Consider the following 101,352-nt stretch of genomic DNA (forward strand, 5'->3'; position numbering starts at 1 on the left):
CCCCCCCCACGGCCCCCCGGGGGGGGGGCGCCCCCCCCCCCGCCCCCCGCATCGATCATCTGCCGCGCCGTGCGCACCAGATGGCGGATCGAGGTCGTACCGAAACGCAGGTGGCTCGAGAGCCGCGAAGTCGCATCCTCGGCCGGGAAATCGCGCGCCCGGCCGTAATCGCTGATGCCCTCCAGAAACTCCTCGAACAACTGCTCCGCCCCTTCCATGCCTGCAGGCAACGGCGGCTCCCCATCCTCGAAGCCGATCTGCGCCAGTGAGGGCAGGGCGGACGGCCGTTCCGGCGGCGCAAACGCATGGGCGTGCAGATCGATGGGATAGGCCGCGAGCGTCTCCGGCATGGCCGCCAGCCGCTTGAGCCAGGCGTTCTTGTAGGGCGTGAATACCGAGAACGGCTGCCCCGCCAGGGTCAGCACTTCGTCCTTCTCGAATATCACCTGGTCCTTGAAGGCGAGCAGGCGCTGCGACTGCCGAGCCAGCTGTTCGGCCACCTGTGCGTCACGTTCCACGGCGCTGGGCTCATAATCGGTATTGATGTAGACGGTATCCACGCCCAGCTCGGCGGCAAGTCGCGGAACTTCCTCGACCGCGCGCCCGTGGCGCACGATCAGGTAGCTTCCCAGGCGGCGCAATTCCTGGTCGAGGCTGGCCAGGCTGGCATGGATGAAGCGCAGGCGGGCGTCATCGCGTGGCAGCCCTTGCAGGATGTCGGTGTCGTACACAAAGGCGCAAAACACGCGGCCGGAGCCAGCCAGTGCCTCATACAGGGCGGCCTGGTCGAATGCCCGGAGATCGCGGCGGAACCAGACCAACGAATTGCTTTCGTTCATCTTTATGTGCTCGGTCAAAACAAGGGTGAAAAGCCCGGGCCGGAAACAGCTAACGGGACCCGGCTGGAGACGCTTCAAGGGGTGTCCGGGCAATTCAGTGTAAACTAACGAAAAGCTTAATGTTGTAGTCTGGATACTGAGCGGTCGTTCAACCAGAGTGAGCCCTGTGAGAGTACGCGTATGAAAAAAAGTAAAGTTGTCAAAACTCTACCGATGCCCGGCATGCCGCCGGGACAGGACGATACGCAGCTCCGCCCCGGCCCTGCGCCTTCGGGGCTGAACCTGGCAAATCATTTCCTGATTGCCATGCCGTCGATCCAGGATCCCATTTTCGGCGGCACCGTCGTGTATGTCTGCGAGCACAACGAAAAAGGCGTGCTCGGCGTGGTCATCAACAAGCCCACCGACATGACGATGGACGTGCTGTTCGACCGCATCGACCTCAAGCTGGCCGAGGGCCTGCGCTCGAGCGTGACGGAAGAGCCGATCATGTTCGGCGGACCGGTCCAGGACGACCGCGGCTTCGTGCTGCATTCGCCGGGCGGACGCTACTCGTCCTCGCTCAATGTCACCGACGAAGTCGCCTTCACCACCTCGATCGACGTGCTGGAAGCCGTCGCCAGCGGGGCAGGGCCGAAGCGCATGCTGGTGTCCATCGGCTACGCCGGCTGGAGCCCGGGGCAGCTCGAGGAAGAAATTTCCCGCAACGGCTGGCTGACCGTGGGCGCCGACGCGCGCGTCCTGTTCGACCTGCCGATCGAGGAACGCTATACCGCCGCCATCAAACTGCTGGGAATCGACCCGCTCATGCTCGCCACCGAAGCCGGCCATGCGTAAGAATGGTTGACATCGATGGTTGATATCGTTTTTGGGTTCGACTTCGGCGTCAAGCGGATCGGCATTGCAATGGGAAATACACTGACGGGGCAGGCCCAGCCGCTGACCGTCATCAAGGCGGTCGACAACGCGACCCGCTTCCAGGTCATCGGTGACCTGATCGAACAATGGCGCCCGGCGCGCCTCGTCGTGGGCGAGCCGCGCCATCCGGACGGCGCCGAGCACGAGATGACCGCGCGCAGCCGGCGTTTCGCCAACCAGCTTCACGGCCGCTTCAACCTGCCCGTCGACCTGGTCGACGAGCGCTATTCCTCCGCCGTCATCCAAGCCAAGCGCGGCGAGGTCATCGACGCCAAGGCGGCCGCCATCATTTTGCAACAATACTTTGACGATCATGCCAACATCTAACCACGACCTCGACGCGGAAGCGCTCTACCGCGAGCTGCTGTCCCAGGTCCGGGCCGGCCTGGAAGGCGTAAGCGACGCCGCCATCGTCGGCATCCACTCCGGCGGCGCCTGGCTCGCCGAGCGCCTGGCGCGCGACCTCGACCTGACCAGCCGCCTGGGGTCGATCGACGTCTCGTTCTACCGCGACGACTACGCCAAGAAGGGCCTGCATCCGGACGTGAAGCCGACTCACATCCGCTTCCCGGTCGACGGCGCCACCGTCGTGCTGGTCGACGACGTGCTGCAGACCGGCCGCACCACGCGCGCCGCGATCAACGTGCTGTTCGACTACGGCCGCCCGGCCTGCATCAAGCTCGCGGCCCTGGCCGACCGCGGCGGACGCGAACTGCCGGTCGCCGCCGACTTCGTCGGCACCCGCGCCACGCTCGCGGCCAACCAGTCCCTGTGCCTGCAGCGTGATGCGTCCGGCCAGCTTTCGCTCACCATCGAAGAAGACAATGCTTAATCCGCAACTGAACAAACACGGCGAGCTGCAGCACCTGCTCACCATCGAGGGACTGAAGAAGTCGCACATCGACCACATCCTGGACACCGCATCGAGCTTCGTCGGCATCTCCGACCGCGAAGTGAAGAAGGTCCCGCTCATGCGCGGCAAGAGCGTGTTCAACCTGTTCTTCGAAAACTCGACCCGCACCCGCACCACCTTCGAGATCGCCTCCAAGCGCCTCTCGGCCGACGTCATCAACCTGAACATCCAGGCATCGTCGACCACCAAGGGCGAGTCGCTGCTCGACACCATCGACAACCTGTCGGCCATGCACGCCGACATGTTCGTGGTGCGCCATTCGCAGTCGGGCGCGCCCTACCTGATCGCCAAGCACCTGAACGAGAGCGGCCAGTCGCACGTGCACGTGGTGAACGCCGGCGACGGCCGCCACGCGCACCCGACCCAGGGCCTGCTCGACATGTACACGATCCGCCACTACAAGAAGGACTTCACCAACCTGCGCGTGGCCATCGTGGGCGACATCCTGCACAGCCGCGTGGCGCGCTCGGACATCCACGCGCTGACCACGCTGGGCGTGCCGGAAGTGCGCGCCATCGGCCCGCACACCCTGCTGCCGGGCGGCCTGGAGCAGATGGGCGTGCGCCTGTTCACCAATATGGACGAAGGCCTGAAGGACGTCGACGTCATCATCATGCTGCGCCTGCAGAACGAACGCATGAGCGGCGCGCTGCTGCCCTCGGCGCAGGAATACTTCAAGAGCTATGGCCTGACGCCGGAACGCCTGGCGCTGGCCAAGCCGGACGCCATCGTGATGCACCCGGGCCCGATGAACCGCGGCGTGGAGATCGATTCGGCGGTGGCCGACGGCAGCCAGGCGGTGATCCTCCCGCAGGTCACCTTCGGCATCGCGGTACGCATGGCAGTCATGAGCATTTTGGCAGGAACCCACGGATGAAACTTCATATCAAGAACGGGCGCCTGGTCGACCCGGCGAACGGCATCAACGAAACCAAGGATCTCTTCATTGCGGACGGCAAGATCGCCGGCGTCGGCGCGGCCCCCGCGGGCTTCAGCGCCGACCAGACGATCGATGCCAGCGGCCTGGTGGTCGCGCCCGGCCTGGTCGACCTGTCGGCCCGCCTGCGCGAGCCGGGCTACGAATACAAGGCCACCCTGGAATCGGAAATGCAGGCGGCCATGCAGGGCGGCGTGACCACCCTGGTGTGCCCGCCGGATACCGACCCGGTGCTGGACGAGCCCGGCCTGGTCGAGATGCTCAAGCACCGCGCGCGCATCCTGAACCAGGCCCACGTGCACCCGCTGGGCGCGCTGACCGTCGGCCTGAAAGGCCAGGCACTGACCGAAATGGCCGAGCTGACCGAAGCCGGCTGCATCGGCTTCGCCCAGGCCGAGGAACCGGTCCTCGACACCACTGTCCTGCTGCGCGCCATGCAGTACGCGAAAACCTTCGGCTATACCGTGTGGCTGCGCCCGCAGGACCCGCACATCGGCCGCGGCGGCGTGGCCCACAGCGGCCCGCTGGCCTCGCGCCTGGGCCTGTCGGGCGTGCCGGTGATGTCCGAGACCATCGCCCTGCACACCATCTTCGAACTGATGCGTTCCACCGGCGCCCGCGTGCACCTGTGCCGCATCTCGGCCGCCGCCAGCCTGGAACTGATCAAGGCCGCCAAGAAGGAAGGCTTGCCGGTCACCTGCGACGTCGGCGTGCACCACCTGCACATGACCGACGCCGACATCGGCTTCTTCGATTCCAACGCGCGCTTCACCCCGCCGCTGCGCGCCCAGCGCGACCGCGACGCGATCCAGGCGGGCCTGCTGGACGGCACCGTGGACGCGGTATGCTCCGACCACACCCCGGTCGACGACGACGAGAAGCTGCTGCCCTTCGGCGAAGCCTCGCCGGGCGCCACCGGCCTGGAATTGCTGCTGGCCCTGATGCTCAAGTGGGCGGACGGCCAGCGCGGCGCCGACGGCCTGGCGCGCGCGATCGGCAAGGTCACCCACGAGGCAGCGCGCATCGCCGGGCTGCCGGCGGGCACGCTGTCGGTGGGCGCCTCGGCCGACGTGGTGCTGTTCGACCCGGACCTGCGCTGGAAGGTCGAGCGCTCGGCGCTGGCGAGCCAGGGCAAGCACACGCCTTTCCTCGGTTATGAACTGGCTGGCCAGGTCAAGACCACCATCGTGCGCGGACAGGTCGCTTTCCAGCGCTGATCCGTCCATGACCGCGCGGACCTGGCGTCCGCGTGGTCCTTTTCATCGTTTCCCGTCTTGAAGATCCGCCTTGCCTGGCGCCTCGCGCGCGTCGTCGTCCACCTGCTCGAAGGCCTTGCCACATCCGCGCTGGTGTTTCCGCTGGCATCGAATGGCTTGCGCGAGCGCCTCACGCGCTCGTGGTCGCGCCGCTTACTGAGGCTGTGCCGCATCGAGGTCGAGCAGGCGCCCGGCGCGCCGGTGCTGGAGCATGCGCTGATCGTGGCCAACCACGTGTCCTGGCTGGACATCTTCGTGATCAATGCGCTGCATCCCTGCCGCTTCGTGGCCAAGGCCGAGATCCGCGCCTGGCCGGTGCTGGGCTGGCTGGCGGCGGCCGCCGGCACGGTGTTCATCGCGCGCGGCAACCGGCGCGAGCTGCGCCACATCTTCAAGGGGCTGGTCGAGGTGCTGCACAAGGGACAGCGGGTGGCTTTCTTCCCTGAAGGGACCACATCGCGGCAGGGCGAAGTGCTGCCTTTCCATGCCAACCTGTTCGAGGCGGCCATCGACGCCAGGGTGGCGGTGCAGCCGTATGCGCTGGCGTATGTGAACGGGGAGGGGGCGTTTCACCCTTCGGTCGATTACGTGGGCGAGACGACCTTCGTGGACAGCATGTTCAAGGTGCTGGAAGGCCCGCCGATCCGCGCGCGCCTGGCCTGCCTGCCGCCCTTGGAGAGCGCAGGCGCGCACCGTCGCGAGCTGGCGCAGGCCGCGCAGGATGCCATTACCGCAGGTCTAAAAGCCGTCGTTCCGGCGGAGGCCGGAACCTAATAAGCCTGTTACCTCTTCCCACTGTGCTCCTGATACTCGGGGCAATCCACCTGCAGCAGCGCGCGATTATCCAGGCACACCGCGGTAAGCTTCCCGCCCCACACGCAGCCGCTGTCCAGCCCCACCAGGTTAGGCCTGAGCACCAGCCCCAGCGCCGACCAGTGCCCGAACACCACCGTCACGTTCGCCGTCTTGCGCTCGGGCAGGTCGAACCACGGAATCAGCCCCGAGCCTTCCGGCCCGTTCTCGCTTTCCTTGTGCTTGAAGTCCATGCTCCCATCCGGCTCGCACAGCCGCATGCGCGTCAGCGCATTGACGATGCAGCGCAGCCGCGCCATGCCGGTCAGGCTGTCGTCCCAGCGGTTCGGCTCGTTGCCGTACATCTCGCGCAGGAAGTCGATCCACCCGTCGCCGCGCAGCACGGCTTCCACTTCGCCCGCCAGCGCCATGGTCTGGGCGGCGTCCCACTGCGGCGCCACGCCGGCATGCACCAGCAGGTGAGCGTCGACGAACATCGCCAGCGGCCGGCGGCGCAGCCAGTCGATCAGCTCGTCGCGGTCGGGGGCGGCGAGGATGGCGTCGAGGGTGTCGGAACGGCTCACGCGCTGCGCGCCCACCGCCACCGCGATCAGGTGCAGGTCGTGGTTGCCGAGCAGGGCCTCGACCCGGCCGCCGCTGGATTCGGACAGCGCCTTCATGCGCCGCAGCGCGGTGAGGGAATCGGGGCCGCGGTTGATCAGGTCGCCCACGAACAGGATGCGCGCCTCGCCCTGGGCGTCTTCCTTGATATGTTCGAGCAGGAGCTGGGCTTCGTGGGCGCAACCCTGCAGGTCGCCAATGGCATAGGTTTTCATGTTCTTATTATCCAGGATCGGAGCGCCGGGTCCCGCCGCTAGTCGATGGTTGGGGGCGAGTTCACGTAGAATTGCCGGTAAACTTATTGCTTTGGCGGATACTAAATGATTTTAGTCACTGGCGGTGCGGGTTTTATCGGGGCAAATTTTGTCCTCGACTGGCTGGCCCAATCGGATGAGCCGGTCCTGAACCTGGACAAGCTGACCTATGCGGGCAACCTGGAAAACCTGGCCAGCCTGCAGGGCGACCCGCGCCACGTGTTCGTGCGCGGCGACATCGCGGACGGCGAGCTGGTGACGGCGCTGCTGCGCCAGCATCGCCCGCGCGCCATCCTTCACTTCGCGGCGGAGAGCCATGTCGACCGCTCGATCCATGCGCCGGGCCAGTTCGTGCAGACCAATGTGCAGGGCACCTACACCTTGCTGGAAGCCGCGCGCGCCCACCTGGCCACGCTGGATGCCGGCGAGCGCGAGGCCTTCCGCTTCCTGCACGTGTCCACCGACGAGGTCTACGGCACCCTGGCTCCCCAGGATCCGCCGTTCAGCGAAACCACGCCCTACGCGCCCAACAGCCCGTATGCGGCCTCGAAGGCGGCCTCGGACCACCTGGTGCGCGCCTGGCATCACACCTACGGCCTGCCGACCCTGACCACGAATTGCTCGAACAACTACGGTCCCTTCCAGTTCCCCGAAAAGCTGATTCCGCTGATGATCGCCAACGCCCTCGCGGGCAAGCCCTTGCCGGTGTACGGCGATGGCCAGCAGGTGCGCGACTGGCTGTACGTGGGCGACCACTGCGCGGCTATCCGGCGCGTGCTGGAAGCGGGGCGGCCGGGTGAGGTGTACAACGTCGGCGGGTCGAGCGAAATGGCCAACCTCGACGTGGTCGGCTCCCTGTGCGACATCCTCGACCGGCTGGTGCCCGCCGCCGGGAGCCGGCGCAAGCAGATCAGCTTCGTGGCGGACCGCCCGGGACACGACCGGCGCTACGCCATCGACGCGCGCAAGATCGAGCGCGAACTGGGCTGGCGTCCGGCGCACAGCTTTGCCGCCGGCCTGGAAGACACCGTGCGCTGGTACCTGGCGCACCAGGACTGGGTCAGCCATGTCCAGAGCGGCGCCTACCTGGAGTGGGTCGAACGCAACTACGGCAAGCGGGGAGACGCATCATGAGAAGGGCACCGATGGCACGTGAAAAGCGGCGCGGGATCATCCTGGCGGGCGGTTCGGGCACCCGGCTGTTTCCGATGACGGTGGCGGTGTCCAAGCAGCTGCTGCCGGTCTACGACAAGCCGATGATCTATTACCCGATCACCACCTTGATGCTGGCGGGAATCCAGGACATCCTGATCATCTCCACCCCGCAAGACCTGCCGCGCTTCCAGCAGCTGCTGGGCGACGGCAGCCAGTGGGGCCTGAATTTTCAATACGCCGAGCAGCCTTCGCCTGAAGGCCTGGCCCAGGCCTACCTGATCGGCCGCCGCTTCGTGAACGGCGAACCTTCGGCCCTGATCCTGGGCGACAACCTGTATTACGGGAATGGCCTGGAGCAATCCCTGGCCACCGCCACCAATCGGACGGAAGGCGCCACCGTGTTCGCCTACCATGTGCAAGATCCGGAGCGCTATGGCGTGGTGGAATTCGACGCGGGATTCAAGGCGCTCTCGATCGAGGAAAAGCCGGCCCAGCCCAAGTCGAACTACGCCGTGACCGGGCTGTATTTCTACGACAGCGACGTGTGCGACATCGCCGCTTCGCTGCGGCCGTCCAGCCGCGGCGAGCTGGAGATCACCGACGTCAACCGCGCCTACCTCGATGCCGGAAAGCTGAAGGTCGCGCTGTTGGGCCGCGGCTTCGCCTGGCTCGATACCGGCACCTGCGATTCGCTGCTTGACGCATCCCAATTCATCGCCACCATCGAGCACCGCCAGGGCTTGAAGATCGGCGTGCCGGAAGAGGTGGCCTACCGGCGCGGCTACATCGATGCGGCGGCCCTGGAGCGGCTGGCCGGGCCGCTCACGAAGAGCGGCTACGGCCAGTACCTGCTGCGCGTGCTGGGCGACAAAGTCCCGCGATGAGAGCCTGGCCATGAAGTGCACCCCGACCGCCATCGCGGGCGTGCTGCTGCTCGAACCGCAGGTGTTCACGGACGAGCGGGGTTTCTTTTTCGAGAGCTACAACGCGCGCCGCTTCCGCGAGGCCAGCGGCTTCGAGCCGGTGTTTGTCCAGGACAACCATTCCAGGTCGCACCGCAACGTGCTGCGCGGCCTGCATTACCAGGTCGAGGTGCCGCAAGGCAAACTGGTGCGCGTGGTCCAGGGCACCGTGTTCGACGTGGTGGTCGACCTGCGTGCCGGCTCGCCCAGTTTCGGGCGCTGGATCGGCACCGAGCTGTCCGCCGACAACCGGCGCCAGCTGTGGGTGCCGCCGGGCTGCGCGCATGGCTTCCTCACCCTGAGCGAGGAGGCCGATTGCCTGTACAAGACCACCGAATACTGGTCGCCCGCGCACGAGCGCACCCTGCTGTGGAACGATGCGCGCCTCGCCATCGAGTGGCCTTTGATGGGCGAGCCCATCCTGTCCGCCAAGGACCGCGAGGGCAGGCCCTTCGGCGCGGCCGAGGTGTTCCGGTGAAGATCCTGCTCACCGGCGCCGACGGACAGATCGGCTACGAGCTGCTGCGCTGCCTGCAGGGCCTGGGCGAGATCGTCGCCTGCGACCGCAAGCGGCTGGACCTGGCCGACCTCGACCAGGTCCGCGACGCGATACGCAGCGTCCAGCCCGAGCTGATCGTCAACGCGGCCGCCTATACGGCCGTGGACCGCGCCGAGAGCGAGCCCGAGCTGGCCCTGCGAGTCAATGCCCAGGCGCCCGGCGTGATGGCCCTGCAGGCGCGCGAAGTGGGCGCCGCCCTGGTGCATTTCTCGACCGATTACGTGTTCGGCGGCGACAAGGACGAACCCTATACCGAGGGCGACCGCACAGGGCCGCTCAATGTCTACGGCGAAACCAAGTTGCTGGGGGAGCAGGCCATCGTGTCCTCTGGCGCGCCCTACCTGATCCTGCGCACCAGCTGGGTCTACGGCATGCGCGGGAATAATTTCCTGCGCACGATGCTGCGCCTGGCGGCCGAGCGCGAGGAGGTGCGGGTGGTCGACGACCAGGTGGGCGCGCCGACCTGGAGCCGCACCGTAGCCCAGACCGCGGCCCATATCCTGGTCCAGGCCCAGGTGGGCGGGCCCAAATGGTGGCGCGACAACCGCGGCACCTATCATCTGAGCGCCCAGGGCGAAACCAGCTGGGCGGGATTTGCCCAGGCGATCATGGAAGAAAGCGCGCAAGCCTGCCGCGTGGTGCCGATCGCCTCCAGCGATTATCCGACCCTTGCCAGGCGCGCGCGCAATTCGCGCCTGAACTGCGCCAAGCTGACTCACCGTTTCTGCCGCCTTCCCGACTGGCGCGATGCGCTTGCGCTCTGCATGCGCTAGCCAGGCATCGGCCCGGTTTGATCCATTGCCAAACGTCCGAGCACGATTAAGCGTTGTGCCGGGAATGGCCCGGCCATTCCGGTACAATGGCCTGGACTTTCCTCTTTGATAAGAGTGCCGTGGCTGTTCCAATCCTGCGTACAAAAGCAGGTGATTCCACGTTATTGCACCGGAAAACAATAATGTTCTCCTTTTTTGTCAGCTTCCTCTCTTGCGCGTTGCTGACCCTGCTGGTGATTAAGCTCGCCAATAAAAAGGGGATGGCGCTCGATGCCGATCTCGACGGCGTTCAAAAATTCCATGCCCACGAGGTGGCGCGCATTGGCGGCGTGCCGATTTTTCTTGCGGTGACGCTTGCCTCCGCTTTTTCCATCGCGCGCGAACCCGGCATTGCGCCCTGGCTGATGGCATTGATCGCTTGTGGCGCCATTGCGCTTTCCGGCGGCATTGCGGAAGACTATACGGGGAAGGTGGCCCCATCGCGCCGGCTGCTGCTGACAATGCTGGCGGCGCTGCTCGCTTATTGGCTGCTCGATGCGCGCCTGGATCGCCTGGATATGCCCTGGGGTGTCGTAAGACTGCAGGCGGCCTGGATCGTTTTACCGGTGACCATACTCGCGGTGGCGGGAATTGCGAATGCCGTCAATATTATTGACGGGTTTAATGGGCTGGCGAGCATGGTAAGCATTTGCATGCTCATGTCGCTTGCATATGTGGCATTTCAAATAGGGGATATGTTCGTCTTGGTGGCGGCCCTGATTGTGGCGGGCGCGACCGCGGGTTTCCTGATCTGGAATTATCCCATCGGGCTGATCTTCCTTGGCGATGGCGGCGCTTATTTCATCGGTTTCCTGCTGGGAGAGCTGGCCTTGCTGCTGGTGATGCGCAATCGCGAGGTATCCACCTGGTATGCGGCCTTGCTGCTGATTTATCCCACTTTCGAAACCTTGTTTTCGGCCTACCGCAGAATGTTTGTGCGCGGGAAGTCCCCTGCCATGCCCGATGGAATCCACCTGCATAGCCTCATATTCCGGCGTATCGTGCGCTGGACGGTAGGCAGGCCGGAAGCACGCGCACTGATGAAACGCAATGCACGTACATCGCCTTATTTATGGCTTTTTTCGCTGATGGCGGTGATACCGGCTACCGTGTTCTGGGAAAATACGCTTATGCTAATGTGCTTCTGCGTGTTGTTTATAATCAGTTACCTCTGGTTGTATGCACGTATTGTTCGATTTAAGTCTCCGCGTTGGCTTTTTTTTCACAAGAGGGACTAGATTTTTGTAATTGGTGTTAGTATATTGCGACATTTGGTGAGATTTCACCGCGGGTATTTCAATCTTACGAACGAGGGAACGATGATGGATCTGTCGAATATGTCGGTTGGCGACTTGCGCAACCTGCAGGAGCAAATCAAGCAGGAGATGAAGAAGCGTGAAGTACAAGAAGTTCAAAAGGCACGCGAGCAGATCCTGGCCATTGCCCAAAGCGTCGGCGTTCCGCTGAAAGACCTGATCGCCAGCGGCGGCCGCGGCAGCAGCAAGGGCAATACCGTCGCCGTGCGTTATCGTCACCCGGACAACGCATCGCAGCAATGGACCGGCCGCGGCCGCCAGCCGAAATGGGTCAAGGAATGGGTCGAAAGCGGCCAGTCGCTCGACAAGCTGCGTGTTTGATTGAAATCGCCGGCGGAAGCCGGCGATTTATTTTGTGCGGGGCTGCGGAATGAATATGCGGCTATGCATGGTAACTTGGGTTCCGGCCTGCGCCGGAACGACGTGCTGAAGACGCCGGGCAGTGTTAATACGCCAGTCCGCTGCCTCAATACGTCGTTCCGGCGCAGGCCGGAACAATGCCCCCAGCATTGTTCCGCCCAAGTTTATTAAAGGGCCACTCAACCTCTTTAGCACCGCACGCCGCGCACACCACGCCATCCCGCTTGCCGTTACAATAGCGGTCGTTTTGTCATTCCTCCAACACCGGCAGCTGCACGCTCCCCCCGTACTCCAAGGAAGAAAATGCTCGCACTCTCCAAAACGATCTTCAAGGCCTATGACATCCGCGGCGTCATCGGCAAGACGCTGGACGCCGGAGTTGCGCGCCATATCGGGCGCGCATTCGGTGCAGCCGCCCTGGCCAAGGGAGAGCGCAAGGTCGTGATCGGCCGCGACGGCCGCCTGTCCGGCCCCGAGCTGTCCGCCGCCCTGGCCGAAGGCCTGCGCGACGCCGGCGTGGACGTGATCGATCTGGGCATGGTCGCCACCCCGATGGTCTACTTCGGCACCAATGTGCTCGACACCCGCTCGGGCATCATGGTCACCGGCAGCCACAACCCGCCCGACTACAACGGTTTCAAGATGGTGCTGGCCGGCGAAGCGATCCACGGCGAAGCCATCCTGGCCCTGCACGACAGCATTGCAGCCTACGATGGCACGGTCGCCGAACAGCGCGGCGGCTACAGCACCCACGACATCCGCGCCGCCTACATCGAGCGCATCGTCGGCGATGTCAAGCTGGCGCGCCCGATCAAGATCGTGGTCGACTGCGGCAACGGCGTGGCCGGGGCCTTCGCGCCGGAACTGTTCCGCCGCATGGGCGCCGAAGTCATCGAACTGTTCTGCGAGGTGGATGGCACTTTCCCGAACCACCACCCGGATCCGGCGCACCCGGAAAACCTGCAGGACGTGATCAAGGCCCTGCAGGACACCGACGCCGAGCTGGGTCTGGCCTTCGACGGCGACGGCGACCGCCTCGGCATCGTCACCAAGGACGGCCAGATCATCTTCCCGGACCGCCAGATGATGCTGTTCGCGGCCGATGTCCTGTCGCGCAATCCGGGCGCCGAGATCCTCTACGACGTCAAGTGCACCCGCCACCTCGCCCCCTGGATCGAGCAGCACGGCGGCCGTCCGCTGATGTGGAAGACCGGCCACTCGCTGGTCAAGGCCAAGCTGAAGGAAACCGGCTCGCCGCTGGGCGGCGAGATGAGCGGCCACATCTTCTTCAAGGACCGCTGGTACGGCTTCGACGACGGCCTGTACGCCGGCGCGCGCATGCTCGAGATCCTGACCCGCGAAAGCGATCCCTCGAAGCTGCTGAACGGCCTGCCGATCGCCAGCAGCACCCCGGAACTGCACCTGCACCTGCAGGAAGGCGAGAACTTCTCCCTGATCGACTCCCTGCGCAAGCATGCCGTCTTCCCGGGCTCGGAGCGCGTCAATGACATCGACGGCCTGCGCGTCGAGTATCCGGACGGTTTCGGCCTGGCCCGTTCCTCGAACACGACTCCGGTCGTGGTGCTGCGCTTCGAAGCCGAGACGCCGCAAGCCCTGGAACGCATCCAGGCCGATTTCAAGCGCGTGATCCTGGCCGCCAAGCCGGACGCCCACCTCCCGTTCTGAGGAAGCCGGCTTGAAGATCCTGCTGGTGCGTGTGTCGTCGCTGGGCGACGTGCTGCACAACCTGCCGATGGTGGCCGACCTCCTGCGCCATGACCCAGGCGCCACCATCGACTGGGTGGTGGAAGAGGGCTATGTCAGCCTGGTCCGCCTCAACCCGCACGTGCGCAAGATCATTCCCTGGGCGCTGCGCCGCTGGCGCAAGGGCCTGGGCAAGCCGGAGACGCGCGCCGAGATCAAGGCCTTCTTCCGCAGCCTGCGCGAAGAAGAATACGACTATGTGTTCGACACCCAGGGCCTGCTCAAGACCGGCGTGATCATGGGCGCGGCGCGCACGCGCAAGGGCGGCAAGAAGGTCGGCCTGGCCAACGGCAGCGAAGGCTCGGGCTACGAAGGCATCTCGCGCATCTTCCATACCGACAGCATCCCGCTCGACCCGCGCACCCATGCGGTGGCGCGCGGCCGCCTGGTCGCGGGCGCCGCCCTCGGCTACGCGGTCGATTCGGCGCCGGACTTCGGCCTGCCGGCCCCGCAGGCGGCGCAGCGCCCGGCCTTCCTGCCGGCGGAAGATTACGCCGTGTTCTTCCACGGCACCGCGCGCGCCGCCAAGAAGTGGGCGGACGCGAACTGGATCGCCCTGGGCCATGCCCTGGCGCCGATGCCGGTGCTTTTGCCCTGGGGCTCCGAGCAGGAGCTGAAGGACGCGCAGGCGCTGGCCGCCCGGATCCCGAATGCGCGCGTGCTGCCGAAACTCTCGATGATGGATGCGGTGACCCTGGCCCAGCATGCGGCGCTGGCCGTCGGCGTGGATACGGGCCTGACCCACATCGCCGCCGCCTTCGTGCGGCCGACGGTCGAGATCTATTGCGATTCGCCCAAGTGGAAGACCGAGGGCAACTGGTCCGAGCGCATCGTCAACCTGGGCGACCTGGGCGCGCCGCCTTCGAGCGATGACGTGATCGCCGCCGCGCGCCGGCTGCTGGGCCAAGGATGAAACGGCCGCTGTATTCGGCGTTGTGGTGGCTGGCCCTGCCGGCCGTGCTGGGGCGGCTGTGGTGGCGCGGGCGCAAGGAGCCCGGCTACCGCGAGCACTGGGACGAGCGCCTCGGCCTGGCCAGCGGGACGCCTGACGGCCGCATGACGATCATGGTGCATGCGGTCTCGGTGGGCGAGACCCGCGCCGCCGAGCCGCTGGTCGAGGCGCTGCTGGCGCAGTATCCGGATTGCCGCATCCTGCTCACCCACATGACCCCGACCGGCCGCGCCACCGGCCGTTCGCTGTTCGGCCGCCATGGCGAGCGCGTGATCCAGTCCTACCTGCCTTACGACACCGGCTTGATGGTGGCGCGCTTCCTGCGCCGCTACCAGCCGCGCGCCTGCATCCTGATGGAGACCGAAGTCTGGCCGAATCTGATCCATGGCTGCGCCCAGGCGGGCGTGCCGGTGGTGCTGGCCAATGCGCGCCTGTCCGAGCGCTCGTTGCGGCGCGGCCAGAAGATGGGGCCCTTGATGACGGATGCGGCGCGCGCCATTACCCTGGTGGCGGCCCAGACCGAGGCCGACGCGCAGCGTATTTCCTCGCTCGGCGCGCCGCAGGTGGCGATTACGGGCAGCATCAAGTTCGATGTGGTGCCCCCGGGCGCGGCCCTGGAAAAGGGCGCCTGGCTGCGCGGCCAGATCGGCCAGCGGCCGGTCTTCCTGTGCGCCAGCACGCGCGAGGGCGAGGAAACCCTGATCCTGGACGCCTGGACACGCCATGCCGGCAAGCCCGGGGACGCCCTCCTGATGATCGTACCGCGCCATCCGCAGCGTTTCGACGAGGTGGCGAAGCTGGTCGAAGCGCAGGGTTTGCGTCTGGTGCGCCGTTCCCAGTTGGAGCAGGGCGTGGGCGATGCCGAAGTGCTGCTGGGCGACTCGATGGGCGAGATGTTCGCGTATTACGCGGCCTGCGACTGCGCCTACATCGGCGGCAGCCTGCTGCCGCTGGGCGGCCAGAACCTGATCGAAGCTTGTGCGCTGGGCAAGCCGGTGCTGGTGGGCGAGCATACCTTCAACTTCGCCGACGCCACGGAAGATGCGGTGGCCAGCGGCGGCGCGCTGCGGGTGCCTGGCGCCGCGGCCCTGGCGGCGGAGGCGGCGCGCCTGCTGCGCGACGACGGCGCGCGCCAGGCGATGGGAGCGGCCGCCCTGGCGTTCGCAGGAAGGCACCGGGGCGCGACCCTGCGCACTGTTGAACTCCTGCGACAGATTATCGGATAGGTTTTGTTACCATTCCGAACTGAGCTCGGTTAAAACAAAAGGGGATGACCATGTTGTCAATTAAACACCCGAGACCGGTCAGCAGTGGCAAGCCCGTCGCCGCGTTCGTGCAGGAGCAGATGCAACAGCAGGCGGACGAGCCGAAGGAGACAAACGTGACTGCTGGGCCGGACAAACACTCGGTTCCGCCGCTGGTGGCGGGGGCATTCCCGCTGGGCGAGCTGCATTTCTTCGTGCGCTACACGCTGGGCGAGTACACCAGCTTCATGTGGCAGCACGGCGGCTTCCTGATCCGCCGCCGGCGCATCCGCTGGCCGGCCAGCCTGTTCCTGCGTCTGAAAAGCACCCTGGGCGCGGCGCTCAACTTCATCATGCTCGGGCGCGGACGGCGGACCTACGAATTCACCATCGACGAACACGGCATCGTGCGCGCCAGCGGGGGTGTGACCCTGATCGAGTGGGAAGACGTCAGTGCCGTGCGCACGTATTCGCGCGGGTTCATGATGGTGCTCAAGCGGGGGACCTTGCCGATTCCTTATCGCTGCCTGTCGGAGGCGCAGGCGGAGGTGATGCGCAGCCTGGCGGCGGCGCGGCATGAGTTGAGTGTTCGCTAAACGCTGGCTGGTCAGCTAATCATGCAAACTTGGGTCCCCGCCTGCGCGGGGATGACGGGTCGAGGTCGCAGACTGATGGCGATAAACCTGGTCGCTAGCTTAAAAACCGTCATCCCCGCGAAGGCGGGGACCCAAGTTTAGCTGCGCAGCCCGAAACCTCTCACTCCGCAAACAACACCGGCATCTCATGCGACTGCTTCCTTAACGCCAGCCGCGCCCCGTCGTAATCCGGATAAATCTCCCCCACCGCCGCCCAGAACGCCGGGCTGTGGTTCATTTCGCGCAGGTGCGCCAGCTCGTGCGCCACGACGTAGTCGACCAGCGCGAGCGGATAGTGAATCAGCCGCCAGTTCAGGCGAATCGCCCCCTGCACCGTGCACGAGCCCCAGCGCGAACCCGCCGAGGACAGCGCGAACGCGCTATACGACACCCCCAGCAGCGGCGCATAGTGATCCAGGCGCTCCACGAACAGGCGCTTGGCCTCCGCCTGGAACCACAGCTTGATGCGCTCCTTCAGCTGCCACTCCGACAGCCCCGGCACCACGCCGATCCACAGTTCCCGATTGGCCGCGTCGTACTGGCAGTGGCTGCGCGAGGCTTCCTCCAGGCGCAGGGTGATCTCGCCGCCCAGGTAAGGCAGGCGTGCGCCGTCCTTCCATTCGATCGGCGGGCGCTGCTGGCGCTGTTCGCGGCGCTCGCCGCGTTCCAGCAGCTTGGTGACGATCCAGCGCTGCTTGGCGCGGATCGCGTTGTCGATGTCGATCTGGGTCACCCGGCGCGGCGCGGTCACGCGCAGGCCGTCGTCGTCGATCATGAAGCCGATTGAACGGCGCGAGGAACGGCGGAGCAGGTAGTCCACCGTATGGTGGCCAAGCACGATGCGCTTCAGGGGAAGATCAGAAGGGCCTACGGGAGGCGAGGGAAGATTGACGCGGGGCGGCGCGGGCGGCGCCTTGAACAGCGGCTGGCTGGGCGGCGCCGGCTTGTCGGCCGGCTTGAGCGCCGCGAAGAATTCCTGTGCAAAGAGTTCCAGCTGGTGCCCGTCGATCTTGGAGGAGGTCATGGTGTGCTGCGGTTTCGAATTCCTGATCTGGGCGCTGATATCGCTTAGCCACCTTTGTAGACGTGGGGCGAAATGACGCGCATTTCTGATTCTATCCAATTTTCGACCTCTTGCATCAGGCTGTCTGGAGTGTGGTTTTCCGGCGATATCGGCTTGCCAATCGAGACCGTGATCAGGCCGGGGCGCTTGATGAAGGAGTTCTTGGGCCAGCACTCGCCCGAATTATGCGCGATCGGCACAACCACGGTTTGGGCTTCCACAGCCAGGCGCGTACCACCGCTCTTGTACTTGCCTTTCTGTCCCACCGGGATGCGCGTCCCTTCCGGGAACATGATAATCCATTGGCCGTCCGCGAGGCGGCGGCGGCCGTGCTTGACCACCTGCGCGAAGGCGTTCTTGCCTTGCGAGCGGTCGATCGGAATCATGCGCAGCAGCGCCATCCCCCAGCCGAAGAAGGGGATGTACAGGATCTCCTTCTTGAAGACATAGACCAGGGGCCGCGTCAGGTTCGGCAGCAGGAAGATGGTCTCCCAGGCCGACTGGTGCTTCGACAGGATGATCGCCGGGCTGTCCGGCAGGTTCTCGTAGCCCTTGAACTGGTAGCGGATGCCGCAAATGACCTTTGCGCACCAGATGATGAAGACGTTCCAGCGCGAGGTGACCCAGAAGCGCTTGTTGTAGGGCAGGGGCGCGGCCAGGAAGCATACGCAGGCCCAGACGACGGTGGCCACGATCATCACGATCGTGAAGAGCAGGGAACGCAGGAACGGGATGAAGTTACGCAAGGGGTCTCCGGACGATATTCTTGTTATGGCGTTGCTGTGGCGTGAAAATTATTGAGGCGGGGCCTTGAGCAGGGCGTCGACCATCGCGGCCAGGTCGGGGAAGACCTGGGTGCCTGGCGGCAGGCCGCCGGTGGCGTTGGTCTTCTCCCCCTTGCCGGTCAGGACCAGGTAGGGCACGCAGCCCAGGATGAAACCGGCCTGCAGGTCGCGCAGCGAGTCGCCGACGGTCGGCACGCCTTTCAGGCTGAGCTTGTAGCGCTTGGCGATCTCCTCGAACATGCCGGCCTTGGGCTTGCGGCAGTCGCAGTTGTCGACCGCCGCGTGCGGGCAGAAGAAGATGGCGTCGATGTCGGCGCCCACCAGCTGGGCGCTGGCGTGCAGCTTCTGGTGGATCGCGTTCAGGGTCGTGATGTCGAACAGTTCGCGCGCGATGCCCGACTGGTTCGAGGCGATCACGACCCGGTAGCCCGCCTGGTTCAGGCGGGCGATCGCTTCCAGCGAACCGGGGATCGGAATCCATTCCGCCGGCGACTTGATGAAGTCGGGCGAATCGTGGTTGATGACCCCGTCCCGGTCGAGGATGATGAGCTTCATGACACTACCCTTACAGACTTACGCCGCGAGCTTCGAGATGTCGGCAACGCGGTTCATCATGCCGTGCAGCTGCGACAGCAGCGCCAGGCGGTTGTTGCGCAAGGCCAGGTCCTCGGCCATCACCATCACGTCGTTGAAGAAGGCGTCCACGTCGTCGCGCAGCTGGGCCAGGGTCTTCAGGGTGCCGGTGAAGTCGCCGCTCGCGAACGCCGCGTCCACGCTCGGACGGACACGCTGAATCGCGGCAGCCAGGTTCTTCTCGGCCTGCTCCTGCAGCAGCCCTTCCTGCACCTCGCCAATGGCGGCCTCGGTCTTCTTGAGGATGTTGGTGATGCGCTTGTTGGCGGCGGCCAGCGACTCGGCTTCCGGCAGGGCGGCGAAGGCCTGCACGGCTTCCAGGCGCTGCACCACGTCGTCGACGCGGTCCGGATTCTGGGCCAGCACGGCTTCCACTTCGTTCGGCGAGAAGCCGCGCTCGCGCAGCATGCCGCGCAGGCGGTCCAGCATGAACACCGTCACTTCGGCACGAGGATCCTTGAATGCGGCCTGGCCTTCGAACACGGCCGCGGCGTCGGCCAGCAGGTCCGAGATCGACAGCGGCAGGCGCTTCTCGACCAGCATGCGCATCACGCCCAGGGCATGGCGGCGCAGCGCGAACGGGTCCTTCTCGCCGGTCGGCTGCAGGCCGATGGCCCAGATGCCGACCAGGGTTTCCAGCTTGTCGGCCAGCGCGGCGGTGAGGCCGGTGTTGGTCGAGGGCAGGGCGTCGCCGGCGAAGCGCGGCTGGTAGTGCTCGGACGCGGCCAGGGCCACTTCCTCGTGCTCGCCGTCGTGGCGCGCATAATAGGTGCCCATGATGCCCTGCAGCTCAGGGAACTCGCCCACCATGTCGGTCAGCAGGTCGGCCTTGGCCAGGCGTGCGCCGCGTTCCGCCAGCGGCACGTCGTAGCCCAGGTGGCGCGCGATGCTGCTGGCCAGGATGGTGACGCGCTCGGTGCGCTCGGCCTGGGTGCCCAGCTTGTTGTGGTAGACCACGCTGGCGAGGTGCGGCAGGCGCGACTCGAGGGTTTTCTTCTTATCTTGTTCGAAGAAGAACTTGGCGTCCGACAGGCGCGGGCGCACCACGCGCTCGTTGCCGCCGATGATGGCCGAGGGATCGTCGGTCTGCAGGTTCGACACGATCAGGAAGCGCGAGCGCAGCTTGCCATTGGCATCGGTCAGCGCGAAGTACTTCTGGTTGGTCTGCATGGTCAGGATCAGGCATTCCTGCGGCACCGCCAGGAATTCCTCCTCGAAGCGGCACTCGTAGACCACCGGCCATTCGACCAGCGCGGCCACTTCATCCAGCAGCGATTCCGGCATCAGCACCTGGTCGGCGCCTGCCTTGTCCAGCAGCTGGCGGCGGATGCTTTCCTTGCGCGCTTCCGCACTCGACAGCACCTTGCCTTCGCTTTCCAGCACGTTCGCGTAGTTATCCGCGTGGGGGATGGCGATCTGGCCGCCGTGCGACAGGAAGCGGTGGCCCATGGTGTGGCGGCCGGCTTCGAGGCCGAGCAACGACAGCGGGAGCACTTGTTCGCCGTGCAGGGCGACCAGCAGGTGCACCGGGCGCACGAACTGCACGGTCGCGCCATCCGGGCGCTGGTAGCTCATGACCTTCGGGATCGGCAGCTTGGCGACGGTATCCGCCAGCACGTCCTGGAGGGCGCCCGCCAGCGCGCTGCCGGCGGCGGTGTAGGTGTAGAAGAAGCTTTCCGCCTTGCCGTCCTGTGCGCGTTCCAGGTCCGACACCTGCAGGTCGGGGAAGCCCAGCGCGGCCAGCTTCTTGGCCAGCGGTGCGCTCGGATTGCCGTCCTTGTCCAGGGCGACGGACACCGGCAGCACTTTTTCGCGGATCGATTTGTCCGGCGAAGTGCCGCGCACATTGGTGATCGTGACCGCCAGGCGGCGCGGGGTGGCGTGGGTGGTGGCGACGCTGTCGGCTTCCAGGAAGTCGCGCGCCTTCAGGCCGTTGGTGATGCCGGCGGCAAAGGCCGCGCCCAGCTTGACGAGGGCCTTCGGCGGCAGTTCTTCGGTCTGGATTTCGACGAGGAGAGTCTGATTCATGGTCTGTTCTTGTCTGTTCAAGCTGCTGCCTTGTCGGCGCCAGGGAGCATCGGGAAGCCGAGCTTCTCGCGCGAGTCGTAGTAGGCCTGGGCGACCAGGCGCGACAGGGTGCGCACGCGGCCGATGTAGGCGGCGCGTTCGGTCACCGAGATGGCGCCGCGCGCATCCAGCATGTTGAAGCTGTGCGAGGCCTTCATGATCTGCTCGTAGGCCGGCAGGGTCAGCTGCAGCTCGACCAGGCGCTTGGCCTCGGCTTCGTGGTTGGCGAAGGCCTGGAACAGCAGCTCGGTGTTCGCGTGCTCGAAGTTGTAGGTCGACTGCTCGACTTCGTTCTGGTGGAACACGTCGCCGTACGAAAGCGTCTTTTTGACCCCGTTCTCTTCCCACTCGGTCCACACCAGGTCGTAGACGTTCTCCACACCCTGCAGGTACATGGCCAGGCGCTCGATGCCGTAGGTGATCTCGCCCAGCACCGGCTTGCAATCCAGGCCGCCGACTTGCTGGAAGTAGGTGAACTGGGTGACTTCCATGCCGTTCAGCCAGACTTCCCAGCCCAGGCCCCAGGCGCCCAGGGTCGGGCTTTCCCAGTCGTCCTCGACGAAGCGCACGTCGTTCTTCTTCAGGTCCAGGCCCAGGGCCTCGAGCGAACCGAGATAGAGATCCAGGATGTTCTCGGGGGCCGGCTTCAGCACCACCTGGTACTGGTAGTAGTGCTGCAGGCGGTTCGGATTCTCGCCGTAGCGGCCATCCTTCGGGCGGCGCGAGGGCTGCACATAGGCGGCGCGCCATGGTTCCGGGCCGATCGCACGCAGGAAGGTGCCGGTGTGGAAGGTGCCCGCGCCGACTTCCATGTCGTAGGGCTGGAGCAGGGCGCAGCCCTGCTTGTCCCAGTAGGACTGCAGGGTCAGGATGATTTGTTGGAATGTGAGCATCTTGGATGGGCGACGCGGGAATCTTGCCGCGCACAGGGTAAGTTTGCCAAATGACCAATTCTACTGAATTTTTCCCAGCCTCTGGGGCAGATTTAACTCAGCAGTTCGAATTGGAGAGGGTTGATTTATGCGCTTTGCTTACTGCGGTAGCGCCGCCCGGCGAACCAGGCGCCGAGGAGCGCCAGCGCGCCCAGGACCAGGAAGGCGGCATTGCCGAAGCGGACATAGGGCGTGAAGCCGGCCGTGCCGCGCAGCGTGGCGCTCAGCATGCCTTCTTCATAGAAGGGCAGCAGCTGGGTGATCGTGCCGCGTCCGTCGATGATCGCCGTGGCGCCGTCGTTGGTCGAGCGCAGCATTGGCCGCCCGGTTTCGAGGGTGCGCATGCGCGAGATCTGCAGGTGCTGCGGGATCGCCACCGACTGGCCGTACCAGGACAGGTTCGACACGTTCAGCAGCAGGGTCGCCGGGCGCGGCGCATTGCGCAGCTGGTAGGCGATCTCCTCGCCGAACACGTCTTCGTAGCAGATATTGGGCAGCACCAGCTGGTCCTTCACCGCGAACGGCGCCTGCAGCGCCTTGCCGCGGGTGGCGTCGTTCAGCGGCAGGTTCAGCATGTCGGTGAACCAGCGGAAGCCCGGCGGGATGAATTCGCCGAAGGGCACCAGGTGCGCCTTGTCGTAACGATAGGGCTGGGGCTGCGGCGACAGGGCGACCACGCTGTTGGCGTATTGCTGCGGACCGTCGAGCAGGGGCATGCCCAGCGCCAGCGTGCTGCCGGTGGCGGTCGAGAATTGCTGCAGCCCTTTCAGGTAGCCGTCGGGGAGCTGGTGCGGGAAGACGGGAATCGCGGTCTCCGGCGTGGCGACCAGGTCGGCCGGCGCCTGGGTGATCATGCCGCGGTACTTGTCCAGGATGCTGTTCAGGAAAGCCAGGTCGAACTTGCGGTCTTGCGGGATGTTCCCCTGCAGCAGGCGCACGGTGATCGGCTGGCCGGTTTCCTCGGTCCAGGCGACGGTGCGCAGGCCTGCGCCGGCCGCCAGCACCACCGCCAGCAGGCCGATGGCCGGCCAGCGTGCGCGCTGGGTCAGCATCACGATGCAGCCGGCGCACAGTGCCACCAGCACGCCGATGCCGTACACGCCGACTAGCGGCGCATAGCCCGCGAGCGGCGCGGTGTCGTGGGCGTAGCCGGAGGCCGCCCACGGGAAGCCCGTGAACACCCAGCCGCGCAGCCATTCGGACAGGCCCCAGGTCACCGGCAGCACCAGCAGCAGGAAGGCGCCGACCGGCAGCGACCAGCGGCGGCGCAGCCAGGTGGCCACGCCGGTGGCGAAGGCCCCGTACAGGCCCATGTACAGGCCGAGCAGGATCACGCCGATCGTCGCCAGGAAGATCGGCAGGTGCGCGAAGCGCGTCATGAAGACGTACAGCCAGTGCATGCCGGCCACCGACCAGCCGAAGCCGAAGGCCCAGCCGAGCAGGGTGGCGCGGCGCGTCGAGCTGCCCATGCCCACCTGGTAGAACAGCCAGGCCAGGGCCAGGAACTGCACCGGCCACCAGCCGTAGGGCTGGAAGGACAGCAGGGAGCTCAGGCCGGCCAGGGTGGCGACGGCCAGGGCGAGGGGCGAGGGACGATTGCCGCGCAGGGACGGATCAGGCGCCACCGTGGGCTTGGTACGGCGGCGCAGCATCAGTCGTGGTCGTCTTCAGGCAGCGGAAGCTTCTCGACCAGCAGCACGTGGATCTGGCGGGCGTCGGCGCGCAGGACCTCGAAACGCAGGTTCTCCAGATCGAACACCTCGCCCTTGTGGGGCATGCGCCCGAGGTGGCTGGCGACCAGGCCGCCGATGGTGTCGACGTCGTCCTCGGGCAGGTCGGCGCCGATCTCTTCGTTGAACTGCTCGATCTCGGTCAGCGCCTTGACGCGCCAGCGCGGCCCCAGCTGGCCCTCCTTGATCGACAGGATGTTGTCTTCTTCCTCGTCGAAGTCGTATTCGTCCTCGATGTCGCCGACGATCTGCTCGAGCACGTCCTCGATGGTGATCAAGCCGGCCACGCCGGAGTATTCGTCGACCACGATGGCCATGTGGTTATGGTTGGCGCGGAAGTCGCGCAGCAGCACGTTCAGGCGCTTCGATTCCGGGATGAAGATGGCCGGGCGCAGCATGTCGCGCACGTCGAATGATTCTTCAGCGTAATAACGCAGCAGGTCCTTGGCCAGCAGGATGCCGACCACCTTGTCGCGCTCGCCTTCGATGGCGGGGAAGCGCGAGTGGGCGGTTTCCAGCACGGTCGGCAGCCATTCCTCGATCGGCTTGGTGATGTCGACCACGTCCATCTGGGAACGGGGCACCATGATGTCGCGCACGGACAGGTCGGAGACCTGGAACACGCCCTCGATCATGGACAGCGCGTCGGCGTCGATCAGGTTGCGTTCGTGGGCTTCGTGCAGGACTTCGAGGAGTTCTGCGCGATTTTCTGGCTCGGGGGAGATGAGTGCGGTCAGCCGTTCGAACAGCGACCGATGGGGTTTGGCGTCCGATCGGACGTCACTGGGATACTCGGGCATAGTTGGCGTGAAGCCGTTGTTACGATGGGCATAGGATACACCAAAAGCCCGATTGCCTGATTTTGATGCAGACGGAAACTGGCTCTTGTGGTCATGCATGGGTGCGCCACGGGGCCCGGGCTTGTCCTATAGTCGGGGTAGTCCCCTACAGGAGCCAGTCATGCCAGTGCTCAATATCAACGGCGCCACGACCACCCTGAATGTTCCCGACGACATGCCCCTGCTGTGGGCGCTGCGCGACGTGGCCGGCCTGACCGGCACCAAGTTCGGCTGCGGCGTCGCCCTGTGCGGAGCCTGCACCGTGCACGTGGACGGCCAGCCGGTGCGTTCCTGCGTCACCCCGGTCGGCAGCGTGGCCGGCAAGCAGATCGTCACCATCGAGGCCATCGGCAAGGATCCGGTCGGGGCGAAAGTCCAGGCGGCCTGGCGCGAAGTCGACGTGGTCCAGTGCGGCTACTGCCAGTCCGGCCAGATCATGGCTGCCACGGCCTTGCTCAAGGCCACGCCCAAGCCGGGCGATGCCGACATCGACAATGCGATGACGGGCAATATCTGCCGCTGTGGGACCTACAACCGCATCCGCAAGGCGATCAAAATCGCCGCGGCCAGCTGAGGAGGGCGTCATGGAAGGGCTCAAGCAAGCGATGACGGAACTGTCGCGTCCCCTGGCCGTGGATGGACTACCGGATTCCGAAGCGCGCCGGCGCTTCATGCGCCTGGGCGCGGCTTCCGGCGGCGGCCTGCTGCTCGGCTTCTCGCTGTTCGGCTGCAAGCGCCAGGAAGAGAACCGGCAGGAGAAGCCGTCCGAGAGCGCCGTCGGCCAGGCCACCGACAGGGCCTCGGCCCAGCCGGCCGGGCTGGCCCAGGACGCCTTCATCCGCATCGGGCGCGACGGCATCGTCACCCTCATCGTGCACAAGGTCGAGATGGGGCAGGGCACCTTCACCGCCATGCCGATGCTGCTGGCCGAGGAGCTGGGCGCCGATTTGTCCAAGGTGAAGCTGGAGCAGGCGCCGGCCAACAACAAGCTGTACGCCGACCCGCTGCTGGGCGGCCAGGTGACCGGTGGATCGACCTCGGTGCGCGGCGCGTGGAAGCCGCTACGCGAGGCGGGCGCCATGGTGCGCGGCGTGCTGGTGGCGGCCGCGGCCAAGCAGTGGAACGTGGATGCGGGCGAGTGCGCGGTGGTGGCCGGCACCGTGACCCACGACGCCTCGGGACGCAGCGCCCATTTCGGACAACTGGTCGATGCGGCCGCGAAGATGGAGTTGCCGAAGAACCCGGCGCTCAAGGATGCGGCGCAGTTCACCCTGATCGGCAAGCCGCACAAGCGTCTCGATTCGCCCTCCAAGTGCGACGGCACGGCGCTGTTCGGCATCGATGCGCGCCTGCCCGGGATGCTGGTGGCGGCCGTGACGGCCTCGCCTGTGGTGGGCGGCAAGCTGGCCATGGTCGACGAGCAGAAGGCGCTCGCCGTGCCCGGCGTGCGCGAGATCCTGCGAATCGACAACGCGGTGGCCGTGGTGGGTGAGCACATGTGGGCCGCGCGCAAAGGCCTGGAAGCGGCGGCGCCCACCTGGAACGACGGGACGAACGGCAACGTGAGCACGGCCAGCATCGTGGCCGACATGATGAAGGTCTCCGGCGGCGAGGGCGCGGTCGCGCGCGACGTGGGCGGCGCCCTGCGCAAGCTGGACGGGCAGGGCGGAGGCGGCCGCAGGATCGACGCGGTCTACGAAGTCCCCTTCCTGGCCCACGCCACCATGGAGCCGATGAACTGCACGGTGGACCTGAAGAACGACGGCTGCGACATCTGGTGCGGCACCCAGGTGCCGGTGCTGGCCCAGGCGGCCGCCGCCAAGCTCACCGGACTGGGAGAGGGGCAGGTGCGGGTGCATAACTTCTACCTGGGCGGCGGTTTCGGGCGCCGGCTGGAGGTCGACTACGTGGCCCAGGCCGTGGCCCTGGCCAAGACCGCCAAGAGCGGCAAGCCGCTCAAGTTCGTGTGGACCCGCGAGGAAGACATCCAGCACGACATGTACCGGCCCTATTACGTGGACCGGCTGTCCGCGCGCCTGGACGACAAGGGCCGGCCGCAAGCCTGGTTCCATCGGGTGACCGGTTCCTCGATCATGGCGCGCTTCGCGCCGCCGGCGGTCAAGGACGGCATCGACCCGGACGCGGTCGAGGGCGCGCGCGACCTGCCGTATGCGATTCCGGACCTGCGGGTCGAATACGTGCGCCACGAGCCGCCGATCCCGACCGCCTTCTGGCGCGGCGTGGGGCCGACCCACAACATCTTCGTGGTCGAGAGCTTCATCGACGAACTGGCGCATGCGGCCAAGCAGGATCCTGTCGCTTATCGCCGAGCGCTGCTGGAAAAGTCGCCGCGTACCCTGGGCGTGCTGAACCTGGCGGCCCAGAAGGCCGGATGGGGCCGGCCCCTGAAGCCTATCGCGGGCCGGCGCGTGGGGCGCGGCATCTCCTGCCAGTTCGCCTTCGGCACCTACATGGCGCAGGTGTGCGAGGTCTCGGTGGGGCCGGACGGCGAAGTGAAGGTGCACCGCGTCGTGTGCGCGGTGGACTGCGGGCAGGCGGTGAATCCGGACACCATCACGGCACAGATGGAAGGCGGCATCGTGTTCGGCCTGAGCGCGGCGCTGTGGGGAGAAATCACCTTGGACAAGGGCAGGGTGCAGCAGTCGAACTTCGGCGACTACCGGGTGATGCGCATGAACGAGTCGCCGACGGTGGAAGTGCACCTGGTGACCAGCCGCGACGATCCGGGCGGGATCGGCGAGCCCGGGACTTCGGGGATCGCGCCGGCTCTGGCCAATGCGGTGTTCGCTGCGACCGGGCAGCGGATCAGGAAGCTGCCGATCGGCGGCCAGCTGAAGAAGGCTTGAAGCGGTGAAGGCCCGGCAGCGGGGCTGCCGGCGAAACCATCAATCCGAGTACGGGTCGGGGTAGCCCAGCGCTTCCATGATGTCGCGCTCGAGCTGTTCCATTTCCTCGGCTTCCTCGTCGTGCTCGTGGTCGAAGCCCTGCGCATGCAGCACCCCGTGCACCACCAGGTGGGCGACATGCTCCTCGACCGTCTTCTTCTGCTCGTCGGCCTCGCGCTGCAGCACGTCGGTGCACAGCACGATGTCGGCTTGCACCGGCTCCTCGTCGCCCAGCTCCTCGCCCTCGTTGTAGGCGAAGGTCAGCACATTGGTGGCGTAGTCCTTGCCGCGGTATTCGCGGTTCAGGGCCTTGCCCTCTTCGGCGTCGACGAAGCGGATGGTCAGTTCGGCGGGACCGAGCAGCGAGGACTCGACCCAGCGCCGCAGGTCGGCTTCGGTGATCTCGCTTTCCAGGCGCGGATCGGCGAACTGGACTTCCAGTTCAAGAGGATGTTTTTTTTCTTGCATTTTTCACCGGGGCGGGTTTGGGAAGGGCGGCCAGTTCCTGGATCGAGGTGTTCTTTTCGTACGCATCGATAATACGCGCAACCAGCGGATGGCGCACCACGTCCGCGCTCGAGAAGTGGGTGAAGGCGATCCCGCGCACGTCCTTCAGCACGTGCATGGCGTCGACCAGGCCCGAGCGCTGGGTCTTGTGCAGGTCAACCTGGGTCACGTCGCCCGTGACCACGGCCTTGCTGCCGAAGCCGATACGGGTCAGGAACATCTTCATCTGCTCGACCGTCGTGTTCTGCGCCTCGTCCAGGATGACGAAGGCGTGGTTCAGGGTGCGGCCGCGCATGTAGGCCAGCGGGGCGATCTCGATCACCTGCTTCTCGAACAGCTTCTGGGTGCGGTCGAACCCGAGCAGGTCGTAGAGTGCGTCGTACAGCGGGCGCAGGTAGGGATCGACCTTCTGGGTCAGGTCGCCGGGCAGGAAACCCAGGCGCTCGCCCGCTTCCACGGCCGGACGGGTCAGGATGATGCGCTTGACGGCGTCGCGTTCGAGCGCGTCGACGGCGCAGGCCACCGCCAGGTAGGTCTTGCCGGTGCCGGCCGGGCCGATGCCGAAGCTGATGTCGTGCTCGAGCACCGCGCGCAGGTACTGGATCTGGTGCGGGGTGCGGCCGCGCAGGTCGCTGCGGCGGGTCTTGAGGGTGGGGCTGGTGGTCTCGGGCGATTCCCCGGCCTCTTCCCCTTCCTCTTCGGTCTTGGCCTCGGCAGGCGCAGAGGATGTCGATGCGCCCTCGATCTTTGGCTTGAGCCCGGCGCGCTGCTCCACCAGCGCCAGCTGCACTTCCTCGATCGGCACGACCTTGTTGGCGACGGCGTAGAAACGCTCGAGCAGTTCGACCGCGCGCTCGGCATTGCTGCCGCTGACGATGAACTTCTCGCCGCGCCGGAAGATGGTCACGTCCAGGGCAGCCGAGATCTGGCGCAAATTCTCGTCAAGCGGGCCGCACAGGTGGGCGAGCCGCGTGTTGTCGAGCGGCTCGGGGATGAAGTACGAGGGCTGGGTGGCTTGTGTTTTCAACTGGCTTTGGCAATCGTATCAAGGTTAGCGACGAGTTCGCCGCGCAGGTAGTAGTCGTGACTGGCGACGATGCGCACGTCGACCAGCTGGCCGACCAGGCTGGCTCCGGCCTGGCCAGGCGCGAAGTTGACCACGCGGTTGCCGTCGGTGCGGCCGGCCAGGTGGCCGGCGTCGCGCTTGGCCGGTCCTTCGACCAGCACGCGCTGCACCGTGCCGACCATGGCCGCGCTGTGCTTGCGGGTGTTGGCGTCGATCAGGGCCTGCAGGCGCTGCAGGCGCGCCAGCTTGACCTCGTGCGGGGTGTCGTCCTCGAGGTTGGCGGCTGGGGTGCCCGGACGCTTGCTGAAGATGAAGCTGAAGCTGTTGTCGAAGCCGACGTCCTCCACCAGCTTCATCATGGCCTCGAAATCGGCATCGGTCTCGCCGGGGAAGCCGACGATGAAATCCGAGGAAATCGTGATGTCGGGCCGCACTGCGCGCACGCGGCGGATGATCGACTTGTATTCGAGCGCCGTGTAGCCGCGCTTCATGGCGCCGAGGATGCGGTCGGAACCATGCTGCACCGGCAAATACAGGTTGTTGGCCAGCTGCGGAATCTTCGCGTAGGCGTCGATCAGGCGCTGGTTGAATTCCTTCGGGTGGCTGGTGACGAAGCGCATGCGCTCGATGCCGGGAATCTCGGCGATGTATTCGAGCAGCAGGGCGAAGTCGGCAACCTCGCCGTTTTCCATCGTGCCGCGGAAGGCGTTCACGTTCTGGCCCAGCAGCATGATTTCCCTCACACCCTGGGCGGCCAGGCCGGCGACCTCGGTCAGCACGTCCTCGAAGGGGCGCGAGACTTCCTCGCCGCGGGTATAGGGCACCACGCAGTAGCTGCAGTACTTGCTGCAGCCTTCCATGATCGAGACATAGGCGACCGGGCCGTCGACCTTGGCCGGCGGCAGGTGGTCGAATTTCTCGATCTCGGGGAAGGAGATGTCGACCTGGGCCGCGCCGGTCTGGCGGCGGTTCTGGATCAGCTGGGGCAGGCGGTGCAGGGTTTGCGGGCCGAAGACCACGTCGACGTGGGGCGCGCGCTTGACGATGGCTTCGCCTTCCTGCGAAGCCACGCAGCCGCCCACGCCGATCACGAGCTCGGGCTTGTTGCGCTTGAGCTCCTTCAGGCGGCCCAGGTCGGAAAACACTTTTTCCTGGGCCTTCTCACGGATCGAGCAGGTATTGAACAGGATCACGTCGGCATCCTCGGGCGTGTCGGTGCGCACCAGTCCGTCGGACGAGCCGAGCACATCCACCATCTTGTCCGAGTCGTACTCGTTCATCTGGCAACCGAAGGTCTTGATAAATACTTTTTTCTGCATGGAATGCTGTCGTGAAAGGAGAGCTGCTGCTTTGGCAACCCGTGGGCCCAGTTTACCTTATATCGCCTGAAGCCCCGGAAAGCGGCGCGTGCGCACCCGCTTTTTTATGCCGCTAGGAATGATTTATTTCTTAACCTAAAGTTATTGCAAAGCTGCTCAGATTGTTAAATGTTGGCTGCCGAACAAAGTGCGTTTGCATGCAGCGATTAAAATTTGTTTCGAGATATTTCTTTTTGTAAATCAATGGCTTCCGGGCGAGTTCCCATTTACAAAATATGTGAAGGAAATCTCTTGCGTGCGCCACACTTCGGCCCCATGTGCTGAAATGCCTATGTGACAAGCTTTCCGCACGATAGCTTGATTTCTGACAATGACTCACATGCGCCGTTTCGATATCGGACCGACGTGTAACACTGATAATTTGTTCGAAAGACAAGTACGCATGTGGGGAGCAAGATGTGGGAGCGCATGCACTCCGGGTCGTTTCAAAGGGTTTTCCTTAAGGGGATTTTCAGACTTGCGCTGTGTAATCCCTGAAACGGTTCCGGGAACTTATGTTGACGAAAGATAGTCTTTAACAAAAGTTCGCAAGGGAACTATTTTAACCAAACTCGTGAGGTAAACATCATGGCACAACAGCATCATGCTCTGTCTTCGCAGGAAAGTTATAACCCGAACCACCTGCTGGACATCCTGCTCGGGAAAATGCAGCTGAAGAATGACGCCGCGCTGTCGCGCATGCTCGAAGTGGCCCCTCCGGTCATCAGCAAGATCCGCCACCACCGTCTGCCGGTCGGCGCCTCGCTCCTGATCCGCATGCACGAAGTCACCGGTATGAGCATCCGCGACCTGCGCGACCTGATGGGCGACCGCCGCACCAAATATCGCCTGTCGGACGCACAAGGCCGTCCGAAGCCAGAAGAGAAGGCAGCCCAGGCCGCCGCGGCCGCAGCTGCGCAACAACAGCAAGGCCAGCAACAGCAGGGACAGGGCCAGCAGTCCAACGAAGCTACGTCGTCAGGCAGCGGCACCTCGTCGACCGGCAACTATGCGCACTGATGCCGGGGGCATGACAGCCGCGACTGTCATGCCTTCGGTGTCGCAAGGTAGCGGCGCCGCTGCCTGACCGGGCGGCGCCGCACCGTTTTTCAGTACTTTTTCTTCCGCCAATGTCCGTCCTGAGGCTTCAGGCCATCAGGATCGCGGCCATTTCTTCGAACTGCAGTTCCGTTTCGTGGAACACGTGCAGCCACGCTTCTTCCGACAGGCCAAGGGCCGTCCATGCCACGCTGGACACGGCCGGCGCCAGTTCGTCCGGCTCGCCGGCCAGGTCGAGCGCGTGCGCCACGGCGTTGGCCACGTGCACGATGGTGGCCAGGAATCCCGCGCCCGCTTGCTCGGGCGCGTGATGCCATTCGATGGCCTGGCGCATCGTGTCCGAGAAATTCCAGTGCTCCGCCAGGGCCACCCCGGCCGCCACGTGGTCGATGCCGATCACGGCGCGCTCGAGCGCCAGCAGTTCGCCGTCGTCCAGGCTGCGGCGCGCCAGCACGGCCTGGTAGTGTTCCGGATAGCGGGTCACCAGCACCAGGCGCCCAATGTCGTGCAGCAGGCCGGCGGTGAAGGCATAGTCCTGGTTGAAGCGTACGCGCCGCGCCAGCACCCGTGCGCAGGCCGCCGTCGCCACCGAATGGCGCCAGAAGGCCTTGTCGCTGAAGCCCGGGCAGCGCCCGGTCGGGAAGCAGCCGGTCATGGCCGCCGCCGTGATCAGGTTGCGCGTGGTCTGGAAGCCCAGGAAGGTCATCGCCTGCTGGATGGTGGTGACCTTGACCTGCAGCCCAAAGCTCGACGAGTTGGCCAGGCGCAGGGTTTTTGCCGTCAGGGCCTGGTCCAGGGCCACTTTTTTCGCCAGCACCGAGATGTCGAGGTCTTCCTGTTCGATGGCGCCGAGCAGTTCCATCACGACGGCGGGCAGCGAGGGCAGGTCTTCCAGGCCTTCGGCCAGGTCGCTTGGCTCCAGCATCATGGCGCCACCCCACGCTGGAGGCGGTAGTCCTCGACGTAACGGCGCAGCAGGCCAGTGGCCCAGTCGTCGTGGTTGTCGCGGTCGTTGTTGCGGAAGACGTGGTCCAGCCTGGCCTGGACGGCTGCCGGATCGGGCGCTTCGGCGCCTTCGGCGCACGTCACCGGCACGGTGTCGATGCCGTGCCGCGCGAGCGAGGCGATGATCGCTTCGCTCAGGACCGCACCCTTGGCCAGCAGCACCAGGCCGTTCAGGTCCAGCAATTCATGCGACAGCACCATGCCAGGTGTCGCATGGTTCAGGGTGACCAGCTGATAGGCTTCGCTCATTGTCTTCTCCTGCCATTTCTTTCTATTAATTCCTCATCGATCTTAACATTGGGAACTAGCTTGTCGGCCGACCATCGCAAAGACTGTCGTGTTCTTGCCGCAAGCCGATACCCTCGTCGAATGAATAGGTCACCAGACCTATTAAAGTGGAAATGTTGTACTCTTTGCCACCGGCCGGATCGGTCCGGCCGCAACAACGTAGAGGAGACGTATGAAACTGTATTTCGCCCCGGGCGCCTGCTCGCTCGCGCCGCACCTGGTCCTGCTGCAGCTTGGCCTGCCCTTCACCGCCGAGCGCGTCAGCCTGCGCACCAAGCTGACCAAGGACGGCGTCGATTACCGCAGTATCAATCCGAAGGGCCAGCTGCCGGCCCTGGAGCTGGACGACGGCAAGCTGCTGACCGAGAACGCCGCCGTGCTGCAATACATCGCCGATCAGGCGCCGGAGAGCGGCCTGGCGCCGGCCCCGGGCAGCTTCGCGCGCTACCAGCTGATGGAGTGGCTGAGCTACCTGTCGACCGAGGTGCACAAGCGCTTCTCGCCGATGTTCTCGCCAGGCTGCACCGACGAGATCCGCCAGGCCGCGTGGGTGAGCCTGGCCGCTCCGCTGACCTACCTGGCGGGCAAGGTCGACGGCGGGCGCTACCTGATGGGCGAGCAGTTCACCGTCGCCGACGCCTACCTGTTCGCGATCCTGAACTGGATCGGCTTCGCCAAGTTCACGATGAACGACTGGCCGACCCTGCAGGCTTATCACGCCCGTGTCGCGGCCCTGCCGGCGGTGCAGGAGGCGATGAAGCGCGAAGGCCTGGCGTGAGCCTGGTGCGCCGCGCCTGGCCGTCACGGGGTACCATGCGCGCATGAATCGTTATATTGCTTTGTTGCGCGGCATTAACGTAGGCCGCGCAAAGCGCATCGCCATGGCCGACCTGTGCAGGATGTTCAGCGAGCTCGGCTATACCAGCGTGAAGAGTGTGCTCAACAGTGGCAACGTGGTCTTCGACGCCGGCGGCATGAAGACCGCGGACGCCGCCGTGGCCATCGAGGAAGCGCTGGTACTGCGCCTGGGGGTGGGTGCGAAAGTCTTCGTGCTCGACCATCTGGAACTGGCGGACATCGTCGCCGACAATCCGCTGCTGGATCAGGCTGCCGATCCGGCGCGTTTGTACACCTTCCTGCTGACGGGGGAGGAGCAGCGCGCGCTGGTGACGGAGCTGTGCGCACGCGAATGGGGTGTGGAATCGCTGGCCCTGGGCCGGCGCGCCGCCTATGTGTGGTGTCCGGAAGGAATGCTCGACAGCGCCGCTGCGACAGCGCTGGGCAAGCAACTGGGAGACGGGACCACGTCTCGCAACTGGAATACGATCATGCGGCTGCACGGCCTGTGCAGCAAGGGCGCCTGCCTGTCCTAGTCAAGACGCACCCAGGACGCGCCCGCGTCCTGGTTTCCTCATGCATTCAAGCTCGGTGGACGTCCTCCTTCACTTGAACTTTTCGCTGCTATCCCGGCTTGCCCGGTAGCCGATCAGGATCAGCCCCACCAGCATCATCGCGAATACCTCGGGTTCGGGCAGTTCCGACATATTCGCAGGCGGCATGACGATGGTATTGCGGCTGGTAACGGACAGGTTGCGTACCGGTTGGGCCTGCTGCCCTGCATTACTGGAAACAAGTTCGATGGCGGCCGCTTGCGCCGTGCTGCCCAGGCAGAGCGCGAGTGCCGCGGCGAGTGCATATCTTTTCATAAGCGTTCCTTTTCCTGACTGAATCCACGCACCACAGGTCGCGTCATGCGCCTTGCGGGCTTCGAATTCCGACATCAGGATAGCAAAATTCGCAGCAATGGCTGCGTTCAATTGGAACTGATGAGTTGCAGAAAGAAGTCATCAGTTTCGCGCCAGATGACTACACGTTGCCTACATGGCGGCGTCTATATCACGCAACAAAAATGGTTTTTGGAATTAATGAAAGGATGATAACGATTGGTCAGCTCTTCAATGTGATTTGTGCAATAACTCGTCAATTCTTTGGTATCTTCATAATAAATGCTATCAGTTGGATAAGATTTTTCGTTATCGAACTCATCATAATCGCGCCGATTAAAACTTTTTTCTCCACACGGTATACACCTCTGTTTTCTTTGGGGGTATAGTCTCCATATCCCTATTGCCTTCGGGCATCAAAGCAATACCAAACGAACACGTTTGGAGCAGGCGCCGCCGCGCATTTTGGCGATCAGCAATTCGCGATCGCAACGGTGGCCAGCCTAGGCCACCGCCGTCTCCACGAGCAGCATGCCGGAGCGGCAAGCAGTACCACAGCACCGACGCACCCACACACGTAGAGTACCGAGATGCCCAACTTTGCACGAATTCAGATTGCCTTCAAGAACATTTACGTCCGTATCGCGACCGCCATGCTGCTCGGCCTGGTCGTGGCGCTGGCAATCTATAAAGCCGATGTACCGCAAGACACCAGCCCCGTGATCCATTCGCAGAACATTGCCGAAATCACCCAGCTGGCCGAGCAGAAGGGCCGCCTCGAGTATTTGCTGATCGCCAAGCCGCTGTCGGACTCGCCGCGCTACGTCTATAAGTTCAAGGACGCGGCCCAGCTGCACGTGGTGAAGGTGCCCAGCACCTCGCACCTGTCGCTCGAGCGCGAAGTGCTGCTCAAGAATGCGATTCCGTACTCGATCGCCAAGGACGAGTTCCTGTCGACCCACAAGGCCGTCATGGACGAGGGCGAGACCGCGCTCGACAAGACCGGCAGCTTCCTCAAGCGCCACGCCTTCGACATCGCGGTGGTCGTGCTGGTCCTGTACCTGATCAAGTTCGGCATCCCGGGCATGGGCATGAGCGCTTCGGTCATCACCCCGGACAAGCTCAAGGGCAGCATGGACGACCTGATCGGCATGGACGACATCAAGCAGGAAGTCCTGCACCTGGAAGACATGATCCGCAACCGCGACGAATACCAGTCGCACAACATCGACAAGCCGTTCAACGTCATGCTGACCGGCCCGGCGGGCACCGGCAAGACCAAGCTGGTCGGCTACCTGGCCAAGCGCCTGAACATGCCGATGATCTCGGCCTCGGGCTCGGCGCTGGAATCGGGCTACGTCGGCGGCGGCTCCAAGGCCCTGAACGCCCTGTACCGCAAGGCTTGCGCCAAGGGCAAGTGCATCATCTTCCTGGATGAGGCGCAGAGCCTGTTCATGCCGCGCGGCCGCAGCGAAAAGAAGTGGGAAGACGACACCGCCAACACCATGCTGGGCCTGCTGGACGGCGTGAAGAGCGACAAGGGCCAGGGCGTGATCTGGGTCGTCGCCTCGAACTTCGACGATTCCTCGACCGAGATGGACGAAGCGATGCTGCGCCGCTTCTCGGTGAAGATCAATTTCCGCCTGCCGAACAAGCTGGAGCGCAAGGAATTGCTGCGCAGCTTCCTGGCGCGCAAGAAAGAGGGCCTGGTCGACTGGAGCGACCTCGACCTGGACCAGGTGGCCGAGATCACCCAGAACCTGAGCCCGGCGCTGCTGGAAACCGTGGTCGAGCGCGCCAGCATGATCTCGATCCAGGAAAAGGCGATCATCAACACCGACCTGCTGTTCCGTGCCTATGAGCGTGCGACCATCGGCCTGACCGACCGCGCCACGACCGCCGAGAAGACCCTGCAGCGCGAGCGTATCGCCCTGCACGAGCTGGGCCACTTCTTCATGCAGATCGACCCGTACCTGCGCCAGGGCATGAGTCTGGCCGAAGTGAAGGAAAAGTCGCACCTGCTGAAGATCAGCACCGAGGCGGTCTCGAAGATCGGCGCGCTGGGCTATGTGCTGCAGTCGGGCGAGGACATGTCGCTGCGCACCCTGGAAGAGCTGGAGCGCGACGTGGTCGGCCTGTACGGCGGTGTCGCGGCCGAAGAGCTGTTCTACGGCGCCCGCGGCATCTCGGTGGGCAGCCAGAACGACATCGAGAAGATCACCAAGATGCTGAACCTGATGGTCAACCGCCTGTCGATGTATTCGCGCTCGAAGATCGACTACAGCCAGCTGTCCAAGGAAACCACCGGCGAGCACACCCTGCGCCTGGTGGAACAGAAGGCCGACGAGCTGTACACCTATACCCTGGGCGCGATCCGCGACTACAAGCAGGTGATGGAATCGCTGAAGGGCACCCTGATGGAGCAGTACGTGCTGTCCAAGGACGCCGTGTTCGAGCTGCTGGAAGAGCGCAGCGAGCTGTTCATGGCCGCGCTGCACGGCCAGCGCCACGCCAACCTCAAGCTGTGCGCCGAAGAAGCGGCCGCCTGATTACCAGTTCCTTTGCGCGTTTCCGCGGCCCGCCCTGTGCAAGCAGGGCGGGTTTTTTTCTTTGGCGCCGGCTCCAGGCCGTTCAGTGCGCCGGACGCTCGCGCAGCGTGTCGACGACATGCCGGATCATGCTGCCCGCCAGCTCTTCCTCGCCCACGAACACCTTGCCGCCGGTATCCTCGCGCAGCAGTTCCGCCTCGTGTTCGTTATGGGTGCGCACCACGCACTGCACCGAGGGATTGAGCGCCTTCGCGATCTCGACCATCTTGCGCACATGGAAGGTATCCGGCGTCGCGATCACCAGCATGGCCGCGCGTGCGATATGGGCCTGGATCAGCACGGCCGGCTCGGCCGCATTGCCGACCACCGCCGGAATCCCGCGCCCGCGCAGCTGCTCGACGATCTCGCGGTTCTGCTCGGCCACCACGAAGTGCACGCCGCGCGCGACCAGGTCGTCGGCGATGCGGCGGCCGACGCGGCCGAAGCCCACCAGCACCACCTGGCCGCTGAGCTTTTCGTGCGCCGTTTCCATCGGCAGTTCGGCCAGCGGGTCGCTTGAGCGCTCCAGCTTGCGCGCCAGGGTCGAATTGGAACGCAGCCAGTTGTCGAGTGGGGCGACCGCCTTGAACAGCAGCGGATTGACCGCGATCGAGATGATGGCGCCGGCCAGGATCAGGTTCTGGCCCAGCTGGGGCAGCAGATCGAGCTGCATGCCCAGGGCGGCCAGGATGAAGGAGAACTCGCCGATCTGGGCCAGGCTGGCCGAGACCGTGATCGCGGTATTCAGCGGATAGCGCAGCGCCAGCACCAGGACGAAGGCGGCCAGCGACTTGCCGAACAGAACGATGGCAACCACGGCCAGCACCTGCAGCGGGTACTCGACCAGCACCATCGGGTCGAACAGCATGCCGACCGAGACGAAGAACAGCACCGAGAACGCGTCGCGCAGCGGCAGCGATTCCTCGGCCGCGCGGTGGCTCAGCTCCGATTCGCGCAGCACCATGCCCGCGAAGAAGGCGCCCAGCGCGAAGGACACGCCGAACAGGTGCGAGGATGCATAGGCGATGCCGACCGCCGCCGCGATCACGGCCAGCGTGAACAGTTCGCGCGAATTGGTCTTGGCCACGCGCCACAGGAACCAGGGGAAAAGCTTGCGGCCCACGATCAGCATGAAGGCGACGAAGGCGCCGACCTGGAGCAGGGTCTTGCCCAGCGCCGGCCACAGCTCGGCGCCGGCCTCGCCCTTGCCACCCAGCGGACCGGCCAGGGCAGGCAGCATCACCAGCACCAGCACCGTCACCAGGTCCTCGACCACCAGCCAGCCGACGGCGATGCGCCCGTTCATCGAATCGAGGATGCCGCGCGACTCCAGCGCCCGCAGCAGCACCACGGTGCTGGCCACCGACAGGGCCAGGCCGAACACCAGGCCCGCGCCCAGGCTCCAGCCCCACCAATACGCCATGCCGATGCCCATGGCGGTGGCGACCCCGATCTGCAGCAGCGCGCCGGGCAGGGCGATGCCCTTGACCTCGAGCAGGTCGCGCATCGAGAAATGCAGGCCGACCCCGAACATCAGCAGCATCACACCAATTTCGGCAAGCTGGGAGGCGAGGGCGACGTCGGCGACGAAGCCCGGCGTGGCCGGGCCTATGAATACGCCGGCGGCAAGATAGCCGACCAGGGCCGGAAGCTTGAGGCGCACGGCCAGCATGCCGAAGAGCAAGCCGAAGCCGAGTGCGGCGGCAATGGTGGTGATCAGGCTGAGTTCATGATGCATCCGAGGGGGCTCCTTATCAGGTTGAGAACCCTGAGAGTATAAGCGACTGGCTCGGATGCGCTGTTTTTTAGAACATTGTTTAAGACACCGTCGCCAGGTCCAGGATCGCCTTTTGCATCGACTCGCGCACGGTTTCGTAGTGCTGCGGCTGGGCCTTGCGATCCAGCCTGAACAGCATCAGCCCCTGGATCTGCGCCACGATCAGGATCGAGCGCTGCATGGTTTCCTCGTCCGAGAGCGCCGGATTCAGCCCGTGGATCAGCCCGTAGATCGCCTTGCGCTCGCGCGCCATCATCTTGCCCATCAGGCTGGAGGCGAAGGGATGGCGCGAGGCCAGCGCCCAGATCTCGAAGAACACCGCATGCATGACCGGGTCGGTGATCTCTTCCAGGAACATGTCCACGGTGGTCTGGAAACGCTCGACCTGGGGCCGGCCGGTCATGCTGACCCCGATCGAATCCATCTTGGCCTGGAAGACATCCATGATGTACAGCAGCAGCGCCTCGACCAGCACATCCTTGCTGCCGTAATAATGCTGTACGTTGGACAGGCTCATGCCCGCTTCCTGCGCCACCCGCCGCATCGACAGCCCGGCATAGCCTTCTCCCGCCAGCAGGCGGCGGGCGGCAAGCAGGATGTCCTGGGCCCGTTCCAGGCCTTTTTCGGTGGTGCTGGACAGCTTGGCGCGCAGGGCGCCGTCGAGAGTATTCATGCTGGGATTATCGCATGGGACTCGCAAAAAACAGGTCGCCTGACCTATAATCAGCACATAATAGGTCGAGCGACCTAGTCTATAACAGGGAGACAAGGATGAGCCGGAAAGTATATGTGACGGGTGTGGGCATGATCCCCTTCGCCAAGCCGGGCGCCAGCAGCCCTTACCATGCGATGGGCTACCGCGCCGCGCGCGCCGCGCTGGACGATGCGGGCCTGGCCTATGACGAGGTGGAGCAGGCCTACGTCGGCTATGTCTACGGCGATTCGACCAGCGGCCAGAAAGCCCTGTACCAGCTCGGCATGACCGGCATCCCCATCGTCAACGTCAACAACAACTGCTCGACCGGCTCGACCGCGCTGTACCTGGCGCGCCAGGCCATCGAGAGCGGCGCCGCCGAGTGCGTGCTGGCGCTGGGCTTCGAGCAGATGAACCCGGGCGCCCTGGGCTCGGTCTTCACCGACCGCCCGACGCCGTTCGACGCCTTCGACGAGGTGACCGACCGCCTGGTCGGCAAGCCCGAGATCCCGTTGGCGCTGCGCTACTTCGGCGGCGCGGGCCTGGCCCACATGCGCAAGTACGGCACGCCGCTCGAGGCCTTCGCCCGCATCCGCGCCAAGGCCAGCCGCCATGCCGTGAACAACCCGCTGGCGCTGTTCCGCAAGGAAGTCAGCACCCAGGACGTGCTGGACGCGCCCGAGATCTGGCCGGGCGTGATGACCCGCCTGATGGCTTGCCCGCCGACCTGCGGCGCGGCCGCCGCGCTGCTGGTGTCGGAAGACTTCGCGCGCCGCCACAAGCTGCGCGCCGACGTCCACATCGCCGGCCAGGCGATGACCACCGACCGTCCCAGCACCTTCGAGGCCGACGACATGATGCGCGTGGTCGGCTACGACATGAGCCGCGCCGCCGCGCGCAAGGTCTACGAGCAGGCCGGCGTCGCACCGGAAGACCTGGACGTGGTCGAGCTGCACGACTGCTTCGCGCACAACGAACTGATCACCTACGAAGCCCTGGGCCTGTGCCCCGAAGGCGGCGCGGACAAATTCATCCGCGAAGGCGGCAACACCTACGGCGGCAAGGTGGTCACCAATCCGTCCGGCGGCTTGCTGTCCAAAGGGCACCCGCTGGGCGCCACCGGACTGGCGCAGTGCTTCGAGCTGACCCACCAGCTGCGCGGCAGCGCCGGCGCGCGCCAGGTCGAGGGCGCGCGCGTGGCCCTGCAGCACAACCTGGGCCTGGGCGGCGCCTGCGTCGTCACCCTCTACCGTAATTGAAGGGACGGGCATGGAACAGCTTTCCCCATGGATGAATGAAGAACTGCAGGCCTTCCGCGACGCCGTGCGGCGTTTCGTGGAGGGCGAGGTCGTGCCGCACCAGGACGCCTGGCGCAAGCAGCAGCACGTCGACCGCACGCTGTGGCGCAAGGCCGGCGAGATGGGCCTGCTGGCGGCCGATATCCCCGAAGAGTACGGCGGCGCGGGCGGCAGCTTCGCCCACATGGCGGTGGTGTTCGAGGAGCTGTCCTACGGCGGCGACACCGCCTTCGGCATCCACGTGCACGCCATCGTCGAGCACTACCTGCTCAACCAGGGCACCGAAGAACAGAAGCGACGTTATCTCCCGCGCCTGGCCGGCGGCGAGATGATCGCCGCCATCGCCATGTCGGAACCGGGCGCGGGCTCGGACCTGAAGGGTATCCGCACGGTCGCGCGCAAGACCGCCGACGGCTACCGCGTCACCGGCTCCAAGACCTTCATCTCGAACGGCTACCTGGCCGACCTGGTCCTGGTGGTGGCCAAGACCGACCCGGCGGCGGGCGCCAAAGGCGTGTCGCTGATGCTGATGGAGACCAGGGACAACGAGGGCTTCCGCGTCGGCCGCATCCTCGACAAGGTGGGGCAGAAAGGCCAGGACACCTGCGAGCTGTTCTTCGACGAGGCCTACGTCCCGCTGGAAAACGTGCTGGGCGGCGAGGAGGGCAGGGGCTTCGCCCAGCTGATGACCGAGCTGCCCTACGAGCGCACCATCCTGGGCGTGTGCGGCGTGGCCGCGATCGAGCGCGCGCTGCGCCTCACGATCGAGCACACGCGCGAGCGCAAGGCCTTCGGGCAGGCGCTGATCGAAATGCAGAACACCCGCTTCGTACTGGCCGAGGTCAAGACCGAGGCGACGATCGCGCGCGTGTTCATCGACCGCTGCATCGAGGACATGCTGGCCGGGCGCATGGACACGGTCCAGGCCTCGATGGCCAAGTGGTGGATCTCGGACCTGCAGTGCAAGGTGGTCGACCAGTGCGTGCAGCTGTTCGGCGGCTACGGCTACATGCTGGAATACCCGATCGCCCAGATGTACGTGGACGCGCGCGTGCAGCGCATCTACGGCGGCGCCAACGAAATCATGAAAGAAATCATCGCCCGTTCGCTCTGAGGAGACATGGCATGCCCGGACCGCTGCAGGGAGTCAAAGTCATCGAAATGGTCGGCATCGGGCCTTGTCCCTTCGCCGCCATGATGCTGGCCGACATGGGGGCGGAAGTCCTGCGCATCGAGCGCAAGAGCGCACCGGGCGAGGGCAATCCCTACCCGACCCTGGGGACGAAATACGACGTGATGGCGCGCGGCCGGCGCACCCTGGCGCTGGACCTGAAGCAGGCCGCGGGCCGCGAGGCCCTGCTGCAGCTGGCGGCACAGGCCGACGTGCTGCTGGAAGGCTTCCGCCCCGGCGTCATGGAGCGCCTGGGCCTGGGGCCGGACATCCTGCTGGGGCGTAACCCCGGGATGGTGATGGGCCGCGTCACCGGCTGGGGCCAGTACGGCCCGCTGGCCTATGCGGCGGGACACGACATCAACTACGTGGCGCTGTCCGGCATGCTGCACGCCATGGGACGCAAGGACGGGCCGCCGGCGCCGCCCCTGAACCTGGTGGGCGACTTCGGCGGCGGCGGCATGCTGCTGGCCTTCGGCGTGTTGTGCGCGGTGCTGGAAGCGCGCCAGTCGGGCCAGGGCCAGGTGGTCGACGCCGCCATGACCGATGGCGCGGCTCTGCTGGGCTCCATGGTCTATGGCCTGCGCGCCCACGAGATGTGGAGCGACCGGCGCGAAGCCAACCTGCTCGACGGCGGCGCGCCCTTCTACGATACCTATGCCTGCAGCGACGGCAAGTTCGTCGCCATCGGGGCGATCGAGCCGCAGTTCTATTCCCAGCTGCTGGTGCTGGCCGGCGTCGACGATCCCGCCTTCGAGAAGCAGTGGCGCGAGAGCCGCTGGCCGGAACTCAAGGAGAAATTCGCCGCCCTGTTCGCGACCAGGACGCGCGACGAATGGTGCAGCCTGCTGGAAGGCAGCGACGCCTGCTTCGCGCCGGTGCTCGACATGGCCGAGGCGCCGCGCCACCCGCACAATGCGGCGCGCGGCACCTTCGTGGAAGTCGACGGCGTGACCCAGCCGGCCCCGGCGCCGCGTTTCAGCCGCACGCCGGCCGCCGTGCCCGAAGCGGTCGTTCCCGCGGAGGATGGCGCCGCCATCCTGGCCGACTGGGGGCTGGGCCGGGCGGCAATCGAAGCGCTGCGCGAGGGGCAAGTCATATAGCATAGGCGGCGTCAGCTCAACAACAGTAGCGGATGCCGGCCATGCAAGCGACCACCAAGCAAGACGAACTGCGCCAGTCCAAGATGCTCGCCCTGGGATTTTTCCTGGGCGCGGCCGCGCTGTTCGTCCTGACCCTGTTCCTGCCGGCGAACTGGTGGACCGGCCTGCTGCGCGCGTTTTCCGAGGCCGCCATGGTGGGCGCCCTGGCCGACTGGTTCGCGGTGGTGGCGTTGTTCAAGCCGGTGCCGATTCCCTTCGTGTCGCGCCACACGGCCATCATCCCCAACAACAAGGCGCGCATCGCCGACAACCTGGCCGTGTTCGTGCGCGAGAAATTCCTCGACACCGACTCCATCGTCGGCCTGATCCAGCGCCACGATCCGGTGCGCAAGGTGGCCGAGTGGCTGGCCAAGCCGGCCAACACGGAACTGATGGGCGGCTACCTGGTGCGCGCCGCCACCTGGATGCTCGACTTTATCGAGGACGCGGCGGTGCAGGGCTTCATCAGCCGCGCCGTGCATTCCATGGTGCGCAGCGTCGATCTGTCGAAGTCCGCCGGCGCGATCCTGGAAAGCCTGACGCGCGGCCGGCGCCACCAGGAACTGCTCGACGAAGGCATCCGCCAGCTGGCGCGCCTGCTCGACAACCCCAAGACCCAGGCCACCATCTCGGACGGCATCGTCGAATGGCTGAAGGAGGAGTACGCCTTCATCGAGCGCATGCTGCCCTCGGACCTGATCGGCCGCAAGGGCGCCGACATCGCGGTGCGGCTGGCGGCCGGCATCCTGGGCAAGGTCGCGGCCGACCCCCAGCATCCGCTGCGCCAGCGCTTCGACGACTACGTGGCGGAGTTCATCGAACGCCTCAAGGACGATCCGGACTTCCTCGACAAGGCCGAGGAGATCAAGCGCTACCTGCTGGAAGACGAAAAGCTCAACGGCTATCTGAAGGAGTTGTGGGACGAGCTGAAGGACTGGCTCAAGCGCGACCTGCACAGCGAGGATTCCAGCCTGCGGCGGCGCGTCGTGGCCATGGGCGCCTGGGTCGGCAAGGTGCTGAGCGAAGACCCGCAGCTGCGCCAGTCGCTGCACGAGAACCTGGAATCGGCCGCGCGCGGCGCGGCGCCCGAATTCGCGGGCTATCTGACCCGGCACATCGCCGACACCGTCAAGAACTGGCCGGACGAAGAGATGTCGCAGCAGATCGAACTCAATATCGGCAAGGACCTGCAGTACATCCGCATCAACGGCACCATCGTGGGCGGGCTGATCGGCGTGACGCTCTACCTGCTGTCCCAATTGCCGGCCCTGTTGGGATAAGATGAATTCAAACCACTCCTGGAGCGCATCATGGAACAGCTGGCATTGAACGCCTGGCTTGCGGCCCATCCCGAGGTCGAGCAGATTCCGGGGCGCGACCTGTTCATCGTCGCGCGCTACATGGTGCCGCTGGACGCCAACCTGGCCCAGGGCTGCCTGGTGGCCGCCGGCGTGCCCGCCGTGCTGGCCGACGCCCACCTGATGCAGACCGACTTGCTGCTGGCGCCGGCGCTGGGCGGGGTGAGGGTGCTGGTGCCGGCCGAACACCTCCAGCAGGCGCACGCGGTGCTGGCGGGGCTGGCGCGCGGTGATTATGCGTTGGACGACGACTGCACTTACGGCTGAGCAGATCGGCCGTATAAGTGGGATGGCGCACAAAAAAGAGGCAACGGGCGCGCTAAGCTGGGCTCATCGTTCGTATGAAAGGAGAGCCATCATGCCTCAAGGTGATAAATCGTCGTACACCGACAAGCAGAAGCGCCAGGTCAAGCACATCGAGGAAGGCTACGAGAAGAAGGGCGTCGGCAAGAAGGAAGCCGAGCGCCGTGCCTGGGCCACCGAGAACAAGATCTCGGGCGGCGGCAAGAAGCATTGATGTACCCGTAGGGTCGGCGGCTCTGCCGCCGACGCGTTCAACCGGCCGATGCGGGCCCGGCCGCAATCAGACACACAGCCTGTTCCTCTCCAGTAATCCCGTCTTCAACGCCTGCCATTTCGCGATCCGCAGGCCGATCGCTTGCACCTTCTCCGTCGGGTAAGGTCCGGCTGCTGCCGGTGCGGAACCAATTGCCACGTTTTCATGTCGATCCCATTCCTAACAAGCCTTAAGAATCGGAGGTCGTCATGGCAACAACTGATGAAGGAGGAGCAGGAGAGAGCGAAGAGCGGCGCATCTGCTCCCTGCACGCGGTGCCGAAGCGGATCCTGCCCGCGAGCGTCACGCCGATGCGCGAGCGGCTCATCAACCTGTTCGGCAACAAGTGGGTCACCGGCACCGTCTTGCACTATTACTTCTTCGACCGCGACACGGACGGCGAAAACGTCCTGCTCGAGAATGGGCAAACCGTGTTCGTGCCCTGGAAAGGTGCGGAGAACGAGATGCAGGTGGCGCGCCAGGCCTTCGACGTCTGGGCGCAGCAGGGCATCGGCATCCGCTTCGAGGAGGTGCGCGAAAGGGAAGAAGCCGAAATCCGCATCGGCTTCATGCGCGGGGACGGCGCCTGGTCCTGGCTGGGGCGGGAGATCCTGGACCACGGGCCCAACGAGCGGACCATGAACTTCGGCTGGAACATCGCCGCTCCCGGCGAGCTGGACACCGCCATCCACGAAATCGGCCACACCCTGGGTTTCCCGCACGAGCACCAGAATCCCAAGGCGGGCATCGAGTGGGACGAGGAAGCGGTCTATCTCGACCTGGCGCGCCCGCCCAACGAATGGGACCGCGCCAAGACTTACTGGAACATCATCCGCAAGCTCGAGCCGGGCGAAGTCGAAGGGACAACCTGGGACCCCGATTCCGTCATGCACTACCCGTTCAAGGCGGGCCTGATCAGGAAGCCGGAGCACTACTTCATCCACGGCCTGCAGCCCGCGGGAGGACTGTCGGAGCGGGACCGCAGCTGGGTGAAGACCTTGTATCCGCCGACCGACGATGCTGCCGCGCCCCTGCTGCGTCCGGCACAGTCGGTGCTGGTCGAGCTGGCGCCGGGGCAGCAGCGCGATTTCCGCGTCGCGCCGCAAGAGACGCGCTTCTACCAGTTCGGGACCTTCGGCGCCTCGGACTCGGTGATGGTCCTGTTCGAAAGCGACAATCACCAGCTGCGTTACCGGATCGGCGACGACGACAGCGGCGAGGACCTGAACGCGTACTTTCGCATCAAGCTGTTCAAGGGTCGCGAATACGTGCTGCGGGTGCGGATGTATCACAGCGAACGCCGCGACCAGACCTCGGTCATGATGTGGTGACGGGCCTGCAGAAACAAAAAAGCCGTTGATCGCGGGATCAACGGCTTCCTGTCGAACTGGTGGTGATAGGTGGACTTGAACCACCGACCCCAGCATTATGAGTGCTGTGCTCTAACCAGCTGAGCTATATCACCAAAATCATGAAAGCAAAAATGGCTCGACTCGAGGAGTCAAGCCATTCGCTTGGAATTCTGTGGTGGTGATAGGTGGACTTGAACCACCGACCCCAGCATTATGAGTGCTGTGCTCTAACCAGCTGAGCTATATCACCGCAACGGCAGGCATTATCGCGGCTGCCTCTTACCCTGTCAAGCTTGGATCTTGTGCCGTCGTGCAAAAAAGCGTCGCATCAGGCACGAGGGACCCAGCATACCCGAAATTCAGGGAAGCAGGAGCTCGACTTCCAGGTCCGCGCTGCCCTTGCCGGCGTAGCCGAGCCGCATCGCCGCCGCATAGGACAAGTCGATGATGCGGTCGTGCAGGAAGGGACCGCGGTCGTTCAGGCGCACCACCACGCTCTTGCCGTTCTCCAGGTTGGTAACGCGGGCGTAGGAGGGCAGCGGCAGGGTCGGATGCGCGGCGGTCAGCTGCAGCATGTCGTAGGGCTCGCCGATCGATCCCTTCTTGCCGTGGTAGCGCGTCCCGTACCAGGAACCCTTGCCGCGCTGCTTGAAGGGCGCCAGCTCGGTCATCGGCGTGAACTTCTTGCCAAGCACCTCGTAGGGCCGCTTGGCCCACTTATTGATGGGTTCGCGTTTCGGCACCGGTTCGGGGAGGGCGTCGACCATCTCCTGGGTGATGCCTTTCATGGGGCCGTCGTTCAGGTAATACTTGGACGGGACGGCGCCTGGAATGGTTTTCGACGGTGCAACGGTCGGGGTGCTGGAACAGGCTGCGAGCAGGGCGGAGATTGCGGCGATGAAGCCATAGCGGAAAAATGAAGTCGTCATGCGGGAGGGCGGTGGCGCGCCACCGTATTGCTGATCAGCGGGAATGCTAACGGACTGATACACATTACCACAGGAAATTTACATTTGGAAAAAACCTGTGGCGTGGATTCCACGCCGGCAAACGCCATGGACTTGCTATTTTTGCAAATTCGCCAGGTGGGCCAGCATCGCCGGCGCCGGGTCCGGCCCCAGGCAGTCGAGCACGATCCGCTGCGGCATCGCGCGCAGCCAGGTGAGCTGGCGCTTGGCCAGCTGGCGCGTGGCGACGATGCCCGCTTCGCGCAAGCCAGCACGGTCGATGCGGCCGTCGAGGTATTCCCAGGCCTGGCGGTAGCCGACGCAGCGCATCGAGGGCAGGGATGGGTTCAGGTCGCCGCGGGCGCGCAGGCGCTTCACTTCTTCCACCAGGCCGGCATCGTCGCTCGCGCCCAGCATCTGGTCGAAGCGCAGCGCGATGCGCTGGTGCAGGACGCTGCGGTCCGAGGGTTCCAGGGCGAAGGACAGCAGCTCGAAAGGCAGCTCGGGCTTGGCGCGGCGCGCCAGCAGTTCCGACATCGGCTTGCCGCTCAGCTCGATGATTTCCAGCGCGCGGTTGATGCGCTGGGCGTCGTTCGGCGCCAGGCGGTCGGCCGTGGCCGGGTCCAGGGTGCGCAGCCTGGCGTGCATCCCGGGCCAGCCGATGCGCGCGGCTTCTTCCTCGATGGCGGCGCGCACCTGCGGGTCGGCGGTCGGCAGGTCGTCCAGGCCGTCGGTCAGGCCCTTGAAGTACATCATGGTGCCGCCCACCAGCAGCGGCAACCTGCCGCGCGCCTGGATCTCGGCCACCAGGCGGATGGTGTCGGCGCTGAACTGCGCCACCGAATACGACTCGAGCGGATCGAGGATGTCGATCAGGTGGTGCGGCGCGCTGGCCAGTTCTACCGGCGTCGGCTTGGCGGTGCCGATGTCCATCTCGCGGTAGATCAGGGCCGAGTCGACCGAGATGATCTCCACCGGGTGTTCGCGCGCGATCGCCAGCGCCGCCGCCGTTTTGCCGGACGCGGTCGGGCCCATGATGGCCACCGCCATCGGTTTCTTCATCGTCGCCATCATTGACCGCGCAGGAAAAGCTTGTCGAGAGCGGCGATCTCGAGCTGGACCCAGGTCGGGCGGCCGTGGTTGCACTGGTCGGCGCGCTCGGTGCTTTCCATCTGGCGCAGCAGCGCGTTCATCTCGGGCGTGGACAGGATGCGGTTGGCGCGCACCGCCGTGTGGCAGGCGAGGGTGCCCAGCAGTTCGTTGCGGCGCTCGACCAGCACGCGCGAGCCGCCGAATTCGCGCACGTCGCGCAGCACGTCGCGCGCCAGGGTCTGGGCGTCGGCGTTCTTCAGCAGCGAGGGCACCGAGCGTACCGCCAGGGTGGTGGGCGAGAGCGCGGCGATGTCGAAGCCGAGCGCCTTGAGCGTGTCCTGGTGGTCCTGGGCGGTCGCCACTTCCACCGCATCGGCGTAGAAGGTCACGGGGATCAGGAGCGACTGCACCTGCATTTCTTCCTGGCCGTCCAGACGCGCGTCCAGCGCATGCTTGAGCTGCTCGTAGAGGATGCGCTCGTGCGCCGCGTGCATGTCGACCAGCACCAGGCCCTTGGTGTTCTGGGCCAGGATGTAGATGCCGTGCAGCTGGGCCAGTGCGAAGCCGAGCGGGAAGTCCTCGTTCGACAGCGGGCGGTCCGAGGCCGACAGCGGCACATTCGCGGGCGAAGGCGCCGGGGCCTCCGGACGCGAGGATTCGTTCGCGGCGAACAGCGCGCCGTAGGCGGCGGTGCTTTGCGCTACGCCCGCGCGCGGCTCGTCCCAGCGGCTGCCGGCCGGGAAGGGAGAGGGCGAGAAGGTCGGGGACAGCTGGGCGCCGAACGAGGTCTGCTCGTGCGGGCGCGGCTGCCAGACCGGCGTGCCGGTCGGCCTGATCTCGGCCGCGCTGATCGGCGCCGGCGCGCTGCCGTGCGCGGTGGCCGAGGTCTGGGCCAGGGTGCGCTGCACCGCGTGGAACACGAACTGGTGCACGGCGCGGCTGTCGCGGAAGCGCACTTCGATCTTGGACGGGTGGACGTTGACGTCCACCAGCGCCGGGTCGAGTTCGAGCGCCAGCACATAGGACGGGAAGCGGTCGCCGTGCAGCACGTCCTGGTAGGCCGCGCGTACCGCGTGCACCAGCAGCTTGTCGCGCACGAAGCGCCCGTTCACATAGAAGAACTGGCCGTCGGCGCGCGCCTTGGAGGCCGTCGGCAGGCCGACGTAGCCGTGCAGGCGCAGCGGGCCGGCCGATTCGTCCAGCGCCAGGCGCGCTTCGGCGAAATCGCCGCCGAGGATCTGGGCGCTGCGTTTGGCCGGTTCGCTCACGTTCCAGTGGTCGATGGTGCGGCCGTTGTGCGTCAGGCTGAAGGACACGTCCGGCCGCGCCAGCGCGATGCGGCGTACGACTTCGGCGCAGTGGGCGTATTCGGTCTGTTCCGACTTGAGGAACTTGCGCCGCGCGGGCGTATTGAAGTACAGGTCCTGGACGTCGATGGTGGTGCCGAAGGCGCCGGACGAGGGTGCCACGGTGCCGTGGTGCGAACCGACGATTTCGTAGGCGTGGGGCGAGCCGGCGGTGCGCGAGGTGATGCGCACGGCGGACACCGCCGCGATCGAGGCCAGGGCCTCGCCGCGGAAGCCCAGGGTGGACACGTTCTCGAGATCGGTCAGCGAGGCGATCTTCGAGGTGGCGTGGCGCGACAGGGCGAGCGGCAATTCCTCGGGCGGGATGCCGCGGCCGTTGTCGGTGATCGCGATGCGCTTGACGCCGCCTTCCTCCAGGCGCACGGTGATCTGGGTCGAGCCCGCATCGAGCGCGTTTTCCAGCAGTTCCTTGACCACGGCCGATGGCCGCTCGACCACTTCGCCGGCGGCGATCTGGGAGATGAGCTGGTCGGGGAGTTGCTGGATGGGACGGTAGGTGAGGACGGGCGCGTTCATGCCGGGATTATATCGCGGCGGGGTTGAGGCGGATCAGGCTCGGCGGGAATTCGGAAGCGATTGTGGTCTGCTTGCAAACTTGGGTTCCCGCCTTCGCGGGAATGACGTTTTGAGGGGGCAGGCCACAACAGCTGTTATGGAACGCTACTTCAGCACGTCATTCCCGCGAAGGCGGGAACCCAAGTTTTCGTGCAGACCGCTTACTTCTGCTCCCTCACCGGAATCGGCGCATTGCACAAATCAATCCGCCCCGCCGGCACCTTGGTCCACGGACCACCCCGATTGCGCTGCGCCTCCACGACAGCCTGGAAGGCCGCGCTATCCGTCCGCATCACCTCGAACTTGCTGCGCTCCGCCTCCGGCACATCCGCCGCCATGCGCACGCTGGCGATCGGCGTACGCTGCTCGGCCTTTTCATAGAAGCCCGCCGCCGCCGTCCCGCGCGGCATGACGGTCAGGAGCGGCATGCCGTGCACGACGCGTCCGACCACGGTGATGTTGCGGTCCAGGTGGCGCGGCGCATGGCCGATGACGGTGTACAGCTGCGAGCCGTTGCCGGTATCGGCGCCGTTGTCGCGCGCCACGCCCACCATGCCGTAGCAGTGCGGCAGCCAGGTCTCGCCCGTGGCCGGGTCGCGCGCCACCGGGAAGCCGTTCGCGTGGCCGACCTGCGGCGCATACACGTCCGGCTCCTTGAGGCGGGTAAAGCCGCTGGTGCCCTTGATCGGCACCGTGAACTCGGCCTTCACCGTCTTGGCCGCCTTGAAAGGCTTCGGATTTTCCTCGTCCGGGTCGCCCCACTGCACCACGAAGCCGTCCTGGGCGCGCATGATCCACAGGCCGTCGAAGTAGCGCTCGCGCACCAGGGCGCGGATGTTGGCCGCCGTATTCGGCGCGAAGGCCGGGGCCAGTTCGATGATCACGCGGCCGGCCGGCAGCTCGATGTACATCGTGTTCTCGGGATCGAGCGGGCGCCATTCGGATGGCTTGGACGCCTTGACCACGTCCGCCACCGAGGGCTTGGGCGGCAGCTCCTTGGCCGCCTTGGGTGCCGCTGCGAAGGCGCTGGACGAGGCCAGCAGGGCCAGGCCAAGGGAAGTGGACAGCGTAGTGCGAAGGGTGGTCAAGCTCATGATGCGTGGTCTCCTCGTTGCGGCCGCGCCGCCTTGTTGTCGGGTATCGCGGGATTGTAATCCGGAATGCTGTCAAAGCATCAAGTCTGTTGTTTGAGTAGTCCCGGAAACAGGGCGCCGGGCCTCCTTTTCAGAGGGCGACTAATGGTATGATGTAAAGCTACCCTCTAGGAAAATTATGGATCTGATGCAACTCTTCGACATGGTCCTGCATGTCGATAAGACGCTGGGCACCTTGCTGGCCCAGTACGGCACTTACGTCTACATGGTGCTGTTCGCCATCGTGTTCTGCGAGACGGGCCTGGTGGTCCTGTTCTTCTTCCCCGGGGATACCCTGCTGTTCATCGCCGGCGCCTTCTGCGCCACCGGCCAGATGAACTATCCGCTCCTGATGGGCCTGCTGGTGCTGGCGGCCGTGACGGGCAATACCCTGAATTACTACATCGGCGAGGCCGTCGGCCACCGCATGTTTACCCACAATTACCGCTGGATCAACAAGGATGCGCTGACCCGCACCCACGAGTTCTTCGAAAAGCACGGCGGCAAGACCATCGTCCTGGCCCGCTTCGTGCCGGTGGTGCGCACCTTCGCGCCCTTCGTGGCGGGCGTGTCCGACATGACGAGCGCGCGCTTCCAGGTGTACAACATCTCCGGCGCGCTGCTGTGGGTGGCCAGCCTGGTCACCGGCGGCTATTTCTTTGGCAACATCCCGATCATCCGCGACCACCTGACCGAGATCGTGCTGGTGGGCGTGAGCGCCGCCATCGTGCCGCTCGCGATCGGCGGGCTGGTCAAGTTCAGCCGGCGCATGCTCAGCCGCTAATTGCCATCCTGACCAAGGCCGCAGATTCTGCGGCCTTGTTGCTTCAGCGCACTCAAGTTTTGGCGCCTTCGAGCCGATAAGCATGGGGTAAGCCCACTCATCTGGAACCTCATGCGCAACCTCATCGCACTGTTCGCCCTCAGCCTGGTCACGGCGACGGCAAGCGCGAACGATCCCGCTCCCAAGACCGACAAGGCGGCCAAGCCGGAGCTCGTCAAGGCTTCGATCAAGCCCAACCTGAAGGCCTCCGCAGTTTCTGCCCTGCCGGCCCCTGCGGCCGCCCAGAAGTCCGAGGAAGAGGCCGAGGTCGACCTGTCGGTCCGCATCGCCGAGAAGCTGGCCGAGCTGCGCGCCAAGCAGGAAGCGCGCGCCCAGGCCGCGGCCCGCGCCCGCAAGGCGGCGGACGCCAGGCGCAAGCAGGAAGCCCTGGCCGCCGCCGCGGCCGCGGCCAAGGAGCACGCGCCCAAGAACGGCACCCACTGGAGCTACGACGGCGAATTCGGCCCGGCCAACTGGGCCAATATCAATTCAAACTGGGCCAAATGCTCGACCGGCAACCGCCAGTCGCCGATCGACCTGCGCGACGGCATGAAGGTCGACCTGGAACAGATCGCCTTCGACTACCACCCGAGCTCGTTCAACGAGATCGACAACGGCCACACCATCCAGGTCAACGTCGGCGGCGGCAACTTCCTCACGGTCGGCAACACGACCTATGAACTGCAGGGCTTCCACTTCCACCGCCCGTCGGAAGAGCGCATCAACGGCAAGGGCACGGAGATGGTGGTGCACCTGGTGCACAAGAGCTACGACGGCAAGCTGGCTGTGCTGGCCGTGCTGCTCGAACGCGGCACGGCCAATCCGATGATCCAGACCGTGTGGAACAACCTGCCGCTGGAAAAGCAGACCACGGTGTCGCCGTCGATCGTGCTGGACGTGAACGAGATCCTGCCGGCGAAGCGTGAATACTTCACCTACATGGGTTCGCTGACCACGCCGCCGTGCACCGAGGACGTGCTATGGCTGGTGATGAAGCAGCCGATGACGGCTTCGCCGCAGCAGATGGCCTTGTTCTCGCGGCTGTATCCGCTGAATTCGCGGCCGGTACAGGCGAGTAATGGACGGATGATCAAGGAATCGATGTAAAGAAAAGCCCGGCGATGCCGGGCTTTTGTTTTTGAGGCGTTGTCACAGCTAATCAATGCCCGCAACCGTAAAACCGTCATCCCGGCGAAGGCCGGGATCCAAGTTTGCGTATGTTGCCACTTCGTATGAATAAGGTGGTACGCAACGAACTTGGGGTCAGTTCACTTCGCCGGAAGTCGTAGGCGCCAGTGGCGCGTACGACGGTGCTACTGCTACGGGATTAGAAGATGCGGTAGTGGCCTTCCCAGCTTTCCCCCGCGCTGAGGGTATGCGGATCTAGCAGTGCCGGTTCGATGCACACGAAACGGCGATATTCTTCATCTTCCATATCGGCCAGCGCGGCGGCGTCCGCCGCGCCCGGATTCCACACCACCGCGTCCGTAAAGCCTTCCTGCTCCAGCGTCAGAGTCCGCGCGCCGGTGGCCATCGTGATCGCGCCAGGGATAGCTTGATAGACCTGATCCAGCTTGTCCTCGATCGCCAGCGTCTGCGCCGCCACGCCGTCGATGCGCACCTCGCGCAGTTCCGGCACCAGGTGATAGGTATGCAGCGCCGCCGCGAACGGGAAGGGCGACTCGCCCGTATTGCGCACCGTGAGCGTCATCGCCAGCTCATTGCCTTGCACGGCCACCCGCAGCGCCAGCGCGAAGCGGTGCGGCCAGGCGGTGGCGAGCTTCTCCGGCAGGTCGGATTCGTTCAGGCCAAATACCGCCCAGCCCTGGCCGCTGTCTTCCAGGCGCCAGGTGCTGACGCGCGCAAAGCCGTGCCGCATGCCGCTGCCGCGCTCGGCGAATTGCGGGAAGATCACCGGCACGCCGCCGCGGATCGCCTTGGTCCCGTCCAGCGCCGACTTGGCGCTGCAGAACATGCGTTCCGCGCCGTCCGCGCCCTTCCACGAAATCAGGTGCGCGCCGTACAGGGTGACGATCGCCTCGGCACCATCGTCCGATGCGATGCGGATCGCGGGCAGCTGCCCGAAGGTGGTCTGGTGCATGTCAGGTCTGGCGGCTCTTGGCCATGGGTGGGTTGTCGGCGAAATAGCGGCGGATGCCCTTGGTGATGGCGTCGGCCAGCTTGTCCTGGTAACCGTCGTCGTTCAGCTTCGCTTCTTCTTCCGGGTTCGAGATGAAGGCCGTCTCGACCAGGATCGACGGGATGTCCGGCGCCTTCAGCACCGCGAAGCCGGCCTGCTCGACGGCCGCCTTGTGCAGGCGGTTGATGCCGCCGATCTCGCCCAGCACGGCCTTGCCGAGCTTGAGGCTGTCGTTGATCTGGGCCGTGGTCGAGAGGTCGAACAGCACGCTGGCCAGCTGCTTGTCGGCGGTGGCGTAGCTGGCGCCGCCGATCAGGTCGGCCTTGTTCTGGTCGTTCGCCAGCCAGCGCGCCGCGCTCGAGCTGGCGCCTTTTTCCGACAGCACGAACACCGAGGAGCCGCGTGCCGTCGGCGACACGAAGGCGTCCGCGTGGATCGAGACGAACAGGTCGGCGTCGACCTTGCGCGCCTTTTGCACGCGGGTGCCGAGCGGGACGAAATAATCGCCGTCGCGGGTCAGCATCACGCGCGTGTTGGGCAGCTGTTCCAGCCTGGCCTTGAGGCGCTTGGCCACCGCCAGCACGATGTCCTTCTCGCGGCTGCCGCGCGCGCCGATCGCGCCCGGGTCCTCGCCGCCGTGGCCCGGATCGAGCGCGATGGTGACCATGCGCGTGACCTTCTGGGCCGGGCCCTTGGGCACCGTTTTCGTGGGCGAGGGCGGCGGCTGCACCGGCTGGGCCGGCTGCGTGCCGTTCAGGCCCGACAGCTCGGCTTCCATGCGCGCGATCGCGTCCGGCACGGGATTCTGCTGGGCGGGCGGCGTCACCGGCGCCGGCGTCGGGATCTGCACGGGCGCCGTGCCGGCCACTGGTTCGCCCAGGGCCTGGTTGCCCGGCGTGCTCGGCGCAGGCACCGTGCTCCATTCGCCCTTTTCGATCATGGCGGCGATCGGGTCGACCGGCTTGAGCGGATACAGGTCGAAGATCAGGCGGTGCTGGTAGCCGGCCACCGGGGCCAGGGTCAGCACTTCCGGCTTGACCTCTTCCTTCAGGTCGAACACCAGGCGCACCACGTTCGGACGATTCTGGCCGACGCGCACCTGCTTGATGTAGGGATCGTTCGGCTCGATCTTGGCGACCAGGCTCTTGAGGGTGCTGTTCAGGCCCAGGCCCTCGATGTCGACCACCAGCCGCGGCGGATCGGGCACCATGAAGTGTTCGGTCTTGAGATTGGTGTCGTTTTCCAGGGTCACCCGGGTGTATTCGGGCGCGGGCCAGACGCGCACCGCCAGGATCTGGGCGGCGCTGGCGGGCAGCGGAGAGATCACGGACAGCAGCAGCGTACCCCCGGCCTTGAGCAGGGTACGGCGGCGCGGCGATCCGGGAATCAAGGCGGGGGTACGAAGGCGAGACGGTCGAGGCATAGCAGACCCAAGTCGGACAACGCCTGCAATTCTACCTCACGGCCGAGACCGCTGACGTTGAGCAATACCTTGACGTCGGGTGGCGGCAACACCGGCTCGCCTTTTTCCGGCCATTCGACGATGCAGATGTTGCGTCCGTCGAAGTCCTCGCGGAAGCCCGCGTCCAGGAATTCCTCGGGACTCGACATGCGGTACAGGTCGTAGTGGATGATGTTGACAGGCTGGCCATCCAGGCTCACCCGGTAGGGTTCCGACAGCGTATAGGTCGGGCTCTTGACCGTGCCCTTGTGGCCGGCAGCCTGGATCAGGGCGCGGGTGAGGGCGGTCTTGCCGGCTCCCAGGTCGCCGTGCAGGTAGATCACCAGTCCGGGACGCAGCGCACGGGCCAGCGCCGCGCCCAGGGCGGCCGTTGCCGATTCGTCGGCCAGGTAAGCTTTGAAGGACTGCATCGAATAAAATAGCTTGTTTGTGCGGTGTTGAGCCGCGTTGTTGTCGATCCCGCCATGCCGAATTCCACTCCCAACCTCGCCGACCTCGCGCGCACCATCAAGCAATGGGGCGCGGAGCTGGGCTTCGCCGACGTGCGCATCGCCGACGTCGACCTGGCGCACCTGGAAGCCGGCCTGCAGGCCTGGCTGGATGCGGGCTGCCATGGCGAGATGGATTATATGGCAAGCCATGGCATGAAGCGTGCGCGTCCGGCCGAACTGGTGCCGGGCACGGTGCGCGCCATCGTCGCGCGCATGGATTATCTGCCGCAGCAGCGCGACGAAGACTGGCGCGCCCAGGAACGCCTGCGCCAGCAGGATCCGGATGCCGCCGTGGTCTCTGTATATGCACGCGGCCGCGACTACCACAAGGTGCTGCGCAACCGCCTGCAGCAGCTGGCCGAGATGGTGAAGGCGGCCGTGGGCGAGCTCGGCTACCGCGTGTTCACCGATTCCGCCCCGGTGATGGAATTGCCGCTGGCGGAAAAAGCCGGACTGGGCTGGCGCGGCAAGCACACCCTGCTGCTGTCGCGCGAGGCCGGCTCGACCTTCTTCATCGGCGAGATCCTGGTCGACCTGCCGCTGCCGGTCGACCCGCCCACCGGCGCCCATTGCGGCCAGTGCCAGGCCTGCATCGACGTGTGCCCGACCCAGGCCATCCTCGGCCCTGGCAAGCTGGATGCGCGGCGCTGCATTTCCTACCTGACCATCGAGCTCAAGGGCAGCATTCCCGAGGAGCTGCGCCCCCTGATCGGCAACCGCATCTACGGCTGCGACGATTGCCAGCTGGCCTGTCCGTGGAACAAGTTCGCCCAGCGCGCCCAACTGCCGGATTTCGACGAGCGCAATGGCCTCGGCGAATCAAGCATGGTGGAATTGTTCGCGTGGGAAGAAGAGGAATTCAACCGCCGCATGGAAGGCAGCCCGATCCGCCGGATCGGCCATGAGCGCTGGCTGCGCAACCTCGCGGTGGGGCTGGGCAATGCGGCCGGGCAGCGGCAGGGCGATCCTGCCATCGTGGCGGCCTTGGAGGCGCGCGCCGCACACCCGTCCGAACTGGTGCGCGAACACGTTACGTGGGCTCTGGCGCGCCACACCTCCTGAACATCAGACCTCGATGCGCTTGGCGCGCAGCGCCGACCAGTCGCCGTCGATCGAGATCATCGCCACGCTCGTAATGCCGTTTTCCTTGGCATAGTCGTTGATCGAATCGCGGTTGATGTCGGTCGCCTTGGAGGCAGTCTGCTTGAGGTAGGCGATCCACAGCGAGCCCTTGTCGCCCAGCTTTTCTTTCGCCTGGGGCAGGAAGTGTTCGAGGTCCTTGCGGTTCATGCAGAACATCAGGATCACGTCGAAGGGGCCGTCGCCCTCCTTGACCAGCTCGGCAGGCATCTGCGACACCACCCCTGGATTGACTTGGCCGTTGAGGATGAGCATCGATTTCGCCGTCCTCAGGAACATCTTGTCTGCCACTGTCTTTTCGTTCATGGACTGTCCCCAAAAAAGAAGCGCAGCCCGGTCCAGCCCGCGCGCCACGTTCAGATTTATTTTACAAGGCTTCCCCGAAATTTAGAGACGCTTGTTGTGCGGGAAGAATGCTTGGCTTATTTCAGCAAGCCGGCCAGCTCGACCGCGGTCTTGACCTGCATCTTGTCGAAGATGTGGGCGCGGTGCACCTCGACCGTGCGCATGCTGATGCCGAGCTTGTCGGCGACCACCTTGTTCATCATGCCGGCCAGGATCAGGTCCAGCACTTCGCGCTCGCGCGCCGACAGGGTGGCCAGGCGCGCCTGCACCTGGGCCGAGGCGGCGGCCTTGCGCGAGGCCGCCATGGCTTCCTCGACGCGGTCCATCAGCATGTTGTCGTTGAAGGGTTTTTCGAAGAAATCGAAGGCGCCGCGCTTGAGCGAGTCGACCGCCATCGGCACGTCGCCGTGGCCGGTCAGGAAGATCACGGGCAGGCGCGGCAGCAGGCCGCGCTGGATCAGCTGGTCGAACACGGCGATGCCGTTCATGTCCGGCATGCGCACGTCGAGCAGCACGCAGTCGCCTTCGTCGCCGGGCTGCTGCATCTGGTCGAGGAATTCATGGCCGCCCGCGTAGCCGCGCGCTTCCAGGCCGCGCGATTGCGCCAGCCAGGCGAGGGCGTCACGAATGACCTCTTCGTCATCGACGATGTGCAGCATGCTGTGCGTCTCCGTTTTGTTGTTGGTCGGGATTTTAGCCCAGCGCCGGGGCCGCCGCTTGCGCGGGCAGCGAGAACGTGAAAATCGTGCCGCCGGCCGGGTTCGGCGCATGGGTCAAGGTGCCGCCGTGGAACTCGATCGCGGTGCGGCAGATCGACAAGCCCATGCCCATGCCTTCCGCCTTGGTCGAGTGGAAGGGCGAGAACAGGCGCTCGGCCACTTCGGGCGCGATGCCGTGGCCGCGGTCGATCACCGACACCGACACCTGGCCGCGCCCGTGGGCGCCCTGGATGCGCAGCACCCGGTCTTCGGGCGGCGTGTCCTGCATGGCTTCGATGGCGTTGCGGGTCAGGTTCAGCAGCACCTGTTCGAGCAGGATGCGGTCGGCCAGCACCGGCGGCAGGTCGGGCGGCAGCTCCACGCGCAGCACCACGGCCGCCTGGCGCGCCTGCAGGTCGATCAGGGCGCGCACGCCGTCGACCACGCTGCGGATGCTCACCGTCTCGCGCAGCGGCTCGCGCTTCTTCACGAATTCGTGCACGCTGCGGATGATCTGGCCGGCGCGCTGGGCCTGCTGGCGCGCCTGCTCCAGCGCGCGCTTCAGCAGGCCGGGCTGGACCTCGCCGCCGTCGGCGCGTTCCAGCATGTTGAGCGCGCCCGCCGTGTAGCTGGAGATCGCCGCCAGTGGCTGGTTCAGCTCGTGCGCCAGCATCGACGAGATCTCGCCCATGGTCGCCAGGCGCGCGCTGGCCTGCAGCTTTTCCTCCTGCTGGCGGTTGAGTTCTTCGACGCGCTTGCGGTCGGTGATGTCGAGGACTGAGCTCATCCAGCCGGTCTGCTTGCCGTAGACGTCCACCAGCGGCGCCTCGAACACCAGTACCGGCACCCGCGCCCCGTCCGAGCGCTGGTAGACGGTCTCGAACTGGGGCGTGATGGTCCCGGCCAGGACGCCGCGGAAGCGTTCCTCGTAGTCGCCCATGGCTTCCGGCGCCCAGTAGGGCATGGGCGGCTTCTTGCCCACCAGGGCTTCCTCGGGCAGGCCGACGATCTGGCAGAAGGCGCGGTTGACGTAGGTGACCCGCCCCTCCAGGTCGCGCGCGCGCAGGCCGGTGAGCAGGGAATTCTCCATCGCGGTGCGGAAGGCCATCTGCTGGCGCAGCGCGGCTTCGGCCGCCAGGGTGCGCGAGATGTGGCGCCACAGGGCGACCAGGCTCAGCACCAGGCCCAGGGCCAGCACGATCACCGAGCCCACCAGCAGGTTCGGCAGCAGCTTGGGCGCGCCCTTGACGCTGTCGGTCGACAGGGCCACCAGCGCGCCCGGCAGGTCGAGGTCGCGCCGGTGGGTGTAGACGCCGCGTCCCGGCCCGCCGGCGGCGCGCTGGGCCACCACATGGTCGTCGCGGTCGAGCAGGCTCAGGGCATTGTCCTGGGCGAACCACCAGGGCACGGTTTCGTTCAGCAGCACCTCCAGGCTGTAGGTGGCCACCAGGCTGCCCGAGTACTGGCCCTGGCGGTACAGCGGCAGGTAGAAGTCGATCAGGCCGTGCGTCGAAGGCGTGGCGCCATAGGGTTCGCTGTAGCGGCCGCGCCGGGTGGCGTGCGCCATCTCGGCGGCCTGCCGGGTCGCTTCCGGCAGGCCGGCCGCCGGCATGTCGGCGCCGTGGCTCGCCATCAGCTTGCCGGCCTCGTCCAGCCAGGCCACGCGCACCAGTTCGGGACCGTTCTTGAACATCTGCGCGAAACGCGCCCGCAGCACCGGCGTGGGAGGGGGCGCCACCACCAGGTCGGCGCCGAGGGCGGCCAGGGCTTCTTCGCTGCGCGCCAGCTCGAAGCGCAGGGTCTGCTCCACCCACAGGGTGTCGGCGATCAGCTGCTCCTGGCGCTCGTTGCTTTCCATCTGGCGCGCCTGCCAGGGCAGCCAGATCAGCACCGCGAGGAACAGCAGCACCAGCAGCACCGGCACCAGCCAGCGCAGCGGGCGCGAGCGCTGTTCCGGGGAGGGCTGCGCGAACGGATTTTTCATGCCTTGCCTTGTACTTGGTTACACTGTCGGGCTATTGTGGAAGTCCACGATGGCGGGTCGGGGAGAACGGCTCCAGACTGGCCCACTCGTCATATTAACGTTTCACCAGGAAGAACCGAACCGCCATGCAGATCAAAGCCCTGGTCGGGGCGCTTGCCGCAGCGATGAGCTTCATTGTCAGCTCCAGTGCATGTGCGCAGGGACCGATCGTCATCAAGTTCAGCCACGTGGTCGCGCCCGATACGCCCAAGGGGCAGGCGGCCGAGCGCTTCAAGCAGCTCGCCGAGCAGATGACCAAGGGCCGGGTGCGGGTCGAAGTCTACCCGAACAGCCAGCTCTATAAAGACCGCGAGGAGCTCGAAGCCCTGCAGCTGGGCGCGGTGCAGATGCTGGCCCCCTCGCTGGCCAAGTTCTCGCCCCTGGGCATCAAGGAATTCGAAGCCTTCGACCTGCCTTACATCTTCCCCTCGAAGGCGGCACTGTACGCCGTGACCGAAGGACCGGTCGGCAAGGACTTGCTGCGCAAGCTGGAGCCCAAGGGCATCGTCGGCCTGGCCTACTGGGACAATGGCTTCAAGGTCATGTCGGCCAATAAGCCGCTGCTGGCGCCGGGCGACTTCCGCGGCCTGCGCATGCGCATCCAGGCCTCCAAGGTGCTGGACGCCCAGATGCGCGCGCTCGGGGCCCGGCCCCAGGTGCTGGCCTTCTCGGAAACCGCGCCCGCGCTGCGCGACGGGGTGGTGGAGGGCACCGAGAACACGCCCTCCAATATGTACACCCAGAAGATGCACGAGAGCCAGAAGCACCTGACCGTGTCCAACCACGGCTACCTGGGCTATGCGGTGATCGTCAACAAGAAGTTCTGGGACGGCCTGCCCTCGGACGTACGCACCACCCTCGAGCGCGCCATGCGCGACGCCACCGCCTATGAAAAGACGATCGCCCAGCGCACCAACGACGCCGCGCTGGAATCGATCCGCCGCGCCGGCACCACCACCATCCACACGCTGAACGCCCAGCAGCAGATGGAATGGCGGCGCGCCATGATGCCGGTCTACAACCAGATGGAGACCCGGATCGGCAAGGACATCGTGCGCGCCATCGGCCGCGAAGTGAAGCGCTGAAGGGGGTTTACCCGGGCGCGGGTTGTCTTATGCGAATTCTTTATAACTAAAATAAATTTTTTGACAGTGTGGTCAAAAAGATACGCTTGAGGCAAACACTTGCGATATGATGGGGACTTCTCGCACTGACATGGTGCGAATGCAGCACAGAACACACGAATTTGGGGAGCACATACAAAAGCACGGTAATTCATACCGGAGTAATTCGAGGAGACACCACGTTTGACAGAAGCTGTTAGCACCGCTAAACAGCCGGAACGTGACCCGAATTGAACGCACCTGAGGGTGCGTTTTTTTTCGTCTGTCATACTGCCTGCATACCCTATCCATCATCCTTTCCACCAGTTAAGATTGCACTACGCGGTAGCCTTTTCCGCGCACCACACGAAGCAATCATGAAGACAGAACAGGGAAGCGAATTGTTCCACGCCATCGTGGCCACGCCCTTTGGCGCGATGGGCATCCGCACGCAGGACGAGCGGGTGCGCGAGCTGGTCTACCTGCCGCCGCACTACGCCGAAAAAGACCCCGACAACGCCGTCGCCGGGCAGGCCGCGCAGCAGATCGCGCGCTACCTGGCCGACCCCGACTTCCGTTTCGAGCTGCCGCTGTTCGAGGCCGGCACCGAGTTCCAGCGCAAGGTCTGGGAAGCGATCGGCGCCATCCCGCGCGGCAGCGTGCGCACCTACGGCCAGCTGGCCAAGCTGATCGGCTCGGCGCCGCGCGCCGTGGGCCAGGCTTGCGGCGCCAACTGGTTCCCCCTGATCATTCCCTGCCACCGCGTCACCGCGTCCGGCGGGCTGGGCGGCTTTTCCAACCAGGACGACGAAAACGGTTTCCACCTGTCCGTGAAGCGCTGGCTGCTGCGCCACGAAGGCGCCACCGCATCCCCATGGCAACAGCAGTCAATCTGGCCCTGATCGACGAGTTCTGCGACACGCTCTGGCTGGAGCAGGGACTGGCGAAGAACTCCCTCGACGCCTACCGGCGCGACCTGCGCCTGTTCGCCGGCTGGCTCGAAGCCAAGCGTGCGCAGCGCGACAGCCTGCTGGCGGTCCAGCCGGAAGACCTGGCCGCGTATTTCGCCGACCGCCATGCCGAATCGCGCCCGAGCTCGGCCAATCGCCGGCTGTCGGTGCTCAAGCGCTTCTACCAGCTGGCCCTGCGCCAGCAAAAGATCCAGCAGGACCCCTGCCTCAAGATGGCATCGGCGCGCCAGCCGACCCGCTTCGTGCACACGCTGACCGAAAGCCAGGTCGAAGCCTTGCTGGCCGCGCCGGACGTGAATACGCCGCTGGGCCTGCGCGAACGCACCATGCTGGAACTGATGTACGCCAGCGGCCTGCGGGTATCGGAACTGGTGGCGCTCAAGCTGGTGGAAGTGAGCATGAACGACGGCGTGCTGCGCATCACCGGCAAGGGCAGCAAGACCCGCCTGGTGCCTTTTGGCCAGGAAGCGCGCGGCTGGCTGGAGCGCTACCTGAAGGACGCGCGCGGCATCATCCTCAATGGCCAGGTCGACGACGCACTGTTCGTGACCGGCCGCGGCGGCCCGATGACGCGCCAGATGTTCTGGATCCTGATCAAGAAGCACGCACAGAAGGCGGGCATCCAGGCCCCGCTATCGCCGCACACCCTGCGCCACGCCTTCGCCACCCACCTGCTCAACCACGGCGCCGACCTGCGCGTGGTGCAGCTGCTGCTGGGGCACGCCGACATCTCGACCACCCAGATCTACACCCACGTCGCGCGCGAACGCCTCAAGCACCTGCATGCCCAGCACCACCCCCGTGGTTAGTGCAAGCCGCGCCGGCGGGACTAGTCCATAATGGCCGGGCAGCACCCAATCTTCTTTGTACAGGCGAGGTGAAAATGACTCGGAACAATTTCAGTTACGAAAAGCGTCAGCGGGAACTCGAAAAGAAGCGCAAGGCCGAGGAAAAGGCCAAGCGCAAGCTGGAGGCTAAAAACGCCCCTGCCGAGCCGGAAGGCGGCGCCACGGAGGCTTCGGAGCAGCCTGGGTTGGATACGGACGCGCCGCAAGAACTGTCCTGAGCCATGCGGGAAAACCGCGTTGCGCCGGCTTGGCAAGCCGGCGCCTGTCGCGGATAAAGGGAGGCGGGCCGTCCGCAAGTGTTCCGGCCCGCGGTGTTCGGTGGCGCGTAGGCTCGATCCGCATCGGGATCGAGCTCAGTGCGCATGGTTGAACTATAAAGATTGCGGTTTGCGTCATCCAGCGGGATGCGACGAGCCGACGTCTGGGCGGCATGAAATGCGTTAGCCGGGGATGAAATGCGTGCCGCCTGCCTGGTTTGCGGGCACGCGAACCGTCAATCCGCCGCCGTCCTGAACTCGCCGCGCGACGGATAGAGGCGCAGGCGCGCCAGCACCTGGCCGTGGTCCGAGGCTTCGGGCAGGCCCAGGTTCAGGTGGTCGTTCAGGTAGACCACGTTGCTCACTTCGCCGATCGCTTCCGGCAGGGCGTGGTTGAACTCGGGCGAAACCAGGATGTGGTCGATGGTGGAGTGGCGCCGGTCGTGCAGGATAGAAAAGCCGACGTCGCGGCCGTTGTCCTGCTGGCGCTGCACGCGGAAGGCGTCGTACATGCGGTCCGCCGGCGGCGTACCTTCGCCCAGCACGATCTCGGTGGTGACCGAATCGGCCACGTCGTTGAAGTCGCCCATCACGATGCGCGGGCGGCGCCGGGCGTGGGCCATGTCGGTGAGCAGCACTCGCAGGGCGGTGGCCTCGGTGCCGCGCCTTATCAGCGAGCGCAGGCAGGCGAGGGCGTACAGGTGCGGGTCGTCGCCGCTGTCGCTGGAGCGGTAGTCGGGACGGCGCGACTTGAGGTGCACCACGATCACGTCCACGACCACGCCGGGCGCGAGCTCGATGGCCGCGTGCAAAGGAGCGCGCGTGAAGCGGTCCGGGTCGCGGCTGCCGGGCGGCATGGCGACATTGTCGGGAAACATGCTCAGGGCCCGGCCCGGTTCGGCCAGCGGCAGGCGCGACACCAGGGCCACGCTGGGCGTCAGGCGCGAAGCGCTGGGATCGGGATCGAAGCCGACGTGGGCGGCATCGCGGTAGCGCCGGGTGCGCGCCAGCACTTCCTTCAGCACGGACTGGGAAAAGATTTCCTGGAAGCCGATCACGTCGGCATCGAGCAGGTCGACCTGGTGCGCGGTCCAGGCGAGCTTGGCCTCGTATTCCTCTGGCGTGAACGGCGCGAGATTGTCGTATAGGTGCGCGCCGGGCGGGGCCAGGTTGAATGTGTTGAAGGTGGCAAAGCGAATTTCTTCCTGCATAATAGAAACCCCTTTATGTTCGTCTTTAGCGTACCACGCATGGCCAAGAAAGAGCACGTGTCAGAGACACCCGCCACACAATTCCTGCGCAAACACCAGGTCGCTTTTTCCGAGCATCCCTACGAGTACGAAGAACATGGCGGCACCGCCGTGTCCTCGCGCGCGCTGGGCGTGCCGGAGCACGACGTGGTCAAGACCCTGGTGATGCAGGACGAGGCGGCCAAGCCGCTGATCGTCCTGATGCATGGCGACTGCAAGGTCTCGACCAAGAACCTGGCGCGCGCCATCCCCTGCAAGTCGGTCGAACCCTGCAAGCCGGACGTGGCCCAGCGCCATTCGGGCTACATGGTGGGCGGCACCTCGCCCTTCGGCATCCGCAAGGCGATGCCGGTCTTCGTCGAGGAGAGCATCCTGGCCCTGGACAAGATATACATCAATGGCGGACGGCGCGGCTACCTGGTCGGCATCGATCCGCGCGTGCTGGTGGACGTGCTGAAAGCACGGCCGGTGCAATGCGCCCTGGCCGAGTGACTATCCCCGAAGCATGGTGTATATTCACGGGCCGGTTTTGCTGGCTTATTAAAAAAGAGACAAGATGAACCCAACGATCGCCACCATCATCGCCACCATCGCCGCCTACCTGATCGGCTCGATTTCCTTCGCCGTGGTCGTGAGCCACGCCTTCGGCCTGGCCGACCCGCGCACCTACGGCTCCAAGAACCCGGGCGCCACCAACGTCCTGCGCAGCGGCAGCAAGAAGGCCGCCATCGCCACCTTGGTGGGGGACTGCCTCAAGGGCTGGCTGGCCGTCTGGCTGGCCGTGCACTTCGGCCCGCAGTACGGCCTGGAAGAGGGAAGCATCGCCCTGGTGGCGCTGGCCGTCTTCATCGGCCACCTGTGGCCGGTGTTCTTCAAATTCGTGGGCGGCAAGGGCGTTGCGACCGCGCTCGGCGTACTGCTCGGCATTAACCCGTGGCTGGGCCTGGCGACCGCGGCCACCTGGCTGATCGTGGCCTATGCCTTCCGCTATTCCTCGCTGGCGGCGCTGATCGCCTCGGTGTTCGCGCCCTTCTACTACGGCCTGCTGTTCGGCGCCGACGAGATCCTGTTCGCCGTGTTCATCATGAGCGGGCTGCTGCTGTGGCGCCACAGCGCGAACATCGCCAATCTGCTGGCCGGCAAGGAGTCCAGGATCGGCAGCAAGGCGGCGGGCGCCAAGAAGAAATAAGGCCCCGCGCGCCCGAAATCCGGCCAGGCGTTACCATATCCGTTTGACGGCACGCCCGTGCCGCAACGGACAAGAAAGGTGGTGCGCTGTGACCAAGCAACTCAGGATCGATTTTGTATCGGACGTCTCGTGCCCATGGTGCGCGATCGGTCTGAAGTCGCTGGACACGGCGCTGGGCCGCGTCGGCGCCGAGGTCCAGGCGGACCTGCATTTCCAGCCCTTCGAGCTGAACCCCGACATGGGCCCGGACGGACAGGACATCGTCGAGCACATCACCGAGAAGTACGGCGCCACGGCCGAGCAGCAGGCCCAGACCCGCGAGGCGATCCGCCAGCGCGGCGCTGACGTCGGCTTCGTGTTCGACATGGAGCGGCGCGGCCGCATCTACAACACCTTCGACGCTCACCGCCTGCTGTCCTGGGCGGAGCAGGAAGGGCGCCAGCGCGAGCTCAAGGAAGCGCTGTTCAGCGCTTACTTCACCCATTGCGAGGATCCCAGCAACCACGAGGTGCTGCTGCGCGCGGTGGGGCATGCGGGGCTGGACCGCGAAGTGGCGGCGCGCATCCTGAACTCGAACGAATTCGCGGAGGAGGTGCGTGAGCGCGAGCAGTTCTTCCAGCGGGCGGGGATCCGGTCGGTGCCGGCGATTATCATCAACCAGAAGCACCTGATCTCGGGTGGGCAGCCGCCGGAGGTGTTCGAGAGGGCGTTGAGGGAGATTGCGGCTAAAGAGTAATTGAGGTGGTGCGCCTCAAGCCAGCTCCAGCACCACCGGCTGATGATCCGACGCCGCCGTCTCCGACAGCACATCCAGCACCTTCACCCGCTCCGCCAGATCCTCGGTCACGAAGAAATAGTCATAGCACTCAGGCCGCTCCGGCCACGGATAGCCGTGCAGCCCGGCGGTCGGTGCGCGCGCCGTGTCGCCGTGGACGATGCGCCAGGCGTCGCGCAGCGCCAGTTCGCCCTGTGCGGGCGCGGCCAGCATGGCCTCGTAATCGGGCGAGGCGGGCGCGAAATTGAAGTCGCCGCACAGGATCGCCGACCCGGGCCGGAAGCCCAGCTGGAAGGGCGCATCCAGGTTCGGATCCGGCTGGAAGATGCGCGCGCGGGCGCAGGCTTCCGCATGCAGCTCGCGCACGCGCGCGACCTGCGCCATGCGCTGGCGCGCCGAATAGTATTCAAGGTGGGTGGTCATCAGGCGCAGCTTGCCGCCGGGCGCGTCGATCACGGTTTCCAGCAGGCCGCGCGGCATGCCGGCCGGGCTTTCGGGATCGGCCGGCCAGGGCAGCAGGTGGCGGTGCACCTGCGAGATGCGGTATTTCGAGAGGATCAGGTTGCCGAACAGGCGGGGAACGTTGTTCTTGTAGATCTCGCTGGGAGCGTGCTCCATCAGGTGGTAGCCGCCGAAGGCGCCGCCCAGCTGCTTGAACTGGTTCGCGGTCGCGCTGCCTTCCAGCTCCGGGTGGTTCGCCGCCACCTCCTGCAGGCAGACTACATCCGGATTGAGGCGGCGCAGCACGTCGATGATCGCATGAATGCGGATCCTTCCGTCCTTGCCACAACCCCAATGAATATTCCAGCTCACCACGCGCATCACTCACCTCCGTAAAACTTGACCGTCGGATATTGCCACCGTTTGGCGGTCGACGGTCACACCGTAGGATCGATGTCAAGCTTGCAAGTTCAGGCGAAACCCTAGAATTTATGCGGCTTCCAGCTCGTCCAGGGGCCAGCGCGGACGCACGTTGAACGCGTAATCGCGCTGCGCCAGGTCCGGATTGCGTTCCAGGCGCATGGCGCCCGCGAAGGCGATCATGGCGCCGTTATCGGTGCAGAACTCCAGTTCAGGATAATAGACCTTGAACTTGCGTTTTACAGCAGCCGCGTCCAGCGAGGCGCGCAACTGGCGGTTGGCGCCCACGCCGCCGGCGATCACCAGGCGCTTCAGGCCCGTGTGGCGCAGCGCGTTCACGCACTTGGCGGTGAGGACGTCGACGATCGCGTCGACGAAGCCGCGCGCGATATTCGCCTTGTCCTGCTCGCAGATATTGGCCACCACCTTTTCCTCGTGGTTCTTCACCACCGTGAGCACGGCGGTTTTCAAACCCGAGAAGCTGAAGTTGAAGTCCTTCGAGTGCAGCATCGGGCGCGGCAGGGTGTAGGCGTCGGGATCGCCGAATTCCGCCAGGCGCGAGATCGCCGGGCCGCCGGGATAGCCCAGGCCGAGCAGCTTGGCCGACTTGTCGAAGGCTTCGCCGGCCGCGTCGTCCAGGGTCTCGCCCAGCAGGGTGTAGCGGCCGACGCCGTCCACGCGCATCAGCTGGGTGTGGCCGCCCGAGACCAGCAGGGCGATGAAGGGAAACTCCGGACGCTCCGTCGCCAGCAGCGGCGACAGCAAATGGCCTTCGAGGTGGTGCACGCCCAGCACCGGCTTGTCGAGCGCCAGCGCCAGCGAGCAGGCCACCGAGGAGCCGACCAGCAGCGCGCCGGCCAGGCCGGGACCCTGGGTATAGGCGACGGCATCGATGGCGGACATCGGAATGCCCGCGCGCCTGATCGTTTCCTCCAGCAGCGGCAGGGCGCGGCGGATGTGGTCGCGCGAGGCCAGTTCCGGCACCACGCCGCCATACTCCTCGTGCATGGCGACCTGCGAATGCAGGGCATGGGACAGCAGCCCGCGCTCGGTGTCATACAGAGCCAGGCCGGTTTCATCGCAGGAGGATTCGACGCCGAGTACGATCATGGGAAAAAGCCGGTGAGAAAGATGCAGAAGGCGGGATTTTACCGTAGGGTGGACCGGGACGCGTAGTCGGCTCCGCCGTCCACGCGGTGATAGTTAGCAGTGGAACGCGTGGACGGGAGACCCGTCCACCCTACGGGCGCTGCAGCAGCTCGGCATGCGCGCTGCGCAGCATCGCTTCCGTCTCTTCCCAGCCGATGCAGCCGTCGGTCACCGAGCAGCCGTACTTCAGCTGCGACAGGTCTTCCGGAATCGGCTGGCTGCCCGACACGATGTTCGACTCGATCATCACGCCCACCAGCGACTGGTTGCCATGGCGGATCTGCTGGATCACGTCCGACATCACCAGCGGCTGCAGTTCCGGCTTCTTGTAGCTGTTCGCGTGCGAGCAGTCCACCACCAGGTTGGCCGGCAGCCCGGCTTTCTTCAGCGCCTGCTCGGCGATCGCCACCGACACCGAATCGTAGTTCGGGCGGCCGCCGCCGCCGCGCAGCACCACATGGCCGTAGGCGTTGCCGCTGGTGCGCACGATCGATACCGTGCCCTGGTCGTTGATGCCCAGGAAGGCGTGCGGATTGGCCGAGGACAGCACGGCGTTGACCGCGATGCTGACGTCGCCGTCGGTGCCGTTCTTGAAGCCGACCGGGGTCGACAGGCCGGAAGACATCTCGCGGTGGGTCTGGGATTCGGTGGTGCGCGCGCCGATCGCGGTCCAGGCGATCAGGTCGCCCAGGTATTGCGGCGAGATCGGGTCCAGCGCCTCGGTCGCGGTCGGCAGGCCGAGCTCGCACACGTCCAGCAGGAAGCGGCGCGCGCGCTCCATGCCCTCGTCGACGCGGAAGGAGTCGTCCATGAACGGATCGTTGATATAGCCCTTCCAGCCGGTGGTCGTACGCGGCTTCTCGAAATACACGCGCATCACCAGCACCATGGTGTCCGCGACCTCGGCCTGCAGCGTCTTCAGGCGGCGCGCATAGTCCAGGCCGGCTTCCGGATCGTGGATCGAGCAGGGGCCGACCACGACGAACAGGCGGTGGTCCTTGCGGTCGAGGATATTGCGCAGCGTCTCGCGGCCCTGCATCACGGTGGTGAAGGCGCGGTCGGTCAGCGGCAGCTTGGCATGCAGCTCGACCGGGGTGGGCATCCGCGCGAAGGAGCTGACGTTGGTGTTTTCGATATCGGGCGTGATGATCATGGTGCTAATCAATGTTTTCTTTAGGGAGTTGACCAGTGTAGACGCAAATTGCTGCACTTGCACACCCGCGCGCAAAATTCGCCGGCGGGCCAAAGGGGAGGGCGCCTGCAGCCGGTCCGCAATCCCGTGTATCCTTTTGCCATGAACACGGACATCGAGAGCTTTGCCGCCGCCCCCTTCATCAAGGAGATCGGCCGCGGCGTGAAGGGTGCGCGCAGCATGTCGCGCGAGGATGCGGGCCGCCTCTACGGCGCCATGCTGGACGGCCGGGTCTCGGACCTGGAACTGGGCGCGATCCTGCTGGCCATGCGCATCAAGGGCGAATCGGTGGAGGAGCTGGCCGGCTTCATGGACGCCGCCGAAGCCTCGTTCGCGCCGCTGCCGGCGCCCGCGGGCCCCTTCGCCCCGGTCCTGATTCCCAGCTATAACGGCGCGCGCAAGCTGGCCAACCTGACGCCGCTGCTGGCCCTGCTGCTGGCGCGCGAAGGCGTGCCGGTGCTGGTGCACGGCGTGCGCCTCGACCCCGGGCGGGTGACGACGGCCGAGATCCTGGCCGAGCTCGGCCTGGCGGAAGCCGGTTCGACGGCCGACATGCAGGATGCCTTCGCGGCGGGCCGGCCGGCCTTCCTGCCGATCGAGCGCCTGGCGCCGAAGCTGGCGCACATGCTGTCGCTGCGCCGCATCCTCGGCGTGCGCAACTCGACCCATACCCTGGTCAAGATCCTGCAGCCTTTCGAGGGGCCGGCGCTGCGCCTGGTTTCCTACACCCACCCCGAGTACCTGGAAACGCTGGGGGAGTACTTCACCGGCGCCGCGCCGGCGGAGCGCGGCGACGCCTTCCTGATGCGCGGGACCGAGGGCGAGACGGTGGCCAATCCGCACCGGGCCCAGCAGATCGACTGGTTCCACGCCGGCAGCCGCACGGTCCTGGTCGAACGCGATGCGCCCGCCGACGAGCTGGCCGAGGTGCCGGACACCCGCGACGCGGCCGCGACCGCCGCCTGGATCGCGCGTGCGCTGGCGGGGGAAGTGCCGGTGCCGCGTCCTATCCTGGCCCAGGTGGCCCAGTGCGTACAGGTGGCGCGCGCGCTGCGGGCTTGATCGCGGCGGGCCGGTTCGCCCTCCATCCTTCAGTTTTGCTTGCTCTTCACTGTTCGCGGCCGGGCCACCCTGGCTGCGTTCGTGTTTAGCGTTGGCTCTAAACAACGTGTCGGACTAGGCAATTTAGAGTCAGGGATCTAAAACCCGGGACGCATTTTCCCTGTCCCGAAGCCTAATTTTTCCCATAAATTTCGGTTATGTTCTGCTAAGTTTAGGTAATTGATGGCCAAATGTTGTATGCTCAAGTAATTAATTAACAATTAATTTTCATAAGAGCAATGATATTTGAGTAAGTTTGTTGTAAGGAAAGTGATTTTCCTCAAGAAAGCGGCTATTATTTTTGCGCAACATAGCAAAACGATACTGAACGGCAATATCTGCTGTTATTGAGAAGATATTGCTGGACGGCATCGTTAGAAAAACGTTCGGCTTTACGCCGGTCCGCCAATTTCTGAAGGATGACCAGAATGACCAAGCAACTCCGCATCACCTCGAACCGTTTCGCTTTCGCCGCCCTGGCGCTGGCTGCCGCCGTTGCCGCCGGCAGCGTGCACGCCGCCGTCGCGACCGCCTCCTCGACCAGCACCGTGATCGCCCCGATCCAGATCTCCAAGGTCACCGACCTGTCCTTCGGCAGTTTCGCACCGGGCGCGACCCCGGGCACGGTCACCATCAGCCCGAACAGCAGCCGCGCCGTCAGCGGCGGCGTGGTGGCTGCAGGCGGCACCAGCACCGCGGCGCAGTTCAACGTGACCGGTGAAACCGGCCTGAACTATTCGATCACCCTGGGCGGCTCGGCCACCCTGGCATCGGGTTCGGACACCATGGCCTTCACCTCGATCAGCGACCTGAGCGCCAGCGCAGCCACTTCGGGTAACGTGACGAGCGGTACCCTGAGCTCCGGCGCGCAGTCGATCTACGTCGGCGGCGTGCTGACCGTTGCCGCCAACCAGGCGGCCGGCACCTACACCGGCAGCGTGACCGCCACCGTCGAGTACAACTAAGCGGCAAGCGGCGTCGGAGCCCGGCCGTGTCTGCACGCCGCATGTTTTCCTGCCGTTTGCTCCTTCCGGCGCTGCTGCTCATGCTGTCCCTGGCGCCATCCGGCGCCAGCGCGCAGCAGGTCATGATCTCGAACACCCGCAGCCTGGACTTCGGGCGCTTCGTGGCCGGCAGCGGCGGCACCGTGGTGATCGGCCCCACCGGCCTGCGTTCCCGCACCGGCGCCGTCGTCCTGCTCAATTCCCCGTCCGCCAGCCAGGCGAACTTCACTGTCTCCAAGAGCAGCAACGGCGGCGGCAACAAGGCCGTGATCATTTCGCTGCCCGGCAATGGACAAATCAGGCTTAACAGCGGCAGCAACAGCATGGCCGTGAACAGCTTTACCAGCTCGCCAAGCGGAATGCTTCCCTCTGTACCGGTCAGCGGCACGCCGCTGGCGGTCGGGGCCACCCTCACGGTGGCGCCGAACCAGGCGCCGGGGGTGTACAGCGGTTCGTTTTCGGTGATCGTTAATTTCCAGTAGACCCGTCAAGTAGGACCATATGATGTTTCGCCTGCAGTTTCCCGCCTTTTTCATGCGCCTGATCGGCGCCTTGTCCTTGCTGACCCTGTGCGCTCCCGCACACGCCGAGCTGATGCTGCACCCGACCCGCATCGTATTCGAGCAGAACCAGCGCGCCGCCCAGATCGAGCTGATCAACAATGGAACCAAGCCGGCCAGCTACCGCATCGCACTAGTCAACCGCCGCATGACCGAGGCCGGCCAGTTCGAACCGGCCGACACCCCGGCGCCGGGCGAGCATTTCGCCGACAGCATGCTGCGCTACTCGCCGCGCCAGATCACCCTGCAGCCGGGCACCGCCCAGACCGTGCGCGTCATGCTGCGCAAGCCGGCCGACCTGGCCGAGGGCGAATACCGTTCGCACCTGCTGTTCGACAAGCTGCCGGATGCGGAAGGCGAGAGCAGCATCGAGCAGCGCGGCCAGAACAGCGGTATCGGCGTGGTCATGAACGCCCTGGTGGGCGCGTCGGTGCCGGTGATCGTGCGCCACGGGAAAGTGGACGCCAGCATCAAGCTGGCCGGCCTCGCCCTGCAATACGACGCCACCCGCCGGCCCCTGCTGACCATGCGCCTCGAGCGCGAGGGCAGCGGCTCGGTCTACGGCGACGTGAGCGTCAGCTTCACGCCGCGCGGCGGCAAGACCACCACGGTGGGCCAGGTGGGCGGCATCGCCGTCTACACCCCCAACCGCGTGCGCCAGGCCGCGCTGCCGCTGCAGCTGCCGGCCGGCCTGAACCTGTCCGGCGGCACCCTCGAGGCCGTGTTCCGCGAACGTCCGGAAGCGGGCGGCAAGCCGCTGGCCCAGGCCAGCCTGGCGCTGCCGTGATCCGCCCGGCGAAGCTTCACTAGCCACGCACGTTCATGCGGGTCGTCCGGACGGCTTGTCTGCTCGCAGGCATGGCGCTGCTGCCTGCGCTGCTGTCCGCCTATGCGCCGCCGGCCGCGGCCGCGCCCTTGCGCGCGCCGGAAGCCAATCTGGTCCTGCTGGAAGTCCGGCTCGGCAACCAGCTGCTGTCCGACGCCGTGACCGGCTACGAGATCGGGCGCGACGTCTACCTGCCGCTGGGCGAAATGGCGCGCCTGCTGACCCTGGCCATCCGCGTGACGCCGGGCGAGGGGCGCGCCAGCGGCTATATCCTGAACGAGGAACGGGCCTTCAGCCTCGACGTGCCGGGGCGCGTGGCCGACATCGCCGGCCGCCACGAAGAGCTCGACCGCGCGCAATTCAAGCTGCTCTCCGACGACATCTACGTGGCCAGCAAGCTGATGGCGCGCTGGCTGCCGGTCGACCTCGACCTGGACATGTCCAGCCTGGCGCTCAAGGTGAAGCCGCGCGAGCAGCTGCCGATCCAGGCGCGCCTGGCGCGGCGCGAGCGCGGCAGCCTGCCTGGCATGCCGGGCGGCTATGCCGACCCCGGCTATCCACGCCTGTCCACGCCTTACCGCCTGGTCGACACGCCCTTCATCGACCAGACCATCGGACTGGCGACCACCAGCGTGGGCGGACGGCGCCAGACCGAAGCCGCCTACACGGCCTACCTGACCACCGACCTGGCGGGCATGGAAGCCGCGCTGTACGCGAGCCGCAACCGCCACGACCCCGACGCCGGGCTGCGCCTGACCCTGGGGCGCCACGATCCCGACGCCGGCCTGCTTGGCCCCTTGCGGGCGCGCACCGCCTTGTTCGGCAGCGTGCCGGTGCCGGGCGTGGCGAATGTCTCCGCCAGCAGCCCCACCGGCAATGGCGCCGTCCTCAGCAACCGTCCGCTCAACCAGCCCACCAGCTTCGACCGCCACACCTTGCAGGGCGCGCTGCCGCCGGGCTGGGACGTCGAGCTGTACTACAACGATGCGCTGGTCGGCTTCCAGCAGTCGCGCGGCGACGGCAAGTACAGCTTCGAGGACCAGCCGCTTGCCTACGGTCCCAACGAGTTCCGCCTGGTGTTCCATGGCCCGCTGGGGCAGCTGCGCGTGGAGCGCCAGAGCTTCCTGCTGGAGCAGTCGGCCGTGCCGCGCGGCGCGCTGTACTACGACCTGGCCGCGCACCGCGACCGCTTCGGCCACCAGCGCGCGCTGGCGCAGTTCGAGTGGGGCGCCAGCGACTGGCTCAACGCCACCGGCGGCTGGCAGCGCCTGGCCTTGCCGGACGGCGTGCAGCGCGGCTACGCCAACCTGGGCTTGCGCAGCTACTGGAAGGGCATGATCGCCACCGTCGATGCGGTCCATGGCGACGACGGCGGCAAGCTGGCCCAGCTCGGCCTCAAGACGCGCCTGGGCCAGGTATCCCTGTCGGCCAGCCGGGCGACCCTGGACCGCTTCAGCAGCGAGTTCTTTTCGCCCAGCGCCGACCCGGTGAAGACCAGGGACGAGCTGCGCGCCGAAGGCGTGGTCGCGCCCGGCGGATCCAGTTTCTACCCGCTGGCGCTGCAAGTGCGCCACGACCGGCTGGCCTCGGGCACCCGCAATATCGACCTGCAGGGACGGATCGCGGCCTACCGCGACGGCATCGCCCTCAGCAACACCCTGCGCTGGCAGTCGCTGGGCGGCCACGACATGGCGGACGGCCTGTTCCAGGTGAGCCGCCGGGTGGCCGGCATCGGCCTCACGGGGCAGCTGCAATACCTGATCGCGCCGGACGCGGGGCTGGGGAGCGCCGCGCTCACCGCCGACTACTACCTGAACGACGGCTACATGCTGAACCTGGGCCTGACGCGTGCGTTCCACGAGCGCGAGACGCGCCTGGCCGGCGCGCTCAACAAGAGCCTGGGCACCTATGGGCTGGGCGTGAACGCCTTCTACACGAACCGGCGCGATTACGGCCTGGGCGTGCAGTTCTTCATGGCCATGGGCTGGGAGCCGCGCGCCATGCGCATGACGATGGATGCGCAGCCGATGGCGAACATGGGCGCGGCTTCGGTGCGCGTCTTCCTCGACAAGAACCTGGACGGCGTGATGGACGAGGCCGACGAGCCGATCGGCGGTGCGGGCATCACGGTCAACGGCGCCAGCTACCTGGCGCGCACCAACGCGGCCGGGCTGGCCACCCTGGCGCGCCTGCCGGCGCACCAGCACACCGACATCGCGGTCGACCCGAACTCGCTGGACGACCCGCAATGGCAGCCGCGCACGCCGGGCGTGCGCATCGTGCCGCGTCCGGGCAAGGTCAGCAGCATCGACTTCCCCGTGGGCGTGACCGGGGAGGTGGACGGCACCACCTACCTCTACGCCAGCGGCGCGCGGCGCGCGATCGGGGACCTGCGGCTGGAAGTGGTCGACAGTCGGCGCAAGGTGGTGGCGAGCGCGGTCAGCGCGGCGGATGGGTATTACGTGATCACGGGGATTTTTCCGGGCGAGTACTTCCTGCGGGTGCAGCCGGAGCAGCTCAAGCGGCTGGGGCTGACGGATACGGGGATGCACGTCATTACCATCGGGAAGGAGGGGGCCGTGCTCAATGGGAGGGATCTGGATGTGCGGGCGGAGGATGGGGCGTGAGTTTGCGTGCGAACCGATAACCGCACCACCTTCCGCACCCCCACCTGAACCGTATACAATGGCCGGTTTGGCGAATCGCACCCCACCCCAAGCATGGCAAAACAATACGACGTAGCAGTAATCGGCGCAGGCGCCGCCGGCATGATGTGCGCGGCGGTCGCCGGCCAGCAGGGCAAGCGCGTGGTGCTGCTCGACCACGCCGCCAAACTGGCCGAGAAGATCCGCATCTCCGGTGGCGGCCGCTGCAATTTCACCAACATCAACGCCGGCCCGGCGAACTTCCTGTCCCAGAACCCGCACTTCTGCCGCAGCGCGCTGTCGCGCTACACCGCGCAGGATTTCCTGGCCCTGGTGAAGAAGCACCGCATCGCTTATCACGAGAAGCACAAGGGCCAGCTGTTCTGCGACGACTCGTCCGAACGCATCATCGCCATGCTGCGCGCCGAATGCGAAGCCGGCGCCGTCCACCTGCGCATGCCCTGCAAGATCGCCGGCGTGCAAAAGACCGAAACCGGCTTCACGGTCGCCACGGACGGCGGCGAGCTGGAAGTGGCTAGCGTGGTGGTCGCCACCGGCGGCCTGTCGATTCCGAAGATCGGCGCCACCGACCTGGGCTATCGCCTCGCCACCCAGTTCGGCCTGAACGTGATCGAGACCCGCCCCGGCCTGGTGCCGCTGACCTTCGACGGTCCTAGCTGGGAGCCCTTCGCCCCGCTGGCCGGCATCGCCCTCGAAGTCGACGTCAGCACTGGCAGCGGCAAAGGGAAGGGCGCCCTCCGCGGCCAGTTCCGCGAAGACCTGCTGTTCACCCATCGCGGCCTGTCGGGCCCGGCGATCCTGCAGATCTCCAGCTACTGGCAGCCCGGCACGCCGATCGTGCTCGACCTGCTGCCCGATATGGACGTGGCCGAGACCCTCATCGGCGCCAAGAAGACGGAAAAGAAGCAGCTGGGCAATGTGCTGGCCCAATGGCTGCCGGCGCGCCTGGCCGACGGCCTGCTGGCCGGGAACGGCTTCGACCCGGGGGCGCGCCTGGCCGATATGCCGGACGCCAGGCTGCGCAAGCTGGGCGACGCCATCAACCGCTGGGCCATCGTGCCGACCGGCTCGGAAGGCTACAGGAAGGCCGAGGTGACCCTGGGCGGCGTCGACACGCGCGAGCTGTCGCAGCAGACCATGATGGCGAGCAAGGTGCCGGGCTTGTACTTCATCGGCGAGGCGATGGACGTGACCGGCTGGCTGGGCGGCTACAACTTCCAGTGGGCCTGGGCCTCGGGCGTCGCGGCCGGCCTGGCGCTGGCTTCCCAATGACGTGGTAATTCAGGCACAAGTTGATAAAAGCTTTTACTGATACGGAAAAGCTGCTAGAATTTCGTTCTTCCCTAAATCCAACGGTTTGATTTTTACATGACCACTATCCGCCTTAAAGAAAACGAGCCGTTCGAAGTCGCTATGCGTCGCTTCAAGCGCACTATCGAAAAGACCGGTCTGTTGACGGAACTGCGCGCTCGCGAGTTCTACGAAAAGCCGACTGCTGAGCGCAAGCGCAAGCTGGCAGCTGCCGTGAAGCGCCACTACAAGCGCATCCGCAGCCAGCAACTGCCGAAGAAACTGTACTAAGACCGTCCAGTGGCCTGGACCCGGTGACGGCGAGACCTGTCCCGGCGAGTCGCTGACGTCAGCAAGCCCGCTCCGGTTGTCACCGCGGCGGGTTTTGTCGTTTATACCCATCGAACAGAATACGGAGAATCCATGAGCCTGAAAGCACAACTGACCGACGACATGAAAGCAGCCATGCGCGCCAAGGAAAGCGCCCGCCTGGCCACCGTTCGCCTGATCATCGCCGAGATCAAGCGCAAGGAAGTCGACGAGCAGATCGAGCTGAACGACGACCAGGTCGTGGCCGTGATCGAGAAGATGGTCAAGCAGCGCAAGGATTCCATCTCGCAATTCGAAGCGGGCGGCCGTGCCGACCTGGCCGAGATCGAGAAGGGCGAGCTGGCTATCCTGTCGGCCTACATGCCGGCCGGCCTGTCGGACGAGGAAGTCGCCGCCGAAGTCGCCGCCGCCGTGGCCGCCACCGGCGCCGTCGGTCCGCAGGACATGGGCAAGGTGATGGGCGTGCTCAAGCCGAAGCTGGCTGGCCGCGCGGACATGACCGTGGTGTCGGGTTTGGTCAAGAAGGCATTGACCGGCGCCTAAAAGGCCTGCGCGCGTAATAGTATTTAGTTAGCAGCGAAACCGTCGTCACTGCCACAGGCAGTAACGACTTCCGGCGAAGGCCGGAACCCAAGTTGCATGAGCTATCGAAACGCTTAACTTAGGTTCCGGCCTTCGCCGGAACGACGAGGATGCGCTAACTCGTTGGCAACACGCCCGAGCGTGCTCCGAGCAGGCCCACACCGGCCTGCATCTTGTTGCATGTCAACTTGCGGCGAGCGCTGCGGTATAGTCTGAGGCTAGACAAACACTGAGTAACTAAGTGATTCCGCAATCTTTCATTACCGATTTGCTCAACCGTGTCGACATCGTCGACGTGGTCGGCCGCTACGTCCAGCTCAAGAAGGGCGGGGCCAACTACATGGGCCTGTGCCCATTCCATAACGAAAAATCCCCCAGCTTCACCGTCAGCCCCACCAAGCAGTTCTATCACTGCTTCGGCTGCGGCGCCCACGGCACCGCGATCGGCTTCCTGATCGAATACTCGGGCCTGGGCTTCGTCGACGCCGTCAAGGACCTGGCCCAGAATGTGGGCATGGTCGTCCCGGACGCCGACGACAAGATCCCGCCGGCCCAGCGCGCCGCCCAGCAAGCCCAGTCGCTGGCCATGACCGACGCGCTCAACCAGGCCTGCAGCTACTACCGCGCCCAGCTGCGCGAAGCGCCGCACGCCATCGCCTATTTAAAGAGCCGCGGCCTGACCGGCGAGATCGCCGCCCGCTTCGGCATGGGCTACGCGCCCGGCGGCTGGGACAATCTGCGCTCCGTCTTCCCCGACTACGACGCCCAGGCCCTGGTCGAATCCGGCCTGGTGATCGACAAGGTGGACGAAGAGGGCAACCGCCACAAGCGCTACGACCGTTTCCGCGAGCGCGTGATGTTCCCGATCCGGAACACCAAGGGCCAGGTGATCGGCTTCGGCGGCCGCGTGCTCGACGGCGGCGAACCGAAATACCTGAACTCGCCGGAAACCCCGCTGTTCCAGAAAGGCCTGGAGCTCTACGGCCTGTTCGAGGCGCGCCAGGCGATCCGCGACGCCGGCTACGTGCTGGTGACCGAGGGCTACATGGACGTGGTGGCGCTGGCCCAGCTCGGTTTCCCGCAGGCCGTGGCCACGCTCGGCACCGCCTGCACCAGCACCCACGTGCAAAAGCTGCTGCGCCAGACCGACAACGTCATCTTCAGCTTCGACGGCGACAAGGCCGGCCGCCGCGCCGCCCGCCGCGCGCTGGACGCCTGCCTGCCGCAAGTGTCCGACGACAAGACCATCAAGTTCCTGTTCCTGCCGCAAGAGCACGACCCGGACAGCTTCGTGCGCGAGCGCGGCGCCGAAGCCTTCGAGCAGGAAATCCACGACGCCATGCCGCTGTCGCAGTTTCTGCTGCGCGAAGTGACTCAGGAGCACGACCTCGACACGCCCGAGGGCCGGGCCCACGCCCAGTTCGAGGCCAAGCCGCTGCTGCAGGCCATGAGCCCGTCGGCGCTGCGCCTGCAAATCGTGCGCGGCCTGGCCAGCATGACCCAGTCGACGCCGGCGGAACTCGAAAGCCTGTTCGAGTTGTCCAAGCCAGTGTCGGTCGCGCGCCGTGCGCCGCCGCGCCAGGGCCGCCCGGTGCCGGTGGGGCTGGAGCGCCAGATATTGCGCATCCTGGTTTCCCATCCGCACCTGGCCCTGCTGCTGGACGAGGCGGCCCTGGCTTCCTTCGACCATTTCGGAGAAGAATCGGCCGAGCGCATGCGCCACCTGGTGCTCACGGCCCAGGCGCTGGGCGAGGGCGGCACTTTTGCGGCGCTGTCGCAGCTGTTGACGGAGGAAACCACCGAGTACGACCAGATGATCGCCGAGATCGGCGCGGAACCGGAATCGGAAGTCGATGCGGACCGCATATGGCTGCTCAGCGCTGTGCGCCAAATCAAGATGGATGCGTTAAAACAGGAACTTAACCAGTTGTTTTCTTCCGGCTTGACCCCAGATCAGGTAAGTACTCGCTATCGCGAGATTACAGCTCAGCAGGACGTCCTGGCCCGTGAAGCGGCCGCTGACATGTCCCCTCGATGAGCCTGGGCAAGCCCCAGTGTTCGCAACTGGAAAAAAGAGGGGTGCGTGCTATAATAAAACGCTAACTATTGCAACTGTTGAAACCATTTTTGGTTCAATCGCGGCGTGGTGTTTCAGTTAGCGAGGCAACGGAAGATTGCCTGCAGGGTGATGTAAGGTAACAAAACTTTATCTTTAACCATCGTAAAGTTAGTGTCGTTGTGACATCGAAAGCGCCTGTGCCAACTAAGAAACCCGAGACCAAAGTGGCTGCGAAAACCACGAGAGCATCCGCCGCCAAGGTGGAAAAATCGCAAGACAAGGCTGAGGTTCGTACGGCGAACCCGGCGCCTGTCAGTCAGACGACCGATGCGGCCGCCCTGGCCGCGATCGATACGTCCGGCTACGTCCTGCCGTCCGTCAAGGTGCCGGGACGCCGTGGCCGCAAGCCCAAAGAATTCACGCCCGAGAACGACGAGATCGCCGCACTGAACGCGGTCGAGCGCGCCGAACTGAAGGCCGCGGACAAGGCCAAGGCCAAGGACCGCAAGGCCAAGGAAAAAGCGCTGCTCAAGGACGCCTTCTCGTCCGACACCGAAGCCAGCGAGGAAGAGCTCGAGCTGCGCCGCAACAAGCTCAAGGCCCTGATCAAGTCGGGCAAGGAGCGCGGCTTCCTCACGTACTCCGAGATCAACGACCACCTGCCGGACAACATTGTCGATCCGGAAGCGATCGAAGGCATCATCGGCACCTTCAACGACATGGGCATTGCCGTCTACGAGCACGCCCCTGACGCCGAGACCCTGCTGTTGTCCGACAATGTCGCCACCGTCACGAGCGATGATGAAGCCGAGGCTGCCGCCGAAGCCGCGCTGTCGACCGTCGACTCCGACTTCGGTCGTACCACCGACCCGGTGCGCATGTACATGCGCGAGATGGGTTCGGTCGAACTGCTGACCCGCGAAGGCGAGATTGAGATCGCCAAGCGCATTGAAGACGGCCTGAAGGACATGATCCAGGCCATCTCCGCCTGCCCGGTCACCATCGCCGAGATCATCGACGCCGCCAGCAAGATCGAGAAGGACGAGATCAAGATCGACGAGATCGTCGACGGCATGGTCGACCCGGACGAAGACGAGCAAACCTCGCCGACCGCCGTCGCCACGACCTCGACCGATGACGAGGACGAAGACGAAGAGGACGAAGAGGAAGAGGAAGAAGAGGAAGAGGAAGCATCGGGCGCATCCGGCGCGGCCGGCTACTCGGCCGAGCAGCTGGAAGCCCTGAAAGTGTCCGCCCTCGGGAAGTTCGACCAGATTGCCCAGCAATTCGACAAGATGCGCAAGGCTTTCGAGAAGGACGGCTACAACTCCAAGGCCTACGTCAAGGCGCAGGAAGCGATCTCCAACGAACTGCTGGGCATCCGCTTCACCGCCAAGGTCGTCGAAAAGCTGTGCGACACCCTGCGCGGCCAGGTCGACGAAGTGCGCCACATCGAGAAGCAGATCCTGGACGTGGCCGTGAACCGCTGCGGCATGCCGCGCGCTCACTTCATCAAGGTCTTCCCGGGCAACGAAACCAACCTGGAATGGGTGGATGGCGAAGTCAACGCCGGCCACGCCTACAGCGCGATCCTGGGCCGCAACATCCCGACCATCAAGGAACTGCAGCAGCGCCTGATCGACCTGCAAGCGCGCGTCGTGCTGCCGCTGCCGGACCTGCGCAACATCAACCGCCAGATGGCGGCCGGTGAAATGAAGGCGCGCAAGGCCAAGCGCGAGATGACCGAGGCCAACCTGCGCCTGGTGATCTCGATCGCCAAGAAGTACACCAACCGCGGCCTGCAATTCCTCGACCTGATCCAGGAAGGCAATATCGGCCTGATGAAGGCGGTGGACAAGTTCGAATACCGCCGCGGCTACAAGTTCTCGACCTATGCGACGTGGTGGATCCGCCAGGCCATCACCCGTTCGATCGCGGACCAGGCGCGCACGATCCGTATTCCGGTGCACATGATCGAAACGATCAACAAGATGAACCGGATTTCGCGCCAGATCCTGCAGGAGACCGGCGCCGAGCCCGATCCGGCGACCCTCGCGATCAAGATGGAAATGCCGGAAGACAAAATCCGGAAGATCATGAAGATCGCGAAAGAGCCGATTTCGATGGAAACGCCGATCGGCGACGACGACGATTCGCATCTGGGCGACTTCATCGAGGACAACAACACGCTGGCGCCGTCGGATGCGGCCCTGCATGCCTCGATGCGCGGCGTGGTGAAGGATGTGCTGGACTCGCTGACCCCGCGCGAAGCCAAGGTGCTGCGCATGCGCTTCGGTATCGAGATGTCGACCGACCACACCCTGGAAGAGGTGGGCAAGCAGTTCGACGTGACCCGCGAGCGTATCCGCCAGATCGAGGCGAAGGCGCTGCGCAAGCTGCGTCACCCGTCGCGTTCTGACAAGCTGAAGAGTTTCCTGGAGGGTAGCAGCTGATTAGAGCAGCTAAACCTTGACGGACCTGCGCTAAAAGCAATATGCTCTCGCCACTTTGCTCATCCGGTTCCGCACCGGTGAGCCGGTGGCGAGTTCTTCTCCACTGTCCCGATTTCTGGGCCTCTAGCTCATGCCTGGTTAGAGCAGCGGACTCATAATCCGTTGGTGCCCGGTTCGACTCCGGGGAGGCCTACCAATTCATTGTGCTGAATTAAGGGCGTCGCTCGCCGTGCTTGAGGCGCTCTGTGCACCTTTTTTGTGCTCGGCAAGCGGCGCGCTCATTGGCTTGCGGTGATCAGCGGGGCACCGATGACCGCGGCGTTCCGCACCCTCTTCACTGGCGCCAAATTCCCGCCACACGATTCCCCGACGACTTCGCCTCAGGTTGCACCTCCTTGTGGCGTTGGTGCTCCGCCGCGTAAAACCCAGCCGATTGTGTAACGTCAATTGACCAGATCCATCGACCATTAGACTGGTCAATAGGTCCGGCAAGCATGGACGTTTCCATAGGGAGCAGCATGGGCACGAGCAAGGGCACGCCTCGCATGCGTTTTCATCATCGACAGGTTTTCAAGCGCCCGGTTCGAGAAAGCGGTGCCGTGGCAGTCATGGCGATCGGCGCCATCATCATCATCTGCGGTTTCTGCAGCCTGGCCCTGGACCTTTCCCGCGTCTATAACCGCAAGATGGAATTGCAGAGTGCAGCCGATGCCGCCGCAATCAGCGCCGCAATCGAACTCGACGGCACAAAGTCGGGCCTGACAAAGGCGGCGCAGAAGGCGGCCGCCTTGTTCGCGATCCCCGTCGTCTACGGCGGTCCCGGCTACGGCTATGTTCCTGAGGCGATGGACTGGACGGACGACGCCATCAAGTTCGCTGCCTCGCCGGACGGGCCCTGGCTGTCGGCCGGCGAAGCGGCCTCGAAAAGCGTTCCCAACGGTCTCCTCTACGTCCAGATCGATACCAGTCAGCTCGATGCGTCTTACGGACAAGTGCACACGCTGTTCCTGCCTGTTGTCGCCGGAGACGCGGTCATCGCGTCGACAGGCGCACGCGCCGTCGCCGGCCCGACAGCCGTCGCCGTGGTGCCTTTTGGCATCTGTGCGATGCACGAGGATGAAAAGCGCAACCGTAACGGCGAGCTGGAGGAGTTCGGATTCCGGCGCGGCGTGAGCTACGATCTGATGCAGCTGAACCCGGAGGCCACGGGCACAGGGCAGAGCTTCCTGATTCATCCCTACACCGGTCCCGGCGCCACGCCTAGCTTGCCCGACGATTTCGATACGGTCGCCCCTTCCGTTTGTACCGGAATGATGGGGATTGCACGGGTTACGGGAGGACGGATTTCCGTGTCGTCCCCATTTCCCCTCAGCGACTACTACCAGCAATTCAATTCGCGCTTCGATTCCTATACGGCGCCGTGCAGTCCCGATACTGCCCCGCCTGACAGAAACGTGAAGCCGTATAAATTCAATGATGGCAGCGTCTCCTGGATGGACACGGCCCCGAAAGAGCAGGCATCGGTTGTGTACGCGGATCTGGCCAACAGCAAGCGCTGGACGGTGGCTGGGCCTTATCCGTCGCCAGCCGGCACCGCGGCAGAAGATTACGGGCCGCTGTGGTCCTACGCCAAGGCAGTCAGATATGCGGATCCGATGCCCTCTGGCGGCTACGTCGCTTTCACGACGTCGAGCTGGAAGGATTTATATACCCCGGGACAGCCCAAGGCGAAAAACGGCTATCCGGCATCGACGCCTTATCAGAACGGCGGCCCCTCGTATGCCACGGCGCCCAGCCGCACCGGCGTGCGGGACAGGCGCGTGTTGAATGTGCCTTTGCTCTCCTGCCCGGTGTCCGGCAGCAGCGCGACCGTCAAGGGGATCGGCAGGTTTTTCATGACCGTACTGGCGGACGATACCCATTTATACGCCGAGTTCGCCGGACTGGCGGAAGAACAGACTTTGCGCGCCCGAGTGAGGTTATACCCATGAAGCGATCGTTCAGGCGATGTTTCCGGCGGACGGAACAGGGAAGTGTCGCCGTCGAAACGGCCATCGTCCTGCCGGTACTGATCTTGTTCCTTGCCGTCCCATTTTTTCTGGCCCGCATCTTCTGGTACTACAGCGTGGCGGAAAAGGCGGCGCACGACGGCGCCCGTTTCCTGACCCAGGCCAGCCGGATGGAAATCCAGGCGTCCACGGGCGGCGCGGAACCCGGCGTCGCGGCCCTTGCAAGAGCCATCGCCAATGCTGAACTCGATGAAATCAGGCCCGGACTCGTCGGCGCAGCGGCCGCCGCCCAGTGCGATGGCGTCCCCTGCGACGGACTGAGCATTCCAAGTATGGTGCGGGTCGTGGTGCGGATACGCGTGCGCGACGAGATTTTCGGCTTCATCACCGACCCACTCTTTGGAGAAGACGGACTGCTCCTGACGGCAGACGTCACGATGCGCTATGCGGGCAACTAAACCACCTGTCAGGCTGCGGCCGGGCCGCGGAAAACAGCAAGGCGTTGCTGCCGTGGAGTTTTCGCTCATTGCCCTTGTCTTCTTCCTGCTGTTCTTCGGCATCGTCGAAGTGGCGCGCGCGATGTACGTCATCAATACTCTGCAGGAAGTGACCCGCCGCGCAGCCGCGCTGGCCACCAACACCGACTTCAGCAATGCGGCGGCGATGCAGCGGGTACGGGAACGCGCCATTTTCCGCGACTCGCCGGGATTCTTGACCCTCGCGGAACCGGTGACCGACGGGCACATCGTGATCGACTATATGTGGATTCAGCGGACCGGGACGAGCATGACCATGAAGCCGATTCCCTCGGGCTCCTTGCCTGCCAGCCCGGCCGCCAACTTTGCAAACTGCCTGGGGGATCCGTACAGCGATCGCTGCATCCGCCTGGTGCGCGTCCGCGTGTGCCAGACCGCCGGCGCCGACGACTGCGAGCCGGTGGTCTACCGCACGCTGGTGCCGCTGCTGCCGTTTTCATTCGGATTGCCGGCATCGATGACGATCGTCACTGCCGAGACCTTGGGGATGCCTGCCGGCGTTCCGTGCGCATGCCCGTGATGGGCCTGCGGGATGGCCTTGCGCAAGCCTGGCCATCCCTTGGCTACATGATGCTCATATCGCCGGGTCGCTCTCGGCAAGCGCGGGACGCGGGCGGCGCTTGGCCAGCAGGTCGAAGCGGTCCAGGTTCATGACCTTGCTCCAGGCGGACACGAAGTCGCGCACGAATTTTTCCTTCGCATCGTCGCTTGCGTAGACCTCGGCCAGCGCCCGCAGTTGCGAATGCGCGCCGAAGACGAGGTCCGCGGCCGTCGCCGTCCACTTCGGCGCTCCCGTCGCCCGGTCGCTGCCCTCATAGATGTTCTTGTCCGACGCCGACGGCCGCCACGCCGTGCCGCTGTCGAGCAGGTTGACGAAGAAGTCGTTGGTCAGGACGCCTGGCCGCCCGGTGAACACCCCATGCTTCGATCCTCCATGGTTCGCACCCAGGGCACGCATGCCGCCCACGAGTACCGTCATCTGGGGCGCAGTCAGCTTGAGCAGGTTGGCCCGGTCCAGCAGGCGGGTTTCGGGCGACAGGGGATCGTCGGCCCGGAAATAGTTGCGGAACCCGTCGCCCAGCGGTTCGAGCACGTCGAAGATGTTCACATCGGTCTGCTCCTGCGAGGCATCGGTGCGCCCCGGCGTGAACGGGACCGTCATCTCCACGCCGGCTTGCCTGGCCGCTTCCTCGACCGCGGCGCACCCGGCAAGGACGATAAGGTCGGCCATCGACACCTTCTTGCCGCCGGACTGGGACGCATTGAAGTCGCGCTGCACCTGTTCGAGCGCCGCCAGCACCTTCGTCAGCCGCGCCGGCTCGTTGGATTCCCAATCCTTCTGCGGAGTCAGGCGGATCCGCGCGCCGTTCGCGCCGCCGCGCTTGTCGGTGCCGCGGAAGCTGGCCGCGGCGCCCCATGCAGTGGACACCAGATCCGCAATGCTCAGGCCGGTGCCGAGGATCGTGCGCTTGAGCGCGGCGACATCCTGCTCGTCGGCCAGCGCGTGGTCGACCGGCGGCACCGGGTCCTGCCACAGCTGCGGTTCCGGCACCCAGGGCCCCAGGTAGCGCGAGAGCGGCCCCATGTCCCGGTGCAGCAGCTTGAACCAGGCTTTGGCAAAGGCATCCGCGAGCTGGTCCGGATTCTCGAAGAAGCGCCTGGCAATCGGTGCGTAGACCGGATCCTCGCGCATCGACAAGTCGGTCGTCAGCATCATCGGCGCGTGCCGCCTGGCCTGGTCGTGGGCGTCCGGCACCGTTCCCTTCGCCTCGGGATTTTTCGGCGTCCATTGCTTCGCACCGGCAGGACTGGTCGTCAGTTCCCATTCGTACTTGAACAGGTTTTCCAGGAAGCCGTTGTCCCACTTGACCGGATTGTTGGTCCAGGCGCCTTCGAGGCCGCTGGTGACCGTGTGCGGGCCCTTGCCGGTGCCGAAGCGGTTGTGCCAGCCGAGCCCCTGCTGCTCGATCGGCGCACCCTCGGGTTCGGCGCCGACATTGCCGACCGCCGGGGCCGCACCGTGGGTCTTGCCGAAGGTATGGCCGCCGACGATGAGCGCCACCGTTTCCTCGTCGTTCATCGCCATGCGCGCAAAGGTTTCGCGGATGTCGCGGGCGGCGGCCAGGGGATCGGGCTTGCCGCCGGGGCCTTCGGGATTCACGTAGATCAGGCCCATCTGCACGTTGGCGAGCGGTTTGGCGAGTTCCCTTTCTCCGCTGTAGCGCTCGTCTCCCAGCCAGGTGTCTTCGGGGCCCCAGAAAATGTCCTCCGGCTCCCAGACATCCGGCCGGCCGAAGCCGAAGCCCATGGTCTTGAAGCCCATCGATTCCATCGCTACATTGCCGGCCAAGACCACCAGGTCGGCCCAGGAAATCGCCTGTCCATATTTCTTCTTGAGGGGCCAGAGCAGCCGGCGCGCCTTGTCGAGGTTGGCGTTGTCCGGCCAGCTGTTGAGCGGGGCGAAACGCTGCTGGCCTTCGCCGCCGCCGCCGCGGCCATCGGCGATGCGGTAGGTGCCGGCGGCGTGCCAGCTCATGCGGATGAACAGGGGGCCATAGTGGCCATAGTCGGCCGGCCACCAGTCCTGCGAGGTGGTCATGAGGGCGATGAGGTCCTGCCTCAGCGCCTCGACGTCGAGGCGCTTGAACTGCTCGGCATAGTCGAAATCTTCCTCGAGCGGGCAGGACAGGTGGGAATGGGTGTGCAGCACCGACAGGTCGAGCTGGTTCGGCCACCAGTCCTTGTTGCGTCGCGGGCGGCCGGCTTTCGGTGTCGGGGAGGGAATGGCTGGGTTCTCGCTTTCACTGACACTTTGCGTGTTTTCCTTGTCGGACATAACGGTCTCCATCGGCTAGCGACTGCGTTGTAGATGTTTTGTCAAAAGCAGGTCTAGCCTAGGCCAGCATCGGTCGCGGCACAATCAAATTCTATTAATGAAGCCGATAGCATCAGCCATCCCGGGCCGCTTCTTCCCTGTCATCGGCTGCCGGTTCCGGCTATGCTGAAATTCGTCGCCAGGAGGGACAGCATGGACACCAATGCCGGCAGAAACATCGTCGCAATCGACGCCATTCCATTGCGAATTCCGTTTTCGGCAGGCGGGCGTCCCGATGCCGGACCATGGGGCGGGCGAGGGATGAAGGCGGTCGATGCGCTGATCGTCAAGGTGACGACCGAGCAGGGCCTGACCGGATGGGGAGAGAGCTTCGGCTTGACCGCCGTCCCGGCCGTGAAGGCGGCCATCGACCACCTCGTCGCACCGCTGTGCATCGGCCAGGATGCCGCGCTGATCGGCCAGCTGATGCATCGGCTGCAGGTGGCGTTCCATCTGTTCGGGCGCAGCGGACCCATCATGTTCGGCCTGTCGGCGGTCGATATTGCGTTGTGGGATATTGCCGGTAAGGCGGCGGGGCAACCGGTCCATCAGCTGCTCGGAGGCGCCGGGGCCGGCAGCTTGCCCTGTTATGCGAGCCTGATCCGCTACTCGGATCCCGAGCTGGTCAGGCAGAACGTCCGGCGCGCGCTGGATGAGGGCTACCGCCACATCAAGCTGCACGAAGTCCGCGTCGATTGCGTGCGGGCCGCACGCGAGGAAGCCGGAGAGGAAGTGAACATCGCGCTCGACGTGAATTGCCCATGGGATGTGCGCGAAGCACTGGACATGGCGGATCGGCTTCGCCACTACAAGCTTCACTGGCTGGAAGAACCGGTATGGCCGCCCGAAGACTACGATGGCCTGGCACGGGTGCGGAGAGAGGGCGGCATTCCGGTCGCCGCCGGCGAGAACGCATCGACCCTGATGGAGTTCCAACATTTGCTGCAGGCTCAAGCCGTCGATTTCGTTCAGCCGAGTCCGGCAAAAATGGGGGGCATCACCGAGTTGCGCAAGGTATTCGCCCTGGCCAGCGCCCACCATGCCACCGTCATGGTGCACACGTTTTATGATGGCCCGGGCCTGCTCGCCAGCGTCCATTCCAGCGCCGCGCTCGGCAACCGGCATGCACTGGTCGAGTGGCGCTACTTCGACCTGGAAGCGCAGTTGTACGGCGCCGCGGGCATCCCCGTGCAGGGCGCGCTGGCCGTCCCCCCGGGCCCGGGGCTCGGGCTCGAACCGGATGCGGATGTGATTCGCGATTACCGGGTCGCGATATAGCAGGGCGTTGCAGGCGGACTTAGCGATGTTCCGTCACGCCGACCTGCCGGCACATGTCCAGCACTGGGCAGGTCGAGCAGCGCGGCCGGTTCCCGGTGCAGATATGCTTCCCGAAAGGCACCAGCAAGCGGTTGATGTCGATCCAGAATTGCTCGGGCAGTAATGCTTCCAGCGCCAGCAGGGTTTTCTCGGGTGTCGACGCCTTCACATAGCCCCAGCGCCCGGTCACCCGGTGCACATGGATGTCGACGCTGATCACCGGGATGCCGCAGGCGACACCCAGCACCAGGTTGGCGCACTTGGGGCCGACACCGGCAAAGGACAGCAGCACCTCGCGTTCGCCGGGCAATACGCCGCCGAACGCCTCTTCCACCTGGCGCGCGATCACCAGGATCTGCTTGGCCTTGCGCTCATGGAAGGTGCTGGGATTGATCAAGCCGTCCAGCTCTTCCCAGGAGAATGCGGCGATGGCCGCCGGCGTGCGCGCTCGTGCGAACAGCGTGCGCGAGACCGGCAAGGTCACCTCGTCATAGGTGCGGATCGAGATGATGCAAGCCAGTAACTGCTCGAACACCGAGGTATAGCCTTCCTCGGCCAGCTGGAAGAGGGCGGCCTTCGGCCAGGGCTGCACGGCCTGCTCGATGCGCCCGAGCGCCACGCCGATATCGAATGGCTGCTTGTCCATGCGCCTGCCTCCGGTCATCGTGACGGTCCGCCGAGCATACCCAAGGCGGCGATGGCCTTCTGTCCCCGGCCGCACAGGACGAAAAAAAAGCCCGCATCGAGCGGGCTAGGGAAAACGGAAAGAAATTCAAGCCTTGCGACGGCGAGCGATGCCGGCGCCGGCCAGGCCGATACCGATCAGCACCAGGATGCCCGGCTCAGGCACATCGGCGCTCTTTTCGGTGTATGACAGGAAGACGCGGTCGCCGCTGTACATCGACACAATATCGTTGCCCGTCAAGTTGTACGACCAGCCCGAGGTGAGGGAGCCGTTGTAAACGTGGAAGGACAGCCCCTTCGACAGCTCGCCCTCGGCCTTGCCGAACTCCACCTGCACGCCATTGCGCAGGAAGATGTCGGCGCTGTACAGTTCGGTGATCTTGTTGGTGGTGAAGCCCCAGGACCCGTAACCCTCAGTACGGTAGAAATTCAGTCCATTCGACCAGTTATCCAGCTTGGCGCCGTTGTTGTCGGAGGTATGGTCGGCGTAGGTGATCTTGGTCACCGCAGCATAGCTGCCCGCGCCGAGAATGTCGTACTGGCCCGCGGCGCTTGCAAAACCCATCATCAGGTGCGTGCCTTGGCAGGCATCCAGCACGTTGGCGATCGCACTCGACGCATTGACCGCCGAACGGTGGCATTCCTTCCAGCCCCAGCCTGTAACGGTGGCGGCGCTAACGCCGGCTTGGATGCCAGTAGGAACGACGCCGGCCTGTGCCGTCATCGGCAGGGCAAGGCTAGCCAGCAGGGAGAGGGTGGTGACGAACTTGAAGTTGCTCATGGGAATCCCTAATTGTTATTGAGGTAATTGAGGATTCCATTTAGCAATTTGCATGCCAAACAAATAAGTAGTTGATTCTTATAAATACAGCATGCTAAGCGCCAGCAGAGTGTAAAGAAAGTCGACACCACGGGGGCCATCAACTGATCCCGCGCTCCAGGCCGCCCTGGCGGTCGAGCACGTACTGATCCAGGTCACGCGCCAGGAACAGGGGACCGTCATAGGCCGTGCGCGCCTCGGCCTCGATGGCCGACACCGACAGCGGGCCGTCGCCTTCCTGGTAGCGCGGACTGAAGTGGGTGAGCACGAGATTCCCGACCGCCGCCTGGGCCGCGAAGCGCGCCACCTTCAGCGCCGAGCTGTGCTGCGGTCCCGGCCCCACCTTGTCCAGGATCTCCTGGGTGTAGGTCGCCTCGTGTACGAGCACATCGGCCCCATGCGCCTGCGCGGCCAGCAGCTCGGGCGTGTCGTTGTCGCCGGCGATGACGACAGTGCGCGGCCGTCGCCCCGGCAGCAGGTAGTCTTCGGCGGCGAGCCGGCGGCCGTCCGCCAGCGCGACGTCGCGGCCCTGCTGGAGTTCGCCCCACAGCGGCGAAGCCGGAACGCCGTCCGCCTTCAGCCGTTCAAGGTCGAGCTTGCGTTCCACCCGCGCCTCGGTGAAGCCGTAGGCATAGGAGGGCAGGCGGTGCGACAGGGGCGCGGCGCTGACCCTGAACTCCGGCAGCACGGCGGCATCGGGCAGCTCTTCCGGAAGCAGGTAGGAGACCGGATAGGGCAGCCGCAGCTGGGTCGATTCCATGATGCATTCGAGCATGGGACGCAGGGGCGCCGGCCCCACCAGCACCAGCGGCTCGGTCCGGTTGAGCATGCCGGCGCTGGCCAGCAGCCCCGGCAAGCCGTAGCAATGGTCGCCATGCAAATGTGTGATGAACACCGCCTGCAGGTGCACCAGCGACAGCGGTGCGCGCAGCAGGCGGTGCTGGGTGCCTTCGGCGCAATCGACCAGTACCCATGGGCGCGCGCCGCGCATGCGCAGCGCCACCGCCGACATATTGCGCTGCCGGGTCGGCGTGCCCGAGGAAGTGCCGAGAAACAGGAGCTCCATAGCTAGTCTGCCCACTATGTCATGACGATCCATTATCCGGAAAAGATGGGCGTCCCGGCGCGAGCCCGCTCAGCAAAGCCGCCGCCCCGGTTCAGGCGGCGCCCTCGGGACCTTCCATCCACGCGTTGAGCTCGGAATAGCGGGCGGGACCCGCCGGCGGGGCGTCGAGCGTGCCCGTGGCCAGGAAGTGCTCGGTGACTCCCTTGACATAGCCGAACATGCCTTCGGCGATGGCCGAGCCGGCGCTCAGGCGGCGCACGCCCAGTTCGCGCAGCTGCGCGAGCGGGGGCAGGCCGGGGACGGCCATCACGTTCAGCGGCAGCGAGGTCCCGGCCACGATGGCGGCGATCTCGCCCGGGTCGCGCAGGCCGGGCACGAACAGGCCGCTGGCGCCGGCTTCCTGGTAGCGCGCGGCGCGTTCGAGCACGGCCGCCACCCGCCCGCCTTCGGGCGCCAGGCCGCGCAGGTAGACGTCGCAGCGCGCGTTGATGAACAGGCTCACGGCGCGCTTCTGGGCGGCGCGGCGGATGGCGGCGAGCTTCTCGCACATCAATTCGGGCGTGCCGGCGCCGTCCTCGATGTTGATCCCGACCACGCCCACCACCATCAGTTCGTCGGCCACGCGCGCCGCCTCGTCCGGGTCGTCGCTGTAGCCGTCTTCCATGTCGACCGTCAGCGGCAGGGGATTGGTGGCGGCGATGCGCGAGGCGGTTTCCACCAGCAGGTGCGGCGGCAGCTTGCCGCCGTCGGGGTAGCCGTGGGACCAGGCGAGGGCGGCGCTGCTGGTCGCCAGCGCCGGCGCGCCGGCCCGGGCGGCAATGCGGGCGCTCCCCGGGTCCCAGCAGTTCGCCAGCAACAGCAGGCCTTGTTCGTGCAGTTCGATAAATTGGCGATCCAGGCTGTCGGACATCGTGTTCTCCTTGTTGGTGTTCATTCCCTGCATGATGCCATGATTGCAAGGCCCTGATTGGAGGAGAGCGAACTCCCTGTTCCCGGCGCGGTCACAGAAAACGAGAAGGCCGCCATCGGGGCGGCCAGGCTCATGACTGACAACAGGAGGCATCATGAGAATCAAGCCAGGGTTCGCCGCTGCCGCGGCGTGGCTGTGCGCGGCCGGCGCGCAGGCAGGTGTGTGTGAACAGATGGGCTCGTCGTCGATACCGACGGTGGTGGTCAGTCCGCAGGATACCGGGCAGATGGAAGGAAGATTCGCCCTGTCCAACGGCCAGCGCGTCGAACTGCGCAGCATGAGCCAGGGGCTGGTCGCCGACTTCGGGCGCTCCAGGCCGGTGCGGCTGCAGGAAGTCGAGCGCAACGAATTCCGTTCTCTCGACGGCTCGGTGCGCCTGCGTTTCCTGCCCGACCCGGACAAGGATCGCATCGTGCTCAGCTATCCTGTCGACCGGAACGGCCGCTTCGTGAAGGTGTGCTGAGGTTCAGGCCCCGCCGGACGGTTCCCGGGGCGCAGGCGGGGCCTGGCGCAAGGTGGGCAGGTAGCGCCACATGTAGGTGCTGACGGCGATGCCGGTCGCCAGCAGCAGCGCCTGCAGCCCCAGGTGGTCGATGCGGCGCATCGCGCCGAGCAGGGACAGCCACAGCAGCGCCGTGGCGACGATCTTGGCCTTGCGCGGAATGCCGCGTCCTTCCTCGAAATTGCGCAGGTAGTCGCCGAACACGCGGTGCGACAGGAGCCAGCGGTGCAGGCGTTCCGAACCGCGCGCGAAGCAGGCCGAGGCCAGCAGCAGGAAGGGCGTGGTCGGCAGCAGCGGCAGGAAGATGCCCAGGATCCCGAGCGCCAGCGCCAGCACGCCGGCAATGTTGTAGAACAGTCGCATGCCTTACTCTAGCATTCGGCGCGCGCCGTGCGCGCGTTCGCACGCAGGGCGGACAGCGTTCATGCCGCCTCGACCGATCCGGCCAGTTCCTGGATGGCCGACAGCGGCATCGGCCGGCCCAGCAGGTAGCCCTGCGCGTAATCGCAGCCGGCGCGCTGCAGCCAGCCCAGCTGGGCGCGGTCTTCCACGCCCTCGGCCACCACGGTCAGGCCGAAGTCGTGGGCCAGGCCGATCACCGCGCCGGCCAGCATCTGGCCCGATTCCGGCAGCGGCCGCACGAAGCTGCGGTCGATCTTGAGCTGGTTGATCGGGAAGGATTGCAGGTAGGACAGCGAGGAATAGCCGGTGCCGAAATCGTCGATCGACAGCCGCACGCCCAGCGCGCGCACCGCGTGCATGAATTCGATCGCGGCGCTGCGGTCTTCCATCAGCATGCTTTCGGTCAGCTCCAGCTCCAGCCGCCCCGGCGGCAGGCCGGTGTGGGACAGGATCTGCTCGAGGTCGCGCACGAAATCCTTCTCGCGGAACTGGCGCGCCGAGACGTTCACCGCCACGTGCAGCGGCTCGCCGCAGCGCCGGCCCAGGTCGAGCGCATCGCGGCAGGCGCGCTCCAGCACCCAGCGGCCGATCTCGACGATCAGCCCGCATTCCTCGGCGATCGGGATGAACTCGTCCGGGCCGATGAAACCGTGCTCCGGATGCATCCAGCGCAGCAGCGCCTCCACCCCCACCAGGCGCTCGGTGGCGCAGTCGAACTGCGGCTGGTAGAACACCGCCAGGCCCTCGGTATCGAGGGCGCGGCGCAGCTCGCGCTCGAGCCGCGCGCGGCGCTGGGTGGCGTGCATCATGGCCGGCTGGAATTCGCCCACGCGGTTGCGCCCGCCGCCCTTGGCGTGGTACAGCGCGGCGTCGGCATTGCACATCAATTCGCTCGCGGTCGCAGCGTCGTGGGGGAAGACGCAGGTGCCGGCGCTGCCGGTCACGATCACTTCAAGGGCGTCCAGCTGGACCGGGCGGCGCAGCGCCTCCATCAGGGCCTCGGCGATCCCGCGCAGCTCGGCGCTGGAGGCCAGCGTGCGCGCGATCACGATGAATTCGTCGCCGCCGAAGCGGGCCACCAGGTCGCCGGGCCGGGCCGCCGCGCGCAGGCGCACGCCCACTTCGTGCAGCAGCTGGTCGCCGGCCGCATGGCCGGCGCTGTCGTTGACGACCTTGAAGTTGTCGAGGTCGATCAGGATCAGGCCGGCGCAGCCGCGCTTGTCCTCGGCCTGGGCCAGGGCCGCGTCCAGCGCTTCCTGGCCGCAGCGCCGGTTCGGCAGGCCGGTGACCGGGTCGGTATAGGCGAGATAGGCCAGCTTGGCCTCGGCGCGCGCCACGCGCATGCGGCTGCGGCGCGAGATCAATGCGCTGGCCAGCAGGGCGCCGGCCGAGGCCAGGCCGAACAGGGCGCCGTAGTTCTGCAGCGCGGTCGAGATGGCGCCGGTTTCGGCGCGCAGCAGCATCCGCCCCAGCGGCCGGCCGCGGTAGACAATCTCCTGCTGCAGCACCACCGGGCCGAACCAGGCGGGCGCCAGCTGGGCCAGGGTGCCGGGCGCGCTGGTGTTGCTTCGGAAGGCGGCGAATTCGCGTCCGCCCTGGTCGTAGACGACGGCGTCGACCAGGGCCGGGTCGGCCTTGAAGGCGTTCAGGATGTCGCCCGCCGCTTCGCGGTCGGCGAACATCAGCGGGGCCGAGATGTTCTCGGCCAGCACTCGGGCGTGGATCCCGACGTCGGCCTGCAGGCCGTGGCGCAGGGTGACGAACTGGTAGGCCAGCAGGGTGCCGCCGACCACGCTCAGGGCGGCGGCGGCCGCGAGCAGCTGGCCGGCGCCGAGCATGCGCGCCATGCGCGGCAAACGGGTGGCGCCGGGATTCATAAGACGTTCCTCGCAAGTCGCAGCAGTTTCGAGCTCACGCGCAGGCCGCTGCGCGTGGCTTCGCGGGTGTCGACGTCGAAGCGCAGCTGCTCGTCGTCGTCGATCAGGGTGATCGTGGCCGCCGTCCCGGCATGGGCGCCGGCGGCGGCGCCGTCGCGCACCGTCAGCACACCCGGCGCCGGGAAGGCCTCGGCGGCGCGGCCCAGCACCAGCATGTCGCAGCCGGCCGCGCCCGGGCGCGCGGCCGCGTCCAGCACCTGCCAGGCGCGCCCGCTCACGGGCTTGCCGTTATAGGCCTGCAGCGCCGGCCACAGCACACTGGCGCGGTCGGCGCACACGCATAGCGGGGCGCGGGCCCGGCCCTCGGGCCAGGTGGTGAACTGGGCGAAGTTGTAGATGTAGGCGGCCTTCATGTCGACGTCGCGCACCTGGGCCGGCGCCAGGCAGGGGATGGCCAGCAGGAGGCCTGCCGCCATCAGTGCCAAGCCTGCCGCGCCGCGCCGCATCTCAGAACCCGAACGCCAGCTTGGCGTGGTAGGTGCGGCCCTGGCGCTGCAGCGTGTCCTGGACGAAGGCCGGGCCGGCCGGGTCGGCGTAGCGGCGGTCGAACAGGTTGTAGGCGCTCAGCGACAGGTCGGCGCCGGGCAGCAGGCGCGTGCTCGACAGGGTCAGGTTGGCCACGCAGTAGCCGCCCGCCCGCCCGCGCTCGGCCAGGCGCGCGGACTGGCACTGGAATTCGCCGCCCAGGCGCGCCTGGTTGTGCAGGAGCGGCAGCACGCCGTTGAGCTTGAGCAGGTGGCGCGGCGAGGCGCGCAGCGGCTGGCCGGCGCCGTCGACGGCGCGCTGCCAGGTATAGCTGGCGCGCAGGCGCGCCGTGCTGGCGCTGACCTGCTCGGCCGAGGCTTCCAGGCCATGCGCCTCGGCGCGCTCCATGTTGCGGAAGATGAGCAGGCCGCTGGCCTGGTCCTGCTGCTGCGAGATCAGGTCGCGCATGCGGTAGGTGAACAGCGACAGGCGCGCGTGGCCGCCGGCGCCGAAGGCGTGCTCGAACACGGTCTCCAGGGTGCGGATGCGCTCCGGCGCCAGGTCCGGATTGGGCAGCTGGCCGCCTTCGTCTTCCACGTGGTAGTACATCTCGTAGGCGTTCGGCACCCGGAAGGCGGTGCCGTAGATCAGCTTTGCGGTGCTGCCGGGCGCCACCCGGTAGAGCAGGGCCAGGCGCGGACTGGTGCTGCGCGCGCCGGTGCTGTGGCGGTCGTGGCGCAGGCTGGCGTTGACCAGCACGCGCTCGCCCAGGCGCAGCTCGTCCTCGACGAACACGCCGCGCTTGTCGGCCGAGCGGCGCTCGTCCAGCAGCAGGGCGTAGGGCCTTGTGTTGTAGTTGAACAGGTCGCGCCGCGCATCGTGCTCCAGGTCGATCCCGGCCAGGATCTTGTGGCCGGGGATGCGGGTGAGCGTGGCGTGCAGGTTCAGGCCGGACCAGCGCGCGTGGTCGCCGTCGACGTTGTCCTGTGGGCCGGCATAGTAATAGTGGCCGAGATAGTCGGCCTTGCCCCACAGCGCCTGGGCGGACAGCGCCAGGCCGGGCGCCAGCGTGCGCGCATAGGCCAGCTGGGCCACGCTGTGCGCATCCATGGTGCGGTTGGGAGCGCCGAACAGGGTGCCGTAGGACGCGGTGGGCGTGCCCTTGCGGCGGTGGACGTGGTTGGCGGAGAGCGTGAAGCCGCCATAGCTGGCCTTGAACAGGAACTGGCGCGCCTGTTCGCCGTCGCCTGCGCGCACCACGCCGTGTCCCTGCTCGGGCGTATCGAATTCCGGGTAGTACAGGGTCTCGCCCTGGCGCGTCAGGACGCTGGCCGAAAGCAGGATGTCGGCGCCCTGCTGGCCGTGCCAGCCGTAGCTGGTGCGCAGGCGCCGTTCGCCGTGGCTGCCGGCCGCCAGCGCCATGCGCGGCCCGGCAAGCGCATTGCCGTCGCGGGTGACCACGTTGATCACGCCGAACAGCGCGCTCGACCCGGCCATGGCCGAACCGGCGCCGGGGATGAACTCGATGCGCTGCACCATGTCCATGTCCACCAGACCTTCGTTGCCCAGCATGGCCTGGTCGTAGACGGCGTCGTTGGTGCGTACGCCGTCGATCATCAGCACGAAGCGGCTGTTGTAGTCGCCCGGACGCAGGAAGCCGCGCGCGCCCAGGTAGCTGTAGCTGCGGTCGTCCGTGGTATACAGGCCGGGCAGGGAGGCCAGGGCATCGGCCAGGGTGCGCCAGCCGTGGGCGCGGATGTCGTTGGAGCTCAGGACGCTGGCGGCCGCGGGCGCTTCGCTGATGAGCTGCTCGAATTTCGAGGCGGCCTGGACCACTTTCATGCCCATCAGCGCCTCGAGCGGGACTTCGGCCAGCGCCGGCGGGTCCGTAGCAGCGGCAGCCGCAGCCGGAACCGTTTCCAGCACGCCCGCCAGCAGGAGGACGGCGGCGGCCGGCACAGGTACTGCCGAGAAGCGAAGGGGACGGACAAGTGAGCGCATACCACGTCAGCGGCCCGGCTGCGGCGCGCTGCCCGATTTGGTTAGAATTGGTGATATTTCCTTTTGTCAGCAGATGATAACAGAGGGAAATAAAATGGCATCGTGTTTACCGCTTTTGTCAATATAAAACAACAAGGCGGCGGCCTCGGTCGTGCGTCCTGGGTGCGGCAGGGATTACGCGCCGGCTTCGGCCTCGGCCGTCCCGCGCAGCGCCGGCGCCACGTGGCGTGGCAGGTAGATGGTGACGGTGGTGCCCTGGCCCGGCGTGCTCGCCAGGCGGATATGGCCGCCGCTCTGGCGCACGAAGCCGTGCGCCATCGACAGGCCCAGGCCGGTGCCCTTGCCCTCGGGCTTGGTGGTGAAGAAGGGTTCGAAGGCGCGCTCCATGACTTCGCGCGGCATGCCCTGGCCGGTGTCGCTGACCTCCACCCGTACGTAGTCGCCCGGTGTCAATTCCGGATCGGCCTGGGCCGCCTCGGCGTCGACCGTCACGTTGGCCAGGCGCAGGGCGATGGTGCCGGCGCCGTCCATGGCGTCGCGCGCGTTGATCACCAGGTTGAGCAGCACGTTCTCGAGCTGGTTGGGGTCGACCAGGGTCGGCCACAATTCCGGCGGCGCGCTGCGCTCGACCGTGATGCTGTCGCCGGCCGCGCGCAGCAGCAGGCTGTCGACGCGTTCCAGCAGCTGCGACACGTCGACCACGGTCGGATGCAGCGGCTGGCGCCGCGCGAAGGCCAGCAGCTGGCCGGCCAGCTTGGCGCCGCGGTCGACCGCGTCGAGGATGCTGTGCAGGCGCTTCTTGTTCATCGGCCCTTCGGCGCGCAGCATCAGCTGCACGTTGGCGCTGATGATGTGCAGGATGTTGTTGAAGTCGTGGGCCACGCCGCCGGTGAGCTTGCCGACCGCCTCCAGCTTCTGGGCCCGCGCCAGGCCTTCGCGCGCTTCGTCCAGGCGCTGCTGGCGCTGCTGCTCGCGCGCCTCGGCTTCGCGCCGCGGCGTGATGTCGCGCACGAAGACGCTGGCCCCGGCCGCGCCGCCGTCCGGCGGCAGGGCCACCGCCAGTTCGGCCGGCACCCGGCGCCCGCTGGCGTGCAGCACCTCGGTCTCGACCGGCGGTCCCAGCAGCGCGCAGGGGCCGCCGCGCCGGAAGCCTTCGAAGCCGGCGCGGAAGGCAGCGCGGCGCGGCTCGGGCAGCAGGGTCTCGACCGGGCGCCCGATGGCGTCGGCGGCGGCCAGGCCGAAGATGCGCGTGGCCTGGGCGTTCCAGTCGGTGATGCGGCCGGCCTCGTCGATGGCCACGAAGCCGTCGTAGGCGTTTTCCAGGATCACGCGGATGCGCTGCTGCTCGGCCGCGATGCGGTCGTGCGATTCGCGCAGCTCGTGGGTCATGCCCTCGGCCAGCTGCAGGGCGCGGCGGCGTTCGGTGGCCAGCAGCCAGACCACCAGGGCCAGCAGGAAGCCCAGGCCGGTGCCGGTCAGCGCGATCAGGAGCGGGCGCGTGGTGTCCAGGGTCGCCAGCAGCGAGGCGTCGGGACGCATCGCCACCAGCCAGGTACGCCCGCCCATGGCCAGGCGCTGGGTGCGCTCGAAGGGCGCCGGCCCGCTGCGCGTGGAAGGCGACTGGTAGAGCAGGGCGTCCGGCACGGCCTGCTCCCCGTCGTAGATCGCGATCTCGAGCTGGGGCACGGCGATGCCGCTCACTCCGCGCATCAGGTCGTTCATGCGGAAGGGCGCGTACACCCAGCCGGCGATGGCGGCGCGGCGCTGTTCGACGGTGGCCACCGGCATGCCTTTACGGTAGACCGGCAGGTACATCAGGACCCCGGCCTGGCTGCCGCCCGCGCCTTCCTGCACCAGCACCACCTTGCCGCTGAGGGCGGCCTGGCCGCTGTCGCGGGCGGCGATCATGGCCGCGCGCCGCACCGGCTCGCTGAACATGTCGTAGCCGAAGGCGCGCAGGTTGCGGCCCGAGAAGGGTTCGATGTGGGCGATCGCGGTATAGGTGTCGCGCGGCGTTTCCGGGCTCACGGCGTAGTGCGGAAAGCCTTCGGCGCGCACGCCGCGCTCGTGCACCGCCAAGCCGCCGGGCGGGATGGCGGTGGCGATCCCGATCGCTTCCAGGCCGGGGAAGTACTGGTCCAGACGCAGCGTGCGGTAGTACTCGGCGAAGTCGGCGCGGCTGAGCGCGACCGAGCCGCGCAGGTAGCCGCGCGCGCCGCGCAGCACCTGTTCGTAGACCGCCATGCGGCGCTCGATGCTGTAGCCCATGTCGCGGGTGCGGTAGTCGAAGGTCTCGCGCAGCTGTTCCCAGGCGCTGCGGCGCGCGCTCTCCCAGGCGCTGTAGGTCGCGAACAGCGTCACCAGGAACACGATCATCGCCAGCAGCAGGGGCGCATGGCCGGAGCCCGGCAGGGGAAGCCGGGAGGCGGGGCTGGCTGTGGGATCGGCTTGGGGCATCAGGCTGGCGGCATCGATAAGCGCACGCGGGCGGGCCGTGGCGGAAGAGTTAGTCGGAAACGCGCGGATTTGGTTAGCATACGCAAGCTCGTACCGACGGGGCGCACGCAAGTTTCGTGTTTAACAATGAAGTATTATGACAGCATGTTTACGCAATGCAACTTTTTGAGATGAAACGATGCGCGCTGCAGGGCGCGCCGGCGCAGGCGCGCGCATGATGGCGGCCCTGCCTCCCGCGCTGCGGCGCCACTGGCCGCTGGCCGGCCTGGCGGCCGGGCTTGTGCTCGGCCTGCTGTGGGGCGCGCTGGCCCCGCTCGGCGGCGGCAGCCACGAGCTGCTGCTCGAAGTGCCGCGCGGCGCCGGGGGGGGGGGGGCCGCCCCGGCCCGGGGGCCCGGGGGGGGGGGGGGGGCGGGGGGGGGGGGCCGCCCCCCCCGCCCCCCC

At 65.9% G+C, this 101,352-nt stretch carries 95 protein-coding genes, 3 tRNA genes and 1 pseudogene; 56 read left to right on the plus strand and 43 right to left on the minus strand.

Going from position 1 to position 101,352, the window contains the following annotated elements; all coding sequences use genetic code 11:
• The coding region (locus tag KBW95_RS10900) for a deoxyribodipyrimidine photo-lyase (protein ID WP_211528251.1) at positions 1-839 on the minus strand (839 nt) is incomplete at its 3' end.
• A gap of 222 nt (positions 840-1,061) precedes the next feature.
• On the opposite strand from KBW95_RS10900, the gene KBW95_RS10905 reads away from it, so the two are divergent.
• Genes KBW95_RS10905 through KBW95_RS10930 form a run of 6 tightly spaced genes read left to right on the plus strand, consistent with a single transcriptional unit; the run spans position 1,062 to position 5,637 of the window.
• Positions 1,062-1,676, plus strand: coding sequence for a YqgE/AlgH family protein (locus KBW95_RS10905; RefSeq protein WP_211524508.1), 615 nt, complete (start codon positions 1,062-1,064; stop codon positions 1,674-1,676).
• 15 nt (positions 1,677-1,691) lie between these two features.
• Entirely contained in the window at positions 1,692-2,084 is a 393-nt protein-coding gene (gene ruvX, locus KBW95_RS10910; RefSeq protein ID WP_211524509.1) for a Holliday junction resolvase RuvX, read from the plus strand.
• On the plus strand, positions 2,071-2,589 hold the full coding sequence (gene pyrR / locus KBW95_RS10915) for a bifunctional pyr operon transcriptional regulator/uracil phosphoribosyltransferase PyrR (protein ID WP_211524510.1): 519 nt from the start codon (positions 2,071-2,073) through the stop codon (positions 2,587-2,589). The genes ruvX and pyrR overlap by 14 nt, the downstream gene beginning before the upstream one ends.
• On the plus strand, positions 2,582-3,547 hold the full coding sequence (locus KBW95_RS10920) for an aspartate carbamoyltransferase catalytic subunit (protein WP_211524511.1): 966 nt from the start codon (positions 2,582-2,584) through the stop codon (positions 3,545-3,547). The genes pyrR and KBW95_RS10920 overlap by 8 nt, the downstream gene beginning before the upstream one ends.
• Positions 3,544-4,824, plus strand: coding sequence for a dihydroorotase (locus KBW95_RS10925; protein ID WP_211524512.1), 1,281 nt, complete (start codon positions 3,544-3,546; stop codon positions 4,822-4,824). The genes KBW95_RS10920 and KBW95_RS10925 overlap by 4 nt, the downstream gene beginning before the upstream one ends.
• A gap of 57 nt (positions 4,825-4,881) precedes the next feature.
• Complete coding sequence (locus tag KBW95_RS10930) at positions 4,882-5,637, plus strand: 1-acyl-sn-glycerol-3-phosphate acyltransferase (RefSeq protein WP_211528252.1); 756 nt, start codon at positions 4,882-4,884, stop codon at positions 5,635-5,637.
• Between the two features lie 8 nt (positions 5,638-5,645).
• On the opposite strand, the gene KBW95_RS10935 is transcribed toward KBW95_RS10930, so the two are convergent.
• A complete protein-coding gene (locus KBW95_RS10935; protein ID WP_211524514.1) occupies positions 5,646-6,491 on the minus strand; it encodes a symmetrical bis(5'-nucleosyl)-tetraphosphatase in 846 nt (281 codons plus the stop codon).
• A 105-nt stretch (positions 6,492-6,596) separates the two neighbouring features.
• Here KBW95_RS10935 and rfbB point away from each other — a divergent pair, with 105 nt between their 5' ends.
• The 10 genes from rfbB (at position 6,597) to KBW95_RS10985 (ending at position 16,250) form a co-directional block, all read left to right on the plus strand.
• Positions 6,597-7,664 carry a dTDP-glucose 4,6-dehydratase gene (gene rfbB, locus KBW95_RS10940; RefSeq protein WP_211528253.1) on the plus strand — a complete coding sequence of 356 codons (1,068 nt, stop codon included), beginning with the start codon at positions 6,597-6,599 and terminating at the stop codon, positions 7,662-7,664.
• A gap of 11 nt (positions 7,665-7,675) precedes the next feature.
• Entirely contained in the window at positions 7,676-8,569 is an 894-nt protein-coding gene (gene rfbA, locus KBW95_RS10945; protein ID WP_211524516.1) for a glucose-1-phosphate thymidylyltransferase RfbA, read from the plus strand.
• Between the two features lie 10 nt (positions 8,570-8,579).
• The gene (gene rfbC, locus KBW95_RS10950; protein WP_211528254.1) at positions 8,580-9,125 is read left to right on the plus strand and encodes a dTDP-4-dehydrorhamnose 3,5-epimerase; all 546 of its coding nucleotides are present in this window, start codon (positions 8,580-8,582) and stop codon (positions 9,123-9,125) included.
• Entirely contained in the window at positions 9,122-9,979 is an 858-nt protein-coding gene (gene rfbD, locus KBW95_RS10955) for a dTDP-4-dehydrorhamnose reductase (RefSeq protein ID WP_211528255.1), read from the plus strand. The genes rfbC and rfbD overlap by 4 nt, the downstream gene beginning before the upstream one ends.
• 182 nt (positions 9,980-10,161) lie before the next feature.
• Positions 10,162-11,256 carry a glycosyltransferase gene (locus tag KBW95_RS10960; RefSeq protein ID WP_211528256.1) on the plus strand — a complete coding sequence of 365 codons (1,095 nt, stop codon included), beginning with the start codon at positions 10,162-10,164 and terminating at the stop codon, positions 11,254-11,256.
• 84 nt (positions 11,257-11,340) lie between these two features.
• Positions 11,341-11,655 carry an H-NS family nucleoid-associated regulatory protein gene (locus KBW95_RS10965; RefSeq protein WP_211524607.1) on the plus strand — a complete coding sequence of 105 codons (315 nt, stop codon included), beginning with the start codon at positions 11,341-11,343 and terminating at the stop codon, positions 11,653-11,655.
• Between the two features lie 342 nt (positions 11,656-11,997).
• Positions 11,998-13,380 (plus strand): phosphomannomutase/phosphoglucomutase, encoded by a 1,383-nt coding sequence (locus KBW95_RS10970; RefSeq protein ID WP_211524519.1) that lies wholly within the window; start codon positions 11,998-12,000, stop codon positions 13,378-13,380.
• A 10-nt stretch (positions 13,381-13,390) separates the two neighbouring features.
• Complete coding sequence (gene waaC / locus KBW95_RS10975) at positions 13,391-14,371, plus strand: lipopolysaccharide heptosyltransferase I (protein ID WP_211528257.1); 981 nt, start codon at positions 13,391-13,393, stop codon at positions 14,369-14,371.
• Positions 14,368-15,636, plus strand: a complete 1,269-nt coding sequence (gene waaA, locus KBW95_RS10980; protein WP_211528258.1) for a lipid IV(A) 3-deoxy-D-manno-octulosonic acid transferase — start codon at positions 14,368-14,370, stop codon at positions 15,634-15,636. The genes waaC and waaA overlap by 4 nt, the downstream gene beginning before the upstream one ends.
• A 50-nt stretch (positions 15,637-15,686) precedes the next feature.
• Positions 15,687-16,250, plus strand: a complete 564-nt coding sequence (locus tag KBW95_RS10985; RefSeq protein WP_211528259.1) for a YcxB family protein — start codon at positions 15,687-15,689, stop codon at positions 16,248-16,250.
• Between the two features lie 160 nt (positions 16,251-16,410).
• Here KBW95_RS10985 and KBW95_RS10990 read toward each other — a convergent pair whose 3' ends face one another.
• The 7 genes from KBW95_RS10990 to KBW95_RS11020 form a co-directional block, all read right to left on the minus strand.
• Entirely contained in the window at positions 16,411-17,313 is a 903-nt protein-coding gene (locus KBW95_RS10990; protein ID WP_211524523.1) for a M48 family metallopeptidase, read from the minus strand.
• A 44-nt stretch (positions 17,314-17,357) separates the two neighbouring features.
• Positions 17,358-18,098 (minus strand): 1-acyl-sn-glycerol-3-phosphate acyltransferase, encoded by a 741-nt coding sequence (locus KBW95_RS10995; protein WP_211524524.1) that lies wholly within the window; start codon positions 18,096-18,098, stop codon positions 17,358-17,360.
• Between the two features lie 48 nt (positions 18,099-18,146).
• Positions 18,147-18,692, minus strand: a complete 546-nt coding sequence (gmhB, locus tag KBW95_RS11000) for a D-glycero-beta-D-manno-heptose 1,7-bisphosphate 7-phosphatase (RefSeq protein ID WP_211524525.1) — start codon at positions 18,690-18,692, stop codon at positions 18,147-18,149.
• An 18-nt stretch (positions 18,693-18,710) separates the two neighbouring features.
• Positions 18,711-20,798, minus strand: a complete 2,088-nt coding sequence (glyS, locus tag KBW95_RS11005) for a glycine--tRNA ligase subunit beta (RefSeq protein ID WP_211528260.1) — start codon at positions 20,796-20,798, stop codon at positions 18,711-18,713.
• Between the two features lie 17 nt (positions 20,799-20,815).
• Positions 20,816-21,730, minus strand: a complete 915-nt coding sequence (gene glyQ, locus KBW95_RS11010) for a glycine--tRNA ligase subunit alpha (protein ID WP_211528261.1) — start codon at positions 21,728-21,730, stop codon at positions 20,816-20,818.
• Positions 21,731-21,855: 125 nt separating this feature from the next.
• Positions 21,856-23,421, minus strand: a complete 1,566-nt coding sequence (gene lnt, locus KBW95_RS11015) for an apolipoprotein N-acyltransferase (protein ID WP_211528262.1) — start codon at positions 23,419-23,421, stop codon at positions 21,856-21,858.
• On the minus strand, positions 23,421-24,299 hold the full coding sequence (locus KBW95_RS11020) for an HlyC/CorC family transporter (RefSeq protein ID WP_211528263.1): 879 nt from the start codon (positions 24,297-24,299) through the stop codon (positions 23,421-23,423). The genes lnt and KBW95_RS11020 overlap by 1 nt, the downstream gene beginning before the upstream one ends.
• Before the next feature lie 160 nt (positions 24,300-24,459).
• Between KBW95_RS11020 and KBW95_RS11025 the strand changes: the two genes are divergently transcribed.
• Both KBW95_RS11025 and KBW95_RS11030 read left to right on the plus strand, forming a co-directional pair.
• Entirely contained in the window at positions 24,460-24,912 is a 453-nt protein-coding gene (locus KBW95_RS11025; protein WP_211524530.1) for a (2Fe-2S)-binding protein, read from the plus strand.
• A 31-nt stretch (positions 24,913-24,943) separates the two neighbouring features.
• Complete coding sequence (locus tag KBW95_RS11030) at positions 24,944-27,205, plus strand: xanthine dehydrogenase family protein molybdopterin-binding subunit (RefSeq protein ID WP_211528294.1); 2,262 nt, start codon at positions 24,944-24,946, stop codon at positions 27,203-27,205.
• Between the two features lie 39 nt (positions 27,206-27,244).
• On the opposite strand, the gene ybeY is transcribed toward KBW95_RS11030, so the two are convergent.
• Genes ybeY through miaB form a run of 3 tightly spaced genes read right to left on the minus strand, consistent with a single transcriptional unit; the run spans position 27,245 to position 30,136 of the window.
• On the minus strand, positions 27,245-27,712 hold the full coding sequence (gene ybeY / locus KBW95_RS11035) for an rRNA maturation RNase YbeY (protein WP_211524531.1): 468 nt from the start codon (positions 27,710-27,712) through the stop codon (positions 27,245-27,247).
• Positions 27,687-28,778, minus strand: a complete 1,092-nt coding sequence (locus tag KBW95_RS11040) for a PhoH family protein (RefSeq protein ID WP_211524532.1) — start codon at positions 28,776-28,778, stop codon at positions 27,687-27,689. The genes ybeY and KBW95_RS11040 overlap by 26 nt, the downstream gene beginning before the upstream one ends.
• Positions 28,775-30,136, minus strand: coding sequence for a tRNA (N6-isopentenyl adenosine(37)-C2)-methylthiotransferase MiaB (gene miaB, locus KBW95_RS11045; RefSeq protein ID WP_211528264.1), 1,362 nt, complete (start codon positions 30,134-30,136; stop codon positions 28,775-28,777). The genes KBW95_RS11040 and miaB overlap by 4 nt, the downstream gene beginning before the upstream one ends.
• Before the next feature lie 627 nt (positions 30,137-30,763).
• On the opposite strand from miaB, the gene KBW95_RS11050 reads away from it, so the two are divergent.
• Complete coding sequence (locus KBW95_RS11050; RefSeq protein WP_211524534.1) at positions 30,764-31,195, plus strand: hypothetical protein; 432 nt, start codon at positions 30,764-30,766, stop codon at positions 31,193-31,195.
• A 127-nt stretch (positions 31,196-31,322) separates the two neighbouring features.
• On the opposite strand, the gene KBW95_RS11055 is transcribed toward KBW95_RS11050, so the two are convergent.
• Positions 31,323-32,162 (minus strand): HDOD domain-containing protein, encoded by an 840-nt coding sequence (locus tag KBW95_RS11055; protein WP_373888788.1) that lies wholly within the window; start codon positions 32,160-32,162, stop codon positions 31,323-31,325.
• Positions 32,159-32,488 carry a hypothetical protein gene (locus tag KBW95_RS11060; protein ID WP_211528265.1) on the minus strand — a complete coding sequence of 110 codons (330 nt, stop codon included), beginning with the start codon at positions 32,486-32,488 and terminating at the stop codon, positions 32,159-32,161. The genes KBW95_RS11055 and KBW95_RS11060 overlap by 4 nt, the downstream gene beginning before the upstream one ends.
• Before the next feature lie 211 nt (positions 32,489-32,699).
• Here KBW95_RS11060 and gstA point away from each other — a divergent pair, with 211 nt between their 5' ends.
• On the plus strand, positions 32,700-33,305 hold the full coding sequence (gene gstA, locus KBW95_RS11065) for a glutathione transferase GstA (RefSeq protein ID WP_211528266.1): 606 nt from the start codon (positions 32,700-32,702) through the stop codon (positions 33,303-33,305).
• A 43-nt stretch (positions 33,306-33,348) separates the two neighbouring features.
• Complete coding sequence (locus KBW95_RS11070; protein ID WP_211528267.1) at positions 33,349-33,900, plus strand: DUF1697 domain-containing protein; 552 nt, start codon at positions 33,349-33,351, stop codon at positions 33,898-33,900.
• Positions 33,901-33,969: 69 nt separating this feature from the next.
• Here KBW95_RS11070 and KBW95_RS11075 read toward each other — a convergent pair whose 3' ends face one another.
• Positions 33,970-34,344 carry a hypothetical protein gene (locus tag KBW95_RS11075; protein ID WP_229429685.1) on the minus strand — a complete coding sequence of 125 codons (375 nt, stop codon included), beginning with the start codon at positions 34,342-34,344 and terminating at the stop codon, positions 33,970-33,972.
• Between the two features lie 497 nt (positions 34,345-34,841).
• Between KBW95_RS11075 and KBW95_RS11080 the strand changes: the two genes are divergently transcribed.
• The gene (locus tag KBW95_RS11080; RefSeq protein ID WP_211524538.1) at positions 34,842-36,800 is read left to right on the plus strand and encodes an AAA family ATPase; all 1,959 of its coding nucleotides are present in this window, start codon (positions 34,842-34,844) and stop codon (positions 36,798-36,800) included.
• 82 nt (positions 36,801-36,882) lie between these two features.
• Here the strand turns inward: KBW95_RS11080 and ybaL are convergent, their stop codons facing one another.
• Both ybaL and KBW95_RS11090 read right to left on the minus strand, forming a co-directional pair.
• Entirely contained in the window at positions 36,883-38,577 is a 1,695-nt protein-coding gene (gene ybaL / locus KBW95_RS11085) for a YbaL family putative K(+) efflux transporter (RefSeq protein ID WP_211528268.1), read from the minus strand.
• Positions 38,578-38,656: 79 nt separating this feature from the next.
• Positions 38,657-39,289, minus strand: a complete 633-nt coding sequence (locus KBW95_RS11090) for a TetR/AcrR family transcriptional regulator (RefSeq protein ID WP_211524540.1) — start codon at positions 39,287-39,289, stop codon at positions 38,657-38,659.
• Between the two features lie 98 nt (positions 39,290-39,387).
• Between KBW95_RS11090 and KBW95_RS11095 the strand changes: the two genes are divergently transcribed.
• The 7 genes from KBW95_RS11095 to KBW95_RS11125 all read left to right on the plus strand — a co-directional run bounded on the left by KBW95_RS11095 (position 39,388) and on the right by KBW95_RS11125 (position 46,166).
• The gene (locus tag KBW95_RS11095; RefSeq protein WP_211528269.1) at positions 39,388-40,569 is read left to right on the plus strand and encodes a lipid-transfer protein; all 1,182 of its coding nucleotides are present in this window, start codon (positions 39,388-39,390) and stop codon (positions 40,567-40,569) included.
• Positions 40,570-40,579: 10 nt separating this feature from the next.
• Positions 40,580-41,722 (plus strand): acyl-CoA dehydrogenase family protein, encoded by a 1,143-nt coding sequence (locus KBW95_RS11100; protein WP_229429686.1) that lies wholly within the window; start codon positions 40,580-40,582, stop codon positions 41,720-41,722.
• 11 nt (positions 41,723-41,733) lie between these two features.
• A complete protein-coding gene (locus tag KBW95_RS11105; protein WP_211528270.1) occupies positions 41,734-42,882 on the plus strand; it encodes a CaiB/BaiF CoA-transferase family protein in 1,149 nt (382 codons plus the stop codon).
• A 41-nt stretch (positions 42,883-42,923) separates the two neighbouring features.
• A complete protein-coding gene (locus KBW95_RS11110; RefSeq protein ID WP_211524543.1) occupies positions 42,924-44,201 on the plus strand; it encodes a DUF445 domain-containing protein in 1,278 nt (425 codons plus the stop codon).
• 30 nt (positions 44,202-44,231) lie between these two features.
• Positions 44,232-44,546, plus strand: a complete 315-nt coding sequence (locus tag KBW95_RS11115; protein WP_211524544.1) for a putative signal transducing protein — start codon at positions 44,232-44,234, stop codon at positions 44,544-44,546.
• A gap of 91 nt (positions 44,547-44,637) precedes the next feature.
• Entirely contained in the window at positions 44,638-44,796 is a 159-nt protein-coding gene (locus KBW95_RS11120; RefSeq protein WP_036215215.1) for a hypothetical protein, read from the plus strand.
• 248 nt (positions 44,797-45,044) lie between these two features.
• Entirely contained in the window at positions 45,045-46,166 is a 1,122-nt protein-coding gene (locus KBW95_RS11125) for a M12 family metallopeptidase (RefSeq protein ID WP_211528271.1), read from the plus strand.
• A gap of 57 nt (positions 46,167-46,223) precedes the next feature.
• On the opposite strand, the gene KBW95_RS11130 is transcribed toward KBW95_RS11125, so the two are convergent.
• The 6 genes from KBW95_RS11130 to KBW95_RS11155 form a co-directional block, all read right to left on the minus strand.
• A tRNA-Met gene (locus KBW95_RS11130) sits at positions 46,224-46,300 on the minus strand.
• Positions 46,301-46,360: 60 nt separating this feature from the next.
• Positions 46,361-46,437 (minus strand) — tRNA-Met (locus KBW95_RS11135).
• A 109-nt stretch (positions 46,438-46,546) separates the two neighbouring features.
• Entirely contained in the window at positions 46,547-47,116 is a 570-nt protein-coding gene (locus KBW95_RS11140) for a septal ring lytic transglycosylase RlpA family protein (protein WP_211524548.1), read from the minus strand.
• A 135-nt stretch (positions 47,117-47,251) separates the two neighbouring features.
• Positions 47,252-48,205: a tRNA (adenosine(37)-N6)-dimethylallyltransferase MiaA gene (gene miaA / locus KBW95_RS11145; protein WP_229429690.1), complete on the minus strand. Its 954-nt coding sequence runs from the start codon at positions 48,203-48,205 to the stop codon at positions 47,252-47,254.
• Positions 48,205-50,109: a DNA mismatch repair endonuclease MutL gene (gene mutL / locus KBW95_RS11150; protein WP_211524550.1), complete on the minus strand. Its 1,905-nt coding sequence runs from the start codon at positions 50,107-50,109 to the stop codon at positions 48,205-48,207. The genes miaA and mutL overlap by 1 nt, the downstream gene beginning before the upstream one ends.
• A gap of 200 nt (positions 50,110-50,309) precedes the next feature.
• Positions 50,310-51,242 carry a peptidylprolyl isomerase gene (locus tag KBW95_RS11155; RefSeq protein WP_211524551.1) on the minus strand — a complete coding sequence of 311 codons (933 nt, stop codon included), beginning with the start codon at positions 51,240-51,242 and terminating at the stop codon, positions 50,310-50,312.
• 178 nt (positions 51,243-51,420) lie between these two features.
• Between KBW95_RS11155 and KBW95_RS11160 the strand changes: the two genes are divergently transcribed.
• Positions 51,421-52,065: a VTT domain-containing protein gene (locus tag KBW95_RS11160; RefSeq protein WP_211524552.1), complete on the plus strand. Its 645-nt coding sequence runs from the start codon at positions 51,421-51,423 to the stop codon at positions 52,063-52,065.
• A gap of 111 nt (positions 52,066-52,176) precedes the next feature.
• Positions 52,177-53,211: a carbonic anhydrase gene (locus tag KBW95_RS11165; protein ID WP_211528273.1), complete on the plus strand. Its 1,035-nt coding sequence runs from the start codon at positions 52,177-52,179 to the stop codon at positions 53,209-53,211.
• Positions 53,212-53,431: 220 nt separating this feature from the next.
• Here the strand turns inward: KBW95_RS11165 and KBW95_RS11170 are convergent, their stop codons facing one another.
• From KBW95_RS11170 to tsaE, 3 genes are read right to left on the minus strand one after another with little or no spacing between them, the layout of a single operon-like run.
• The gene (locus KBW95_RS11170; protein ID WP_211528274.1) at positions 53,432-54,205 is read right to left on the minus strand and encodes a D-hexose-6-phosphate mutarotase; all 774 of its coding nucleotides are present in this window, start codon (positions 54,203-54,205) and stop codon (positions 53,432-53,434) included.
• A gap of 1 nt (position 54,206) precedes the next feature.
• Complete coding sequence (locus KBW95_RS11175) at positions 54,207-55,667, minus strand: N-acetylmuramoyl-L-alanine amidase (RefSeq protein ID WP_211528275.1); 1,461 nt, start codon at positions 55,665-55,667, stop codon at positions 54,207-54,209.
• Positions 55,631-56,116, minus strand: a complete 486-nt coding sequence (gene tsaE, locus KBW95_RS11180; protein WP_211528276.1) for a tRNA (adenosine(37)-N6)-threonylcarbamoyltransferase complex ATPase subunit type 1 TsaE — start codon at positions 56,114-56,116, stop codon at positions 55,631-55,633. Before tsaE ends, KBW95_RS11175 begins: the two co-directional genes overlap by 37 nt.
• 54 nt (positions 56,117-56,170) lie before the next feature.
• Here tsaE and queG point away from each other — a divergent pair, with 54 nt between their 5' ends.
• On the plus strand, positions 56,171-57,259 hold the full coding sequence (gene queG / locus KBW95_RS11185; RefSeq protein ID WP_211528277.1) for a tRNA epoxyqueuosine(34) reductase QueG: 1,089 nt from the start codon (positions 56,171-56,173) through the stop codon (positions 57,257-57,259).
• Between the two features lie 3 nt (positions 57,260-57,262).
• Here queG and KBW95_RS11190 read toward each other — a convergent pair whose 3' ends face one another.
• The 3 genes from KBW95_RS11190 to KBW95_RS11200 form a co-directional block, all read right to left on the minus strand.
• Positions 57,263-57,643: a class I SAM-dependent methyltransferase gene (locus tag KBW95_RS11190; protein WP_211528278.1), complete on the minus strand. Its 381-nt coding sequence runs from the start codon at positions 57,641-57,643 to the stop codon at positions 57,263-57,265.
• 116 nt (positions 57,644-57,759) lie between these two features.
• Positions 57,760-58,341, minus strand: coding sequence for a response regulator transcription factor (locus KBW95_RS11195; RefSeq protein ID WP_211528279.1), 582 nt, complete (start codon positions 58,339-58,341; stop codon positions 57,760-57,762).
• Positions 58,342-58,375: 34 nt separating this feature from the next.
• Positions 58,376-60,364 (minus strand): PAS domain-containing sensor histidine kinase, encoded by a 1,989-nt coding sequence (locus KBW95_RS11200; RefSeq protein ID WP_211528280.1) that lies wholly within the window; start codon positions 60,362-60,364, stop codon positions 58,376-58,378.
• 125 nt (positions 60,365-60,489) lie between these two features.
• Between KBW95_RS11200 and KBW95_RS11205 the strand changes: the two genes are divergently transcribed.
• The 4 genes from KBW95_RS11205 (at position 60,490) to KBW95_RS11220 (ending at position 63,543) form a co-directional block, all read left to right on the plus strand.
• Positions 60,490-61,488: a TRAP transporter substrate-binding protein gene (locus tag KBW95_RS11205; protein WP_211524562.1), complete on the plus strand. Its 999-nt coding sequence runs from the start codon at positions 60,490-60,492 to the stop codon at positions 61,486-61,488.
• Positions 61,489-61,883: 395 nt separating this feature from the next.
• Positions 61,884-62,408 (plus strand): methylated-DNA--[protein]-cysteine S-methyltransferase, encoded by a 525-nt coding sequence (locus KBW95_RS11210; protein ID WP_211524563.1) that lies wholly within the window; start codon positions 61,884-61,886, stop codon positions 62,406-62,408.
• Positions 62,381-63,286, plus strand: a complete 906-nt coding sequence (gene xerD, locus KBW95_RS11215) for a site-specific tyrosine recombinase XerD (RefSeq protein WP_211524564.1) — start codon at positions 62,381-62,383, stop codon at positions 63,284-63,286. Before KBW95_RS11210 ends, xerD begins: the two co-directional genes overlap by 28 nt.
• A 74-nt stretch (positions 63,287-63,360) precedes the next feature.
• Entirely contained in the window at positions 63,361-63,543 is a 183-nt protein-coding gene (locus tag KBW95_RS11220) for a hypothetical protein (protein ID WP_211524565.1), read from the plus strand.
• 275 nt (positions 63,544-63,818) lie between these two features.
• Here KBW95_RS11220 and KBW95_RS11225 read toward each other — a convergent pair whose 3' ends face one another.
• Entirely contained in the window at positions 63,819-64,793 is a 975-nt protein-coding gene (locus tag KBW95_RS11225; protein WP_211524566.1) for an endonuclease/exonuclease/phosphatase family protein, read from the minus strand.
• Positions 64,794-64,832: 39 nt separating this feature from the next.
• Here KBW95_RS11225 and ybaK point away from each other — a divergent pair, with 39 nt between their 5' ends.
• From ybaK to KBW95_RS11240, 3 genes are all read left to right on the plus strand, one after another.
• The gene (gene ybaK, locus KBW95_RS11230; protein WP_211524612.1) at positions 64,833-65,324 is read left to right on the plus strand and encodes a Cys-tRNA(Pro) deacylase; all 492 of its coding nucleotides are present in this window, start codon (positions 64,833-64,835) and stop codon (positions 65,322-65,324) included.
• 64 nt (positions 65,325-65,388) lie between these two features.
• Positions 65,389-66,021 carry a glycerol-3-phosphate 1-O-acyltransferase PlsY gene (gene plsY / locus KBW95_RS11235; protein ID WP_229429687.1) on the plus strand — a complete coding sequence of 211 codons (633 nt, stop codon included), beginning with the start codon at positions 65,389-65,391 and terminating at the stop codon, positions 66,019-66,021.
• An 88-nt stretch (positions 66,022-66,109) separates the two neighbouring features.
• Positions 66,110-66,757, plus strand: a complete 648-nt coding sequence (locus KBW95_RS11240) for a DsbA family oxidoreductase (protein WP_211524567.1) — start codon at positions 66,110-66,112, stop codon at positions 66,755-66,757.
• Positions 66,758-66,772: 15 nt separating this feature from the next.
• Here the strand turns inward: KBW95_RS11240 and KBW95_RS11245 are convergent, their stop codons facing one another.
• From KBW95_RS11245 to KBW95_RS11255, 3 genes are all read right to left on the minus strand, one after another.
• A complete protein-coding gene (locus KBW95_RS11245) occupies positions 66,773-67,618 on the minus strand; it encodes an endonuclease/exonuclease/phosphatase family protein (protein WP_211524568.1) in 846 nt (281 codons plus the stop codon).
• Positions 67,619-67,726: 108 nt separating this feature from the next.
• A complete protein-coding gene (gene tsaD / locus KBW95_RS11250) occupies positions 67,727-68,767 on the minus strand; it encodes a tRNA (adenosine(37)-N6)-threonylcarbamoyltransferase complex transferase subunit TsaD (RefSeq protein WP_211524569.1) in 1,041 nt (346 codons plus the stop codon).
• Between the two features lie 130 nt (positions 68,768-68,897).
• Entirely contained in the window at positions 68,898-69,959 is a 1,062-nt protein-coding gene (locus tag KBW95_RS11255) for a 3-deoxy-7-phosphoheptulonate synthase (RefSeq protein ID WP_211528281.1), read from the minus strand.
• A 141-nt stretch (positions 69,960-70,100) separates the two neighbouring features.
• Here KBW95_RS11255 and ybiB point away from each other — a divergent pair, with 141 nt between their 5' ends.
• From ybiB to KBW95_RS11325, 14 genes are all read left to right on the plus strand, one after another.
• The gene (ybiB, locus tag KBW95_RS11260) at positions 70,101-71,060 is read left to right on the plus strand and encodes a DNA-binding protein YbiB (protein WP_211528282.1); all 960 of its coding nucleotides are present in this window, start codon (positions 70,101-70,103) and stop codon (positions 71,058-71,060) included.
• A gap of 467 nt (positions 71,061-71,527) precedes the next feature.
• Entirely contained in the window at positions 71,528-72,064 is a 537-nt protein-coding gene (locus KBW95_RS11265) for a DUF4402 domain-containing protein (RefSeq protein WP_211524572.1), read from the plus strand.
• Positions 72,065-72,090: 26 nt separating this feature from the next.
• Positions 72,091-72,585, plus strand: a complete 495-nt coding sequence (locus KBW95_RS11270; RefSeq protein ID WP_211524573.1) for a DUF4402 domain-containing protein — start codon at positions 72,091-72,093, stop codon at positions 72,583-72,585.
• A 19-nt stretch (positions 72,586-72,604) separates the two neighbouring features.
• On the plus strand, positions 72,605-73,450 hold the full coding sequence (locus KBW95_RS11275; protein WP_211524574.1) for a molecular chaperone: 846 nt from the start codon (positions 72,605-72,607) through the stop codon (positions 73,448-73,450).
• Positions 73,451-73,521: 71 nt separating this feature from the next.
• Entirely contained in the window at positions 73,522-76,116 is a 2,595-nt protein-coding gene (locus KBW95_RS11280) for a carboxypeptidase-like regulatory domain-containing protein (RefSeq protein WP_211528283.1), read from the plus strand.
• Positions 76,117-76,209: 93 nt separating this feature from the next.
• Positions 76,210-77,427 (plus strand): NAD(P)/FAD-dependent oxidoreductase, encoded by a 1,218-nt coding sequence (locus KBW95_RS11285; protein WP_211528284.1) that lies wholly within the window; start codon positions 76,210-76,212, stop codon positions 77,425-77,427.
• 96 nt (positions 77,428-77,523) lie between these two features.
• Positions 77,524-77,736, plus strand: a complete 213-nt coding sequence (rpsU, locus tag KBW95_RS11290; protein ID WP_005665410.1) for a 30S ribosomal protein S21 — start codon at positions 77,524-77,526, stop codon at positions 77,734-77,736.
• Positions 77,737-77,868: 132 nt separating this feature from the next.
• Positions 77,869-78,318, plus strand: coding sequence for a GatB/YqeY domain-containing protein (locus KBW95_RS11295; RefSeq protein ID WP_211528285.1), 450 nt, complete (start codon positions 77,869-77,871; stop codon positions 78,316-78,318).
• A gap of 280 nt (positions 78,319-78,598) precedes the next feature.
• Complete coding sequence (gene dnaG, locus KBW95_RS11300; protein ID WP_211524578.1) at positions 78,599-80,395, plus strand: DNA primase; 1,797 nt, start codon at positions 78,599-78,601, stop codon at positions 80,393-80,395.
• 218 nt (positions 80,396-80,613) lie between these two features.
• A complete protein-coding gene (gene rpoD, locus KBW95_RS11305; RefSeq protein ID WP_211528286.1) occupies positions 80,614-82,869 on the plus strand; it encodes an RNA polymerase sigma factor RpoD in 2,256 nt (751 codons plus the stop codon).
• A gap of 117 nt (positions 82,870-82,986) precedes the next feature.
• Positions 82,987-83,065: transfer RNA gene (locus KBW95_RS11310), tRNA-Ile, on the plus strand.
• 322 nt (positions 83,066-83,387) lie between these two features.
• Positions 83,388-84,860 (plus strand): pilus assembly protein TadG-related protein, encoded by a 1,473-nt coding sequence (locus KBW95_RS11315; protein WP_211528287.1) that lies wholly within the window; start codon positions 83,388-83,390, stop codon positions 84,858-84,860.
• On the plus strand, positions 84,857-85,336 hold the full coding sequence (locus KBW95_RS11320) for a TadE/TadG family type IV pilus assembly protein (protein WP_211524593.1): 480 nt from the start codon (positions 84,857-84,859) through the stop codon (positions 85,334-85,336). The genes KBW95_RS11315 and KBW95_RS11320 overlap by 4 nt, the downstream gene beginning before the upstream one ends.
• A 52-nt stretch (positions 85,337-85,388) precedes the next feature.
• Entirely contained in the window at positions 85,389-85,934 is a 546-nt protein-coding gene (locus KBW95_RS11325) for a TadE/TadG family type IV pilus assembly protein (RefSeq protein ID WP_373888789.1), read from the plus strand.
• Positions 85,935-85,988: 54 nt separating this feature from the next.
• Here KBW95_RS11325 and katG read toward each other — a convergent pair whose 3' ends face one another.
• Positions 85,989-88,250, minus strand: coding sequence for a catalase/peroxidase HPI (gene katG, locus KBW95_RS11330; RefSeq protein WP_211528289.1), 2,262 nt, complete (start codon positions 88,248-88,250; stop codon positions 85,989-85,991).
• A 192-nt stretch (positions 88,251-88,442) separates the two neighbouring features.
• On the opposite strand from katG, the gene KBW95_RS11335 reads away from it, so the two are divergent.
• On the plus strand, positions 88,443-89,567 hold the full coding sequence (locus KBW95_RS11335) for a mandelate racemase/muconate lactonizing enzyme family protein (protein WP_211528290.1): 1,125 nt from the start codon (positions 88,443-88,445) through the stop codon (positions 89,565-89,567).
• Between the two features lie 19 nt (positions 89,568-89,586).
• Here KBW95_RS11335 and nth read toward each other — a convergent pair whose 3' ends face one another.
• The 4 genes from nth to KBW95_RS11355 all read right to left on the minus strand — a co-directional run bounded on the left by nth (position 89,587) and on the right by KBW95_RS11355 (position 93,086).
• Positions 89,587-90,252 carry an endonuclease III gene (nth, locus tag KBW95_RS11340; protein WP_211524597.1) on the minus strand — a complete coding sequence of 222 codons (666 nt, stop codon included), beginning with the start codon at positions 90,250-90,252 and terminating at the stop codon, positions 89,587-89,589.
• A gap of 126 nt (positions 90,253-90,378) precedes the next feature.
• Positions 90,379-91,071, minus strand: coding sequence for a PEP-CTERM sorting domain-containing protein (locus KBW95_RS11345; protein ID WP_211524598.1), 693 nt, complete (start codon positions 91,069-91,071; stop codon positions 90,379-90,381).
• Positions 91,072-91,210: 139 nt separating this feature from the next.
• Positions 91,211-92,176 (minus strand): MBL fold metallo-hydrolase, encoded by a 966-nt coding sequence (locus KBW95_RS11350; RefSeq protein WP_211528291.1) that lies wholly within the window; start codon positions 92,174-92,176, stop codon positions 91,211-91,213.
• A 91-nt stretch (positions 92,177-92,267) separates the two neighbouring features.
• Entirely contained in the window at positions 92,268-93,086 is an 819-nt protein-coding gene (locus tag KBW95_RS11355) for an isocitrate lyase/phosphoenolpyruvate mutase family protein (protein WP_211528292.1), read from the minus strand.
• Positions 93,087-93,240: 154 nt separating this feature from the next.
• Here KBW95_RS11355 and KBW95_RS11360 point away from each other — a divergent pair, with 154 nt between their 5' ends.
• Positions 93,241-93,609 (plus strand): hypothetical protein, encoded by a 369-nt coding sequence (locus KBW95_RS11360; RefSeq protein ID WP_211524601.1) that lies wholly within the window; start codon positions 93,241-93,243, stop codon positions 93,607-93,609.
• 3 nt (positions 93,610-93,612) lie between these two features.
• Here the strand turns inward: KBW95_RS11360 and KBW95_RS11365 are convergent, their stop codons facing one another.
• The 5 genes from KBW95_RS11365 to KBW95_RS11385 form a co-directional block, all read right to left on the minus strand.
• Positions 93,613-94,011, minus strand: coding sequence for a YbaN family protein (locus KBW95_RS11365; RefSeq protein ID WP_211524602.1), 399 nt, complete (start codon positions 94,009-94,011; stop codon positions 93,613-93,615).
• 59 nt (positions 94,012-94,070) lie between these two features.
• Entirely contained in the window at positions 94,071-95,927 is a 1,857-nt protein-coding gene (locus KBW95_RS11370) for a bifunctional diguanylate cyclase/phosphodiesterase (protein WP_211524603.1), read from the minus strand.
• Positions 95,924-96,403 (minus strand): YfiR family protein, encoded by a 480-nt coding sequence (locus KBW95_RS11375; RefSeq protein WP_211524604.1) that lies wholly within the window; start codon positions 96,401-96,403, stop codon positions 95,924-95,926. Before KBW95_RS11375 ends, KBW95_RS11370 begins: the two co-directional genes overlap by 4 nt.
• Before the next feature lie 31 nt (positions 96,404-96,434).
• Entirely contained in the window at positions 96,435-98,453 is a 2,019-nt protein-coding gene (locus KBW95_RS11380) for a TonB-dependent siderophore receptor (protein WP_229429688.1), read from the minus strand.
• A 174-nt stretch (positions 98,454-98,627) separates the two neighbouring features.
• On the minus strand, positions 98,628-100,910 hold the full coding sequence (locus KBW95_RS11385; protein WP_211528293.1) for a CHASE domain-containing protein: 2,283 nt from the start codon (positions 100,908-100,910) through the stop codon (positions 98,628-98,630).
• Between the two features lie 178 nt (positions 100,911-101,088).
• On the opposite strand from KBW95_RS11385, the pseudogene KBW95_RS11390 reads away from it, so the two are divergent.
• Positions 101,089-101,352, plus strand: a pseudogene (locus KBW95_RS11390) (hypothetical protein); the annotation flags it as partial.

It is taken from the genome of Massilia sp. ZL223 (assembly GCF_018119395.1).
Classification (GTDB): domain Bacteria; phylum Pseudomonadota; class Gammaproteobacteria; order Burkholderiales; family Burkholderiaceae_D; genus Telluria.

What these genes read in the sequence shown, in the direction of transcription:
- KBW95_RS10920 (WP_211524511.1), top strand. Translation starts at nt 2,582, where the DNA reads ATGCTTAATCCGCAACTGAACAAACACGGCGAGCTGCAGCACCTGCTC.
- KBW95_RS11385 (WP_211528293.1), bottom strand. Translation starts at nt 100,910, where the DNA reads ATGCCCCAAGCCGATCCCACAGCCAGCCCCGCCTCCCGGCTTCCCCTG.
- mutL (WP_211524550.1), bottom strand. Translation starts at nt 50,109, where the DNA reads ATGAACGCGCCCGTCCTCACCTACCGTCCCATCCAGCAACTCCCCGAC.
- KBW95_RS11365 (WP_211524602.1), bottom strand. Translation starts at nt 94,011, where the DNA reads ATGCGACTGTTCTACAACATTGCCGGCGTGCTGGCGCTGGCGCTCGGG.
- KBW95_RS11320 (WP_211524593.1), top strand. Translation starts at nt 84,857, where the DNA reads ATGAAGCGATCGTTCAGGCGATGTTTCCGGCGGACGGAACAGGGAAGT.
- KBW95_RS11245 (WP_211524568.1), bottom strand. Translation starts at nt 67,618, where the DNA reads ATGCGCGTGGTGAGCTGGAATATTCATTGGGGTTGTGGCAAGGACGGA.
- KBW95_RS11205 (WP_211524562.1), top strand. Translation starts at nt 60,490, where the DNA reads ATGCAGATCAAAGCCCTGGTCGGGGCGCTTGCCGCAGCGATGAGCTTC.
- KBW95_RS11100 (WP_229429686.1), top strand. Translation starts at nt 40,580, where the DNA reads ATGGAACAGCTTTCCCCATGGATGAATGAAGAACTGCAGGCCTTCCGC.
- KBW95_RS10905 (WP_211524508.1), top strand. Translation starts at nt 1,062, where the DNA reads ATGCCGCCGGGACAGGACGATACGCAGCTCCGCCCCGGCCCTGCGCCT.
- gmhB (WP_211524525.1), bottom strand. Translation starts at nt 18,692, where the DNA reads ATGAAGCTCATCATCCTCGACCGGGACGGGGTCATCAACCACGATTCG.
- KBW95_RS11200 (WP_211528280.1), bottom strand. Translation starts at nt 60,364, where the DNA reads ATGAAAAATCCGTTCGCGCAGCCCTCCCCGGAACAGCGCTCGCGCCCG.
- KBW95_RS10990 (WP_211524523.1), bottom strand. Translation starts at nt 17,313, where the DNA reads ATGACCTCCTCCAAGATCGACGGGCACCAGCTGGAACTCTTTGCACAG.
- pyrR (WP_211524510.1), top strand. Translation starts at nt 2,071, where the DNA reads ATGCCAACATCTAACCACGACCTCGACGCGGAAGCGCTCTACCGCGAG.
- glyS (WP_211528260.1), bottom strand. Translation starts at nt 20,798, where the DNA reads ATGAATCAGACTCTCCTCGTCGAAATCCAGACCGAAGAACTGCCGCCG.
- KBW95_RS10935 (WP_211524514.1), bottom strand. Translation starts at nt 6,491, where the DNA reads ATGAAAACCTATGCCATTGGCGACCTGCAGGGTTGCGCCCACGAAGCC.
- queG (WP_211528277.1), top strand. Translation starts at nt 56,171, where the DNA reads ATGCCGAATTCCACTCCCAACCTCGCCGACCTCGCGCGCACCATCAAG.
- KBW95_RS11275 (WP_211524574.1), top strand. Translation starts at nt 72,605, where the DNA reads ATGATGTTTCGCCTGCAGTTTCCCGCCTTTTTCATGCGCCTGATCGGC.
- KBW95_RS11105 (WP_211528270.1), top strand. Translation starts at nt 41,734, where the DNA reads ATGCCCGGACCGCTGCAGGGAGTCAAAGTCATCGAAATGGTCGGCATC.
- ruvX (WP_211524509.1), top strand. Translation starts at nt 1,692, where the DNA reads ATGGTTGATATCGTTTTTGGGTTCGACTTCGGCGTCAAGCGGATCGGC.
- KBW95_RS11095 (WP_211528269.1), top strand. Translation starts at nt 39,388, where the DNA reads ATGAGCCGGAAAGTATATGTGACGGGTGTGGGCATGATCCCCTTCGCC.
- KBW95_RS11255 (WP_211528281.1), bottom strand. Translation starts at nt 69,959, where the DNA reads ATGATCATCACGCCCGATATCGAAAACACCAACGTCAGCTCCTTCGCG.
- rpsU (WP_005665410.1), top strand. Translation starts at nt 77,524, where the DNA reads ATGACCACTATCCGCCTTAAAGAAAACGAGCCGTTCGAAGTCGCTATG.
- KBW95_RS11370 (WP_211524603.1), bottom strand. Translation starts at nt 95,927, where the DNA reads ATGAATCCCGGCGCCACCCGTTTGCCGCGCATGGCGCGCATGCTCGGC.
- glyQ (WP_211528261.1), bottom strand. Translation starts at nt 21,730, where the DNA reads ATGCTCACATTCCAACAAATCATCCTGACCCTGCAGTCCTACTGGGAC.
- katG (WP_211528289.1), bottom strand. Translation starts at nt 88,250, where the DNA reads ATGTCCGACAAGGAAAACACGCAAAGTGTCAGTGAAAGCGAGAACCCA.
- KBW95_RS11380 (WP_229429688.1), bottom strand. Translation starts at nt 98,453, where the DNA reads ATGCGCTCACTTGTCCGTCCCCTTCGCTTCTCGGCAGTACCTGTGCCG.
- xerD (WP_211524564.1), top strand. Translation starts at nt 62,381, where the DNA reads ATGGCAACAGCAGTCAATCTGGCCCTGATCGACGAGTTCTGCGACACG.
- KBW95_RS11170 (WP_211528274.1), bottom strand. Translation starts at nt 54,205, where the DNA reads ATGCACCAGACCACCTTCGGGCAGCTGCCCGCGATCCGCATCGCATCG.
- KBW95_RS11225 (WP_211524566.1), bottom strand. Translation starts at nt 64,793, where the DNA reads ATGCAGGAAGAAATTCGCTTTGCCACCTTCAACACATTCAACCTGGCC.
- lnt (WP_211528262.1), bottom strand. Translation starts at nt 23,421, where the DNA reads ATGCTGCGCCGCCGTACCAAGCCCACGGTGGCGCCTGATCCGTCCCTG.
- KBW95_RS11020 (WP_211528263.1), bottom strand. Translation starts at nt 24,299, where the DNA reads ATGCCCGAGTATCCCAGTGACGTCCGATCGGACGCCAAACCCCATCGG.
- KBW95_RS11155 (WP_211524551.1), bottom strand. Translation starts at nt 51,242, where the DNA reads ATGAGCTTGACCACCCTTCGCACTACGCTGTCCACTTCCCTTGGCCTG.
- nth (WP_211524597.1), bottom strand. Translation starts at nt 90,252, where the DNA reads ATGGACAAGCAGCCATTCGATATCGGCGTGGCGCTCGGGCGCATCGAG.
- rfbA (WP_211524516.1), top strand. Translation starts at nt 7,676, where the DNA reads ATGGCACGTGAAAAGCGGCGCGGGATCATCCTGGCGGGCGGTTCGGGC.
- tsaE (WP_211528276.1), bottom strand. Translation starts at nt 56,116, where the DNA reads ATGCAGTCCTTCAAAGCTTACCTGGCCGACGAATCGGCAACGGCCGCC.
- KBW95_RS11335 (WP_211528290.1), top strand. Translation starts at nt 88,443, where the DNA reads ATGGACACCAATGCCGGCAGAAACATCGTCGCAATCGACGCCATTCCA.
- KBW95_RS11190 (WP_211528278.1), bottom strand. Translation starts at nt 57,643, where the DNA reads ATGAACGAAAAGACAGTGGCAGACAAGATGTTCCTGAGGACGGCGAAA.
- KBW95_RS11285 (WP_211528284.1), top strand. Translation starts at nt 76,210, where the DNA reads ATGGCAAAACAATACGACGTAGCAGTAATCGGCGCAGGCGCCGCCGGC.
- KBW95_RS11350 (WP_211528291.1), bottom strand. Translation starts at nt 92,176, where the DNA reads ATGGAGCTCCTGTTTCTCGGCACTTCCTCGGGCACGCCGACCCGGCAG.
- KBW95_RS10985 (WP_211528259.1), top strand. Translation starts at nt 15,687, where the DNA reads ATGTTGTCAATTAAACACCCGAGACCGGTCAGCAGTGGCAAGCCCGTC.
- KBW95_RS11050 (WP_211524534.1), top strand. Translation starts at nt 30,764, where the DNA reads ATGGCACAACAGCATCATGCTCTGTCTTCGCAGGAAAGTTATAACCCG.
- KBW95_RS11090 (WP_211524540.1), bottom strand. Translation starts at nt 39,289, where the DNA reads ATGAATACTCTCGACGGCGCCCTGCGCGCCAAGCTGTCCAGCACCACC.
- KBW95_RS10970 (WP_211524519.1), top strand. Translation starts at nt 11,998, where the DNA reads ATGCTCGCACTCTCCAAAACGATCTTCAAGGCCTATGACATCCGCGGC.
- miaA (WP_229429690.1), bottom strand. Translation starts at nt 48,205, where the DNA reads ATGGCGACGATGAAGAAACCGATGGCGGTGGCCATCATGGGCCCGACC.
- KBW95_RS11295 (WP_211528285.1), top strand. Translation starts at nt 77,869, where the DNA reads ATGAGCCTGAAAGCACAACTGACCGACGACATGAAAGCAGCCATGCGC.
- KBW95_RS11165 (WP_211528273.1), top strand. Translation starts at nt 52,177, where the DNA reads ATGCGCAACCTCATCGCACTGTTCGCCCTCAGCCTGGTCACGGCGACG.
- KBW95_RS10965 (WP_211524607.1), top strand. Translation starts at nt 11,341, where the DNA reads ATGGATCTGTCGAATATGTCGGTTGGCGACTTGCGCAACCTGCAGGAG.
- KBW95_RS11175 (WP_211528275.1), bottom strand. Translation starts at nt 55,667, where the DNA reads ATGCCTCGACCGTCTCGCCTTCGTACCCCCGCCTTGATTCCCGGATCG.
- KBW95_RS11160 (WP_211524552.1), top strand. Translation starts at nt 51,421, where the DNA reads ATGGATCTGATGCAACTCTTCGACATGGTCCTGCATGTCGATAAGACG.
- waaA (WP_211528258.1), top strand. Translation starts at nt 14,368, where the DNA reads ATGAAACGGCCGCTGTATTCGGCGTTGTGGTGGCTGGCCCTGCCGGCC.
- ybaK (WP_211524612.1), top strand. Translation starts at nt 64,833, where the DNA reads ATGGCCAAGAAAGAGCACGTGTCAGAGACACCCGCCACACAATTCCTG.
- KBW95_RS11120 (WP_036215215.1), top strand. Translation starts at nt 44,638, where the DNA reads ATGCCTCAAGGTGATAAATCGTCGTACACCGACAAGCAGAAGCGCCAG.
- KBW95_RS11025 (WP_211524530.1), top strand. Translation starts at nt 24,460, where the DNA reads ATGCCAGTGCTCAATATCAACGGCGCCACGACCACCCTGAATGTTCCC.
- KBW95_RS11125 (WP_211528271.1), top strand. Translation starts at nt 45,045, where the DNA reads ATGGCAACAACTGATGAAGGAGGAGCAGGAGAGAGCGAAGAGCGGCGC.
- KBW95_RS11265 (WP_211524572.1), top strand. Translation starts at nt 71,528, where the DNA reads ATGACCAAGCAACTCCGCATCACCTCGAACCGTTTCGCTTTCGCCGCC.
- miaB (WP_211528264.1), bottom strand. Translation starts at nt 30,136, where the DNA reads ATGCAGAAAAAAGTATTTATCAAGACCTTCGGTTGCCAGATGAACGAG.
- KBW95_RS11315 (WP_211528287.1), top strand. Translation starts at nt 83,388, where the DNA reads ATGGGCACGAGCAAGGGCACGCCTCGCATGCGTTTTCATCATCGACAG.
- KBW95_RS11070 (WP_211528267.1), top strand. Translation starts at nt 33,349, where the DNA reads ATGAATCGTTATATTGCTTTGTTGCGCGGCATTAACGTAGGCCGCGCA.
- KBW95_RS11375 (WP_211524604.1), bottom strand. Translation starts at nt 96,403, where the DNA reads ATGGCGGCAGGCCTCCTGCTGGCCATCCCCTGCCTGGCGCCGGCCCAG.
- ybeY (WP_211524531.1), bottom strand. Translation starts at nt 27,712, where the DNA reads ATGCAAGAAAAAAAACATCCTCTTGAACTGGAAGTCCAGTTCGCCGAT.
- KBW95_RS11345 (WP_211524598.1), bottom strand. Translation starts at nt 91,071, where the DNA reads ATGAGCAACTTCAAGTTCGTCACCACCCTCTCCCTGCTGGCTAGCCTT.
- KBW95_RS11080 (WP_211524538.1), top strand. Translation starts at nt 34,842, where the DNA reads ATGCCCAACTTTGCACGAATTCAGATTGCCTTCAAGAACATTTACGTC.
- KBW95_RS11210 (WP_211524563.1), top strand. Translation starts at nt 61,884, where the DNA reads ATGAAGACAGAACAGGGAAGCGAATTGTTCCACGCCATCGTGGCCACG.
- KBW95_RS11355 (WP_211528292.1), bottom strand. Translation starts at nt 93,086, where the DNA reads ATGTCCGACAGCCTGGATCGCCAATTTATCGAACTGCACGAACAAGGC.
- plsY (WP_229429687.1), top strand. Translation starts at nt 65,389, where the DNA reads ATGAACCCAACGATCGCCACCATCATCGCCACCATCGCCGCCTACCTG.
- rfbC (WP_211528254.1), top strand. Translation starts at nt 8,580, where the DNA reads ATGAAGTGCACCCCGACCGCCATCGCGGGCGTGCTGCTGCTCGAACCG.
- KBW95_RS11060 (WP_211528265.1), bottom strand. Translation starts at nt 32,488, where the DNA reads ATGAGCGAAGCCTATCAGCTGGTCACCCTGAACCATGCGACACCTGGC.
- KBW95_RS11360 (WP_211524601.1), top strand. Translation starts at nt 93,241, where the DNA reads ATGAGAATCAAGCCAGGGTTCGCCGCTGCCGCGGCGTGGCTGTGCGCG.
- KBW95_RS11140 (WP_211524548.1), bottom strand. Translation starts at nt 47,116, where the DNA reads ATGACGACTTCATTTTTCCGCTATGGCTTCATCGCCGCAATCTCCGCC.
- KBW95_RS10960 (WP_211528256.1), top strand. Translation starts at nt 10,162, where the DNA reads ATGTTCTCCTTTTTTGTCAGCTTCCTCTCTTGCGCGTTGCTGACCCTG.
- KBW95_RS11030 (WP_211528294.1), top strand. Translation starts at nt 24,944, where the DNA reads ATGACGGAACTGTCGCGTCCCCTGGCCGTGGATGGACTACCGGATTCC.
- KBW95_RS11195 (WP_211528279.1), bottom strand. Translation starts at nt 58,341, where the DNA reads ATGCTGCACATCGTCGATGACGAAGAGGTCATTCGTGACGCCCTCGCC.
- KBW95_RS11110 (WP_211524543.1), top strand. Translation starts at nt 42,924, where the DNA reads ATGCAAGCGACCACCAAGCAAGACGAACTGCGCCAGTCCAAGATGCTC.
- tsaD (WP_211524569.1), bottom strand. Translation starts at nt 68,767, where the DNA reads ATGATCGTACTCGGCGTCGAATCCTCCTGCGATGAAACCGGCCTGGCT.
- ybiB (WP_211528282.1), top strand. Translation starts at nt 70,101, where the DNA reads ATGAACACGGACATCGAGAGCTTTGCCGCCGCCCCCTTCATCAAGGAG.
- rfbB (WP_211528253.1), top strand. Translation starts at nt 6,597, where the DNA reads ATGATTTTAGTCACTGGCGGTGCGGGTTTTATCGGGGCAAATTTTGTC.
- KBW95_RS10925 (WP_211524512.1), top strand. Translation starts at nt 3,544, where the DNA reads ATGAAACTTCATATCAAGAACGGGCGCCTGGTCGACCCGGCGAACGGC.
- ybaL (WP_211528268.1), bottom strand. Translation starts at nt 38,577, where the DNA reads ATGCATCATGAACTCAGCCTGATCACCACCATTGCCGCCGCACTCGGC.
- gstA (WP_211528266.1), top strand. Translation starts at nt 32,700, where the DNA reads ATGAAACTGTATTTCGCCCCGGGCGCCTGCTCGCTCGCGCCGCACCTG.
- KBW95_RS11220 (WP_211524565.1), top strand. Translation starts at nt 63,361, where the DNA reads ATGACTCGGAACAATTTCAGTTACGAAAAGCGTCAGCGGGAACTCGAA.
- KBW95_RS11055 (WP_373888788.1), bottom strand. Translation starts at nt 32,162, where the DNA reads ATGATGCTGGAGCCAAGCGACCTGGCCGAAGGCCTGGAAGACCTGCCC.
- KBW95_RS11115 (WP_211524544.1), top strand. Translation starts at nt 44,232, where the DNA reads ATGGAACAGCTGGCATTGAACGCCTGGCTTGCGGCCCATCCCGAGGTC.
- KBW95_RS11280 (WP_211528283.1), top strand. Translation starts at nt 73,522, where the DNA reads ATGGCGCTGCTGCCTGCGCTGCTGTCCGCCTATGCGCCGCCGGCCGCG.